The sequence below is a fragment of the Zwartia lucis genome, from assembly GCF_965234455.1.
In the GTDB taxonomy this organism is placed as follows: domain Bacteria; phylum Pseudomonadota; class Gammaproteobacteria; order Burkholderiales; family Burkholderiaceae_B; genus Zwartia; species Zwartia lucis.
Genome location: NZ_OZ248474.1, coordinates 568,190 through 681,891 on the forward strand (window position 1 = coordinate 568,190; position 113,702 = coordinate 681,891).

General features: G+C 51.5%; 110 protein-coding genes, 2 tRNA genes, 3 pseudogenes and 2 riboswitches (2 of these 117 running past the window's edge). Of the genes and pseudogenes, 56 read left to right on the plus strand and 59 right to left on the minus strand.

Translation table 11 applies throughout. The features are described 5' to 3' along the window. Together AC8GE9_RS13505 and AC8GE9_RS13510 are read left to right on the plus strand one after the other, a co-directional pair. On the plus strand, positions 1 to 386 hold the 3' portion of the coding sequence (locus AC8GE9_RS13505; protein ID WP_506677658.1) for a phage holin family protein. The gene continues 88 nt to the left of window position 1, outside the view; 386 of the gene's 474 nt are visible here — the last part of the coding sequence; its start codon lies beyond the left edge, outside the window; its stop codon occupies positions 384 to 386. Next, on the plus strand, positions 379 to 735 hold the full coding sequence (locus tag AC8GE9_RS13510; RefSeq protein WP_506677659.1) for a hypothetical protein: 357 nt from the start codon (positions 379 to 381) through the stop codon (positions 733 to 735). Before AC8GE9_RS13505 ends, AC8GE9_RS13510 begins: the two co-directional genes overlap by 8 nt. A 19-nt stretch (positions 736 to 754) precedes the next feature. Here AC8GE9_RS13510 and AC8GE9_RS13515 read toward each other — a convergent pair whose 3' ends face one another. The 9 genes from AC8GE9_RS13515 to pqqA all read right to left on the minus strand — a co-directional run bounded on the left by AC8GE9_RS13515 (position 755) and on the right by pqqA (position 7,305). Then, the gene (locus AC8GE9_RS13515) at positions 755 to 1,180 is read right to left on the minus strand and encodes a universal stress protein (protein ID WP_506677660.1); all 426 of its coding nucleotides are present in this window, start codon (positions 1,178 to 1,180) and stop codon (positions 755 to 757) included. Positions 1,181 to 1,190: 10 nt separating this feature from the next. Beyond that, the gene (locus AC8GE9_RS13520; RefSeq protein WP_506677661.1) at positions 1,191 to 1,880 is read right to left on the minus strand and encodes a TerC family protein; all 690 of its coding nucleotides are present in this window, start codon (positions 1,878 to 1,880) and stop codon (positions 1,191 to 1,193) included. Positions 1,881 to 2,032: 152 nt separating this feature from the next. Next, positions 2,033 to 3,415, minus strand: a complete 1,383-nt coding sequence (locus AC8GE9_RS13525) for a sensor histidine kinase (protein ID WP_506677662.1) — start codon at positions 3,413 to 3,415, stop codon at positions 2,033 to 2,035. After that, positions 3,396 to 4,064 carry a response regulator gene (locus AC8GE9_RS13530; protein WP_506677663.1) on the minus strand — a complete coding sequence of 223 codons (669 nt, stop codon included), beginning with the start codon at positions 4,062 to 4,064 and terminating at the stop codon, positions 3,396 to 3,398. The genes AC8GE9_RS13525 and AC8GE9_RS13530 overlap by 20 nt, the downstream gene beginning before the upstream one ends. Before the next feature lie 57 nt (positions 4,065 to 4,121). Further along, entirely contained in the window at positions 4,122 to 5,249 is a 1,128-nt protein-coding gene (gene pqqE / locus AC8GE9_RS13535; protein WP_506677664.1) for a pyrroloquinoline quinone biosynthesis protein PqqE, read from the minus strand. Positions 5,250 to 5,264: 15 nt separating this feature from the next. Further along, complete coding sequence (gene pqqD, locus AC8GE9_RS13540) at positions 5,265 to 5,543, minus strand: pyrroloquinoline quinone biosynthesis peptide chaperone PqqD (protein WP_506677665.1); 279 nt, start codon at positions 5,541 to 5,543, stop codon at positions 5,265 to 5,267. Continuing rightward, positions 5,540 to 6,253, minus strand: coding sequence for a pyrroloquinoline-quinone synthase PqqC (gene pqqC / locus AC8GE9_RS13545; RefSeq protein WP_506677666.1), 714 nt, complete (start codon positions 6,251 to 6,253; stop codon positions 5,540 to 5,542). Before pqqC ends, pqqD begins: the two co-directional genes overlap by 4 nt. 10 nt (positions 6,254 to 6,263) lie before the next feature. Next, entirely contained in the window at positions 6,264 to 7,178 is a 915-nt protein-coding gene (pqqB, locus tag AC8GE9_RS13550; protein ID WP_506677667.1) for a pyrroloquinoline quinone biosynthesis protein PqqB, read from the minus strand. A gap of 52 nt (positions 7,179 to 7,230) precedes the next feature. Continuing rightward, a complete protein-coding gene (gene pqqA / locus AC8GE9_RS13555) occupies positions 7,231 to 7,305 on the minus strand; it encodes a pyrroloquinoline quinone precursor peptide PqqA (RefSeq protein ID WP_259660981.1) in 75 nt (24 codons plus the stop codon). Between the two features lie 115 nt (positions 7,306 to 7,420). On the opposite strand from pqqA, the gene AC8GE9_RS13560 reads away from it, so the two are divergent. The 3 genes from AC8GE9_RS13560 (at position 7,421) to AC8GE9_RS13570 (ending at position 10,277) form a co-directional block, all read left to right on the plus strand. Next, positions 7,421 to 8,368 carry an alpha/beta fold hydrolase gene (locus tag AC8GE9_RS13560; protein WP_506677668.1) on the plus strand — a complete coding sequence of 316 codons (948 nt, stop codon included), beginning with the start codon at positions 7,421 to 7,423 and terminating at the stop codon, positions 8,366 to 8,368. A gap of 89 nt (positions 8,369 to 8,457) precedes the next feature. Beyond that, positions 8,458 to 9,687: a PQQ-dependent sugar dehydrogenase gene (locus AC8GE9_RS13565; protein ID WP_506677669.1), complete on the plus strand. Its 1,230-nt coding sequence runs from the start codon at positions 8,458 to 8,460 to the stop codon at positions 9,685 to 9,687. Positions 9,688 to 9,692: 5 nt separating this feature from the next. After that, the gene (locus tag AC8GE9_RS13570; protein ID WP_506677670.1) at positions 9,693 to 10,277 is read left to right on the plus strand and encodes a c-type cytochrome; all 585 of its coding nucleotides are present in this window, start codon (positions 9,693 to 9,695) and stop codon (positions 10,275 to 10,277) included. An 18-nt stretch (positions 10,278 to 10,295) separates the two neighbouring features. Here the strand turns inward: AC8GE9_RS13570 and AC8GE9_RS13575 are convergent, their stop codons facing one another. From AC8GE9_RS13575 to AC8GE9_RS13605, 7 genes are read right to left on the minus strand one after another with little or no spacing between them, the layout of a single operon-like run. Next, positions 10,296 to 10,574 carry a hypothetical protein gene (locus AC8GE9_RS13575; protein ID WP_506677671.1) on the minus strand — a complete coding sequence of 93 codons (279 nt, stop codon included), beginning with the start codon at positions 10,572 to 10,574 and terminating at the stop codon, positions 10,296 to 10,298. Positions 10,575 to 10,593: 19 nt separating this feature from the next. Continuing rightward, positions 10,594 to 11,445, minus strand: a complete 852-nt coding sequence (locus tag AC8GE9_RS13580; RefSeq protein WP_506677672.1) for a TauD/TfdA dioxygenase family protein — start codon at positions 11,443 to 11,445, stop codon at positions 10,594 to 10,596. A 33-nt stretch (positions 11,446 to 11,478) separates the two neighbouring features. Then, positions 11,479 to 12,450, minus strand: a complete 972-nt coding sequence (locus AC8GE9_RS13585) for a Bug family tripartite tricarboxylate transporter substrate binding protein (protein ID WP_506677673.1) — start codon at positions 12,448 to 12,450, stop codon at positions 11,479 to 11,481. Between the two features lies 1 nt (position 12,451). Continuing rightward, positions 12,452 to 13,819, minus strand: a complete 1,368-nt coding sequence (locus tag AC8GE9_RS13590) for an MmgE/PrpD family protein (protein WP_506677674.1) — start codon at positions 13,817 to 13,819, stop codon at positions 12,452 to 12,454. A gap of 47 nt (positions 13,820 to 13,866) precedes the next feature. Continuing rightward, complete coding sequence (locus tag AC8GE9_RS13595) at positions 13,867 to 15,087, minus strand: CaiB/BaiF CoA transferase family protein (RefSeq protein ID WP_506677675.1); 1,221 nt, start codon at positions 15,085 to 15,087, stop codon at positions 13,867 to 13,869. A 5-nt stretch (positions 15,088 to 15,092) separates the two neighbouring features. Then, a complete protein-coding gene (locus AC8GE9_RS13600) occupies positions 15,093 to 16,271 on the minus strand; it encodes an acyl-CoA dehydrogenase family protein (RefSeq protein ID WP_506677676.1) in 1,179 nt (392 codons plus the stop codon). Between the two features lie 45 nt (positions 16,272 to 16,316). After that, a complete protein-coding gene (locus AC8GE9_RS13605) occupies positions 16,317 to 17,105 on the minus strand; it encodes an enoyl-CoA hydratase/isomerase family protein (protein ID WP_506677677.1) in 789 nt (262 codons plus the stop codon). A 100-nt stretch (positions 17,106 to 17,205) separates the two neighbouring features. On the opposite strand from AC8GE9_RS13605, the gene AC8GE9_RS13610 reads away from it, so the two are divergent. Continuing rightward, the gene (locus AC8GE9_RS13610; RefSeq protein WP_506677678.1) at positions 17,206 to 17,961 is read left to right on the plus strand and encodes an IclR family transcriptional regulator; all 756 of its coding nucleotides are present in this window, start codon (positions 17,206 to 17,208) and stop codon (positions 17,959 to 17,961) included. A 13-nt stretch (positions 17,962 to 17,974) separates the two neighbouring features. Here the strand turns inward: AC8GE9_RS13610 and AC8GE9_RS13615 are convergent, their stop codons facing one another. Further along, positions 17,975 to 18,949 (minus strand): tripartite tricarboxylate transporter substrate binding protein, encoded by a 975-nt coding sequence (locus tag AC8GE9_RS13615; protein WP_506677679.1) that lies wholly within the window; start codon positions 18,947 to 18,949, stop codon positions 17,975 to 17,977. Positions 18,950 to 19,074: 125 nt separating this feature from the next. Between AC8GE9_RS13615 and fdxA the strand changes: the two genes are divergently transcribed. Next, positions 19,075 to 19,398 carry a ferredoxin FdxA gene (fdxA, locus tag AC8GE9_RS13620; RefSeq protein WP_506677680.1) on the plus strand — a complete coding sequence of 108 codons (324 nt, stop codon included), beginning with the start codon at positions 19,075 to 19,077 and terminating at the stop codon, positions 19,396 to 19,398. 7 nt (positions 19,399 to 19,405) lie between these two features. On the opposite strand, the gene AC8GE9_RS13625 is transcribed toward fdxA, so the two are convergent. Genes AC8GE9_RS13625 through AC8GE9_RS13650 form a run of 6 tightly spaced genes read right to left on the minus strand, consistent with a single transcriptional unit; the run spans position 19,406 to position 27,303 of the window. Beyond that, positions 19,406 to 21,073: a TRAP transporter large permease gene (locus AC8GE9_RS13625; protein WP_506677819.1), complete on the minus strand. Its 1,668-nt coding sequence runs from the start codon at positions 21,071 to 21,073 to the stop codon at positions 19,406 to 19,408. A 10-nt stretch (positions 21,074 to 21,083) separates the two neighbouring features. After that, complete coding sequence (locus AC8GE9_RS13630; RefSeq protein ID WP_506677681.1) at positions 21,084 to 21,737, minus strand: TRAP transporter small permease subunit; 654 nt, start codon at positions 21,735 to 21,737, stop codon at positions 21,084 to 21,086. Then, the gene (locus AC8GE9_RS13635; RefSeq protein ID WP_506677682.1) at positions 21,734 to 22,957 is read right to left on the minus strand and encodes a xanthine dehydrogenase family Fe-S subunit; all 1,224 of its coding nucleotides are present in this window, start codon (positions 22,955 to 22,957) and stop codon (positions 21,734 to 21,736) included. The genes AC8GE9_RS13630 and AC8GE9_RS13635 overlap by 4 nt, the downstream gene beginning before the upstream one ends. Next, positions 22,954 to 23,796, minus strand: a complete 843-nt coding sequence (locus AC8GE9_RS13640; RefSeq protein ID WP_506677683.1) for an FAD binding domain-containing protein — start codon at positions 23,794 to 23,796, stop codon at positions 22,954 to 22,956. Before AC8GE9_RS13640 ends, AC8GE9_RS13635 begins: the two co-directional genes overlap by 4 nt. Further along, positions 23,793 to 26,186: a xanthine dehydrogenase family protein molybdopterin-binding subunit gene (locus tag AC8GE9_RS13645; protein ID WP_506677684.1), complete on the minus strand. Its 2,394-nt coding sequence runs from the start codon at positions 26,184 to 26,186 to the stop codon at positions 23,793 to 23,795. Before AC8GE9_RS13645 ends, AC8GE9_RS13640 begins: the two co-directional genes overlap by 4 nt. Positions 26,187 to 26,208: 22 nt before the next feature. Continuing rightward, on the minus strand, positions 26,209 to 27,303 hold the full coding sequence (locus AC8GE9_RS13650; RefSeq protein WP_506677685.1) for a TRAP transporter substrate-binding protein: 1,095 nt from the start codon (positions 27,301 to 27,303) through the stop codon (positions 26,209 to 26,211). 409 nt (positions 27,304 to 27,712) lie between these two features. Between AC8GE9_RS13650 and AC8GE9_RS13655 the strand changes: the two genes are divergently transcribed. The 5 genes from AC8GE9_RS13655 (at position 27,713) to AC8GE9_RS13675 (ending at position 34,088) form a co-directional block, all read left to right on the plus strand. Then, on the plus strand, positions 27,713 to 28,201 hold the full coding sequence (locus AC8GE9_RS13655) for a MarR family winged helix-turn-helix transcriptional regulator (protein ID WP_506677686.1): 489 nt from the start codon (positions 27,713 to 27,715) through the stop codon (positions 28,199 to 28,201). A gap of 123 nt (positions 28,202 to 28,324) precedes the next feature. Next, a complete protein-coding gene (locus tag AC8GE9_RS13660) occupies positions 28,325 to 29,638 on the plus strand; it encodes a tRNA-dihydrouridine synthase (protein WP_506677687.1) in 1,314 nt (437 codons plus the stop codon). A 10-nt stretch (positions 29,639 to 29,648) separates the two neighbouring features. Beyond that, positions 29,649 to 31,760 carry a hydantoinase/oxoprolinase family protein gene (locus tag AC8GE9_RS13665; protein ID WP_506677688.1) on the plus strand — a complete coding sequence of 704 codons (2,112 nt, stop codon included), beginning with the start codon at positions 29,649 to 29,651 and terminating at the stop codon, positions 31,758 to 31,760. A 20-nt stretch (positions 31,761 to 31,780) separates the two neighbouring features. Further along, positions 31,781 to 33,328 (plus strand): hydantoinase B/oxoprolinase family protein, encoded by a 1,548-nt coding sequence (locus tag AC8GE9_RS13670; protein ID WP_506677689.1) that lies wholly within the window; start codon positions 31,781 to 31,783, stop codon positions 33,326 to 33,328. Then, positions 33,312 to 34,088, plus strand: a complete 777-nt coding sequence (locus AC8GE9_RS13675; RefSeq protein ID WP_506677690.1) for a ferredoxin--NADP reductase — start codon at positions 33,312 to 33,314, stop codon at positions 34,086 to 34,088. Before AC8GE9_RS13670 ends, AC8GE9_RS13675 begins: the two co-directional genes overlap by 17 nt. Positions 34,089 to 34,112: 24 nt before the next feature. Here AC8GE9_RS13675 and AC8GE9_RS13680 read toward each other — a convergent pair whose 3' ends face one another. The 3 genes from AC8GE9_RS13680 to AC8GE9_RS13690 are packed head-to-tail and all read right to left on the minus strand — an operon-like array spanning position 34,113 to position 36,731. Then, the gene (locus AC8GE9_RS13680; RefSeq protein WP_506677691.1) at positions 34,113 to 34,577 is read right to left on the minus strand and encodes a RidA family protein; all 465 of its coding nucleotides are present in this window, start codon (positions 34,575 to 34,577) and stop codon (positions 34,113 to 34,115) included. A gap of 50 nt (positions 34,578 to 34,627) precedes the next feature. After that, positions 34,628 to 36,037: an FAD-binding oxidoreductase gene (locus tag AC8GE9_RS13685; protein WP_506677692.1), complete on the minus strand. Its 1,410-nt coding sequence runs from the start codon at positions 36,035 to 36,037 to the stop codon at positions 34,628 to 34,630. Between the two features lie 22 nt (positions 36,038 to 36,059). Continuing rightward, positions 36,060 to 36,731 carry an aspartate/glutamate racemase family protein gene (locus AC8GE9_RS13690; protein WP_506677693.1) on the minus strand — a complete coding sequence of 224 codons (672 nt, stop codon included), beginning with the start codon at positions 36,729 to 36,731 and terminating at the stop codon, positions 36,060 to 36,062. A gap of 118 nt (positions 36,732 to 36,849) precedes the next feature. On the opposite strand from AC8GE9_RS13690, the gene AC8GE9_RS13695 reads away from it, so the two are divergent. The 9 genes from AC8GE9_RS13695 (at position 36,850) to AC8GE9_RS13735 (ending at position 45,265) form a co-directional block, all read left to right on the plus strand. After that, a complete protein-coding gene (locus tag AC8GE9_RS13695; RefSeq protein ID WP_506677694.1) occupies positions 36,850 to 37,758 on the plus strand; it encodes a LysR substrate-binding domain-containing protein in 909 nt (302 codons plus the stop codon). Positions 37,759 to 37,893: 135 nt separating this feature from the next. After that, positions 37,894 to 38,820 (plus strand): dihydrodipicolinate synthase family protein, encoded by a 927-nt coding sequence (locus tag AC8GE9_RS13700; RefSeq protein WP_506677695.1) that lies wholly within the window; start codon positions 37,894 to 37,896, stop codon positions 38,818 to 38,820. 16 nt (positions 38,821 to 38,836) lie between these two features. After that, on the plus strand, positions 38,837 to 40,321 hold the full coding sequence (gene hydA, locus AC8GE9_RS13705) for a dihydropyrimidinase (protein ID WP_506677696.1): 1,485 nt from the start codon (positions 38,837 to 38,839) through the stop codon (positions 40,319 to 40,321). A gap of 2 nt (positions 40,322 to 40,323) precedes the next feature. After that, positions 40,324 to 41,271 (plus strand): N-carbamoyl-D-amino-acid hydrolase, encoded by a 948-nt coding sequence (locus AC8GE9_RS13710; RefSeq protein WP_506677697.1) that lies wholly within the window; start codon positions 40,324 to 40,326, stop codon positions 41,269 to 41,271. 12 nt (positions 41,272 to 41,283) lie between these two features. After that, the gene (locus AC8GE9_RS13715) at positions 41,284 to 42,141 is read left to right on the plus strand and encodes a transporter substrate-binding domain-containing protein (protein WP_506677698.1); all 858 of its coding nucleotides are present in this window, start codon (positions 41,284 to 41,286) and stop codon (positions 42,139 to 42,141) included. Positions 42,142 to 42,174: 33 nt separating this feature from the next. Further along, positions 42,175 to 42,921 (plus strand): amino acid ABC transporter ATP-binding protein, encoded by a 747-nt coding sequence (locus tag AC8GE9_RS13720; protein WP_506677699.1) that lies wholly within the window; start codon positions 42,175 to 42,177, stop codon positions 42,919 to 42,921. A 20-nt stretch (positions 42,922 to 42,941) separates the two neighbouring features. Next, entirely contained in the window at positions 42,942 to 43,619 is a 678-nt protein-coding gene (locus AC8GE9_RS13725; protein WP_506677700.1) for an amino acid ABC transporter permease, read from the plus strand. 8 nt (positions 43,620 to 43,627) lie between these two features. Then, entirely contained in the window at positions 43,628 to 44,305 is a 678-nt protein-coding gene (locus tag AC8GE9_RS13730; RefSeq protein WP_506677701.1) for an amino acid ABC transporter permease, read from the plus strand. Between the two features lie 63 nt (positions 44,306 to 44,368). Continuing rightward, positions 44,369 to 45,265, plus strand: a complete 897-nt coding sequence (locus tag AC8GE9_RS13735) for a hypothetical protein (protein WP_506677702.1) — start codon at positions 44,369 to 44,371, stop codon at positions 45,263 to 45,265. An 11-nt stretch (positions 45,266 to 45,276) separates the two neighbouring features. Here the strand turns inward: AC8GE9_RS13735 and eutC are convergent, their stop codons facing one another. Both eutC and AC8GE9_RS13745 read right to left on the minus strand, forming a co-directional pair. After that, positions 45,277 to 46,116, minus strand: coding sequence for an ethanolamine ammonia-lyase subunit EutC (gene eutC, locus AC8GE9_RS13740; protein ID WP_506677703.1), 840 nt, complete (start codon positions 46,114 to 46,116; stop codon positions 45,277 to 45,279). Beyond that, a complete protein-coding gene (locus AC8GE9_RS13745; protein ID WP_506677704.1) occupies positions 46,113 to 47,501 on the minus strand; it encodes an ethanolamine ammonia-lyase subunit EutB in 1,389 nt (462 codons plus the stop codon). Before AC8GE9_RS13745 ends, eutC begins: the two co-directional genes overlap by 4 nt. Positions 47,502 to 47,907: 406 nt before the next feature. On the opposite strand from AC8GE9_RS13745, the pseudogene AC8GE9_RS13750 reads away from it, so the two are divergent. Further along, positions 47,908 to 48,417 (plus strand): annotated as a pseudogene (locus tag AC8GE9_RS13750) (amidohydrolase family protein); the annotation flags it as partial. A gap of 250 nt (positions 48,418 to 48,667) precedes the next feature. Continuing rightward, positions 48,668 to 49,600 (plus strand): heparin lyase I family protein, encoded by a 933-nt coding sequence (locus AC8GE9_RS13755; protein WP_506677705.1) that lies wholly within the window; start codon positions 48,668 to 48,670, stop codon positions 49,598 to 49,600. A 190-nt stretch (positions 49,601 to 49,790) separates the two neighbouring features. Here the strand turns inward: AC8GE9_RS13755 and AC8GE9_RS13760 are convergent, their stop codons facing one another. Further along, on the minus strand, positions 49,791 to 50,015 hold the full coding sequence (locus tag AC8GE9_RS13760; protein ID WP_506677706.1) for a hypothetical protein: 225 nt from the start codon (positions 50,013 to 50,015) through the stop codon (positions 49,791 to 49,793). Positions 50,016 to 50,099: 84 nt separating this feature from the next. Between AC8GE9_RS13760 and AC8GE9_RS13765 the strand changes: the two are divergent. After that, positions 50,100 to 50,675, plus strand: a pseudogene (locus tag AC8GE9_RS13765) (ISL3 family transposase). A gap of 535 nt (positions 50,676 to 51,210) precedes the next feature. Here the strand turns inward: AC8GE9_RS13765 and AC8GE9_RS13770 are convergent. Beyond that, positions 51,211 to 51,537, minus strand: coding sequence for a hypothetical protein (locus AC8GE9_RS13770; protein ID WP_506677707.1), 327 nt, complete (start codon positions 51,535 to 51,537; stop codon positions 51,211 to 51,213). A 1,162-nt stretch (positions 51,538 to 52,699) separates the two neighbouring features. On the opposite strand from AC8GE9_RS13770, the gene AC8GE9_RS13775 reads away from it, so the two are divergent. After that, positions 52,700 to 53,140 carry a DUF6641 family protein gene (locus tag AC8GE9_RS13775; RefSeq protein ID WP_506677708.1) on the plus strand — a complete coding sequence of 147 codons (441 nt, stop codon included), beginning with the start codon at positions 52,700 to 52,702 and terminating at the stop codon, positions 53,138 to 53,140. A gap of 75 nt (positions 53,141 to 53,215) precedes the next feature. Then, positions 53,216 to 53,596, plus strand: a complete 381-nt coding sequence (locus AC8GE9_RS13780; protein ID WP_506677709.1) for a hypothetical protein — start codon at positions 53,216 to 53,218, stop codon at positions 53,594 to 53,596. Positions 53,597 to 53,672: 76 nt separating this feature from the next. Here AC8GE9_RS13780 and AC8GE9_RS13785 read toward each other — a convergent pair whose 3' ends face one another. The 4 genes from AC8GE9_RS13785 to pagP all read right to left on the minus strand — a co-directional run bounded on the left by AC8GE9_RS13785 (position 53,673) and on the right by pagP (position 57,354). Beyond that, positions 53,673 to 55,130 (minus strand): tetratricopeptide repeat protein, encoded by a 1,458-nt coding sequence (locus tag AC8GE9_RS13785; protein ID WP_506677710.1) that lies wholly within the window; start codon positions 55,128 to 55,130, stop codon positions 53,673 to 53,675. Between the two features lie 124 nt (positions 55,131 to 55,254). Then, positions 55,255 to 56,496, minus strand: coding sequence for a tyrosine-type recombinase/integrase (locus AC8GE9_RS13790; RefSeq protein ID WP_506677711.1), 1,242 nt, complete (start codon positions 56,494 to 56,496; stop codon positions 55,255 to 55,257). 125 nt (positions 56,497 to 56,621) lie between these two features. Further along, positions 56,622 to 56,706: transfer RNA gene (locus AC8GE9_RS13795), tRNA-Leu, on the minus strand. A 69-nt stretch (positions 56,707 to 56,775) separates the two neighbouring features. Then, positions 56,776 to 57,354 carry a lipid IV(A) palmitoyltransferase PagP gene (gene pagP / locus AC8GE9_RS13800; protein WP_506677712.1) on the minus strand — a complete coding sequence of 193 codons (579 nt, stop codon included), beginning with the start codon at positions 57,352 to 57,354 and terminating at the stop codon, positions 56,776 to 56,778. A gap of 144 nt (positions 57,355 to 57,498) precedes the next feature. Here pagP and AC8GE9_RS13805 point away from each other — a divergent pair, with 144 nt between their 5' ends. From AC8GE9_RS13805 to htpG, 4 genes are all read left to right on the plus strand, one after another. After that, positions 57,499 to 58,488 (plus strand): tripartite tricarboxylate transporter substrate binding protein, encoded by a 990-nt coding sequence (locus tag AC8GE9_RS13805; protein WP_506677713.1) that lies wholly within the window; start codon positions 57,499 to 57,501, stop codon positions 58,486 to 58,488. 21 nt (positions 58,489 to 58,509) lie between these two features. After that, positions 58,510 to 59,400, plus strand: a complete 891-nt coding sequence (locus AC8GE9_RS13810) for a mechanosensitive ion channel family protein (RefSeq protein WP_506677714.1) — start codon at positions 58,510 to 58,512, stop codon at positions 59,398 to 59,400. Continuing rightward, a complete protein-coding gene (locus AC8GE9_RS13815) occupies positions 59,387 to 60,745 on the plus strand; it encodes an MmgE/PrpD family protein (RefSeq protein WP_506677715.1) in 1,359 nt (452 codons plus the stop codon). The genes AC8GE9_RS13810 and AC8GE9_RS13815 overlap by 14 nt, the downstream gene beginning before the upstream one ends. A gap of 125 nt (positions 60,746 to 60,870) precedes the next feature. Next, entirely contained in the window at positions 60,871 to 62,778 is a 1,908-nt protein-coding gene (gene htpG, locus AC8GE9_RS13820; protein WP_506677716.1) for a molecular chaperone HtpG, read from the plus strand. Here the strand turns inward: htpG and ampD are convergent. From ampD to AC8GE9_RS13835, 3 genes are read right to left on the minus strand one after another with little or no spacing between them, the layout of a single operon-like run. Continuing rightward, entirely contained in the window at positions 62,767 to 63,360 is a 594-nt protein-coding gene (ampD, locus tag AC8GE9_RS13825) for a 1,6-anhydro-N-acetylmuramyl-L-alanine amidase AmpD (RefSeq protein WP_506677717.1), read from the minus strand. The two genes, htpG and ampD, sit on opposite strands and share 12 nt — an antisense overlap. A 9-nt stretch (positions 63,361 to 63,369) precedes the next feature. Then, positions 63,370 to 63,633, minus strand: coding sequence for a PP0621 family protein (locus AC8GE9_RS13830; protein ID WP_506677718.1), 264 nt, complete (start codon positions 63,631 to 63,633; stop codon positions 63,370 to 63,372). Position 63,634: 1 nt separating this feature from the next. Then, complete coding sequence (locus tag AC8GE9_RS13835) at positions 63,635 to 64,492, minus strand: cytochrome C assembly family protein (RefSeq protein ID WP_506677719.1); 858 nt, start codon at positions 64,490 to 64,492, stop codon at positions 63,635 to 63,637. Positions 64,493 to 64,520: 28 nt separating this feature from the next. On the opposite strand from AC8GE9_RS13835, the gene ffh reads away from it, so the two are divergent. Then, a complete protein-coding gene (gene ffh, locus AC8GE9_RS13840) occupies positions 64,521 to 65,933 on the plus strand; it encodes a signal recognition particle protein (protein ID WP_506677720.1) in 1,413 nt (470 codons plus the stop codon). A 13-nt stretch (positions 65,934 to 65,946) separates the two neighbouring features. On the opposite strand, the pseudogene trmB reads toward ffh, so the two are convergent. After that, positions 65,947 to 66,609: pseudogene (trmB, locus tag AC8GE9_RS13845) on the minus strand (tRNA (guanosine(46)-N7)-methyltransferase TrmB); the annotation flags it as partial. Between the two features lie 14 nt (positions 66,610 to 66,623). Then, the gene (thiS, locus tag AC8GE9_RS13850; RefSeq protein WP_506677820.1) at positions 66,624 to 66,824 is read right to left on the minus strand and encodes a sulfur carrier protein ThiS; all 201 of its coding nucleotides are present in this window, start codon (positions 66,822 to 66,824) and stop codon (positions 66,624 to 66,626) included. Positions 66,825 to 66,891: 67 nt separating this feature from the next. Here thiS and AC8GE9_RS13855 point away from each other — a divergent pair, with 67 nt between their 5' ends. Continuing rightward, the gene (locus AC8GE9_RS13855; RefSeq protein WP_506677721.1) at positions 66,892 to 67,632 is read left to right on the plus strand and encodes a sulfurtransferase; all 741 of its coding nucleotides are present in this window, start codon (positions 66,892 to 66,894) and stop codon (positions 67,630 to 67,632) included. Positions 67,633 to 67,648: 16 nt separating this feature from the next. Here the strand turns inward: AC8GE9_RS13855 and metG are convergent, their stop codons facing one another. Then, positions 67,649 to 69,748 carry a methionine--tRNA ligase gene (gene metG, locus AC8GE9_RS13860; RefSeq protein ID WP_506677722.1) on the minus strand — a complete coding sequence of 700 codons (2,100 nt, stop codon included), beginning with the start codon at positions 69,746 to 69,748 and terminating at the stop codon, positions 67,649 to 67,651. Between the two features lie 63 nt (positions 69,749 to 69,811). Then, positions 69,812 to 70,072 (minus strand): hypothetical protein, encoded by a 261-nt coding sequence (locus AC8GE9_RS13865; RefSeq protein WP_506677723.1) that lies wholly within the window; start codon positions 70,070 to 70,072, stop codon positions 69,812 to 69,814. Between the two features lie 47 nt (positions 70,073 to 70,119). On the opposite strand from AC8GE9_RS13865, the gene apbC reads away from it, so the two are divergent. From apbC to gcvP, 7 genes are all read left to right on the plus strand, one after another. Next, positions 70,120 to 71,205: an iron-sulfur cluster carrier protein ApbC gene (gene apbC, locus AC8GE9_RS13870; protein WP_506677724.1), complete on the plus strand. Its 1,086-nt coding sequence runs from the start codon at positions 70,120 to 70,122 to the stop codon at positions 71,203 to 71,205. A gap of 91 nt (positions 71,206 to 71,296) precedes the next feature. Next, the gene (gene dcd, locus AC8GE9_RS13875) at positions 71,297 to 71,863 is read left to right on the plus strand and encodes a dCTP deaminase (protein ID WP_506677725.1); all 567 of its coding nucleotides are present in this window, start codon (positions 71,297 to 71,299) and stop codon (positions 71,861 to 71,863) included. 91 nt (positions 71,864 to 71,954) lie between these two features. After that, entirely contained in the window at positions 71,955 to 74,222 is a 2,268-nt protein-coding gene (locus AC8GE9_RS13880) for an Orn/Lys/Arg family decarboxylase (RefSeq protein WP_506677726.1), read from the plus strand. 29 nt (positions 74,223 to 74,251) lie between these two features. Next, entirely contained in the window at positions 74,252 to 75,448 is a 1,197-nt protein-coding gene (locus tag AC8GE9_RS13885) for a BaiN/RdsA family NAD(P)/FAD-dependent oxidoreductase (RefSeq protein WP_506677727.1), read from the plus strand. Between the two features lie 82 nt (positions 75,449 to 75,530). After that, positions 75,531 to 75,635: riboswitch (glycine riboswitch) on the plus strand. Between the two features lie 26 nt (positions 75,636 to 75,661). Then, positions 75,662 to 75,775, plus strand: a riboswitch (glycine riboswitch). Between the two features lie 83 nt (positions 75,776 to 75,858). Further along, on the plus strand, positions 75,859 to 76,959 hold the full coding sequence (gene gcvT / locus AC8GE9_RS13890; RefSeq protein WP_506677728.1) for a glycine cleavage system aminomethyltransferase GcvT: 1,101 nt from the start codon (positions 75,859 to 75,861) through the stop codon (positions 76,957 to 76,959). A 78-nt stretch (positions 76,960 to 77,037) separates the two neighbouring features. Beyond that, entirely contained in the window at positions 77,038 to 77,418 is a 381-nt protein-coding gene (gcvH, locus tag AC8GE9_RS13895; RefSeq protein ID WP_506677729.1) for a glycine cleavage system protein GcvH, read from the plus strand. Positions 77,419 to 77,428: 10 nt separating this feature from the next. After that, the gene (gene gcvP / locus AC8GE9_RS13900) at positions 77,429 to 80,302 is read left to right on the plus strand and encodes an aminomethyl-transferring glycine dehydrogenase (protein WP_506677730.1); all 2,874 of its coding nucleotides are present in this window, start codon (positions 77,429 to 77,431) and stop codon (positions 80,300 to 80,302) included. 8 nt (positions 80,303 to 80,310) lie between these two features. Here the strand turns inward: gcvP and AC8GE9_RS13905 are convergent, their stop codons facing one another. The 4 genes from AC8GE9_RS13905 to AC8GE9_RS13920 are packed head-to-tail and all read right to left on the minus strand — an operon-like array spanning position 80,311 to position 84,018. Beyond that, a complete protein-coding gene (locus AC8GE9_RS13905; protein ID WP_506677731.1) occupies positions 80,311 to 82,245 on the minus strand; it encodes a DUF945 family protein in 1,935 nt (644 codons plus the stop codon). Further along, positions 82,242 to 82,745: a dihydrofolate reductase gene (locus tag AC8GE9_RS13910; protein WP_506677732.1), complete on the minus strand. Its 504-nt coding sequence runs from the start codon at positions 82,743 to 82,745 to the stop codon at positions 82,242 to 82,244. Before AC8GE9_RS13910 ends, AC8GE9_RS13905 begins: the two co-directional genes overlap by 4 nt. A gap of 17 nt (positions 82,746 to 82,762) precedes the next feature. Next, positions 82,763 to 83,557, minus strand: a complete 795-nt coding sequence (locus AC8GE9_RS13915; RefSeq protein ID WP_506677733.1) for a thymidylate synthase — start codon at positions 83,555 to 83,557, stop codon at positions 82,763 to 82,765. 14 nt (positions 83,558 to 83,571) lie between these two features. Further along, positions 83,572 to 84,018, minus strand: coding sequence for an OsmC family protein (locus AC8GE9_RS13920; protein ID WP_506677734.1), 447 nt, complete (start codon positions 84,016 to 84,018; stop codon positions 83,572 to 83,574). Between the two features lie 106 nt (positions 84,019 to 84,124). Between AC8GE9_RS13920 and coq7 the strand changes: the two genes are divergently transcribed. Continuing rightward, positions 84,125 to 84,838 carry a 2-polyprenyl-3-methyl-6-methoxy-1,4-benzoquinone monooxygenase gene (gene coq7, locus AC8GE9_RS13925; RefSeq protein WP_506677735.1) on the plus strand — a complete coding sequence of 238 codons (714 nt, stop codon included), beginning with the start codon at positions 84,125 to 84,127 and terminating at the stop codon, positions 84,836 to 84,838. A gap of 340 nt (positions 84,839 to 85,178) precedes the next feature. On the opposite strand, the gene pgi is transcribed toward coq7, so the two are convergent. Continuing rightward, a complete protein-coding gene (gene pgi / locus AC8GE9_RS13930; protein ID WP_506677736.1) occupies positions 85,179 to 86,744 on the minus strand; it encodes a glucose-6-phosphate isomerase in 1,566 nt (521 codons plus the stop codon). 30 nt (positions 86,745 to 86,774) lie between these two features. Continuing rightward, positions 86,775 to 88,163: a phosphomannomutase/phosphoglucomutase gene (locus AC8GE9_RS13935; RefSeq protein ID WP_506677737.1), complete on the minus strand. Its 1,389-nt coding sequence runs from the start codon at positions 88,161 to 88,163 to the stop codon at positions 86,775 to 86,777. A gap of 187 nt (positions 88,164 to 88,350) precedes the next feature. Here AC8GE9_RS13935 and AC8GE9_RS13940 point away from each other — a divergent pair, with 187 nt between their 5' ends. Beyond that, on the plus strand, positions 88,351 to 89,766 hold the full coding sequence (locus tag AC8GE9_RS13940) for an FAD-binding oxidoreductase (protein ID WP_506677738.1): 1,416 nt from the start codon (positions 88,351 to 88,353) through the stop codon (positions 89,764 to 89,766). Positions 89,767 to 89,927: 161 nt separating this feature from the next. Here AC8GE9_RS13940 and mutM read toward each other — a convergent pair whose 3' ends face one another. After that, positions 89,928 to 90,755, minus strand: coding sequence for a bifunctional DNA-formamidopyrimidine glycosylase/DNA-(apurinic or apyrimidinic site) lyase (mutM, locus tag AC8GE9_RS13945; RefSeq protein ID WP_506677739.1), 828 nt, complete (start codon positions 90,753 to 90,755; stop codon positions 89,928 to 89,930). A gap of 61 nt (positions 90,756 to 90,816) precedes the next feature. Here mutM and AC8GE9_RS13950 point away from each other — a divergent pair, with 61 nt between their 5' ends. The 8 genes from AC8GE9_RS13950 to AC8GE9_RS13985 all read left to right on the plus strand — a co-directional run bounded on the left by AC8GE9_RS13950 (position 90,817) and on the right by AC8GE9_RS13985 (position 97,474). Further along, positions 90,817 to 92,655, plus strand: a complete 1,839-nt coding sequence (locus tag AC8GE9_RS13950; RefSeq protein ID WP_506677740.1) for a tetratricopeptide repeat protein — start codon at positions 90,817 to 90,819, stop codon at positions 92,653 to 92,655. Further along, a complete protein-coding gene (locus AC8GE9_RS13955; protein ID WP_506677741.1) occupies positions 92,652 to 93,236 on the plus strand; it encodes a lipoprotein insertase outer membrane protein LolB in 585 nt (194 codons plus the stop codon). Before AC8GE9_RS13950 ends, AC8GE9_RS13955 begins: the two co-directional genes overlap by 4 nt. A gap of 23 nt (positions 93,237 to 93,259) precedes the next feature. After that, positions 93,260 to 94,195: a 4-(cytidine 5'-diphospho)-2-C-methyl-D-erythritol kinase gene (gene ispE / locus AC8GE9_RS13960; protein ID WP_506677742.1), complete on the plus strand. Its 936-nt coding sequence runs from the start codon at positions 93,260 to 93,262 to the stop codon at positions 94,193 to 94,195. Position 94,196: 1 nt separating this feature from the next. After that, positions 94,197 to 94,270 (plus strand) — tRNA-Gln (locus tag AC8GE9_RS13965). 59 nt (positions 94,271 to 94,329) lie between these two features. Further along, positions 94,330 to 95,280, plus strand: coding sequence for a ribose-phosphate pyrophosphokinase (locus AC8GE9_RS13970; RefSeq protein ID WP_506677821.1), 951 nt, complete (start codon positions 94,330 to 94,332; stop codon positions 95,278 to 95,280). 133 nt (positions 95,281 to 95,413) lie between these two features. Then, positions 95,414 to 96,019, plus strand: a complete 606-nt coding sequence (locus tag AC8GE9_RS13975; RefSeq protein ID WP_506677743.1) for a 50S ribosomal protein L25/general stress protein Ctc — start codon at positions 95,414 to 95,416, stop codon at positions 96,017 to 96,019. A gap of 115 nt (positions 96,020 to 96,134) precedes the next feature. Next, a complete protein-coding gene (pth, locus tag AC8GE9_RS13980; RefSeq protein ID WP_506677744.1) occupies positions 96,135 to 96,731 on the plus strand; it encodes an aminoacyl-tRNA hydrolase in 597 nt (198 codons plus the stop codon). Then, positions 96,728 to 97,474, plus strand: coding sequence for a CPBP family intramembrane glutamate endopeptidase (locus AC8GE9_RS13985; protein ID WP_506677745.1), 747 nt, complete (start codon positions 96,728 to 96,730; stop codon positions 97,472 to 97,474). The genes pth and AC8GE9_RS13985 overlap by 4 nt, the downstream gene beginning before the upstream one ends. Here AC8GE9_RS13985 and AC8GE9_RS13990 read toward each other — a convergent pair. Further along, complete coding sequence (locus AC8GE9_RS13990) at positions 97,455 to 99,020, minus strand: class I adenylate-forming enzyme family protein (RefSeq protein ID WP_506677746.1); 1,566 nt, start codon at positions 99,018 to 99,020, stop codon at positions 97,455 to 97,457. The genes AC8GE9_RS13985 and AC8GE9_RS13990 overlap by 20 nt on opposite strands. 83 nt (positions 99,021 to 99,103) lie before the next feature. Between AC8GE9_RS13990 and ychF the strand changes: the two genes are divergently transcribed. From ychF to AC8GE9_RS14015, 5 genes are all read left to right on the plus strand, one after another. After that, a complete protein-coding gene (gene ychF, locus AC8GE9_RS13995; protein ID WP_506677747.1) occupies positions 99,104 to 100,195 on the plus strand; it encodes a redox-regulated ATPase YchF in 1,092 nt (363 codons plus the stop codon). Between the two features lie 243 nt (positions 100,196 to 100,438). Then, complete coding sequence (gene fic / locus AC8GE9_RS14000; RefSeq protein WP_506677748.1) at positions 100,439 to 101,545, plus strand: protein adenylyltransferase Fic; 1,107 nt, start codon at positions 100,439 to 100,441, stop codon at positions 101,543 to 101,545. 100 nt (positions 101,546 to 101,645) lie between these two features. Then, a complete protein-coding gene (locus tag AC8GE9_RS14005; RefSeq protein ID WP_506677749.1) occupies positions 101,646 to 101,960 on the plus strand; it encodes a helix-turn-helix domain-containing protein in 315 nt (104 codons plus the stop codon). A gap of 36 nt (positions 101,961 to 101,996) precedes the next feature. Further along, entirely contained in the window at positions 101,997 to 103,073 is a 1,077-nt protein-coding gene (locus AC8GE9_RS14010) for a malate/lactate/ureidoglycolate dehydrogenase (RefSeq protein WP_506677750.1), read from the plus strand. Between the two features lie 53 nt (positions 103,074 to 103,126). Continuing rightward, positions 103,127 to 104,797: a thiamine pyrophosphate-binding protein gene (locus tag AC8GE9_RS14015; RefSeq protein ID WP_506677751.1), complete on the plus strand. Its 1,671-nt coding sequence runs from the start codon at positions 103,127 to 103,129 to the stop codon at positions 104,795 to 104,797. A 54-nt stretch (positions 104,798 to 104,851) separates the two neighbouring features. On the opposite strand, the gene AC8GE9_RS14020 is transcribed toward AC8GE9_RS14015, so the two are convergent. From AC8GE9_RS14020 to AC8GE9_RS14050, 7 genes are all read right to left on the minus strand, one after another. Then, entirely contained in the window at positions 104,852 to 105,565 is a 714-nt protein-coding gene (locus tag AC8GE9_RS14020) for an ABC transporter ATP-binding protein (protein ID WP_506677752.1), read from the minus strand. Beyond that, complete coding sequence (locus AC8GE9_RS14025) at positions 105,562 to 106,314, minus strand: ABC transporter ATP-binding protein (protein WP_506677753.1); 753 nt, start codon at positions 106,312 to 106,314, stop codon at positions 105,562 to 105,564. The genes AC8GE9_RS14020 and AC8GE9_RS14025 overlap by 4 nt, the downstream gene beginning before the upstream one ends. Then, positions 106,314 to 107,111, minus strand: a complete 798-nt coding sequence (locus tag AC8GE9_RS14030) for an SDR family NAD(P)-dependent oxidoreductase (protein WP_506677754.1) — start codon at positions 107,109 to 107,111, stop codon at positions 106,314 to 106,316. Before AC8GE9_RS14030 ends, AC8GE9_RS14025 begins: the two co-directional genes overlap by 1 nt. Further along, complete coding sequence (locus tag AC8GE9_RS14035) at positions 107,108 to 108,076, minus strand: branched-chain amino acid ABC transporter permease (RefSeq protein WP_506677755.1); 969 nt, start codon at positions 108,074 to 108,076, stop codon at positions 107,108 to 107,110. Before AC8GE9_RS14035 ends, AC8GE9_RS14030 begins: the two co-directional genes overlap by 4 nt. Next, positions 108,076 to 108,978, minus strand: a complete 903-nt coding sequence (locus AC8GE9_RS14040) for a branched-chain amino acid ABC transporter permease (RefSeq protein WP_506677756.1) — start codon at positions 108,976 to 108,978, stop codon at positions 108,076 to 108,078. The genes AC8GE9_RS14035 and AC8GE9_RS14040 overlap by 1 nt, the downstream gene beginning before the upstream one ends. 99 nt (positions 108,979 to 109,077) lie before the next feature. After that, complete coding sequence (locus AC8GE9_RS14045) at positions 109,078 to 110,352, minus strand: ABC transporter substrate-binding protein (RefSeq protein ID WP_506677757.1); 1,275 nt, start codon at positions 110,350 to 110,352, stop codon at positions 109,078 to 109,080. Positions 110,353 to 110,469: 117 nt separating this feature from the next. Beyond that, positions 110,470 to 110,853 (minus strand): VOC family protein, encoded by a 384-nt coding sequence (locus AC8GE9_RS14050; RefSeq protein WP_506677758.1) that lies wholly within the window; start codon positions 110,851 to 110,853, stop codon positions 110,470 to 110,472. Positions 110,854 to 110,924: 71 nt separating this feature from the next. On the opposite strand from AC8GE9_RS14050, the gene AC8GE9_RS14055 reads away from it, so the two are divergent. Further along, positions 110,925 to 111,326 (plus strand): MOSC N-terminal beta barrel domain-containing protein, encoded by a 402-nt coding sequence (locus AC8GE9_RS14055; RefSeq protein ID WP_506677759.1) that lies wholly within the window; start codon positions 110,925 to 110,927, stop codon positions 111,324 to 111,326. A 27-nt stretch (positions 111,327 to 111,353) separates the two neighbouring features. On the opposite strand, the gene AC8GE9_RS14060 is transcribed toward AC8GE9_RS14055, so the two are convergent. From AC8GE9_RS14060 to rsmD, 3 genes are read right to left on the minus strand one after another with little or no spacing between them, the layout of a single operon-like run. Beyond that, positions 111,354 to 111,617 carry a YfhL family 4Fe-4S dicluster ferredoxin gene (locus AC8GE9_RS14060; protein WP_506677760.1) on the minus strand — a complete coding sequence of 88 codons (264 nt, stop codon included), beginning with the start codon at positions 111,615 to 111,617 and terminating at the stop codon, positions 111,354 to 111,356. 2 nt (positions 111,618 to 111,619) lie between these two features. Continuing rightward, complete coding sequence (gene coaD, locus AC8GE9_RS14065; RefSeq protein ID WP_506677761.1) at positions 111,620 to 112,132, minus strand: pantetheine-phosphate adenylyltransferase; 513 nt, start codon at positions 112,130 to 112,132, stop codon at positions 111,620 to 111,622. Continuing rightward, positions 112,129 to 112,710 carry a 16S rRNA (guanine(966)-N(2))-methyltransferase RsmD gene (rsmD, locus tag AC8GE9_RS14070; protein ID WP_506677762.1) on the minus strand — a complete coding sequence of 194 codons (582 nt, stop codon included), beginning with the start codon at positions 112,708 to 112,710 and terminating at the stop codon, positions 112,129 to 112,131. The genes coaD and rsmD overlap by 4 nt, the downstream gene beginning before the upstream one ends. A 280-nt stretch (positions 112,711 to 112,990) precedes the next feature. Here rsmD and ftsY point away from each other — a divergent pair, with 280 nt between their 5' ends. After that, positions 112,991 to 113,702, plus strand: partial view of a signal recognition particle-docking protein FtsY gene (gene ftsY, locus AC8GE9_RS14075; RefSeq protein WP_506677822.1) — the 5' portion only. The gene runs 281 nt beyond the window's last position; 712 of the gene's 993 nt are visible here — the first part of the coding sequence; it begins with the start codon at positions 112,991 to 112,993; its stop codon lies off the right edge, out of view.

Below are 113,702 nucleotides of genomic sequence, written 5' to 3' on the forward strand. Positions count from 1 at the left end.
CCGAGCAGAAACATCGACTGTTTACAATGGCCGCCATGTTGCTTGCGGCTGGATTATTCTTGTTGCTTGCGATCGTGGTGGCATCGTTCTTGGTGATTGCGTTTTTTTGGGCGACTGAATACCGTTACTGGGCGATTGGTCTTCTGTCGCTTACGTATGCTGCGACTGGATTGACGTTGATCTTGATCGTATGTCGTCGGGTTAAAACCGAACCTGCCCCTTTTGCAGCCACGCTTGAAGAACTCCACCGAGACTTGGTGGTGCTGGGTCAATTGCGCGAATCCTTTGTCGAGGGTGTGCGTGACCCAGGGACTCCTTCAGAGACCTCCATGGAGAGTTTCACAGGAACTCAGGTGTATCAACAAAGGCGGGGGCACCATGAGTGAGCGTCGTATTGTGTTGCCTGCAAGACAAGCACACATTGAGTATCTGCGCACGCGCGCAGCTTACGAAAGGCAAGCCCTTTCATTTCATACTGCGCAGCTTGGACGCGGCCTCAGTCCGAAAAGATGGCTAGCTGGGCTGATGCGATCAAATCACGTGGCTGACTCTGGCGATCAAGTTGGGTTGAGTCGCATATTAGGTAAGGGATTTTCGCTAGCTGCACAATATCCCTATTTGACAGCAGCGATCTCTTCGCTGCTGGTGGGTAAGCGATGGCGTTGGGTAAAGTTGGCCGGTATCGGCATCGGGATTCTGCGTGCATATGTGGGATCGAATACGCCTAAGCCATAGCGTGGATATGCGCAGATTCCTAAAGCACTTTGCAACGACTATCTGCCAGTCGAATCATTGATTCGACGCGTGTGGTCAAGGAACCAAACAGCAAGTCAAATATCCAGTTTCCGGTTGTGGGGCCCAAAATGATTTGGGGACAGAAAAGCTCCTTGGCGAACTTTACGATCTCTGTTGCCTTATCCCCCGTTCTGACATGACAGTTATACGTAATATTTGTCAGATCCAAAGCCCGTCTCATCGGAGCGAGAGATAAGTTTGCGTCTTCATCCTTAAAAGAATTGAGATCTCGCACAGTGAAAAAGAGTCTGACAAGGCTTGTGTATCTGGGTTGAACACTGAGTAAATGAACGCGAACAGCTTCACGTTGATGGATCTTTTGCAGATGATTCACAAGCCAAGTGACATCTTGTCCCTCTTGCATAGGGACTAAAATATTCGCCATTGTTCAGACCTTAGGCAACGCTAGGGGCTGGGTGTCTTGAAGCTAGCCATTTGCCCACTGCAATGACCAACACTACACCGAGTGCTGGAACAAGGTAATGGAGATAGGCAGCGTTTGTTTCAATCCATCCAGAAACAAAAGAGTCACTCACGAGCATTTCACCTGCTACCCAACCTAATAAACCGGCACCGAGTGTAATGATGAACGGGAATCGTTCCATCAGTTTTAGAATCAGCTGACTACCAAAAATAATGAGGGGTATGCTGATCCCAAGACCGATCACCAAAAGAACGACGTTGTCTTTCGCGGCAGCGGCCACACCTAGAACGTTATCAAGACTCATGATGAAGTCTGCAATGATGATGGTTTTGATCGCAGCGGTTAAATTTGAATGCGCGTCAGGGCCGTGGCTGTCATCGTTTGAATCCAGCATGCTGGCACCAATCCATAGCAATGCGATGCCACCTACCAGCTTGAGGAAAGGGAGGCTTAAGAGCATCACTGCAAAAAAGGTCAAAACAATACGTAAGACGATGGCGCCAAGACTACCAAACATGATGGCGCGTTGTTGCTGTTTTGGGGGGAGGGATCTACACGCTAACGCAATGACAACAGCATTGTCGCCACTCAGCATGATATTGATAATGATGATTTGAACCAGGGCAAGCCAAAACTCACTGGTATAGAACATTTCTAGCATTGCAGCTCCTCTTTTTACGCGGGCATTGAGCACCGTCACATTAGAGAATCAGCGTAGCAAAGCAGAATTAACCTAAGCTATCTATAAGCTTTCCAAAACATAACCAAAACATTACATCATTATTACGGAGTGAGGACGATTGAGTAAAAGTGCTAGACACCTTCGGAAAAGACGACACAAAAGGTATTGCCTGAGCCATCAACTTGATCTTGATGAATCGAAATGACGGCATTGTGCGCTGTGGCAACTTCTTTTGCGATGGCCAAACCTAAGCCGCTACCGTTGCCAATGCCGAGTAACCGATGGAATCTTTCAAATATGAGCTCCTTTTCATCATCCAGTATGACGCGCGCATCGTCACTGATGGTGACGGAGGGGAGAGGTGATGACCTAACGCGAACAGTGACGCGTCCATGTTCTGGCGTGTACAAAAGAGCATTATCAATTAAGTTGTCGAATAAGTCCTGGAGGCGGCTCTTGTCCCCTTGAATAATGACGGGTGTGTCTGATTGTTCCAATCCGAAGTCAATATTTTTTTTGAGTGCTTGAGAAACCCATGCTGTGCAAATATCAAAAGTCAATGTGTTTAAATCAATTGAACTAAATTCGACTGGTCTTTCTTGTGTGAGGTCATGCTCAGCAAAGGTAAGCAATTGAGAAACCAATCTCGACATACGTTCCACTGCGTGCTTGAGCTGGAGGACGATGGCCTCTCGCTCCATAGGAGTTTTATTGCGCTCGAGTAGCTCAACATAAGCGTTCAGTGCTGAAACCGGAGTCTTGAGTTGATGCGCGGCATCGGCAATGAATCTCGACTGAGAAACCAGGACGAGATCGAGTCTGTTCAGCAAGGCGTTGATAGAGGTCACCAGGGGAATCACTTCACTTGGAACCGTTGTTTCATCTAATGGCCTGCGATCACGGTACGATTTTTCAGCAATCGATCTCTGCAGTTGCTTAAGCGGCAAAAGGCCCTTGGCCACACCAAATCTGACTAAAACGCACACAAGTAAAATAAGAAGAATCTGGGGGAAAACAACGATTGTGATGATGTCACGCGTCATTTCTTCTCGCTTGATATAGGTCTCAGCGACCCGCAACAAGACGCCGCCTGGCTCTAGCCTTGGCAGTTGCACGACTCGAACTTTTTCACCCTTAAAGCTTGCGTCATAAAGCTCGATATTGCCTCTGACGATGAGAAGCTGTTGCGTGGGGTCAGGTAAAGATTCACCCGCAATTTTATTTTCCGTCTGGTCCACAAGTTCAAAATAGATTTTGTCTTGAGGATCTTGTAGAAGCAATCTGCGCGCGACCTCAGGTAAATCAAGATAAATGCCATCTTGATTTTTTCGAACTTGTAAACTGAGTTCGTGTGCGATCTCAATCAGTGCTTTGTCATAGGCATCTCTGGAAAAGCGCGCAGCCAAGCCAAAACCGATTGCGCTATCCAGCACAAGTACCAAAAGAAGTGGATATAGCAGCCACTTGAGTAGTTGTGTGCGAAGTAATAATGCTTTAGGAGAGGTGGTCGACAAGGTAGCCCATCCCTCTGATGGTCTGAATATTGCAATTTGCGTGTTCTATTTTTTTTCGGACGCGATGAATCAGCACTTCAACGGCATTGCTCGCCATGCCGTCTTCCCAGCCGTACAGTTGGTCGATGATTTGCTGCTTTGTGACCACACGACCTATGCGCATAAACAATAGCTCAACAAGCGCAAATTCTCGCGCAGTCAGGTCGATTGCTTGTTCATCACAAAACATTCGACGTCCCGTTAGATCAATGCGTAAGCGACCGTGGCAAATTTCAAGTCCGCCAGGAGCGTGCGCACGTCGAATAAGTGCGCGCACGCGAGCCTCTAGCTCAAAGAGATGAAAGGGCTTTGTCAGATAATCGTCCGCCCCGAGATCAAGTCCTTTGACGCGATCATGAATGCCGTCGCGTACACTCAACATGAGCACTGGGAGCTCAGGTTTCTTGAGTCGAAGCCTTCGCAAAACCTCGAGACCGTCCAGCACGGGCAAACCGATATCTAAAATTAATAAGTCATATTCGGCGGATAGAAGTGCATGAACAGCGGCACCCCCATCGCGAGCGATATCAACAAGGTGAGCGGTTTGAGAAAGGGTCCGAAATATTGCATCGGCAAGCATTTCGTCGTCTTCGGCAAGTAAGATGCGCAACGTGAGTGTCCTTGAGTCTGACTAAAGAAAGAGTGCAGCGCGTTGAATCGGACTATCTTATCCTGCGTATTGTTTTGAGTGAGCGTCCGTCCTGAAAATCAACGGAAACTCATTTGAGGCATCAGCTTTCGCTGAGACTGCCGCGTCATCAATCGCAAGTTTCACGACATGATGATTAGGGGACTTAGAGCAAACAGGGTCTGTTGCAGCAGGATCGCCGGTCAATAAAAATGCTTGGCAACGGCAGCCACCGAAGTCTTTTTCTTTTTCTGAGCAGGAGCGACAGGGCTCTTGCATCCAGCTGTCACCCCGAAAGAAATTAAATGCTTGGCTTTCGTACCATATTTTTCGGATGGAGTGCTCTGTTACATTGGGAATATTGAGACCGGGTAACTCTCTAGCATTGTGACAAGGCAAGGCTGCGCCATCAGGCGCAATATCTAAAAAGATCGAGCCCCAGCCATTCATGCAAGCTTTTGGACGCTCTTCAAAGTAATCAGGAACGACAAAAAGCAGTTTGCATTGTTTGCCGATTTTTTCGCGGTAAGCATTCACTGTGGCTTCAGCCGCGACAAGCTGTTCGCGCGTGGGTAAAAGTTGCTGACGATTTTTCATCGCCCAGCCGTAATACTGAGTATTGGCGAGCTCTAGGTATTCTGCCTCGAGCTCAAGCGCCATATCGATGATCTTATCGACGTGTGGAATGTTATGGCGATGGAGGACGACATTCATCACCATCGGATAGTCATACTTTTTGATTAAGCCTGCGACTTTTTTCTTGAGCTCGAAGGTTTTCGTGCTGCTCAGAAAATCGTTCATCTCTTGCGTGGAGTCTTGAAAGGAAAGTTGGATGTGATCAAGGCCTGCCTGCTTGAGTGAGGCGATTCTTTTTTCATTGAGCCCCACACCAGAAGTAATCAGATTGGTATAAAAGCCAAGCTGTCGTGCCTCTGCGACCAGGAGGTCTAGGTCATCGCGCAGCAAAGGTTCGCCACCAGAAAACCCCAGCTGAGCGGCTCCGAGTGCACGCGCTTCACGCATCACGCGAATCCACTCGTCTGTACTCAGCTCATTTTTAATGCTGTCATAGTTGACAGGGTTGTAGCAAAACACGCAGTGCAGCGGGCAGCGATAAGTAAGCTCGGCGAGCAGCCAGAAGGGTGGATTGATAACAGGCTGAGTCATGATGTGGCCAAGCCCTTATTGGATCCAGTCTTTTTCGAACGCGGCGCGCAACATGCCTTCGACAGAATCGCGCAGATCGGCTTCCCCGAAGGCCAGTTGGAGCTCGGCGATCAGTTCAGTTACAGTCAGCGACCCATCGCAGCGCTTTAAAATTTCTGCGGCGCTTTGATTCAGCTTGACCATACCCTCTGGGTATAAAAGCACATAGGCCTGTTGCACTTCTTCCCACTGCAAGCGAAAGAGTTTGTTGAGCCGCGGGCGCTCAGGCAAGGAGGGAGGAGGCGTAGTCGTCATGTCGGATAAGCTCGCTCAATGGCATCAAGCATTGACCACAAAATATCAAGCTTGAATTGCAGAATATCAAGCGCACGTTCTTGTTGAGCGCGTGTCGTGAAGTGGTTGAGTGTGACCTCAAGTCCATGATCGACATCACGCTGAGCGAGGGGAATGCGTGAGCGGAAATAGTGCAAACCTGCTGGCTCGATCCATGGGTAGTGGGTAGGCCATGTTGCCAGACGATCTTTATGAATTTGGGGGGCGAACATCTCTGTTAATGAAGAACAGATCGCCTCTTGCCAGGGTTGTTGACGCGCAAAATTGACATAGGCATCGCAGGCGAACTTCACCGCAGGCTCAACCTCTTTGAGAGACCAAAGCGTTTCACGATCCAAACCAACCGCCAAACCAAGCCTTGTCCAGGCTTCGAGGCCGCCGCACTCGGTGTCAGTCTGATACTCGCCAAAGCCATCGTGATCAAGGATTCTGGAAATCCATCTGCGTCGCGTTTCGCGATCCTGACAGTTGGACATGACCGCAGCATCTTTGATCGGGATGATCCACTGGTAATAAAAACGATTGAGGACCCAGCCGCGAATTTGTTCTTTAGAACATTCGCCAGCATTCATTTTGACATTGAAAGGATGATGGATGTGATAGCTCTGACCTTTCGCGCGAAGCTGGGCTTCAAACTCTTCGCGACTCCAGGCTGGTTTGGAAGTGATCATGATTCAATCTCTATATTTCAATGTGCATGCCATCGGAGGCGACTTCGATACCGAGTGCTTTGAGTTGCAAGGCTTGCGAGGAGTCCTCGCGTAGAATTGGGTTGGTGTTGTTGATATGAATCAAGATGCGACGCTTGGCTGAGTAAGGCGCTAAGGCCTCAATCATGCCACCTGAGCCTGATTGCGCGAGATGACCCATATCAATGGCGCGTTTGGACGAGAGTCCTGCGCTGATCATTTCATCGTCAGTCCAAAACGTACCGTCGACCAACAGGACATCAGCTTCGCGCATCGCTTGTTCGACTTGTGGCTCGAGCATGCCAAGACCCGGTGCATAGAACGCTTTTTTCCCTGTCGCGATTTCCGTAATGAGTAGTCCGATATTGTCGCCATGGTGCGGGTCGTGACGGTGAGGGGAGTAGGGTGGTGCTTTGCTCGAAAGCGTGACGGGTTTGAAGGCGATGCCCTGGAGTTCGGGAATGCTGAAGCCCTCTTGGTCGGGATGAATCAGACGTTGCTCTACCGTACAGTAGTGCGCGAGAGTTTTTACTAAAGGCAGGCCCGTGGTGAGATCATCGAAAACTTGTTGGGTCGCATAAATGGGCAGCGGCGAATTTCTTTCTCGCAACATCATAAGTCCGGTGACATGGTCGACTTGAGCATCCATCAAGACCACTGCAGCAATGCCACTGTCGCGAATCTGTCGCGCGGGTTGTAAGACGGGCGTATTTTTAATTTGGGTCAGAATATCGGGAGATGCGTTGATCAACGCCCAATCCTGGGAGCCATTACCAACGATGATAGAAGACTGAGTTCGCGCCTGCGCTTTGATGCTACCTTGGCGCACACCTGAGCAGTTCAGGCAATTGCAGTTCCATTGAGGAAAACCTCCGCCTGCTGCGGAGCCTAACACGCGTATTTGCATCACAACTCAAAAGAAGAAAGGCCGGGACGTGAGTCTCGGCCTTTTAAAACAATTAGCGATTGGCGATGTACATTGTGATTTCAAAACCAAAACGCAGATCAATTGCTGATGGTGTTTCCCATTTCATAGAAGTCTCCTAGAGTGTGGTTGAACAAAGGTATCTCAACACCACTTAGTGGTATTAATGTGAAGTATATAGAATAAATCCAGTTCAACGGACAACTTTTTGAATTGTTATCCACATGAAAACTAAGCTATTTCCAGAGGCTCAGCCTGTGGCGCAAGGGTGGCTGGAGGTGGGCGATGGGCATGAAATCCACTGGCAAACTAGTGGTAATCCCGAGGGTTGGCCCGTGGTTTGGCTGCATGGCGGACCCGGGAGTTCAGCAAGTCCGTTGCATCGTCGCTTTTTTGATCCTGCGCGGGTTTGGATCATTCAATACGACCAGCGTGGCTGTGGACGGAGTCGTCCGGCAGGGGGCATTGAGCACAATGAATCGTCCGATTTAATCGCCGATATTGAACGTTTGCGAACCTATTTTGGGCTGTCGCGATGGAGCGTGGTGGGTGGGTCGTGGGGCGGTGCGCTAGCCTTGCTATATGCGTCTGCACATCCAGATCGGGTAGAGAGAATGCTGCTGCGCAGCCCATTTTTGTGTACCCACGCAGAAATTGAGGACTTTATGGAACGCCCGCCTGAGGGTTGCCGAGCGTTATGGCTTAACTTAAAAGCCCAAGTGCCGGAGTCCTCTAACCAATCGATTCTTGAGTATGGATATCAGCTTTTTTGCCAAGGAGAACATCCACAGGAGCAAGCAGCTCTGGCTCGCGCGTGGCTGGCCTATGAGGCTGCGATGAATATGTATCCTGCGCAGGCGCCAACCCTTGGCGCGAGCGATGGCGCGGCTTTGATCGCTCGCTACCGTATTCAGAGCCATTACTTGAGGCATCGATGTTTTGTTCAAGAGGATATCTTGGCGCAAGCCCAGGCCTTAAAGACGATTCCCTTGACGCTGGTGCATGGGGATTTGGATGCGCTGTGCCCCTTTGCGAATAGTTTGGTGATTCAGCATGCAGCGCCTCAGGCAACGCTGATCCGTGTCAGCGGGGGCGGCCATGACCTGACAGATCCTGGCATGTTGGAGGCAACGTTTGAGGGATTAAAGCATTGGGATAGGTATTTACCATAAGTCAACCTATTGACTCTATTCTAGTAATATTGACCAGTAGGTTCTAAATAGATGAGATTGTTCAAACGTCAAACGTCACGGAGACGACAGTGAAAAATTACATACGCGTAATGAGTGGCTTGGGTTTAGCCCTTGCATTTAGTATGTCTGCTCAAGCGCAGACTGCAGCTCCCGCCGCAGCCCCTGCTGCTGCACCTCCACCAGCCTGGAAACAGGGCATGCCCGAGTCGATGGCCAAATCGACACTGGCACCTCTGCCGGGCAAATTGGTGGCGACTAAAGCCGCTGAAGTGCCAATTGATAAGATCAAACTTCCTCCGGGTTTTAAAGTTGAGGTTTGGGCTGACGGTATCCCCGGTGGTCGCGCCATCACAGAAGGTGAGAATGGCAAGTACTACGTTGGTACTCGCGCACTCGGTCGCATTTATGAAGTGACTGACAATGGCAAAGAGCGCACTTCACGTGTTGTCGTAGATAAACTGCAACAACCAACGGCTGCTTACAAAGATGGTTCCTTGTATGTCGTCGCAATCGACAAGGTCTTGCGCTTTGATGGCATTGCAAAAAATCCTAATGCCACACCGGTTGACTTGACTGCTAAATTCAACTTCCCACCTTTGCCTCACCACAACTGGAAGTATGTGTCGTTTGGTCCAGATGGCAAGTTGTATGTTCCATTTGGTGCCCCTTGCAACATCTGTGCGCTGCCAACACCTGAGTACGCTCAGATCCGTCGTTACAACGCGGACGGTTCCGGCATGGAAGTCTTAGCAACCGGCGTGCGCAACACCGTGGGCTTTGACTGGCATCCCGTGACCAAAGAGCTTTGGTTCAGTAATCATGGTCGTGACTGGATGGGTGATGACACACCGAACGATACGATGAATCGTTTGAAGCTCAAGGCAAACTACGGTTTCCCTTCATGCCATCAAGGCAACATTGCTGATCCTGATGTCAAGAAAGAAAACGCTTGCGCAGGTGTTGAGCAGCCTGTTGCATTGATGGGACCTCACGCGGCCACCATGGGCGTTAAGTTCTACTCAGGTGATATGTTCCCGGCTGAGTACAAAAACGTGCTGTTTAACGCACGCAAAGGCTCCTGGAACCGTACACAAAAGATTGGCTTTGACGTTGTAACAGTTCGTGCCGATGCTGATGGCAAAAACGCGAAGGTTGAGCCCTTTATGACTGGCTTTATGAATCCTGCTGATCAGTCATGGTGGGGTCGCCCTGCTTACTTGCATCAGATGAAAGACGGATCATTGTTGGTTTCTGACGAGCAAAATGGCGTCATTTATCGCGTGACATATCAGAAGTAATCTTCATGCGAATGTTGTCTGTTGTACGTGTTGTTGTTTTGGTTGGAGCCGTCTTTGCGGCGGCTCCAGCAGCTTATGCACAGATCTCCGCGCAGCGCTTAGCGCTGTGCGCAGCGTGTCATGGCGCAGATGGAAATTCTCAAATAAAAGGGATCCCATCTTTAGCGGCACAACCTAAATTATTTCTCGAAACTCAACTGGTCTTGATTCGGGAAGGTGTCCGTGACATCCCATCGATGAAAGGGATGCTCAATGGCGTCTCTGATGCGGAAGTCACGGCGCTTGCCAAGTACTATGCCGACAAGTCCTTAGCCCCTGTTCCAACCGACAGAGATGCAGAAGTTTTTGCGCGTGGCGGCAAACTCGCCGAGGGAATGCGCTGTGGCATTTGTCATTTACCGACCTACTTAGGACGAGAACAAATCCCTAGGCTTGCGGGACAGCGCGAGGACTATTTGCTGCTTAGCATGCAGCAGTTCAAGAACAACCAAGCAATTGGTCGAGACTCCAACATGGCGGCCTCGGTCTACGGTGTTTCTGACCAGGATTTACAGGATATTTCTTATTTCTTGGCGCGACTGACACCCTAACGTTGTGTTGGCGGCTGATCAGGTGAACCAAACTTTATAGATCAGATTTGCAATAAAGATGATCGATAACAAACCAAAGCCAATTTGGATATTGCGCGCATAATCCTCAGAAAAATGAGGAATGAGTTTGACGCGGACCCAACTTGCAACAAAGGCCCAGCCTGTTCCCATGATGAGCGCAATCACTAAGGCCGTCGCAAGTGAAGCGGGATCAAGCGTCTGCGCGCGAATGACTTTGTCGAACTGAATTGCGAAGCTCATCAAAGAGCAGACAATCCACGTATTTCTGGTGAGCATCAGTTCGTTCCCTTTGGTGTCAGATTTGCGCAGGTGTCAGGGCAACACCCTTGATCATGAGTCTATATAAAAAGCGTTTTTGCTCCGGATCATAATCGGCATTGGCTTGATGCATGACCGCTTGATTATCCCAGATCACCATATCGCCCGCCCGCCACTGATGACGGTACTCGTAGCGCGAGTGCGTGGCGTGTTGATAGAGGTCCTCGATCAAGGCAAAGCCAGCATCAGACTCCATGCCCTCGATGCCTTCCATGCGGCCTGTGTTGAGATAAAGGGCCGGGCGACTATTGCCTGGATGACGAATCACCAAGGGTTGGAGTGCGGTAGGAATTTTTGCTAAATCCTCGGGACTGAGCTTGGTGAGCTCGCGCGGACTGCGACTACTTTGATGGACATGCAGGGAGCGTAATCCCTTGAGGGTGACTTTCATTGCATCAGGTAGATCATCGTAGGCTTGACGCACATCGACAAATTGCGTGTCCCCGCCCGTTGGCGGGATCTGCAAAGCATGCAGTGTCGTCGCCTTGGGTGGGCAACGGTCATTGGAATGATCCGTATGATAGTTTTCGCCGCGCACCTGCAATTTGCCGTTTTTACGTGGCAAATCATCAGTTGAATTGCACCCCACCATTGGATAGTCGGGTAGCACATACTTCTTGAGTTGCTGATCCATCAGGTCGCCAAAGATTTCTGCCGCGGCCATAAACTGAGGTGGCGTTAAGGACTGATCACGAAAGACCAATACCGCATATTGCGCGAGCGAATCATTGAGCAATTGCTTGTTTGTAGCAGATACAGGACTTGATAAATCAATACCTGAAACTTCAGCCCCAAAATTTTGACGGATCGGTGTGATGGATAAGCTCATCTGTATCTCGATTGATCGTAATAAAGCTGTCGTTTATTGAGCGGTAATGCCCGTTTGTTGAGCGATTTCCGCCCAGCGCTTTAGGCCATCATGCACGAGTGCGGTAAAGTCCGCGACGCTCATCGGTTTGGTTTTTCCACCATCCGTGGCGAGAAACTTAATCAGCTCTTCGGATTTCAGCGCCTGATTCACGGAGGTATTAATGAAGGATTGAATTTTAGGATCGACATTGGCGGGGCCGAGCAGTCCCCACCATTGTTGAATGTCATAGTTTTTAATGCCGGCTTCTTGAAACGTAGGAAGATTCGGTGCCGCCTCTGATCGTTGGGCACTCGTCACCGCGATTCCGCGCAACGTTCCGTTTCGTAACTGAGGCAAGACTTGGGTCATACTGCCAATCGAAAACTCGATGTGTCCACCCATCGTGTCGGTCATCGCAGGACCACCACCTTTGTACTGCACAGCGGCCATATTGTTGCCCAGAGCCTGGCTCAGCATAACGCCCGCAAAATGCTGGATACTGCCAACACCTGTCGCACCATAATTTAAATTGGGCGTACGTTTTAAATACTCGAAATACTCTTTTGCGTCTTTACCCGGTGCGTTGGGTTTTGCGCCCAACACCAGTGGTACCTCGCCGATCATTGCAATAGGCGTGAAGTCCTTGAGGGGATTAAAAGGAAGTTTTTGATTGACTGCCGGTGCCATCGTGAATGTCGATGAAGCGACCAATAAGGTATAGCCATCATTGCGCTGTTTGGCCACATATGCAGCGCCAATGGCAGTGCCAGCGCCTGGTTTGTTTTCAATAATGACAGGCTGTCCCCATTGCGCTGTCAGTTGTTTGGCGAGTTGACGCGCCACAATATCATTGGATCCGCCTGGAGCGAAAGGCACAACAAGTGTGACCGGCTTATCAGGATAGGCGGCCCACGCATGGCTTGCTGTCAGCGTACAAATGACGCAAAGCATTTGTTTGAGAAGCGAAGCAAAAACCTTATTCACGTTAGTTCCCCTTGAGTTTGCCGAGTAAAGAGGTCAACGCTGACACTTCATGTGTATCAAGCGCGAGAGATACATCGAGAATTTGACTCACCAGAGACTCTGGCTGGGAGGTTGCGTTTTGTTTAAACTTTCTCATGAAGTCTTCATCACTCGCAGGATTTTCAGGCTCACCCTTTGAGAGCGAAACTTCAATTGAAAAATGCTTGCCTGAGGTGGTTTGCAATTCAATATTTGCACCGCGCTCTCGAGGATAGGCTTGTGCCCAGCGATCGTTGGCGGAGCTTTTGACACGCGAGGCGAGTTGTTTGATTTCGGAGTTTTCAACCGTGTCGAGTGAATAGCGTTGTTCGCCGGCATCGCCATAATAGGCCGCCATCGCACAAGACGAGGCGAGACTGAATTTTGCGGCTTCTGCTGTTTCAGGGAGTGTACTTGTGCCGCAAAAACTAATCGCGACGGGATACGTCGTCACATTCAAGGCATTGATTTCTTGATAGGAGAGATTTTCTTTGCGCATGATATCCAACAAGCCATCAATCGCAGGATGGATGTGGCGACAAGCCGCATGAAACTTAATGTACTGACCCATGATATAAAAATCAGATCCAAGACCATCGAACAGTCCGTCAGTGTTGACGCTGTCGGCCATTGCTTTGAATAAGCCTTTTTCGCCCTCTAGGGCGGTCAATGGGCCTTTGGCGCCGCGCTTGGCAAACTCTACGGCAAGCAAGCCACCCATCGCTGCTTTGCCGGGATGTAACGGCTTGACCATCGCGCCGTCATTCAAAATTTCTAACAAACCGGCACCCTGGAGGGCCGCCATGCCGAGCGCGCTGGCCATCTGTTCTTTATTCAGGCCCGCAAGCACGCCGCAGGCCGCCGCAGCACCCAACACGCCGATTGTGCCTGTCGTATGAAACCCCCGGCCTAAATGCGAAGGGTTCATCGCTTTAGAAATACGATTGACGATTTCGTACCCGCAGACAATCGAGAGAATCAATTGTTTACCGTTGAGTTGTAGCGACTCCGCGAAAGCCATCGCAGCAGGGATCACGGCAACGCCCGCATGCACGCCTCCATAACGAAAGCCATCATCCATATCGAGCGCGTGACCCGAGACACCATTACCTAAGGCGGCATGAATCGCAGGTACCTTGCGTGATGCACCCATCATTGTTGCTTGGCCAACGCCTTCGAGACTCTCGAGGTAGTCGATCGTCATCTTTGGGAAATCCATTTTTAAGCCGGCGATCGATACGCCAAGATAGTCAACAATCAGCAGTTTGGTTTTTTCCACGACCTCAGGGGGCAGATTTTCAAAGCGCGCATTGGCAAAGTATTCGGCAAAGCTCTCAAGTATGGTTTTCATTTTTATCTCCTTCGATGAATGGTGGATCGCGCAATATATGGTGGCGCTTAGATGACGCCTGCTGTTTTGAGTGCTTGAATCTCTTGCGCGCTCAGCCCGAGTTTTCCACCATAGATTTCTTCATTATGTTGGCCAAGCGAGGGACTTGCAACTGTTTTCACACGTTCTGCGCCATGAATGATGAGCGGGCTTGCTGGCAAGACGATGCGACCCAGATCGGGATCGTCGAACCACTCGAGTTGTCCACGGGCGTGCATGTGGGGGTCATTCATGACCTCGATCAGGTCGCGCACAGGTGCGGCTGGAAAGCCAAACTCTTTACTGAGTTTGAACAACTCGCTGCGCGTGATGCTGCGCGTCCAAGCTTCGACAAAATCATCCGTGCGCTTGATATGTTCAACGCGGATTTTGTTGGTAGAGAACCGCTCATCCGAGACCAAGTCCTCACGACCCATGGATTTCAAAATTTTGACCCAGTGATCTTCGGTGGCGCATACGATCGCGATATGTCCGTCTTTTGCTTCGTACACGTTATAGGGTGCAAGTGCCAAGCCACCATGGCGGTTGCCCACGCGTTGTGGAACCTTACCTTTGCTGCGATAAACCAAGCCTAGATTAGAAGCCATCGTAGGATAAGCGGTTTCTTGCATCGAGACTTCGACGAGCCTGCCTAGACCCGTGCGGGTGCGCTCGAACAGTGCGGTAATGATGCCCGCATAGAGATGGACACCGCTCAAGAAATCAATAAATGATGAACCAGAGCGCAGAGGCGGGCCGTCTGGATCGCCGGTGACACTCATTGCGCCGGACGAGGCTTGGATCGTCACATCCATCGCCTGATTATCTTTATCAGGCCCTGAGAGTCCGTAACCTGTTCCCGAACCGTAGATGAGTTTTGGATTGATTTGATGCAAGACCTCCCATCCTAGCCCGAGACGATCCATCACGCCAGGCGTGAAGTTTTCAACCAAAATATCAGCATCGGCGATCAGTCGTTTTAAAAGCGCTTTGCCTTGACTTGTTTTCAAGTTGAGCGTGATGCCTTTTTTGTTGACGTTGAGCATCGCCATGGGCAAAGAAGCACCCCCGCTGACTTTGGCGCGAATGCGGGAGGGTTCGCCCATGATGGGTTCAACTTTGATGACATCCGCGCCAGCCTTGGCCATCAAAAACGTTGCATAGGGCCCCTGATAAATCTGCGTCAGATCGATGACTGTGATGCCATCAAGGGGTTTGCTGGCTGTGCCGGATTGAGGTGCGCTGTTCATCGTCTTTACTTGACGGTCTTCAAAATTTTCTTGGCAATCGACATACGATGGACTTCGCTTGGGCCTTCGTAGACACGCATGACACGCGCCTTTTGAGCCATCAGATGCAGAGGCAGCTCTTTGGTCACGCCCATCGCGCCAAAGGTTTGCATTGCATTGTCCAGCACTTCGGTGGCCAGTTCGGTGGCGTAAACCTTGATCATGGAGGCTTCGGTACGGATGTCTTGTCCAAGGTCCATCTTGCGTGCAGCGTCACGCACCATGAGACGACAGGCGTGCATTTTGGTGACACCATCGGCGATCCACCACTGGATGGCTTGACGATCTGAAAGCAGGGCACCAAAGGTCGTGCGTTGCTTGGCGTGCGAGCTCATCATTTCGAGCGCTCTGCGGCACATGCCAATACACCACGCACCCATCTGCAGTCTGCGAATATTCAAGCGCAATTGCATGGGTGCAAAACCTTCACCGATCGCACCGAGCAAGTTATCGGCGGGGATACGGCAATCCTCAAAAGCGATTTCATAGGTTCTGTGTCCGGCAAGCATCGGGATTTCACGTAAAACGTTAAAGCCTGGCGTGCCTTTATCCACGATAAACGCTGTGATGCCTTCGTGTCGTTTACCTTGACCGACGCGTGCCATGACGACTGTAAAGTCGGCGCTTTTCATACGGCTCACCCAGATCTTTCGACCATTGATGACCCAGGAGTCGCCGTCGCACTCGGCGCGTGTAATCATGCCTGATGGATCGCCACCCGCATTGGGTTCGGAGATGGCGATGCCTGATTTCGCAGTGCCCGCCGCGTACGGTTCGAGGTATTTGACTTTTTGACTCTCGGTTGCCGTGGCCATCAACATGTGAAGGTTGGGTGAGTCAGGTGGAAAGGAAAACGGTGTGACTGTACGACCGATTTCCTCGTTGAGCGCGACCAGCGTCACGCTGGAAAGGCCTGCGCCACCGTACTCCTCGGGCGCATCCAGAGCCCAAAGTCCGAGCTCTCTGCATTTATCAAGAAGAGGTTCCTCTTCTTCTTTGGTCAATGCACAATGCGCGCCCTTGATTTCTCGCTCCAAGATAGCCGCCTCAAGTGGCATCAGCTCCTGGTCGACAAATTTTGCGACCAGATCTTGAATCATCACTTCATCGCTGTCGAGTCCATCGGCACAGGCTTGCAGATCCATTGCATTTCTCCAGAAATCAGTTTGTAGCGCTATTTGATTGGGTCATTAACGTCCGGTAAAGACCGGGGGACGTTTTTCTTTGAAAGCAGTCGCTGCTTCTTTGTGATCTTCGGTGGAGTACATCGCAGCCATATGAGAGGAGGCCATCTCGAGATGTGTTCTTAAGTCCATCGCCATGCTTTGCTTTGCTGCGCGTTTCATCATTCTGACAGCGAGTTGGGGCTGGGCGGAAATCTGACCAGCCATTTCATAGGTCGCGGGCATCAGCTGATCGTCATCAACCACTTTGTTGACGATGCCCAGGCTCAACGCCTCGTCCGCCTCGACAAAGCGCGCGGTCCAAAAAAGCTCGAGTGCTTTAGACATGCCCACGATACGCGGCAAATACCAAGTGCCGCCGTCACCCGCGAAAAGACCGACTTTCACATAGGTTTCAGCGAAGCGTGCTGAGCGTGCGGCAATGCGAATATCACCCATTAAAGCCATGTCCATGCCAGCGCCTGTCGCGACACCGTTCACGGCGACCAGCACGGGTTTGTCGATCGACTCGAGCGTCAGAGGAATCTGATGCACATGATCGGACAAGAAAAGTTTACGGCTATAAGCGCTGTCTTCTTTGCGGTTGTGCATATTGCCGACATCGCCGCCGGAACAAAAGCCTTTTCCTGTCCCAGTGACGACGATCACATGAACATCTTCACGTGTGGAGGCTTCGCGCAATGCATTCGCCCATGCCTCAAGCATTTCAGCAGTAAAGGCATTGTATTTGTCGGGCCGATTTAAACGAATCGTGGCAATCTTTTCATGCACGTCGAAAATGAGTTGATCTGTCATGGTGCTCGCCTAGGGTCAATCGATTGTGGTGAGGTCTTTTAGGATGATCTATCATAGCAAAAATAGAATAGATGTCTATTTTCATTTTCAAGGTCGAGTCATGGCGATAAAGAGGAAAGAACCGGGTGTTGCGGCCGTGAATCGGGCCTTGTCAATCCTGCTTGCATTTGAAAAAAGTGTGGAGGGCATGACGCTCGCTGAAATCTCTGCGGCGACCGGCCTTTATCACAGCACGATCTTGCGTTTGTGCGAGTCACTCGAACACGCGGGATTCATCAATCGGCTCGATGATGGCCGGTTTATGCTCGGTGCGACACCCTTTTATCTTGGGATGCTTTATCAAGAAACCTTTCGGATTTGGGATTACGCGGCACCCGTGTTGAGAACGCTTGTGCGCGATACCAAGGAAACCGTTGCGATCTATATCCGAGAGGGAAACGATCGTATTTGCCTGCATAGGATGGTGCAGCCTAGGGCTGTTCGCATGCATGTCAGAGAGGGCGAGCGAGTCGAGTTAGACAAGGGCGCGGCGGGTAAAGTCTTGCTTGCCTTTTCAGGGGAAAAGGGCGAGCGTTTCGATACCATCAGACAGAGTTATTACTCTGTTTCGTTGTCAGAGCGTGGTTCCGAAGCGGCGGCTATTGCTTGTCCGATTTTCGGACCGAAGCAAACCTTGATCTGTTCAATTTCGCTTGGTATGCCGGTCTTTAGATTTGACCGTAAAATTTTTAAGGAATTTCTACCCAAAGTGATGGAGGCAGCCGCGGCTATCACCAAAAAATGCGGCGGTGATCACGCTGTGTTTTCACCGCCCTTTAAACACACATCAGCAATCAAATTCGCCAATAAAAAATAGAATCCAAGTCGGCTTAGTCCGTCAGTTTGATATTCCTTTCCTTGGCGACTTTTTGCCATTTGTCGAGCTCTTGATTCATATAAACACCGAACTCCTTGGGCGACATCGAGTAAGGCGTTGCGGCTTCTTTGGAAAATATTTCTTTCATTTTCGGTGATTGCGCGACTTCATTGATTGCCTTGTTGAGGCGATCGACAATGGCCTGAGGCATGCCGGCAGGACCAAGAACGCCCCACCATACATCGACTGAATACCCTGGAATCGCCTTCGCCATGGAGGGCAGCTCGGGATAGAAGGGGGACGGCGTTGACGTGGTGACAGCGATCGGACGAACCTGGTTGCCGCGTAACGCACCCCCGACTGAGGCGGGGGTCGCGATCAAGGCCTCGACGCGACCACCGACCATATCCGTGAGTGCGGGGGAAATCCCTTTGTAAGGAATATGGGTCATCTGAATACCCGCCATGGAATTCATCAGTTCGGTGCTCAGATGCGCGATCGAGCCGATGCCTGCAGTAGCGTAGTTCACTTGTTTTTTAGTTGCGTCTTTGATGAGTTCTTCGGTGGACTTGTAAGGGGTGTGGCTCGCGACGACGAGCAGTAGGGCTCCTTGAGCCACCATCGCGACGGGCGTGAAGGAAGTGCGATGATTAAAGGGGAGGTTGGTATCAACCGCTGCGCGGGTCACAAAGGAATTGGAGCTGAAAAGCAGGGTGCCGCCGTTTGGTTTCGCTCGGGCGACCTCGGCCGCTCCCACCACACCACCCGCACCAGGTTTGTTGTCGACGATGACGGTCGTGCCAAGTTTTGCGCCTAACTGCTCACTCAAGGCGCGAGCAAATATATCATTGCTGCCGCCCGTCGTAAAAGGGACGACGAGTTTGATGCTTGAAGGGAGTATTGGATCGGCGGCCAATGCCGAAGTGCTCAGCATAGCTAAGACTAAGCCTAAACTCGATTGTGCCAGTCGAGCGAAAGTTTTTTTCATATTGTGTCTCTTCGTTTTAGTCGATATGTTTAATTGGGCAGGATATCGCAAATAATATTTCTTTTCGGTAGAATATGATTGTTAGTGTACTTATTGTTAGTGCACTTATTGTCAGGATGGATTCTATGACCCATGTTGTCACTGAAAATTGCATAAAGTGCAAGTTTACAGATTGCGTAGATGTTTGCCCAGTAGACTGTTTTAAAGAGGGGCCTAATTTTCTGGTGATTGATCCGGACGAATGTATAGATTGCGCTGTATGTATACCGGAGTGTCCAGCGAATGCGATCTTTGCTGAAGAGGATCTTCCTGCGGATCAAAGAAGATTTGTCAAAATTAATGCGGATTTAGCCCAAAAATTCGAAACCATATCCGCGTCTAAATCACCCTTGGAAGGCGCTGAGGATTGGAATGGCAAGCCAGATAAAATTAAATACTTAGAGCGTTAATTTAAATTCATCTGAAGGCCTTGCTTGGATCCTGATCTGTTGCAAAGTCTGGATTCTCGTATGGATTTCCCTGGATATTAAGATCAACAGTCGCAGGGTCAATAGTCGAAGCATTGCTTTTGTAGTGTGTCACCATCCCGGGAAATGCGAGTACAACCGCTACCATGATTAACTGGATGATGATAAAAGGAATTGAGCCAGCATAAATTTGACCTGTTGTGACCCGTGCGACTTTCTCCCCAGTTACTTTGTCTGTGTAATCAAATTTCGGCGCAACAGATCTAAGATAAAAAAGAGCAAAACCAAAGGGCGGATGCATGAAAGATGTTTGCATATTGACAGCAAGCAGAACACCGAACCAAATAAGATCAATGCCCATCTTATCCGCAACTGGACCAAGCAACGGAACAATAATAAAAGCTAATTCAAAAAAATCTAAGAAAAATGCTAAAACGAAAGTCAGGATACTCACAACAATTAAAAATCCTGTTTGACCACCTGGCATGTTAATCAATAGATGCTCAACCCAAAGATCACCATCGACAGCCCTAAAGGTCAAACTAAACACAGTAGACCCGATCAAAATAAACATCACGAAACATGAAAGTTTTGTCGTTGTATCCATAGCTTGCTTCAGCAATGAAAACGATAGGCGCTTCCGGGAAATTGCCATCAGAATTGCACCGACCGCTCCCATCGCACCACCTTCAGTCGGTGTAGCAACGCCGATAAAAATTGTTCCCAACACAAGAAAGATCAAAGCGAGGGGAGGAATCATGACAAAAGTGACGCGCTCTGCGATCTGAGATAGCAGTTGGAGTTTGAGAATTTTATTCAGAAGTGCAATGATGAAAGCTACCGATCCCCATACAAGAACCATCATGACGATACGTTCGTCTATAGGAGCATTATCTGAAATTACCGTCTCACCAAAAACAAATGCAGCCGTGACAGCAATGAGCATCAGTACGCTCAGAGAGCGTGTGCCGGGAGCACCCGTCGGTTCTCTAAATGATCTGGCAGTTTCAGGAATGGCTGGTGCAGAGGAGGGGCGCAGATATGATAAAACGAAGGTGTAAATGACATACGCCAAGACTAAACCAAGGCCTGGTAAAAAGGCGCCTCGGTACATGTCACCTACCGATTTTCCTAGTTGGTCGGCTAATACGATTAGCACTAGAGAAGGAGGAATAATTTGTGACAAGGTGCCAGAGGCTGCGATGATGCCCGTGGCGAATCGCCTGTCATAGCCATATCTCAGCATAATTGGCAACGAAATAAGCCCCATCGAAATGACAGAGGCGGAAACAACACCTGTGGTGGCAGCGAGCATCGCGCCGACAAGAATGACGGCAATCGCTAAACCGCCTCTTACTGAGCCAAAAAGCTGACCGATTGTTTCGAGAAGATCTTCCGCCATGCCTGATCGTTCAAGTACAAGCCCCATGAAAGTAAAAAAGGGAATTGCCAGCAAGGTATCGTTAGCAATAATGCCAAATACCCTCTGCGGTAATGCTTGAAATATCGCGGGTGTCATCAGCCCAAGTTCTATGCCCACTAGGCCAAATAACAGTCCATTTGCAGCGAGAGAAAATGCGACTGGAAAACCCAAAAGCAGTAACAAAAATAATGTTACGAACATGATGGGTGCTAAATTTGCAGTCAAAAACTCGATCATGGAAAACTCATATCCTTGGTGATCGGTCACGATCACTCTTCGACTGATTCAAAGACGGGAAAGTGTCGGCAAGTGCACCAACTTTGCTGTTGGACAAGATGTCTTCTGCGAGCATTTCCTCTGAAGATTTTCCCTGCTGTTTCTGGATGGGGTCAGGACAGAATCCTAATAAAAAACCAACACATTTAATTAAATGTGAAATTCCGCTGAGGACAAGAAGTCCAAAACCGACAGGAATCAATAATTTTGCTGGCCATCGAACCAAGCCACCAGAATTTGATGACTGCTCGTTTTGCAAGTAGGCATCGGTAAAAACTGGCCATGACAGCACCATGATAAGAATTGCCATCGGCAATAAGAAGAAAACAACCCCAATAATCTCTATCCATATTTGATGGCGACGAGAGAGTTTTGAGGACAAAATATCAACTCTGACATGCTCATTCCGAAGGAGTGTGTAGCCAGAAGAAAGAAGAAACATGGCGCCAAAGAGGTACCACTGAAGTTCAAGCCAACCATTTGAGCTGCTGTCAAAGAGCTTGCGAATGATTGCGTTACCTGAACTTACTATTACAACAATAAGGCAGATCCAAATGACGAAGCTGCCCACAACTTCATTCATTCGATCAATACAACGGGATAGACTCAGTAACAGTTTCATGGCTGAGACTTGGTGGAAAATAAAGCACGCAAGCGATCCCAGATAATCCCGAAAAATAATGCGATAGGACGTAAATTTTTCTGGTTGTTGGAGAGTTCACTTCCAGGATTTATAAGTGAATGTTTAATATTTTCAGCAAAGAGTTTTATCATTCGACGTACGAAATCTTTGACCATTCCCGATCTAGAGAATTGCGCGAGAGGTCCTTGTAAACCATACGTCATGTCAATATGAACGCGTGAACTTTGATTGCCGATTGCTTCTATCCGGTAACTAATCGTTCCAGAGGCCCGTGATTGACTGAGTCGATCTTGACCGGTCCCATTCAGTATCGCGGTTTTGTTGGTTTCATCTTTTGTCAGTGATGCAAGGCCTTCGAAAGCCGCTTGCATGGGGCCGAACTTGAGGGAGATTCCCCCTTTGACGTGGCCATCTTCAACAGATGTCACATAAGCACCAGGTAAGCATCGTGCGATAGATGGCAAATCTATCATGAGTGTCCATACGTCAGTTGCAGAAAATGGCAAATCAAAGCTTTCTAAAATCTCTGTACCGCTTTGTTGCGGTTTAATTGTCTGAGGAATGAACGATTTGTTTTGGTCGTGTTCAGGCACACGAACTTGTTCTGAGCTCGGACTGATAGCATCGAAATTTTTGAATGGTGTTGATGCCAATGTAGATTGTGATGCAAGCTTAGATTCATTCAGACTATCACGATGACATCTGAGTTTATCAACGCTCGAATCGGGATTGTTTCTAAGATCTTCAAGGACGGCCAGGATGGCTTCAACAATACCGACATATCCTGTGCAACGACAGAGATTGCCTGAAAGTTCTGCCCTGACGACGCGCTCAGATGCGTTTGGTATTCGTAAAACAATGTCTCGAGCCGTTGCCAGCATGCCAGGTGTACAGTAGCCGCACTGTAAAGCGTGATGAATTGAAAAAGCAATACGGAGTCTGTTCATCACGGGATCATTGTCATAACCCTCGATCGTCGTAACGGACTTTCCTTCGCAAGCCACTGCATATGTGATGCATGAGCGTACGGGCTGTCCATCAAGTAAGACCACACAGGCACCACAAACACCGTGCTCGCAACCTAAGTGGGTGCCAGTCAAATTTTCTTTTTCGCGAAGAAAATCACCAAGATGCGTTCGGGCAGAAACCTCATGAGTCACATGGCGATCATTGATTTTTAGCGATAAACGCTTAGTCATGTTCGCACCTCGATATTGAATGCTCGATCTAGGCAACGACAGATGACAGTGACGAAAAGTTTTTGATCGAGCATATCCAATGCTGAAAGATCGCTGGAGACATGCTCGGCAACAGTTTCTCGACGAATGGAGTCCCAGCCATCGCTGGCAACGAGGTTGGCTAAGCGAATGAGTGATTGTGGCGCACCATCCAAGGCGCCTACAACGATATTTGCCACTTTACTTGAGGAGTCAAAATATGCGGCACAACTTGCATCCGCGAATTCGCCGATCTTTCTGCAGAATTTGAAATATCCCCATTTGGTTTGCTCTCTTATCAATGGGATATGGATCGCAGTGATGATCTCATCTTCTGAGAGCACGGTGGTATAGGCGGCCAACATAAATTGATTCATCGGAACGCGACGCGCACCTTGCGCAGAGGATATTTCGATTTCAGCGTTCATCGCTGTGGCAGCGAGTATCCAGTCTGCTGCAGGATCAGCATGAGCGATACTGCCGCCTAATGTGCCACGGTTTCTCACGGACCGGTATGCGATCGCTGACGCAACGGACTGCCAAGGGTGCCCCTTTAGTAAGTCAAAAACACCATCTTCGATCTCGGCATGCGTGATCGCCGCGCCGATTCTCAGCATTGAACCTTCTTGAGTAATATTTCTAAGTGTGCTTAATGAGGAAATATCGATGACGGTGCGTGGCCTCGCAAGCCGGAGATTCAGCATGGGACCGAGAGATTGGCTTCCCGCAATGAATTTTGTGTCTGAACGGTTTAAAGTTAAAAGATCAAGCGCATGAGCGAGAGACTCGGCTCTTTCATAATCGAAGCGCGCCGCCTTCACGAAGGACTCCTAACGGAAGACTCTGTATCGACATTTTGATGATGAATGGCGTTGAGAATTTTTCTTGGTGTGACAGGTGTATCTAAAAGCTCTGTAGCGCCAAGTACTCTAAGTGCATCATTGATCGCGCCGAAAATGACTGCTGGAGGCGCAATCGCTCCACCTTCACCCATTCCTTTCGCGCCGAACTCAGTGTGAGGTGAAGGGGTCTCAAAGTGATCAACTCGAATTTTCGGTGATTCAGAGGCGCCCGGAATCATGTAATCTGCAAAAGTCGATGCCAGAGGTTGTGCATAGTTGTCATAGGGTGTCTCTTCAAACATGGCTGTGCCAATGCCTTGCACAATTCCACCAATCGTTTGTCCCTCAACAACCATTGGATTGACCATGACGCCACAGTCTTCAACACACACATAATCTAGAATTTCTACGCTGCCAAGGTCAGGATCGACTGCCACAACCGCGGCATGGGTTGCATAGGTAAAGCACCCTGTATCAACACGCGGTTTGTAGCCTACGGTCGTTTCCAAGCCGGCTGGATCAGCATCGGGCGGTAGTCGTTGAGGACTTATGTACCATGCGTCGGCAATATTCGCGATCGAAATACTTTGATCACCATAAAAAAGAGATGATCCCTTTAAAACTATATTGTCGGCATGTGTGCCCAGGAGGTGAGCGCCTATTTTAAGAACACGATTAAGGAGTATCTTGCTTGCTTTAGCTACGGCGCCGCCAGACATGACAAGTGATCTGGATGCATAGGTCCCGGTAGAAAATGGTGTCTGGCCAGTATCGCCGTGAATCAGTCGAATACGGTTGATATCAATTCCAAGTACATCATTGGCAATTTGAGCAAACGTTGTTTCCATTCCCTGACCGTGGGAGTGAACACCAACTCTGATTTCGAGACCGCCATCAGGTGTAATTTTTACAAAAGCTTGATCAAATCCTGGTATGACGGGTGTACCCCATGCTGCAAAGACTGAGGTTCCATGTGCCGCTTGCTCTGTATAGGTAGCCATTCCAAAGCCAATCAATTTTCCGTCTGCTCGCGGCGAAGACTTTTGCTGTTCACGGATCCGATTGATATCGATCATTTCAAGCGCCCGATTAACGCTAGACGGATAGTCACCGCTATCTAAATGCTTGTTTGTTACATTGATATGGGGCATTTGCTCGGGTTTGACGAGATTGTCGAGCCTGACTTCCCAAGGTTCGCGTCCAACCGCACTTGCAAGAGCGTTAATCGTCATTTCAATGGCAAAGCAAACACCTGTTCTGGCGACGCCACGGTAGGGGACAAAGCCGGGTTTATTCGTGGCAACACATTCAGAAACACAACGATATCCTTTGAAGTCATAGGGCCCTGGCAAATTGCCGATTGCTTGTCCTGGTTCTAGGCCAATCGTAAAAGGCCATACAGAATATGCACCCCCGTCAATGGTGATGTGTGCGTCTAGAGCCAGTATTCGTCCTGTCTTGTCGGCATAGACCGTCATATCGTAATGGTGTTCGCGAGTATTCGCACCAGCGATGAGGTGTTCACGTCGATCTTCGATATATCGAAAAGGGCGTTTATAAGTTTTAGCTAACCAAGCAACGCACAACTCTTCTTGCTGTAGCACGCACTTGTAACCAAAGGCTCCGCCTACATCTGGCGAGATTATTCTGATCTGACCTTGGTCCATTTTTAAAAACAGTGAAATCGCAGTGCGAATCATATGTGGCACCTGCGTGGCGCTTACGACAACCAATTGATCGGCTTGATGATCCCAGTAAGCGAGTACGGCTTTTCCTTCCATCGGAACCATGCATTGACGAGCTAGCGAGATTTTTCTATTGACCACCACCTCCGCTTTTGCAGCCTGTTCTTCGAAATCTCGGTCGGCGTTGAGTGTCAGAAAATTGTTATTGAGCCAGTGTTCATGAACAAAATTAGTAGAGGCAACGCGAGAAGAATGAACATCCGCATAGATGGGTAGATCATGGTAGTCAACATGCACTTCTTCGAGTAAGTCCTCAGCTTCCGCACGTGATGCTGCATAGGTCATGACGACAGGTTCACCCACAAATCGAACTTTTTCGTGTGCGAGAGGTGGTTGAGCAGAGGGCTGATAACTAGGCAATGTCGAATCTGCAGTGATATCCATTGCATCCAGCATTGGTCTCGTAAAGATGCAAGATGCATGTTGCTCGGGAATATTGATGTGACCAATCGTCGCATGCGCAACAGGACTCCGTAAGAAGGCGACTTCACACAGACCCGGCATGGAGATGTCGGCAACGAAATTTCCCTTTCCTAAAAGGTGTCTGGCATCTTCTTTGCGCTGAACACGCGCGCCGATGCCTTGCGGCTTGGCGCGCGTTTCAGAGCGTTCATGGTCATGCATGATTCGACTGTCGAGCCGTTGATTAGCGACGCGTTACAGCGGCGAAGGTATAGTTGTCCAACGAGCTTTCAGCGATTCTGAACCAGCTGGCCTCTTCTTGTTGGAATTTTTTCCAATCAGGAAAAATCTCAGCGAAGTCAGGGTTTTTCTGAGTAAGTTCAGTCCAGAGTTCTTGAGATGCGTTATAGCTTGCATCCATCACGTCCCGGGGGAAGTAACGCAATTGAGCACCTGCGGCGATCAGCTTGCGTAAGGCGCCAGGGTTGACTGCATCATAGTGAGCGAGCATTTTCAAGTTTTGCTCGTTACAGGCAACATCAAATGCAGCCTTATAAAGCGGAGGTAAGGATTCGTATGCTTTCTGGTTGACCATTGTAGTGATGGAGGCGCTACCTTCCCACCAACCGGGCGCATAATAGAAAGGAGCGACCTTATTGAGGCCAAGTTTTTCATCGTCATAAGGTCCGATCCATTCGGAGGCATCCATGGTGCCTTTTTCAAGCGCAGAATAAATATCCCCTGCCGGAATTTGTTGTGGAACGACGCCAAGTTTACTCATCACCATGCCACCGATCCCGCCGATTCGCATTTTGAGTCCCTTGAGATCCGCGACGGTTTTAATTTCCTTTCTAAACCAGCCGCCCATTTGAACGCCCACGTTTCCGCATGTGAAGTTCATAATCCCATACTTTGAATACAGTTTCCGCAGTGCAGTCATGCCTCCGCCATAAAGTAACCACGCGTTATGTTGACGCGAGTTCATACCGAAAGAAAGTCCTGTATCAAAAGCCAGAGCGGTATTTTTACCAACATAAAAAGTGCTCAGTACATGATTGCACTCGACGGTTCCATTTCCAACAGCATCCATGTTTTGAGGGACGGGAACGATTTCACCACCTGGAAACGTTCTGATGTCAAACTTTCCATCGGTCAACGTTGATACTCTTCTGCAAAGCTCGTCCGCCGATCCGTAAATAGTGTCTAGACTTTTTGGCCAGCTCGTTGACATCCGCCACTTTACAGTGGGAGCAGACTGAGCAACTGCAGGAGCAGCGATTGTGGAGAGACCAACGCCTGAAAGTGTTGCGGCGCCGGTGAGAAATTTACGTCGTTGCATGAGCTGCTCCTTAGTGAGAGACGAATATCAAACAAACTACAGATTTGTATGAGGTATCAAGCGCAAACTATCGCATTTCTTACTATCGTTTTTTGAGCATACTGACACACTCCCAAAAAATCAACAAAATTAATTAGTAGGCTAACAATGGAGGGATAAAAAAAACGACTCACATCCTCTAGTTTTTCCTATACGTGAGGTAAGAATAGGAATTAAGGAATCATAAAATCTGGTACTTTCCCTAATCAGGCTTATTGGAGGCATTGGGCAGATGATCGCAAAAGAGAAGTATCCGGCGGGAAATATATCTGAGATCCCTAAAAAGCGCGTAAGCAAATTAAAGGTCGCTAGTGAAAAACCCTTGAAAATACAGGAGGGATACACAATCTGGGATCGTCCAGGATACTTGGTGCGTCGCTTGCACCAGATCCATGTCGCGATGTTTCTAGACAAAGTCGCGGACGGAAGCATGACGCCGATTCAGTACGGGTTGCTGAGTATCTTGGCAACACGTCCCAACATTGATCAATTCACAATTGGTGAAGAGTTAGGACTCGATCGGGCGAATGTCGCAGGCATACTCAAGCGACTAGAGGCTCGCAAACTGATCACTCGGATCGTTGATGAAGAAAATCGCCGCCGAAAACTGTGCGTTGCAACATCAAAAGGGATCGCGCTAGTCAAGCAGCACGAATCCGCAATGAAAGATTGTCAAATCCAACTCCTCAGTCCATTATCTGCCGAAGAGCGAAAAATTTTCATGGGATTGTTATCGCGCCTCGTAGAGGAAAATAACGAAAGCAGCCGAACTTCGCTGCGTCCGAATGGAGAGGCGTTTCTCTCTGCTAAACCAAACGACTCTAGAACAGCAAGAAACAAAGGAAAACGCAAGGTTTAGCCTGACGCTCTAACGATTTGCTGTTTTTGTATGAACGAGCAAAAAAAATCATATTTACACTATTAATTAGCATGCAAACAATGTATTCTTTCTCCATATCTGTCGATTGAAAGGAGCGTTACCGTGGCTGACTTATCACTAGAGTTTTGTGGAATTAAATTTAAATCTCCGATCGTGATTGCTTCGATCGAGACGACGAATAGCCCGGAAGTCATTCGAGAATGCGTCGATGCTGGTGCGGCGGGAATGATTGTCAAGACCTTGACCGATATCGAAGATATGGCAAGGCTCACTCAGAATTCTAAATACGCAATCCTGAATGAAAAGAACGAAGTGATCAAAGGCAAAGTCAATAAAAATTTCGTGTTCTATAGCAGGTCGGGCTACTCCAGTACTGGTTTTCGTGAGTGGGTGCCTTACCTTAAGGAGCTGAATGAATACGCAAAAGATCAAGGTTCACATTTAATTGGTAGTGCTGGCGGTAAAACCGTTCAGAGTTGGATCGATATCAGTAGGACGATTGAGGATTGTGGACTGCCGATGGTTGAGCTCAATTTTGGCTGTCCCCACCCTTCGATGATGCCTGGTGTGCATGGCGGGTCAATGATCGGACAAGATGCGGCTGTCGCGGCCGAAGTGACTGCGCGTGTTTGTGAGGCCGTCAACATACCCGTGGTGATCAAATTAACGCCAGATCAATCTAAAGTGATGGATATTGCTAGAGCCGTGCGAGATGCTGGTGCCTCAGCCGTGACAGCGACTAATCGCTACACTGGCTTTTCAGTGGATATCGAAACGGGTTTGCCGCGGCTTGGCGGGCCTGCGGGCATTGGCGGCGTTTGGGCAAAACCGTTATCGCTAAGATGGGTTAATCGCATTTATACCGAGTTAGGCATGCCGATCACAGGATCCAATGGCATCTATGACCATAAGGATGTCGTTGAGTTCATTATGACGGGTGCGCCATTGGTGCAAGTTGGATCAGTCTTGATGCTCAAAGGAATCAAACATCTTCCAAGCATTATTTCAGGACTTGAAGAGTTTATGGATAAGCACGGATACCCCGACATCGCATCGATGACAGGTATCGCTTCACGCGCTGCAGTGAAAGATTATGGTGATCAATTCAAAAAGCCGCGTATGCATAGTGAGATTAAGGAAGAAACTTGTAAAAATCCAACATGCACGATCTGTATTCAGACATGTTTTTACGATGCGTTAGCGCAGGGTCCGGATGGTGTGATGGCACTCAGCGATAACTGTATCGGATGTGAAATGTGCACACAGACATGCCCGTTCGACTCAACGAGTATGCATACGACGACAGAGCTACAACGCGTCACCCAAAAGTTTTACCAAATACCAGAGGAGGTGTTTGAGGCTGGAAAGTTTGAAAAGAATTTTGATCGAGGAATCAAATTGGCAAAAGTTCGTTGATGAGAATTTAATGAAGCACGATCAAAAAGAGATTCAGTATAGATTTGCTTTTGACATAGGCGGCACATTTACGGATTGCGTGTTGCTAGGTTCAAATGGGATCGTTTTCACCACTAAAGTGCTAAGTGATCACGATAATGTTGTCGCGCCCATCGCAGCTGGGCTTAGACAGATGCTTGAAGAGCATCATGTATCAATTTCTCAAATAAGTGAAGTTGTAGTGGGTGCCACGACTGCAGTGACTAACTTGGTCATTGAGCGAAAAGGTGCTGTGACGGGCTTAATTACGACGCTCGGATTCAGAGATGTCATAGAAATCGGGCGTGAGCTTCGCTTTGATCTTTATGATTTGACAACGCCTGGTCCAGATCCTGTCGTCTCTAGGGATTTGCGGGTTGAGATTGATGAAAGGCTCGATGCATCGGGAGCCGTTCTCAAACACCCAACAGATGAAAATATCGAACAAGCGGTTCGCTTATTGATTGCTAGAGGTGCAAAAACGATCGCTGTTTGTTTGATGCACAGTTTTACAAATCCATCTCATGAACAACAGGTCAAGTCGATCGTAGGACGTATTGCGCCTGATATGCCTGTTTCTCTGTCATGCGAGGTGCTAGGCGAATTACGAGAATATGAGCGTACAGTCGCAACCGTGCTAAATGCCTATGTGATGCCGATGGTGGGAAGTTACTTGAGTACCATTGAAAATGGTTTGAGAGCTTTAGGTATTCAGGCGACACTGAGGATCATGCAATCCAATGGCGGAGTGATCTCCAGAGACCTCGGAGAGCGTATGCCGATTCGGATGCTTGAGTCTGGTCCTGCCGCTGGTGCCCTGGGTGCCGCCCATGCTGCTCAGCGCGCAAGTGTTGCTGATGTCTTGGCGTTTGATATGGGTGGAACTACAGCTAAAGCCTGTCTGATTGCAAATGGAAAGCCCTCTGTGACAACAGATTTCGAGGCGGCGAGGCAGCAGCGTTTTAAAAAAGGAAGCGGTCTGCCCGTACGCTTACCGACAGTGGATCTGATCGAGATTGGAGCAGGTGGGGGCAGTATCGCCCACATCGATTCGAATGGATTGCTCAAGGTAGGTCCGGAAAGTGCGGGCTCCAATCCCGGACCGGCGGCGTACGGACTTGGTGGAGCGTTCCCAACAGTGACCGATGCGGCATTGATCATGGGGTATCTGGATCCACAGGGTAGCCTAAGTGGTTCGGTGCGTTTGCGTTTGGATCTTGCTGAAAAGGCGATGCTGACGCATATTGCCAACCCGCTGGGTATTTCAGTGATCGAGGCGGCAAATGGTATCCATCGGATTGTGTGCGAGCACATGGCGACTGCCGCGAAAATTCACGCTGTTGAAAAAGGTCAGGATGTTCGTCGCTACACCTTGTTGGCCTTTGGTGGTGCGGGACCTATTCATGCGCGAGAGGTCGCTAGACGCATCAGGTGTCAGGAAATATTCATACCAGCAAACGCGGGTGTTTTTTCAGCGATTGGTTTGTTGGTCGCGCCAATGAAAGTGGATACTGTACGTACCCGATTTACACGGTTAGACACGATAGATTGGTCGCAGACTGAAGAGCTACTCAAAGAGATGGAGCAGACTTTATCTGATCAGCTTTCATCTGCCGATGTGCCGAGAGATTCAATCCGTTTTCGCCGTACGGCTGATATTCGCTATGTCGGTCAGGGGTTTGAAGTTGAGACCGAATTACCGACCATCATGCGGGAAAGCGAAAGGGACGCTCTCGAGCAACGCTTCAATCTTGCATACGCAGCACTCTTTGGCCGCCATCTTGAAAGACAAAAACTCGAGGTGATTAATTGGCGAGTCGAAGGTTTCGCGGATATTTCATCACCCCCCACTGTGGATGGTCAGCAAGCAGCATCAATTGAAAAGCAGCAAGAAAAGAAACGACAAGCTTATTTTCCAGATATCAATGCTTTTGTCGATACTCCTGTTATTGCTGAGTCTGCACTGATGGTAGGTCAGACATTACAAGGGCCCGCTCTGATTGAGCAAGCGGGTTCCACCGTTGTCGTGGGTCCTGGTGATCAATTTAGCCTAGATGCGTTCGGAAATATTCGAGTTGTCATCGGTACACGCACAAAGAAATAATACCTTAAGACAGGATATGGATGATGAATCCTATTGATCTAGAAATTTACTGGAACCGACTCATCGCCATTACAGATGAAGCTGGCGCAGCCCTCAAGCGCACTTCTTTTTCAACGGTTGTGCGCGAGTCAAACGATTTTGCATGCGTGTTGTTAGATACTGAGGCGCGTCTTGTTGCACAGTCCTCACTGAGTATCCCTGGATTTATTGGAACGGCTCCATTGTCGCTTCAAGGTATGCTCAAAGTCTTTCCAAAAGAGACACTTCGACCCGGTGACATTCTGTTCACCAATGACCCTTGGATAGGTACGGGTCATTTACCTGATGCAACAATGGCTTCACCGATTTTCCTCCATGGAAAATTGATTGCTTTTGCGATTGCAGTCGCGCATCTTTCTGATATAGGTGGACGACAATGGTCTGCAGATGCGAATGAGGTTTATGAGGAAGGGATACGTTTTCCGGTGATTAAACTTGCCGAGGCGGGTCATTTAAATCCGCTTGTGATGCAAATGCTTGAGGCCAATGTACGTTTGCCGCAACAAGTTCGAGGAGATATAGAGGCTCAAGTCGGTGCACTAGGTGTGGCAGAACGTCGTTTGATTGAAATGCTTGAGGAGTATGGACTCACGCATATTGATGATATCGCTGCTGCGATTTTCAAAGCGTCGAATGATGCCGCGCTTAGAGAGTTAAAACTGATTCCGCCCGGCATATACAAAGGTAGCGTCGACTCAGATGGTTTTGACGAGCAGGTCAGCATTCAGGCCACTATCACTGTGACGCCTGAAGGTATCACCGTTGACTACAGCGGTAGTACCGGGCAGATTCGCTATGGAATTAACGAAACGTTTAACCATACTTATGCCTATACGATTTTTCCCTTTAAATGTCTTCTTTCTCCCGGACTTCCAAATAACGATGGTTTCACGCGTTTGTTCAAGGTCATCGCCCCGGAAGGAACAATTGTCAATGCGCGTCCACCTGCAGCCGTTGGTGCGAGGCATTTAATCGGACATCAGCTTCAGGCCGCTGTCTTTGAGGCTATGTCCTCGGTATTTCCTGAACGCGTACAGGCTGATAGCGGAACACCTTTATGGTCTGTTTTGCTCAGAGGTGTCGATGTGGAAAAAGGGACTTCTTTCTCGACCATTCTGTTCTTTAACGGTGGAATGGGTGCGATGCGGGATCGGGATGGGCCTCCTGCCGCTGGCTTTCCTGCAAATATTTCTAATACACCAATCGAAGTGGCTGAGACGCTTGCGCCGATTGTGTTCGGTCAAAAAAGGCTGACAGATGGATCAGGCGGGCAAGGTATTCATCGAGGAGGAATGGGTCAAACCGTATCGTTTACTTCAAAATGGCCGGGTCGACTGAGAGTGTCGTTACTCACTGACCGTACACGTGTGCCCGCGAAAGGTATTTATGGAGGCGAGCCAGGCAAGGTTGGTCATGTTCTTTTAAATGGACAACCTGTCAGTAATCCAAAGAGTGTTGTTGATATGTTAGAAGGCGATACGCTTGAGCTCGCCTTGCCCGGAGGCGGTGGTTATGGCAAAGCAAAATGAAGTCACTATTTTGGATGTGAAACACTGGAATGAAACTTTGTTTTCATTCAAAACAACACGCGACCCTGGCCTACGCTTTCGAAATGGTCACTTCGTCATGATTGGTCTAGAGGTCGATGGAAAGCCGCTTATGCGCGCCTACAGCATTGCGAGTCCTAATCATGCTGAATATCTCGAGTTTTTTTCGATTAAAGTCGAAAATGGCCCACTCACGTCCCGACTACAGCATATCAACGCCGGCGATAAGCTTCTAATCGGGCAAAAGTCTGTAGGCACGCTCGTTTTGGATGATTTAACTCCAGGCAAGCGGTTATTTTTATTAGCTACCGGTACAGGACTTGCTCCTTTTATCAGCATTATTCAAGATCCTGAAACGTACGAGCGTTTCGAAAAGGTAGTTTTAATTCATGGCGTACGCACTGTAAATGAACTGGCTTATTCTGACTTTATCCGTCAAGAGTTGCCTGCGAATGAGTATCTCGGTGATTTGGTGCGTGAGCAATTGATTTATTACCCGACTGTGACTCGCGAAGCATTCAAACATACAGGTCGTTTGACGCAGGCGATTCAATCTGGAAAATTGTTTGAAGATATCGGCGAACCGCCACTTTCCTGCGCAACGGATCGTGCCATGATTTGCGGCAGCCCTGCGATGCTAAAGGAAACGGCGGAAATGCTTGACGCAGCTGGCTTCAGTGTCTCACCGAGCGCGGGTGTTCAGGGAGATTATGTTTTCGAGCGCGCCTTTGTCGAGCGCTGAGTGTCGGCACAATGCCGACACGATTCAGACATTCTTAATCTGAATAATGGCTTCGATCTCCACGGACATTCCACCTGGCAAAGAGCCCATGCCGACCGCAGATCTTGCGTGTTTGCCAGCATCGCCTAGCACTTCAACCAGCAAGTCTGAGCAGCCGTTAATGACTTTAGGATGATCACCAAAACTGGGTTCGGCATTGACCATTCCTAATAATTTAATTACAGCTTCGACACGGTCGAGTGAGCCCACGGCCTGACGAATCGTCGCCAAAATCTGCAGGCCAATTTGTCTGGCATCCTTGTAACCGTCTTCTACTGAATGATTCAGGCCTAACCGTCCCACGACAGTACTGCCGTCTGCTTTGCGCGGACCTTGACCTGACAGATATAAAAGTGAGCCGGTCTGCCTCCACATCACGAAGTTTGCGATGGGAGTCGGTACAGTCGGCAGCACTAAGCCGAGGTGTTTCAATTTTTGCTCGGGGGTCATTTTATGTCTCCTGATAAATGCTTGTTTAGGCGCAAAAGTGTAGTTTTAAATTAAAGTAATTTACCGGGATTCATGATCTGATTCGGATCGATCGCGCGCTTAATCGCATTCATGAGCTCCATCTCAACGCTTGATTTGTAGCGTTTCAATTCATCACGACGCAAGGTCCCCACGCCATGTTCTGCGCTGATGCTACCGTTGAATTGCGTGACAAGGTCATGAATCTGCTTGTTCAATTCAGCGGTTGTTTCTTTGTAGGATGACGCTGAAATATCTAACGGCACCAACACGTTGTAGTGCAAGTTTCCGTCACCGATGTGACCAAAATTAATAATGGGAAATTCAGGAAAGCCATTGCGGACGAGCTGATCCGCTTCTTTGACAAAGGTTGCCAAGCTCGAGATCGGCAGAGCAATGTCATGTTTGACTGCTTTGCCTGCTTTCACTTGAGCCATCGAAATGCCTTCACGCAGCCGCCACAAGGAAACGCTTTGCGCTTCATTCATCGCGACGATACAGTCATCGATCAGCCGATCATCGATCGCGCAGCTCAACGCCTCCTGCAGCATGTCCTGTAAGCCACTCATATTCGTATCTGCAAGTTCAATGAGAGCGTAGTAAGGATAGGTTTGATCAAGCGGGGAGACATGTGCGTCGAGGTGCTGTGTCACAAGTGCCAAGCTTGGTTGGGACATCATTTCAAAGGCGCTTAGGCGCGGCCCACAGGCAGACTGTAACCGGTTCAAGAGTGTGATAACACTGGATAACTCTTGTGCACCGACCCAGGCAGAGACGCGACCAGCTGGAGCCGCGAAAAGTTTCAATACGACCCCGGTAATGATTCCGAGCGAGCCTTCGGAGCCGATAAACAGATCTTTTAAATCGTAGCCAGTGTTGTCTTTGCGCAGTCCGCGCAGTCCATTCCAGATTCGCCCGTCAGGTAAGACGACCTCTAAACCCAGGGTCAGGTCGCGAGTGTTGCCGTAACGCAAGACGCCTGTACCCCCAGCATTCGTGGCGAGGTTTCCTCCAATCGTGCAGCTGCCTTCCGCGCCCAGGCTCAGTGGGAAATAGCGACCGACTGCTCGCGCGGCCTGTTGAATGTCAGCGAGAACAGCACCCGCATCTGCAGTCAGTGTGTTGTTGACGGGGTCCACTTCATGAATACGTTTCATACGATTCAGAGAGAGGACAACCTGCGCACCACTCATGTCTGGGGTTGCGCCTCCACTCATGCCCGTATTGCCACCTTGAGGGACGACGGGTGTTTGCGATTGGTGACAGAGGCGCATAATGGCTGATACTTCACCTGTATTGCGAGGCCGCACGACTGCGACCGTGCGACCGTGAGACTTGCCTAACCAGTCGTTGACATAGAATTCTTGGTCTGCAGGATTCAAAATCACACCCTCTTCACCGACCACATGCTGCAGTCGAGAGGTGAATTCCTTTTGCTTCATAGGATCCTGCATGGTGTTGATCTCACCAGCCTAAAAGTGTTCGACCGATTGCCATCGCTGTTGCGGCCTGAGTCGGTTCAACGACAGGCAGGCCCAGTTGTTGTTCAAGCCAGGCTCGATGGGCCGCCATACCGGCGCAGCCAAGTACCACGACATCAATCAGATGCGTATCCCGCAGTTGTTGACCGGCGCGCAGCAGTCCCGCGCGCGTACGATCTGTATCCACTAGATCTGTTACGTTCATCCCCAAAGGGACTTCTGCTACAACGCGTTCTGTCAGTCCCATTGCGCCAAACATACGACCATGACGCGGAATAGAAGTGCGCAGAATCGCAATCACCCCTACGCGGTGACCTCGCGTGAGGGCAGTCAAAATGCCACACTCACTAATCCCCAGGACAGGTTTAGAAGTGGCTTCTCTCACAGCATGTAAGCCAGGATCGCTAAAACACGCCACAACATACGCGCCTGCGGCATCACCATGCTTGGCATCGAGGTCCTTCACAAGCTTGACCAACGGTAACGTGACGTTTTCTACATCCATTTGGGACTGAATACCAGGAGGACCCTCAGCAAGCGTAAGGGACTCGATAGCGGGTCCACCCGGAATACGCAAAACGTTGAGCGCTTCGTCAAAAGCGTCTGTGACGGCTTGTGTTGAGTTCGGATTAATGACGAATATGGTTTTTGGCACGGATCTCTCCTTTTTTACGAGTCTAGCAGCGCCCAAGCATGTTTAACATTGTCATTTTATGTACAAGCATTAACATAGTGTTATGGTTTGAAGACATCTTTTTGAGGGGCTCGGACCCATGCAGTTGAATCTGAGGCAAATAGAAGTGTTTCGCGCAGTGATGACCGCTGGTTCCATCAGCGGGGCGGCGAAGCTTTTGTATGTTTCTCAGCCGGCGGTCAGTCGTCTACTGTCACATACTGAACAGCGATTAGGATTTGGTTTGTTCGAGCGCGTCAAAGGGCGCCTTTACCCGACACCTGAGGCGCGTCAATTATTCAAAGAGGTCGAAGCCGTCTATGACGGTGTTCGCCGAGTCGAGGAGCTCGCCAATGAGCTCTCGGAAAAGCGTAGCGGCATTTTGCATTTAGTGTCGAGTCCCAGTATTGGCCATATGCTGATACCTATGGCGATCACGGCCTTTCATCAGACGCACCCCGAAGTCAAAGTCACTTTTCAACCCCTAACTGTTGTGCCTCTCACACAAATGTTGCTTGAGCGGCGTGCTGATTTAGGCGCAGTTATTTTGCCCTCACAGCATCCCAACCTTTCTTCCGAGCCTATAGGCCAAGGGAATTTGGTCGTGATTTTTCCTTATAGCCATCCTCTGGCGAGTCGGTCGATGCTAACGATAGAAGACTTGCTGCCTTACCCTCTGGTGTCTTATCGGAGTGAAACGCCCTTTGGCACACTCGTCGAGCAGATGTTTCAGGAAGCGGGGCATGTGCGGCGCGTCGCAATCGAGGTGAGCTCGCCGCACAATGCCTGTACGATCGTCAAGGCAGGCGGCGGCATTGCCATTGTGGATGAATTTTCAGCTCACAGCGCGGCCGGAGATTTTGTCGTGCGTCCCATTGCGCACACGAAAACACTCGCCATCAATCTCGTTCAGTCTCGCTTCGAGCCGCTTTCACAGCTTGCCCAAGACTTTGCGCGTGTTCTACGTGATACCGTTAAAGCACAAGGTTTTGCGATGCGGGAAAAGTAAAAAACCTTGAGTTTCATCCATAACAACATGTTATGGATGAGTGATAAAAAAACATGTGATGTTCTAAAGCAAGAAAGATAGCATTAGTGAGAAGGCACTCGATTTGGTGTGCCAATTATTTTCTACGGAGATGCAATGCCAGCCCCGCTCAACGCCCAAGGTGTGTTCACAATTTGTCCGACTCCCTTTGATGACTCACTCAGGGTTGATACCGAAAGTATCAAGAGTCTGGTCGATTTCTTGCTCGACACCGGGGTGACAGGTTTGGCAATCTTGGGTTTTCTGGGTGAATTGCACAAGCTCTCCAATGCCGAGCGCCGTCTGGTCACAGAAACCTTTGTCAAACATACAAAAGGGCGTGTCCCTGTGTGGGTCGGTGTGCGTGCCCACGGTATCACGGGTGCGATCGAGCAAGCCCAAGAGGCTCAAGACGCGGGTGCCGAAGCGGTATTCGCCGCGCCTTTGGATAACGCGGGTGACGCACTCTTGTTTGACTATTACAAAGCGATCGCCGATGCGATCAAAATCCCTGTCGTGATTCATGACTTCCCTGACTCTTTCGGTACCGAAATCCGCCCCGAGGTTGTCGCTCGACTGGGCAAGGAAGGGGGCGTTCATATGATCAAGATGGAAGAGCCGCCCGTCGGACCCAAAATAAGTCGTATCCGCGAGTTGGCGGGTGACGAGGCCATGAAGATCTTTGGTGGCTTGGGCGGTATGTTCTTTTTAGAAGAACTGCAACGTGGTGCTGTAGGCACCATGACGGGCTTTGCCTACCCAGAAGTACTCGTAGAAATTTACAACCGTTTTGCCGCAGGTGATCATGCAGGTGCCGCAGAGGTGTTTGACCGCTACTGCCCACTGATTCGTTACGAGTTTCAGCCCAAACTTGGACTGGCCTTACGCAAGCATGTCTATCAGCAACGTGGTGCGATCAAGAGCCGTGCGATCCGCGCACCCGGTATGAAAATTGATGCGTTGACAGTCAAAGAACTCGAGGCCACGATTGCTCGGGTTGGCCTGTCGGTCACAGCCAGAGGACGTCAAGCAATCAAAGCTTGAGAACGGAGACAAAAAGATGAATACAGGCACAACATTCGACGTGACGATTCGCAACGGTCGCATTTGCACCGCCAACGAAACCTATTACGCTGACATCGGTATCAAGGATGGCATTATCACAGCCATCGCAAACAGTTTGTCACCAGGTAAACAGGATTTTGATGCGGCTGGACGTTGGGTGCTGCCAGGCGGGATTGACAGCCATTGTCACGTCGAGCAGCTCTCAGGCATGGGGATGATGTGCGCGGATGACTTTTACAGCGCAACCGTCTCCGCAGCGTTTGGCGGTACGACCACGATCGTTCCCTTCGCTGCGCAGCATCGTGGCGACAAAATTCCCGAGGTCGTCGCGGATTACGCTAAGCGCGCTGCGGAAAAAGCAGTCATTGACTATGGGTTCCATTTAATTTTGGCAGACCCTACACCCGAAGCGCTTGAACAGCATTTGCCTGAAGTCATTAAAAACGGTGTGACCTCGTTCAAAATTTACATGACCTATGATCGGATGAAACTTGATGACTATCAGGTTCTCGATGTGCTGGAGTGTGCGAGCAAAGAAGGTGCACTCGTCATGGTGCATGCGGAAAACAACGATATGATCCGCTGGATCGCACGTCGCTTGGTCGATCGTGGTCTGACTGCGCCCAAATACCACGCAGTGGCCCACACCAGCCTCGCCGAGAGCGAAGCCACAAATCGCGCGGTCGCACTCGCGCGTCTCGTCGATGTGCCTTTGCTGATTGTCCACGTTGCCGGCCAGGAGGCGGTGCGCGTCATTCACGCATCACAAGCGCTTGGGTTGCCAATCCACGCCGAGAGTTGCCCGCAATACCTCTTTCTGACCGCCAAAGACATTGACCTGCCAGGCCTCGAAGGCGCAAAGTTTTGTTGTAGTCCCCCACCCGGTGACGAAGCCTCCCAAGAGGCGGTCTGGCAAGGTTTGATCAATGGAACCTTGCAAATGTTTTCCTCCGATCATGCGCCCTATCGCTTTGATGAATCTGGCAAATTACCCAAAGGCGACGCCACAACCTTTAAAGACATGGCCAATGGTGTGCCAGGACTCGAGGTCCGTATGCCCTTGCTGTTTTCAGAGGGTGTTTTAAAAGGTCGTATGACAATCGAGCGCTTTGTGGCGGTTACGGCCACCAACCATGCTCGTACGTATGGCATGTATCCACAAAAGGGCGCGATCGCCGTTGGCAGTGATGCAGACTTGGCGATTTGGAATCCTGAGAAAGCCGTCACAATATCGACGAGCATGCTGCACGATAACGTGGGCTATACACCCTACGAAGGGAAAAAAATCACAGGCTGGCCCGAGCAGGTATTCAGTCGTGGACGTTTGGTGGTGTCTGACGGCGAACTCAAGGTCGCGCGTGGCTCTGGTCAGTTTATCAAGCGTTCGACACCTGAGCCCGTCTTGCGACAGCGTTTGAACGGAAACCCAAACTCAGTCATGCGTAAATATTTTTCCGTTGATCCCTCGGAGAAACACTAATCATGAGCAAACGTTCCTTTGGTTTAGCCGTTGCCCAGTTGGGCCCTATTCAGCCTCAAGATACACGAAAACAGGCGGTTTCCCGTTTGCTGGAGATGATGAAAGAAGCGGCGAGTCGTGGCGCGAAAATGGTGGTCTTTCCAGAGCTGGCCTTGACCACATTTTTTCCGCGTTACTGGATGACCGAGCAAGAGGCTGTCGATCGCTATTTTGAAAAAACGATGCCGAGTCAGGATACTCAAATTTTATTTGATACAGCCAAAAAACTCAGTATTGGTTTTTATCTTGGCTATGCCGAAGTATCCAAAGAGGGCAAATGTTTCAATACATCGATCCTCGTGAACCAGCAGGCAGAAATCGTTGGGCGTTACCGAAAGATTCATTTGCCAGGTCATAGCGACAACAAATCGCACGCACCTTTTCAGCACCTTGAGAAAAAATATTTCGAGGTCGGGAACGAAGGCTTTAATGTCTGGGAAGTAATGGATTCGCGTATCGGCATGCTTCTGTGCAACGATCGTCGCTGGGGCGAAGCATGGCGCGTACTGGCTCTCCAAAACGCTGAAATCGTGGCTGTTGGGTACAACACACCCTCCCAAAATATTCATTGGAATGAACCACCTCATTTAAGAATGTTTCACCATCTCTTGTCGCTTCAGGCAGCCGCCTACCAAAACTGTGTCTGGGTCGCTGCAGCAGGCAAAGCAGGCATAGAAGATGGGTTTCACCTTTTCGCCGGATCCGCTATTGTGGCGCCTACCGGAGAAATTGTTGCCCAAGCACAAGGCGAAGATGACGAGGTCATTTTCTGTCAAGCTGACCTTGCACTTGGGGACACCTTCAAGCAGCACATCTTTAATTTTGCCGCCCATCGACGTCCTGAACACTACACGCTCATCACAGAACGAGTCGGTCCAGGCGCTGCTTTGGGTAAACCTCCACTGCTCTAAAAAGGACTGATGATGACTAGTTTTACTGCTTTGTCGAAGCGCGCAGTACATTTTGGACTTGCCATAGCAATCAGCGCAACCTGCGCCTCGGCTGCTTGGGCAAACAAGCCTTTGGCCACAGGTGTTGACGCAACCTTTGCGCCACATGCGATGCCTAAGTTGGGTGGTGGCATTGACGGATTTAACGTCGAGCTCGGTCATGCCTTGGCTAAACAGTTGGGTACGAAAATTACAATCGACGGGACCGAGTTTTCTGCGCTCATCCCTGGCTTGAATGCCAAGAAATATGACTTTGTGTTGGCGCCTACGACCGTCACCGAAGCCCGTGCCAAAGCCTTGCTTTTCTCCGAAGGCTATCTGAATACAGACTTCGCCTTTGTCCAGCTCAAGAAAACGCCTGACATGAAGTCACTCGAGGACTTGAAAGGCCAAACAATCGCCTTGAACAAAGGTTCGGCTTACGAGAACTGGGCAAAAGATAATGCCGCTAAATACGGTTTTAAATATGACGTTTACGCCACCAACGCGGATGCGCTGCAAGCAGTGCAGTCAGGACGCGCTTATGCAAACATGACGGGTAACACTGTTGGCGCTTGGTCTGCCAAGCAAAACCAAGCGGTCAAAATGACCTATGTGCTCCCGACAGGACTGGTGTGGTCGTTGGCATTTCGACTGGATGACAAAGAGGGTCGTGATCGTATTTCTAACGCCCTCAAGTGCTTGAAGCAAGACGGTACGGTTGGTAAGCTTGCCCAAAAATGGTTTGGCTTCACGCCACAACCGGGTTCGGCAGCAATTACCGTGGGTGTTGGTCAAGGTGTGCCCAACATGCCTGGCTACGATCCAACTCCCGTTAATTTGAAGTGCTAATCATTTAGTAAAACTTGCCCGACTGGATAGCTCATGCAAACCCCGATCCTGAAAATCACAGGTCTTCATAAATCCTTTGGTGACAATGAAGTACTTAAAGGCATTGATTTGGATGTCATGAAGGGACAGTTGGTTTTTATGATCGGGCCATCCGGGTCGGGCAAGAGTACGCTGCTACGCTGCTGTAACAGACTTGAGGAACCGAGTTCAGGATCCATCTTGGTCGATCAAGAGGACATCACTGCTGTCGGTGCAGATCTCAACCGCATTCGGCAAAATATTGGCATGGTGTTTCAGCATTTCAATTTGTACCGCCATATGTCCGTGCTGAATAACGTGACTCTCGCTTTACGCAAGGTTCAGAAACTTTCCAAAGAGGAGGCCAATACGCGCGGACTCGAGGCACTCAAACGTGTGGGTTTGTTGGAAAAAGCCTCAGCCTTTCCTGATCAGTTGTCGGGCGGTCAGCAACAACGCGTCGGCATCGCCCGCTCACTCGCGCTTCGTCCGAAGGTTGTTTTATTTGACGAGCCGACCAGTGCGCTCGACCCCGAACTCGTGGGCGATGTGCTCAAAGTGATGCGCGAACTCAAAGAGGACGGCATGACAATGCTTGTTGTCAGCCATGAAATGGGATTTGCCCGCGCCGCCGCGGATCATGTTGTATTTATGGATGTAGGAAAAATCGTCGAACAAGGCACGCCACAACAAATATTTGGCACACCTTCACACCCGCGCACCCAGGCGTTTTTGGCTCGCATGAGCGAGCATGCCGCTTAAAAATGGGTGAGTGACAAGACATGGATTTAAAAGCACTCGTTTTCTCTTTTTTCAATCTTGAGATTGCCTGGGAATATCTGCCTGATATTCTCAAGGGCATGATGATGACAATCGAGCTAGGCTTGGTGGTTGCAATCACGGGACTTGTCGTGGGTATGGGGCTTGCGGTGCTGCGCGCTCTGCAACTCAAGCCGGTCAATTTTTTTATTATTTGTTTTGCCGACATCATGCGCGCCTTGCCGCCACTTGTCGTCATCATGATGTTGTTTTTTGCTTTTCCCTATATACAAATTTCGATGTCGGCCTTCACCGCCACATGGCTGGCGCTTTCTCTCGTGCTGGCTGCTTTCGTCGAGGAAATTTGCTGGGCGGGTATTGTTTCTGTTCCGAAAGGTCAATCAGAAGCCGCGCGCTCAACTGGTCTAAGTTGGCTGCAAAGCATGTTGTATGTCGTATTGCCGCAGGCTGTTCGTTTAACCGTTGCACCCTTGACCAATCGCGTGATCGCCATCACGAAAAGTACAGCGTTGGGTTCGGTGGTCGGGTTGAGCGAAGTATTAAATAACTCGCAATCCGCCATGAGTAACTCCGGCAATGCGACGCCCCTGATGCTGGGTGCGATTGGTTGCCTCGTGATTTTCATCCCAGTTGTTCTTCTTGGACGCTGGACCGAAACGCGTTTTCGCTGGAAGCAATAGAGAGCGCCATGGACGAGATACTTAAAAATTTTTTCAATATTCAGATTTACATCGAGGTCGCACCCTTCTTGCTAAAGGGCTTGCTCAATACGCTCTTATTGTCTGCGCTTGTGATCCCCTTTGGTTTGGCGGCGGGACTTCTTGTCGGCGTATTGTCGATTACGCTTAAAAATCGCTGGGCCCGCGCACTCTTGGCGATCTACATCGATGTGTTCAGAGCTTTGCCTCCACTGGTGCTGTTGATTTTTATCTATTACGGCACACCGTTCCTCGGGTGGGAACTCCCCAAGTTGCTGGCGATTGTGATTGGCTTTATGTTGAATAATTCGTCTTATTACGGTGAGATTTTCAGGGCAGGTCTTGAAAGTGTTCCCAACGGACAAATCGAAGCGGCGCGCTCGACGGGACTCTCTGCGACGCAAACCTTGATCCATATTCAGATCCCTCAAGCAACACGAAACGTGATGCCTGATCTCATTAGCAATACGATTGAGGTCATCAAGCTCACAACCTTGGCCAGTGCTGTCGCCATGCCTGAGTTGTTGCGCGTTGCGCGCGATGCGCAATCGTTGTTCTATAACCCTTCGCCGATTGTCTTGGCAGCGATTTTCTATCTGTTATTGTTGTGGCCACTGGTGAGAATCCTGAGTCGCTTTGAGCATAAGAAAATGGGTGGTGGACATTAGTTTCTCTCAGCCTATCAATGTAGTTGAGGTCTCATTTTCTCGCTCTTAATATGACAGGACTCCATGACGAAGCGATCCACGACCTCGTATCACCTTGACACCATCTCTACGATTGCTGAGAAAGATGCCGCCCCGAGCGTGGCCGCAATTTTTGCCGATATCAAAGTCACCTTGGGTGTGCCCTTTGTGAACTTGATCTGGAGGCATCTGGCCACCATTCCGGATGGACTTGAGATGACATGGTCTTTGGCTAAACCTCTCTACTCAAGTAAAGTCCTGAATGAGTCTGCCCGAACAATACGACTGCAATCAACCTTAGTTGATCGTTTGTCTCCCTGGCCCGACTCCGTGCGTGCGGCGCTCGGCTTGAGTCCTCAAGATAAAAGCGAGATTGTGTTGCTGTTAGAGGACTACGGTCACGCCAACTCGCGCGCGCTGCTCATTTTGTCGTATTTGTATGCGAGTTTGAGCGCTCAATCATCCACACTCAGTCAAGATGACCTCGACGTCGCTCAACCTTTGGCGCAGATCGATCCCTTTGCGCAACGCGAAATTAATAAAGAGACGATCATCAAGGCTGCTCGTCCTCTGCCTGCACCTGCGGAGATGACCGCAGAGGTCGCCAAGCTTGTCAAAATATTGAATACGTTTGGCGAGTCGATGTCGAGTCCCGCTGAACCGAGTCTTTACCGACACTTGTCGTATTGGCCTAGTTTTCTGGCAGCGTTTTGGCTTGCGGTTGAGCCGCTAGAGCGGCAGGGCTTACTCGTACGCGAAGCGATCAAGATGCATGAATGTGCGACAAACATAGTGAGCCAGTGGAAACCCGCTGCCAATATGCCATTGGCGATTGCACCGGAGTCAGTCAGTCAAGTCCTTAAAAGTCTAGATCACTTTACCTTCGCCGTCATCAGTCGAATGATTGTGCACGGTGACATGATGAGACGGATGATTAACTAAAACAAGTCATGCTACTCAATCAAGAAGCTATTTAAGGAGCTCAAGATTTCTGTGGGGCTTGTCTCATCTTTTAGGGCCACTCCACTCAGCATGCGCTTATGAGCCTCAGTGACTAAGTATCGTAATTTGATGGAAGCGTCAGCATCACTCAGTCCACCGTTGCGGATATTTGATATGCAATTTCGGCTTTCATCCGTTAGACCTACTTTAGGGTGCCATGTTAGGTAGATACCCATACTGTCTGGCGAACTGAGTCCTGGTCTTTCACCAATCAGGACAACAACCAGCTTTGCACGCAACAGTTCACCAATTTCATCACCGATGGCTACGCGTCCTTGCTCAACGATGCAAAAAGGGGCAATTCTAAAATTCTCCGACTGCAGGTCTGCGCAAGCTATTTTTAGAAAACGCGATGCATTCGCTTCAATTGCGAGGGCAGACAATCCATCCACGACGACAAACGCAATATCGTAGTCAAAAGCATTGAGCGATCGGTTGGTATCTGTTGGGCAGTCCAAGAGAAGCTCTCTTGAAACTGGATTAAGCCTGCGGCCATAGTCAGGCCTTTTCAAATAGGTTTCTCGGTCAATCGCAGCACTGTGCAAGGTCATACACTTGGGATTGATTGACGCAAACGTTTGTTGTAGATCAGAACACAGTTTTAATACATCTAGTTGGTAATGAACCGCGTCTCGCGCTTGCGCGTGAGCAAGTTGAAATTTTAATTGCTCATGTGTCGGTAGACTAATTCCGGATCGACCTAGGGCGATGCGCGCGGATGTAAATTTTTTTAATGCAGCCCAAGGATTTTCAGTAATGCTAAAAGAAGCGATATCAGAAGAATTCTTCATAGCCGCTGTAAAGCTTTCGCAAAATTATTTGGCAATTCATGGCTGAGTGTCATGATGTCGTGATCAGTGATGATTCCCATGTTTTGCAACCATCTTTCAAACTCTGGAGCAGGCTTTAGACCGAGTACACGTCGAGCATATAGGGCATCATGGAATGATGTCGTTTGATAGTTCAGCATGATATCGTCAGCACCTGGCACACCCATGATGAAGTTGCATCCTGCGACGCCAAGCATCGTTAACAACAAGTCCATGTCATCTTGATCTGCTTCAGCATGATTGGTATAGCAGACATCACAACCCATCGGTAGACCAAGCACTTTGCCACAAAAGTGATCTTCTAAACCCGCTCTAATAATTTGCTTGCTATCGTATAGGTACTCTGGCCCAATAAACCCAACAACAGAATTCACGAGTAGCGGGTCAAAGTGGCGGGCAACCGCATAGGCTCGAGCTTCGCAGGTTTGCTGATCTACGCCAAAGTTTGCTCGTGCAGACAAGGCGCTACCTTGTCCCGTTTCAAAATACATGACATTGTTGCCAACTGTGCCGCGATTTAAGGAGAGGGCGGCAGCACGCGCCTCTGACAATAAGCTTAAGTCTATGCCAAAGCTCCGGTTCGCTGCTTCAGTGCCGGCTATTGATTGAAAGACAAGATCAACGGGCGCACCAGATTCGATGGCCATTATTGTGTTGGTGACATGTGTCAATACACAGGATTGGGTTGGTATCTGATACTGTTGAATGATTTCATCTAGCATTTTAATCAGCAGAGTGACTTGAGCCACATTATCTGATGCTGGATTAATGCCAATCACTGCGTCGCCTGCGCCGTTGAGAAGTCCATCCACAATACTCGCTGCGATGCCTATTGCATCATCAGTTGGATGATTCGGCTGGAGTCGGGTTGCTAGTCGACCACGTAGGCCAATGGTACTTCTAAACTTACTCACGACCTCACATTTCTTGCTGACGATCACGAGATCTTGTATACGCATTATCTTAGATACTGCGGCTACCATTTCTGGAGTCAGTCCTTTTGACAAAGCATGTAAAGCAGTTGCATCTGACTCATCACTTAGCAACCAGTTTCTAAAATCTCCAACAGTCAGATGTGACACTACTTTAAAGGCTTGCGCATCATGACTATCAATAATGAGTCTCGTTATTTCATCGCACTCATACGGAATCACTACATCATTCAGAAAGGCTTTGAGTGGCACGTCTGCTAAGGACATTTGTGCGGCAACTCGCTCTTGGGCATTGACGGCACCTAATCCTGCAAGGGAGTCGCCAGATCTCGCTGGCGATGCTTTTGCCATAAGATCTTTTAAATCTTTAAAGACATAGTTGTGTTGACCAATCGTATGGCGATAACTTGTCATGAGTAGTTGTGCGTGAATATTTAATGACTGGCTAGCTTTAAGTTTTACATCTTTGTGGCGTCTGTTGCACTTGCCAGTGTGGATTTTCTTATTTTACTCTGACAGCGCCAGCACGTTCTCGCTGATGGTGCAGTTGAAATATTGACCGCCGTCAGTGAGAACGCAGCTTACTTTCTTCTTAATTAAGTAGAGTGCTCTATGTTCACCGTCGCGGATTATGTTTGATTTGTCAGTAAAAATTTTACAAGTGAATCGGGTATTCCTCTAAGATTAGCCGCTTGCTTAGCCTGAACGCCTCATTACTTGTATTGAATGGTTGATTTGACTACAACAGTTGGTTATCTATGGTTAGTAAAAACAAGACAATTCTGTTGAACGCCTTCCTCACCCTGAATCTCGTCGGCTACGCATTGAGTACTTTACCGTGACGACTCCAGAGCAAGTGGTCAAAGCAAAACAACTAGGCGCGGTGCCAGGCTTTACGATTGGCCATGTCCTCTATTGGGGGCAGCCCTTTAATGATCATATTTTGGGCGCCGCTCGTGCGGAGTGTATTGACCCCTCTGTTTCACTCAAGCGGGAGGGCGAACGCTTCGCTTATCACAGCGATTCGCCTGCTTCCCCTTACGGCCCACTGAAGTACATCACCCAAGGCGTCTCGCGCGTCTGGCAGAGTCCGTCACAACGAAAGGTCTTGGATCCAAACGAGCGGATTTCAGTTGACGACGCGATTCGTGCGGTAGCAATTGACGCGGCGTATCAATTAAAGTCCAATGACAAAATTGTAAGCTTAGAGGTGGGTAAGCTTGCTGACTTTGTGGTGTTAGAAAAGAATCCACGCGCTACGCCTGTCGAGCAAGTCGCAGACATCAAGGTATTACAAACGTGGGTAGGTGGCAAGCGTCAAGATTGGTAAGGTGTAACAGCGTTCTTTCGTGGGTTTATCGCTTTGTAAACCAAGCGGTAGCCCTGGGGCCTGAAGCTGGCCTAATTTCGGTCAACTTGGGCTAGTTGGCCTTGTCACCTTGTTTTTACGCCGAACTCAGCGAACGTCACCTGTTGGCGGTCCGATACTTTTGAATATATTAAACAATGATGTAAGATCGTTAGCAACGTTAACATAGCAATAAACGATAACGTAGCAATTTTTTATAAGTGGTCATTCGATGAAAGTTGTCCTGCCAAATTTTCTAAGTTTTCTGCTACTTATTTTACTAACTGCTTGTGGAGATGGGGGCGGAGGCAAAAGCGATAGCAGTTCATCAAACACAACGGCAAAAATACCTTCAGTTAGTTTATCGACGCCAGTCGGAACTTCATGCGCAAGTAGCTTCGCCGATTCGGATGCTTTCGGAAGTATTACTTTTCAGCCAAGCACAGGAACAACCTCTTGGGGTTGTCTGGTCGTTGATCAGGCAGGTGGTCAACCAACCGTTTCTGGCACCAAATCTGTACGCATTGAACTGAGACCGGGGGACTGCGATTCTTCTCAAACTTATCTGTCAGTGTCAGACTCAACGGTCGTGTCAGACTGCACCACAGACCGTAGCAGATTTGAAATTCGCCAACGGGCAACTGGTTCAACAGCAGGCCAAATCATCACTTATGAATACTATGTGTATATTCCAGCACAATCAAATTTTCAGCCACCATGGAATGAGGCCGGCTTTGCACCCTTGACAGTTTTGACGCAAATAAACTGGCAGTGCGAACCGAGTGCCTGTCCAAGCCTAGGCAGTAATGGTTACGGAGCTTTAGCCTTCCTTTTGATTGACAGTAGTGGGACGCTTTTCATTCAAACGCATCGAGACTTCACGTGGGTACCCAACGCTAAAGTCAGCGTTGACAGCAGTCCTTTTGATAAATGGATAAAGTTAAAGTACGTTATCAAGTCTTCAAACTCGGGCGATGGCTTTTTTCAAGCATACGCAAACGACAAGCTCATCATTAATGAGGCACGCGTAACTCTGCCAAACCTCGATGCTTACACTACTTTAAAGCTCGGCATCTACAACTCCAATATCTCTGCTGTTGCTAATCTATGGAGTACACAGGTTATTTACTTTGACGCGTTTAGCACTTCAGTTCAAAACTTTTAAACGTTGAACATATACGAAGTCATGTAAACGCTCAAAACAAGAGTAGTGCAGCTCAACTTGCTGAAGAGCATGTTGATATAAAACGGCTTTGCCTTCCAATATATGTACTGTGTGCTCTGCTTTTTGCGGCATTTGAATGACACTCAAAAAAACACAGGCTAAACTAATTGACCAACAGTACAGTCTTTCTCTACCTGGGTTGGCTGTTCAACGCATGGATCGCAAGCTGGGGATCCATGTCTGGGCCAAGCCCAGCACCCGTCCGCCCTGTGTGCACTGCACAAGCGAAACGGTACGCATCAAGGCCACCCACAGCCGTACCCTCAAGCACACCCGCCAAGGCAATCAGATCATAATTCTGCACTTGAGCATACCCAAGTATCACTGCCTGAGTTGCAACCGCTACTTTCGCCATCAACTCCCCTTGGCTCGCCCGCGTCTGCGGGCCAGGCAGTATTTAAGCCGCTTGCCAGGCCGAGAGCTGGTGCAAATCGTTGTGATGGATTTGTCAAAAACGTATCGCAACATCGTACAAAAATACTTTCCAAACGCCAAGATCGTGGCTGATCGCTTTCATGTTATCCGGCTTGTGAATCAACACTTCCTCAATCTGTGGAAACAGCAAGATCCGGTAGGCAGAATGAACCGTGGTCTCCTGAGCCTGATGCGTCGACACCAGTGGAACCTGTCCCAAGAGCAACGCGATAATCTTGCAAATTATCTGGAACCATTCCCCGTTCTCAAGACTCTGTAGTTTGCCAAACAACGACTAAATAAACTGTTACGTCTTAAGAACTTAACAGCCAGACATGCTCAAAATTTTTTGGGTAGGTTGCTCAAGTTGATTACGCAGTTTGCTCAGAGTCCGGCAAAGACGTTAGCCAACACCCTAAGGTCCTGGATTGAGCCAATCGTCAGGATGTGGCGCTTCTCAAAGTCCAATGGGATCACCGAGGGATTCCACACTAAAATGGAGATGATGTCCCGCCGGACATATGGATTTAGAAACTTTGAAAATTACCGCCTTAGGGTCTTGGCCCACTGCGGTTGGAGCGGCGTGTTTTGCCGTGTTTGATGGGTACTGCTATTTCGATGAATACTGCTCATCCCCCGTTAATGGGGTAGAGCCTTGATTTAGCTGGTGCCCGGGGCCGGAATCGAACCGGAACGCCTTGCGGCGGGGGATTTTGAGATGATTAGCTGCGCTAAGAGCCCCATTTTTACTGGCTTATAGAGCTACGGTATTTTTGCGCTACATTCTGTGCTACGACCCCCAAACCTTCGTGTCCTAATCTGCCCAAATTCAGCTCACACAATCCCAAACACACGCAACATATCTAATTTGATGGAAATATGCCCATGAATGATTTTTTTAAAAAAAATAAAGCACCCATAAAAGAGTGCTGGATTACTATGATGGTTTCGTGGATTTGCGCATTGATACCAATCACTTTTATAAGCTTTCTTGCCTTTATTTTGGCAACAATTGCATCAGTGATGTCTATTATTGTAATAATCAAAGACGAGGTATTAATAGGTCTTGTGCAACTATTTTTAATTTACAACGTACTAGTCATATTGCTATTAGTAACTTATCGATAATTTCATTATCAGCTACCCTTTTGCCCTTCATTTAACTCTACAAGCCTTATCAACGCACCAATGGCCATAGTTAAAACTCGTGAAATACACAAATATAAGCCATAGCAAATCATAACTATTGTCATATAGATGAAGCCTGCAGTTATTGAAGTCGGCCTCCCCAATCCAACTGCAAAGAAACTATCAAATATTGAGATAAACCACACTAACAACAAAAGCCAAAATACTACTTTTTGCAATATTCGCTGAAAGTAGTCTGTTTTCTTCAATATGTCTTTAGCTTTTGTTGTGTCGTATGTGTTCTCTTCAAACATAAAGTCATAGATTTTTTTCATTTTTTTCTCAAGTCAATTTGATGTGAAACTAGATGAATTTAATGCTCATTTAAGAAATTGTTTGACAGACTGCAATAGTTACAAGTTTATGTGATATCCAAAACAATATTACTTGCTATGCATTTTTTGTCAAGCATCGAGCTAAAGCAGATATGTTTGTCTGATGCTTAAAGTGAAATACTTTTGATGTGAGATTTAGAACACAAGAATAGTTACGATGTTTTACAAGCCCTACACGCTGCAAGCAGCTGAGTCAGCTGCTCGTATACCCATTGTGACTGTTCGAGCGTATACAGCTTGTTTTAAGCGTTGTATATGCGTGGTGCTGCAATTGAATTAGTGCGTGTTTGCTGCTGTTGCTTGCTCTATGCACCAACATCTTGCTTTGGTCGCGAACAACATGTGTTTGGGTGCATACTAAAAGGTTTGAATAGATGATTGTGTAATTGATTCAGCTACAACAGCGAACTAGCGTTCGCTTGCGATTTCGCTCGCGCTCATCGCCATTTTCTTCTTCTTGTGTGATTGTTACTTAAGTGACCAAGTAGTTTGATGATGTTTAGTAGGAAGCACAAGCCACGCCCTGCTAGGGGCGTAGCGATAAGTTGAAGAACGTTTAGTGAGGTCTTTCGAACAACTGATATACACACAACTTGAGTTAACAAGGTTAGGTAGGTTTTGCTATCACCTTTTACGTGCTCGTCTTACGCAACATTTCCACTGCCTATATCAGTAGCTGTGTGGAATGTTTATGGGTTTCAAATGTGGCAGTCCCATTCACTTTCAGCAGACTACAAGACGTCTGCTTATATTCACGTATTGCTACGCGACCAACCCTTACAGCATCGCAAACGCTGCTACGCAAAGGCGTGGCGTTTAAGGCATCCAACATTTCTGTTGGGTAGTGCGATACAGCGAATAATGAGCAATTCGTTTGCCTACCGTCACACATCAGAACGGACTTGCAGCACTGTTTGATTTGGCGTGCCAACCTTGATCTCATTTGTATTTTTATTTATCTACAACCAAACAAAAGCGTTTATTTCTATGTTGATTTGTTGATTTGTGTGGGAAATAGACAGCAGACCAAATTTAAAAGGTCGCTGAAAAATGGTGATCACAACTAACGTACATGCTCAACATCACAACACGGAGCATGAAAATGTCAGCACTCAACACACTCAAATTAGTCACAGCTAAGAAGCCTGTACAAACGCCCATTGCTGTCAAACGCAACAAGTTGCTTACCAAACTGCAAGACCAAATTGACTTAATGACTGCACAGCAGCAAGGTCGTGCGCATCATGTTGTACGTACGCAGTGGGTCACAGACACAGACTCTGGTGCACGAGTAGCTGTAGAAATACACAAGCGTGTGCGTGAATGGTTTTGGCAAAATAGCACGGGCAGACTTACAGCTGTTGTCAAGTACGGTGCTGCTACGCTGACGTTGGGCAAAGGTGGCAAAAACGCATTTGAAGTATCGGACTTGGCAGAACTGATTGCAGCGTTCAATGCAGTTAAATCAGCTGTGATTGCAGGCGAATTAGATGATGCTATTGCTGATGCCAGTGTTCGCACTAGAAAAGGCTTTGGTAAGTGAATGGCGTTTGCGTGCTGATGCTCATCTTGTGTCAGCACGCTGTGTGCTTGCTAAATATAACGAAAGACACACACCATGTTGATACTTGAAGTTACCAATGCACAAGACCAATTAAGTTTGCTTAAGCGAATCGTTGATTCCACATGGTCAGCAATCGCTGCTGAAGCTGCAGCTGAGGCAGCTGTGAAGCAACAGCGTGCTGCTGCAGCTGCTGCCAAGCCACGTGTGCGTCGTGCTGCAAAACCCATTGTGAAGTCCGTAGCAAAACCCGCAGCAACAACAGCAGTCAAGCCAACTCAAGCTGCTACAGCAGAAAAGACTGCTGCAGCGATTGTGCAGCGTGGTACGGCACAAGCACAGCCACAATCACTACAGCCTCAGCCACGTCGCGTGTATCCCTCTACTACTGCCAAGCCCAAACCCATTGCAAGATTGGGTAAGGTTGCTGTTACGTGAGTCCATCAATAATTAACGTATCATTTGTTTAGAAAAATTTTTAATCTTTTTAAAAGTCAGAAGTTAACTAATAGATTTAATTGCACGCTTGAGTACCACTGCCTCTGCATACATTATCAAAATTTCTGCAGTGTGCATTCCATTGCCCAAAGGTTGAGGGGTGAGGGTTTGGATTACTGCTGAGGCATAGTTGCAATCTCCCAGTACAACGTTGCGAACAACTAAGATTAGGGTTGGTCCCTTCTATTAAATTTATGTAGCTCCATGGGTTTGGATAGTTCACACTGCATTGTTCTAATTTTATTAGATTTGTAGCGACGCTATCTAAGTACGACATATTTTCTATCATTTGGTTTTTATAAGACTCCCACTCTTTTGAGTAACTTAACGCTATTCTCCAACCAGAAAGCCATCGTTGGGCATCATTTGTTTTAAATGCAGTACCTTTTGCATTTTCAATAAACAGTTCTGCGTTAGCTATACACGTTGCAATTTTCCCAAGCTCACTTGATGCAAACTTTGATGTTAAGTGTGAATTTTTATTTGTAGTGGCAGTACTATCTTTATTTTTTTGCACTGCTGAAGCTTGCGGCTGTGTTGTTTTCGTTGAGGATAAAGAGCTTGGTTTTAGTGAGTCACAATTTTTATACTTACTAGACAGGCATTGAGTAGCCAGATTTTGAGCTTCTGCTATTTGCTCTTTAGTCATGATTTTTGTAAATCTATCATGAATTGATTTGGCATCGTTGTTTCCATACGTAATGGCTAAGCTTGTTAAAGATAATCCTTTCACATAATCTTTTGCTATTAAGTCACCGCGAAAATAAAATTTACCAACTTCGAATAATGCTACAGGGTTACCTTGCTTTGCTGCTAATTTTAGCCAACGAAGGCTCTCTTCCATATTTTTTACAACACCCTCACCACCTGCGTACGCTTGTCCAAGCAATGATTGTGAATTTGCATCCCCTTTTTCTGCACCTAACTTTAACCACTTAGAAGCTTCTACATCATTTTTTGGTGTGCCTTGTCCTCTAATGAGCATTACCCCTACATCGTAATATGCATTGATGAATCCTTTATCTGCTGATTTTTTGTAAAGTTCTAATGCTTTTACATAATTTTTATTTTTATAAAAATCATTTGCTTCTTTGTGATATTGCCCCCCACTTGTTGAAAGTGCTGAATACAAAACAAAAACAACAATTACAGTTAGCCCTAGGAAAATTCCTCGTTGCTTTCCACTCGTTTTCGTCCAAAACGTTTTTGCCAATTGTGTTTTCTTTGTACCCTCAGCTGCAGTCGCCACAGTTTCTTTGCGAATGCTGTTTACGTTGCGCAGTTCTTGCACAACGTCTTTAGTCGCAGCTTTACTAACTGCAAAAATCTTCCTAACCAATACGCCAGTTTTGTAAATTATTTTATTAAGCGTTTCTTTTGCAGCATTAGTCTTGTCTGCTTTGTTCTCGCCACCAATTGCTTTTGCATCACTTGCAGCATCTTTGTTTTTATTGTTGTCGCTAGGGCTAGTCATGTTGGTTGGTCCTTGTTTTGGCAATGATTTAGTATAAGACAAACTTTATGATTGATGTCAGTGCAAGGACTCTTGTTTTTTCAACTGCTGCGCTTTCAACGTCAATTCATCTGCACTTCAGTCGTCAATCAAAAGACTTGTTATTCAGTAGTGCAGCAGACACGCTGCCTTCGCCTGCAAACTTGTCAGCCAATTTCAGCAAGTCCAAGTGTCCATAGTGCGCTTGTATCATTTGTATGCTTGTGCCCATGTGCTCAGCAAGCTGATACGCAGTGACGTTGCCTTTAGTCAGTTCATGTGTGGCGTAGAAATGTCGCAAGCTGTATAGCGTTCTTTTTTTTCCTGTGTGTGTGTCCACAAGCAATTCTGCTTGCTCCATCATGCGTGCAAACATTCTCCCAAATGCTGTGGTGAGATCAGCATTGTGTGTGGCATCAATTACAGGCTTGTCTAAACCCTTTGCAAGCAGTTCGCGCAAGGTCAATTTCTTTAACTTGTCATTGCGATCTTTAATGCGTTCCAAGTAGCGTGCAACACGATGACGCACTTGTATTGTTCTCCACTTTTGCGTTTTACCTTTAATACGCATTGTTAGATATTCTTTGTTGCCACTTTTTGTCAGCGAAATATCACGCCACAGCATGTTTATTATTTCTGTACCTTGCCTTATGCCTGTGTTGGCAAGTATGAGTACATAGTCACGCAACAGCAAGCGCATGTCTCGCTCGTGTCCCGCACGACCTTCTTTGATGTAGTCACGCATGGCACGCAGCAGTTGTGGATATTCTTCAATGCGTATGTCTGGTCTTCTCTCGCTTGCAGCGCCCCCCTTGTTTTCTATTTTGGGACGTTGGCTTTCTGTAATGTAGTTGCGCAGTACTGCTTCATCCAACACTCTGTTGATTGCAGAGTTATGCGTGTTCTGTGTGCTTTTAGATGGCACACGTTTCATCTCAGTCGCACGCCAAGCAGCAAAGCGTTGCAGTGCTGCATAGTCTATGTTGTCAATGTTGTAGGCTTTGAAGAATGGAATGTGATAGTTTTTTAGCGCAAGCATGTAACTGCGAAAAGTTTCCTTGCCATAACCACCAAGCAGTTCTTCCTCCATGCGTTTGATCGCAAGGTTGGCGATGGTTTTAAATCGTTTGCTGACAGTGGGTAGATTGTTGCGTTGTCTAAACCAAGCATTGGTCACAAGTTCCACAGCCTTGCTTTTAGCACGCTCTAAACCTTCTTCTTTTGTAGTTGTGCGTGCCCACTTGTTGCCAACTTTGTAGCGAACTTGCCAATGTGGAGAGGTCTTGCGAATGGACAGCGTCGCTTTGCCTTCAAGTATGTGTACTGTGTGCTCTACTTTTTGTGGCATTGCATGCACCCCAAAAAAAACATAGGCTACGCTATGTGCACAATAGTACAGTGATCGCTGTTTTTGTACAACGGTTGTACAACGTGGGGTTTAAAACTGTACAACGTGGAGAGCGTTGTAATACGTGGTGCCCGGGGCCGGAATCGAACCGGCACGCCTTGCGGCGGGGGATTTTGAGTCCCCTGCGTCTACCAATTTCACCACCCGGGCAACGCATTGAGCCTGCTAGTATAGCCGAGCTTTAAAATTTCTGCCTGCGACGGATACCTCTATACAGATCTATTTAAACGTCCACTTGCCCCACATGAACAAAACATTGCCATTCCCTTGGCCACCTGGGATGTAGGCGGCTTGCGCTGACAGGTTTTTGTAGCCGATCGAGGCCACAGGTAAAACGCCTGGGAAGGGAATGCCCCCAAAATAATCCTTGCGTGACATGAGAAAGCCCGTCAAGCCAACGCCGGCTTTGACTTCACTTTTACCGATATTCCAAGTGGGTACCCAGCCATAACCCACCATAAAGGAAGGGTCACCGTGAGAGTCGCGAAAGCCCATCGCGTACATGCCTTCCCAGTTTCCGCTCTTGTTGTAACGACCTTTACCTAGACCAAAACCCGCAGGATATTCGACGTATTCAGAACGTTTTTCAGCCGAATATGCAAAAGGCAGGTGGTAGCTCCAAAACGGCACGTAAGCCTCGACGTCGCCCTCGCGCCAAGTGTCTTTCGCATGTTGCCAAGCGGTTGAGTACCAAGGGGTGGAAGAGGCCGTTGAAGCTTCGCTCGAGGCCTGCGCAGCAGAAATCGTCAGAGCGCTGACACAGATCGCTGCTGTCCGCCGAAAGAGTGAGTCGTGCATGTCTGTAGCTTTAAAGGTGTAAAGGAGTAAAGGGAACGTCAGTGAGCACAGAGTATCGGGAAAACCAATCTAGTGCCAAATCACGACCTGAAGTAGCATCGACCCCACAATAAACACATCCAATCTGGTTATAGGAGACAAAAGATGAATTATATAGTGAGTATCTTGCGCCGCAGCATCGGACTCTTGGCCTTGTGCATGATGGCCGTATTGGTTCATCCGGCAATGGCGCAGAGCGCGGCCGACAAATATCCAGACAAGCCCATCAAAATTGTCATCCCGTTCCCTCCTGGCGGTTCCACAGATACCTTGGGGCGTGCCATCGCTCAAAAATTGCAAGAAAAATGGGGTCAGCCCGTGTTGGTCGAGAACCGCCCTGGCGCCAGCACATTAATTGGATCGGCCATGGTCGCCAAGGCGCCAGCAGATGGTTATACCCTGATTGTAGCGGTGAGTAGTCACACGACAAATCCGGCGATGCAAGCGAGTATGCCGTTCGATACCTTGAAAGACTTCACCGCGGTGAGCATGCTGGCTCGGGCACCTGTATTGGCTGTGGCCAATCCCAATTATCCCGCGAGCAACATCAAAGAACTGATCGCAATGGGTAAGGCTGGCAAGATCAAGCTTGATTACGGCTCGGCCGGTGCAGGTACTATGACACACTTGACTGCAGAGCTGATCAAAAAACAGACGGGTCTTGATTTGACCCATATTCTGTATAAAGGCGGGACGCCGGCCATGATGGATGTGATGTCAGGACACCTCGCCATGACATTCGCCACGCTCGGACAAGTCCAACCACAACTCAAGTCAGGCAAGCTCAAGGCGCTGGGGATTTCTTCAGACACGCGCTATGCGTCGGTGCCTGATATTCCGACCTTCAAGGAGCAGGGGATCGACGTTGTGACCACAGAGTGGTTCGGTCTGCTTGCACCTGCAGGTACACCACCTGCGATCATTGCCAAGCTCAATGGCGAGGTTAAACAAATCATGTCTAACCCTGAGCTTGGCGATCGGCTTGCGTCGATCGAGCTTGCGAGTTCAACCGCCGAGTTCTTAAACGACTTTATCAAGGCGGAAGTCACGCGTTGGAGTCCGGTTATTAAAGAACTCAAGATTAAAATGAATTGATTTACGGATGAAATAATCAGCATGTTCCAAGAGACACTCAATGAAATTTTAAAGTCATACTTTGGTGCTTCGATACCGGTATGGGCAACGGCGATGCTCTCTTTAATCAACGTCGTGATTATCCTTGGACTTGCATGGTTTATCCGCAGCATTATCATGCGCTCGATCCGTATACTGCAAAGCAGGTTAAATTACGCAAGTCAGGACAACGAAGAAAAAAAACGTGTTGAGACGTTAGGTAGGGTGTTCAGATACGTGACCTCGGTCACGATCGTCGTCGTGGCGATCATGCTCGCTCTATCCGAATTAGGTGTTTCCATTGCCCCGCTGCTCGCCACTGCCGGTGTGGCGGGTATTGCGATTGGTTTCGGTGCGCAGAGCGTGGTGAAAGACTACTTCACCGGCATTGTGATGTTGCTTGAAAATCAGATTCGGCAGGGGGACATTGTCGAGGTGGCGGGTAAAGCCGGTTTTGTCGAAGAAGTCACGCTTCGGTATGTGCGCTTGCGTGACTACCAAGGTTCGGTTCATTTCGTACCGAACGGTGTCATTACGACTGTGACGAATCTGAGTCGAAATTTTGCCTTTGCCGTCATCGATGTTGGTGTGTCATATCGAACGAATATTGATCAGGTGTTTGACATCATGCGGGATGTGTCTGCTGCCCTGCGTCACGATCCGGAGTTTGGTGACAAAATTTTGGATGACATTGAAATTGCGGGTGTCGAACAATGGGCAGAGTCTGCCGTCATGATTAAAGCGCGAATCAAAGTCGTTGCTTTATGGCACGGCCCTGTGCGTCGAGAGTTTTTGCGTCAGCTAAAAATCGCCTTTGATGCAAACAAGATAGAGATTCCTTTCCCGCAGCGTGTCGTGCACACCAAAGAGGATAAAGATCATGTCGAGTCTTGATGCCAAACTTGCCGAGCATGCGGCGGGCGTCCGTTTTGAGCACCTGTCGCCTCAGGCCATCGAGGCCGCAAAAATCTTCCTGCTCGATACCATCGGGGTAGGTGTCGCGGGGGGTAGTACCTCAGAGGTCACGCCGTTGCTCTCTGCGGTCGGCCAATGGGGGACGGGCAACGAGGTCACGCTTTGGGGGCGGCGCTCCACACTGACCGCCACGCAAGCGGTCTTGGTCAACGCCTACCAAGTCCACTGCCAGGAATTTGATTGCTTGCACGAAGGCGCTGTCTTGCATGCGATGGCGACCTTAGTGCCGGTGTTGCTGACGCAAGCGCAGTTACAAGGGCCTGTTTCAGGGCGCGCCTTGCTGACAGCGCTTGCTGCAGGTGTCGATGTCTCTTGCACGATTGGCATGGCCTCCAAACTCGGTTTACGATTTTTCCGACCTGCGGCGTCGGGTGGTTTTGGCGCGGCGGCGGGCTTAGCCAACCTACGAGGCTTTGATGGCGCCACCACGCTTGCGGCGTTGGGCCATCAACTCGGTCAAGTCAGCGGCACGATGCAGGCCCATACCGAAGGTAGTGTGGTGCTCCCCTTTCAGATCGGCGTGAACGCCCGTGCAGCGCTCCAGTCTTGTGATTTGGCCCAGGCGGGATTCCCAAGCTTGCAGACGCCCTTGACGGGACGCTTTGGTTACCTACCGCTCTTCGAAACCGAATGGGATCTCGAGTCTGCGATGCAGGGACTCGGCGAGCGTTGGCGCCTGACTGAGCTTAGTCATAAGCCTTATCCAAGCGGACGCGCGACCCATGGCGGGATCGAAGGTTTGAGCCTCTTGCGACAGCAGGCGGGTTTTGCGGTCACCGATGTGGCCGAAATTGTCGTGCGAGGCCCTTCGCTGCTCAATCATCTGGTCAATCGACCTGGAGTGGAGAGACCCACGCCGAATTACGCGCGCTTATGTATGCCTTTTGTCTTGGCCAAAGTACTCCAGCACGGCGCCCTTGACCCGATGCATTTCCGCGGGGACGCGCTGACCGACCCGCAAACCTATGCCCTTTCCCTCAAGGTCAGGATGGAAAAGGACGATAATCCCAACCCCAACGCACTCGTTGCCCAAGAAGTCACCGTCAGGCTCAATGACGGCAGGATCCTGCGACACGCCATCGACGCGATGTTGGCGAGCCCAGCGCGACCGCTGAGCCGTGAGGCCCAGCTTCGCAAGTTTCATCGCTGCTGGTCGCTCTCGGCCGAGCCACTCGGACCTCCAGAGGCCGCCATCGCGCTGATCGATACGCTTGAGGATTGCGCAGATGTCAGACAACTGATTGCTTGTCTCACGCCCTCTTGAAATCTGAGCTTTACCCCCCAATTACTTTCTATCAGCTTGTCTGAGGTGTTTGGGTGGTCGCTTCTTGCGCACCGCTTTAAATATTCTTAGCCAAGCCTTTCTGTGAATAACTTAGGGTGAGCACGATGAATCAAACGACTCCGTCTTCAGACGCTTCTCAAACATTGGGTTTTCAGGCAGAGGTCAAGCAACTGCTGCATCTGATGATCCATTCGCTCTACAGCAACAAGGAAATTTTCCTGCGCGAACTGGTATCGAATGCCTCGGATGCTTGCGACAAATTACGCTTTGAAGCGCTTGACCATCCCGCCCTTTTCGAGGGCGATGGCGAGCTGCGCGTGCGTGTGGATTATGACAAGGCGGCTCGCACCATCACCATTTCTGATAACGGCGTGGGACTTTCCAGAGACGAAGCCATCGCCAACCTCGGTACGATCGCACGTTCCGGGACGCGCGAGTTTTTCTCAAAACTCACGGGTGATAAGCAAAAAGACGCCCAGCTCATTGGTCAGTTTGGCGTGGGCTTTTATTCCTCCTTTATCGTGGCGGATAAAGTGACAGTGCGTAGCCGCCGCGCGGGTCTGCCTGCGGATCAGGCGGTGCTTTGGGAGTCCGACGGTCAGGGTGAGTTCTCGATTGGCGCGACAGAAAAAGCCAGCCGCGGCACAGACGTTGTCTTGCATTTGCGTGCCGACGAAGATGAGTTTTTGAGTGGGTGGAAATTGCGCGATGTCTTGCGTCGTTACTCAGACCACATATCGCTGCCCGTCCAAATGCTCAAAGAAGAATGGGATCAGGAAAAGTCTGAACAAGTTAAAAAAGACGAGTGGGAGTCCGTGAACCAGGCCAATGCGCTCTGGACACGCAGCAAATCCGAGGTGACCGACGAGCAGTATCGTGAGTTTTATAAGCACGTATCACATGATTACGATGATCCGCTCGCCTGGACGCACAACCGCGTCGAAGGGCGCAGTGAGTACACGCAATTGCTTTACGTCCCTAAGCATGCGCCGTTTGATATGTGGGATCGCGACGCGCGTCGCGGCGTCAAGCTCTACGTCAAGCGCGTGTTCATCATGGACGATGCTGAGCAGATGCTGCCGTCATACTTGCGCTTTGTCAGGGGCGTGATTGATTCTGCTGATTTGCCCCTAAACGTCTCGCGCGAGTTGCTTCAGGAAAGTCGTGACGTCAAGGCGATTCGCGAGGGCTCGACCAAACGTATTTTGAGCTTGCTCGAAGACTTGGCGGAAAATAAAAAAGATGAATACGCGACCTTCTGGACCGAGTTTGGTCAGGTTCTAAAGGAGGGTACGGGCGAGGATTCGGCTAATCTCGAACGTATCGCCAAGCTGTTGCGTTTTGCCTCGACCAAAGATGACTCCGATGCGCAGACCGTCACGCTAGAGGATTATGTTGCTCGCATGAAGGAAGGTCAGGACACGATTTATTTTGTGACGGCTGATAGCTATACAGCAGGTCGCAATAGTCCACACCTCGAAATCTTCCTCAAAAAAGGCATCGAAGTCCTGGTCTTGTGGGATCGCGTCGACGAGTGGATGCTGTCGCACTTGCGCGAGTTCAATGGCAAAAAACTAGTTTCGGTCGCCAAAGGTGGCCTTGATCTCGAAGCTTTGGCCGACGAAGAGGAAAAGAAGCATCAGACCGAGGTCGCGGAGCAGTTCAAGCCGCTGGTCGAGCGACTGCAAGAGTCTCTCAAGGATCGCGTCAAAGAAGTCCGCGTGACCTTGCGTCTCGTTGATTCACCGTCATGCGTGGTGGTGGGGCAAAACGACTTGAGTCCACATTTGCAACGCATGCTGAAAGCCGCGGGTCAAGAAGCCCCAAGCATCCTTCCCGTGCTTGAAATCAATCCAGAGCACGCGTTGGTCAAGCGAGTGCAGTCTGCTTCGGACGAGTCCTTTAATGACTGGGCCAGCTTGTTGTTTGAGCAGGCCTTGTTGGCGGATGGCTCTAGCTTGCCTGATCCAACCGCTTTTGTCCGACGCGTCAATCAGTTGTTACTCGGCTAAGTCTGGTCGCGGGCTCGGTAAAGCCGCGACAGACCAACCCGCACGCTGGGCGTAGCGGTCCCAATCAAAGGCAGGTCCTGGGTCTGTTTTGCGCCCGGGTGCGATGTCGCAATGCCCCCTGACAGCAGTCAGGGGATAACGTGCGCGCAGGCATTCTGTCAACGTGGCGAGCGCAGTGTATTGTGCCGTTGTATAGGCGAGGGTGTCTGTGCCTTCGAGTTCAATACCGATAGAAAAATCATTGCATTGCTCGCGTCCCGCGTGATGTGATACGCCCGCATGCCAAGCCCGCGCATCGCACGAAACAAACTGGGTAATGTGACCAGCGCGATCGATCACAAAGTGTGCGGAAACGGTCAGTCCTTGTAGATTTTCTTTAAACCAAGGATCGGCTTGCAGATCAAGTTGATTGAGAAACAGATCTGCGACGAACGGCGTGCCAAACTGACCGGGTGGCAAACTGATGTTGTGAATCACCAGCAATGAAATATCGCTGTGAGTCGGACGTGCGTTAAAGTTGGGAGAGGGGCGCAGCGTGATACCTGCCGCGGGTTCAAGCCAAGCATGCGCGTCGAGCTTCATGATATGAAGTTAACCAGGTCTGCGAGGACCAAGTTGCGCGTGCGCTTGGCTACACCACGTTTCATCTTGGGTCAGCAAAGCCTCTGAACGAGGTAAAAATATGCTGCAGTGTGCACATTGCACCATCGCCTCGGATCCTGGGAGGGGATTGCTTGGTGGAGACTTGCTGGCTTGATCATTCCGAAAGCGTTTTTTCGCAGCTTTGTGCGCTAAAAAACGACTTCCTAGCAGCACGGCAAAAAATACGGCAATCCAAAATAGTGTTTTTCCCATCTCAATGTCTCTGTAGGATAACTTCGATGACGAAGCGCGAGCCGGTATAGGCCAAAACCACGAATGCAAAACCGACAAGCGTATAGCGCAGAGCGGTACGTCCTCGCCATCCGCGTAGGTATCGGCCAGTAATGAGGATGCCAAAGGTCAACCACGATAGCAATGTAAAAATCGATTTGTGATCGAACGGCAACCACTTTCCGGACAGGGAGAGCGAAATCAAGACACCCGAAATCAAGGTAAAGCTCAGGGCGGCAAAGGCGATCCAGATCAAGCGAAACAAAATCTGCTCTTGCGCCAGGAGCGGCGGCTGGGCATCCAGAAGGCGTCCAACGACTAAACGAAGCGTGCCAGGTGGGGTGGGACGGTCTTGACGAGGAAAATGAAGTCTACGATCGAGACCCGACATCAGCGTGGCCTGCAAAGCCGCAATGGTGACCAGCGCGTATGCGGACAAAGCGATCAACAAGTGGATCTGTAATCCTGTATCTTGGGCGTGAGCAATCACTTTAGACTGGGGGAATAAGGCCGCGAGCAGGCAAACCGCTGCGCCGACAGGTAAAAGCAAGAGTTGTAAGCCGTCGACCGGGATCACTAAGCTTTCCAGCCAGAACACCAGCATGCCGATCCAAACGGCCGCGGAGAGGGCGAGCGCCCAACCAAGTCTCAGGTTGTCATCTTGGAGAACCATATAACGCAGGGCAATGCCGTGCAAAATAATGGCGAAAAGAAGTCCAGCACGCGCAAGGCTGCCAGACTTGACGATCGGTGCGTCCGACGAAAGTGCGCGAAAAAGGCCGAAAGCGAGGGCAGCATAGGCCACCGCAGCGAGGGAGTGAAATACAATACCGTAAGACATATGTCTAGTGTAAAGCGAAACCGTCACCATGCTTGAAAATCTCACCCAACGTCTATCCCGTGTCGTCAAGACGATGCGAGGCGAAGCACGTCTCACCGAAACCAATACTCAGGACATGCTTCGCGAGGTTCGCCTTGCGTTGCTGGAGGCCGATGTTTCCTTACCTGTTGTGCGTGATTTTGTCGCGCGGGTCAAGGAAAAAGCGTTGGGCGAGGAGGTGGTTGGTAGCTTGTCGCCCGGGCAGGCGCTTGTCGGTGTAGTGCACCGTGAGCTGACCGCACTGATGGGTGGTGATTTGGGGGTCGAGGCGAGTGAGTTGTCACTGGCCATGCAGCCGCCCGCGATTATTTTGATGGCCGGTTTGCAGGGTGCGGGCAAAACCACTACGACCGGCAAGCTTGCACGGTGGCTCGCCGAGGGCAACCATGTACAACACGGACGCAAGACGGGTAAAAAGAAAGTCGCCGTGGTCAGTGCCGACGTCTATCGTCCCGCTGCGATTGAACAGCTTAAGACGGTTGCTGAGCAAGTCGGCGTCGAATGGATTGCCTCTGATATTACGCAAAAGCCTGAGGAGATCGCCCGCAATGCAGTCGATTACGCCCGCCGTCATCATTTTGATGTGCTGATTGTCGACACGGCTGGTCGCTTGGGTATTGATGAGGCCATGATGCGTGAGATTCGCGCGTTGCATGATTTCCTCAAGCCTATTGAAACCTTGTTTGTCGTGGACGCCATGCAGGGTCAGGATGCGGTCAATACCGCACGCGCCTTTGGCGAGGCCTTGCCTCTGACGGGAGTGGTGTTAACAAAGCTTGATGGTGACGCCCGTGGCGGTGCCGCCTTATCCGTGCGGCACGTGACGGGCAAGCCACTCAAGTTTGTAGGCGTATCGGAAAAGCTCGATGGCCTCGAGCCTTTCCATCCAGAGCGCATGGCCCAACGGGTCTTGGGCATGGGCGATATCGTGTCGCTCGTGGAGCAAGCGCAGAAAAATATCGACGTCGCCGAGGCGCAAAAGCTCGCCGCCAAGATTAAATCCGGCGACAAGTTCGATCTCAACGATTTTCGCGATCAACTCTCGCAAGTTAAAAAGATGGGTGATATGGGGTCGCTTCTTGAAAAGCTACCCGCCCAGTTTGCCCAAGCGGCAGGCCAGCTTCAAGGCGGTCAGGCAGAAAAGCAATTGCGACGTACCGAGGGTATTTTGAACTCCATGACGCCCCTTGAGCGAGCCAAGCCCGATTTGCTCAAAGCCTCCCGCAAGCGTCGCATCGCTGCGGGTGCCGGCGTGCCCGTCCAAGAAGTCAATCGCATGCTCAATCAGTTTGAACAAATGCAGGGCATGATGAAGCAAATGAAAAAAGGCGGTATGGCCAAGATGATGCGCGCCATGGGTGGGATGAAAGGTCTTGGCAAGCAGGGTGGTTTTGGCCGTTAGGCGGTTTTGGCCTTTAGTCGCCGGTCTTTTTAAAAATCAGATCCCAGACTCCGTGACCCAGACGCAGGCCGCGGTTTTCAAACTTGGTTAACGGACGATAGTCAGGTCTGGGCGCGAAGCCTTCGCCTGTGTTCGATAGCGTTTTCTCCCCTGACAGGACGTCCAGCATCTGATGGGCATAATGTTCCCAATCTGTCGCGCAGTGGATGTAGGCGCCTGGCGCCATCCTGCTGGCCAATAGCGCAATCAAAGGCGGTTGAATCAAACGACGTTTGTGGTGGCGTTTTTTCGGCCAAGGATCCGGAAAATAAATATGCACGCCCGCCAGCGTTTCAGGCAGGATCATGTCGCGCAGAACCTCGACCGCATCATGCTGAATCAGGCGCACATTGGTGAGGCTCGAGGCTTCGATGCGTTTGAGCATGGCACCCACGCCCGCATTAAACACCTCGACACCCAGAAAGTGATCCTGCGGCCTGGCGAGTGCGATTTGCTCCGTGGTTTCACCCATGCCAAAGCCGATCTCCAAGATCGTGGGGGCGGCTGCGCCAAACGCTTCGCTCAGATTCAGAGGGCTGGGTCGATAGGCGATTGACCATGTGCTCAGAAACGCGTCGAGCGCTTCTTGTTGGCCCTTGGTCATGTGGCTGCGTCTGTTGACGAAACTACGAATATGAAGAGGATGCATCTTTAACCGCCTCCGACGGCAACAACAATTTCAAGTCGATCGCCAGCCTCAAGCTGCACGCTCGCATAGGTACTTTTGGGTACGATTTCGCCATTGCGTTCGACAGCGATACGTTTGCCCGTGTAGCCGAGCGTATCGATGAGCGCCGAGACAGAAAGGGGACCGGAGAGGGTCTTGGGTTGGCCATTGAGAACGATATTCATGCCAATATTGTAGTGGGTATAATTTCGAGTGTGGACCTTGTATGGCCCCATCACTCGATCGATACCGATGACACAAATTTTCAATATTGCCGCCTATAAGTTTGTTTCCCTTGAAAATCTCGAGCAGCGCCGTCTTGTTCTGCTCGAGCAAACCCAAGCGCAGACGCTCAAAGGAACGATCTTATTGACGCCCGAGGGTATCAATCTATTTTTGGCCGGCATCCAGGAAAACATCGAGCAGTTTTTAGTCTGGTTACGTCAGGACCCTGCTTTTGCCGACCTAGAGGTCAAGTACAGCGTTTCTCCGGACCTGCCTTTCAAGAAAATGCTGATTAAAATCAAGCGCGAGATTATCCGCATGAACCACCCAACGATTCGCCCCGAGGCAGGGCGGGCCCCTGCGGTCGATGCGCAGACAGCCGCGCGCTGGATCACGCAGGGTCGTGACGATACGGGACGTCCGGTTGTGTTGTTGGATACGCGCAATGATTTCGAAGTCGATGCAGGGACTTTCGTTGGCGCGATCAATTGGCAGCTCACCAAGTTCACCGAGTTTCCTCAAGCTGTACTCGATCACAAAGACGAGCTCGCTGGGAAAACGATCATCAGTTTTTGCACAGGCGGTATCCGGTGCGAAAAAGCCGCGATTTTTATGGGCGAGGTGGGCATTGAAAACGTCTACCAGCTTGACGGTGGCATTCTCAAATATTTCGAGCAAACGGGTGGGGTTGGTTACCAAGGCAACTGTTTTGTGTTTGACGAGCGCCGCACGGTTGACTCGACGCTCCAGCCGCAACCCTTGACCTAAGATCTATTCACGTCAATCAGCGGATCCGCATGCCAGGCTGTGCGCCTGACTCAGGATCTAGAACGTAAATCCCCGGTTGTGCCTTGGGGTCAAAGTGACTCGCGGAAAGCACCATGCCCTCAGAGACGCCAAACTTCATCTTTCTCGGCGCAAGATTGGCCACGACAACCGTCAGGCGACCTTTGAGTTGCTCGGGCTGGTATGCCGACTGAATCCCTGAAAAAATATTGCGATGGCGTCCTTCGCCCAGATCGAGCGTGAGTTGAAGCAATTTCGTCGAGCCCTCGACGCGCGCGCAATCGACAATACGTGCGACCCGCATATCGATCTTTAAGAAGTCTTCGATCGTGATGGTGGCCGCAATGGGCTCACTGCCTGGGATTTGCCCGTCTGAGACGTCCGCGGTTGTGGGAGAAGATTCAGCAGGCAGTTCAAACAAAGCATCCAGCATCGTGGGCTCAACACGTTGCATCAGGTGTTTAAAAGGGCTGATGTGTGCGGGTAGCGCACCGGCGTCTGACCAGAGAAAGCTGCGCGACAAGCCGAAGAGCTCTTGCGCGACGCGCTGCGCCAGCACGGGCAAGATCGGTGTGAGCATGACAGTTAGCGCCTTAAACCCTGCAAGCGCAGTCGAGCAAATGTGCTGAAGGGCAGCGCGTTGTGCAGGATCTGCGTCAGCCAGACCTTTGGCGATGAGCCAAGGTTGTGCCGCATCAAAGGCCTGATTGATCTGGTCGGCATGCGCCATGATTTCACGAATCGCGCGACCATACTCGCGTGTTTCGAGGTCGCCGCGAACAGCTTCGGCGGCCTGTGACCAGTGAGCGGATAGCGCAGAAGCATCACCGGGGTAGGCGAGTTGACCATCAAAATACTTGCTGATGAAATTGGCCGCACGGCTGGCGATGTTGATGTATTTACCGACCAGGTCGCTGTTGACGCGCGCCACGAAGTCATCGGGATTGAAGTCGATGTCTTCGACGCGGGCATTGAGTTTGGCTGCGATGTAATAACGCATCCACTCGGCGTTCATACCGAGTTGCAGGTAACGGAGCGGCGAAATGCCCGTGCCGCGACTCTTGGACATTTTTTCACCGCTGACGGTGATAAATCCGTGCACATTGAGCTGGTCAGGTGTTTTGCGGCCAGCGAATTTCAGCATGGCGGGCCAGAACAGTGCATGGAAATAAACGATATCTTTTCCAATAAAGTGCACTTGCTCAGTCGCGTTGCCGGGTGTCAGTAGCGTTTCAAAATCGATGCCGAGTTTGGCGCAGTAAGCCTTGAGCGAGGCGAGATAACCGACAGGCGCATCAAGCCAGACATAAAAATATTTGCCTGGGGCATCAGGGATTTCAATCCCGAAATAGGGTGCGTCTCGTGAGATGTCCCAGTCGCCCAAGTTGACTTGGTCGTCACCTTCTCCATGACCAAGCCATTCGCGGGTTTTGGCGAGTACTTCGGCTTGGAGGTGTTTGTGACCTTGGGCATTGCTGCCTGTTGTCCAGTCTTGTAAAAACTGCACGCAGCGCGGGTCGGAGAGTTTAAAGAAAAAATGCTCCGAGGTTTTGAGGATGGGCCGCGCCTGCGTGAGTGTCGAGTAGGGGTCGATCAGGTCGGTGGGCGCATAGACTGCGCCGCAGGCCTCACACGAGTCACCGTATTGGTCCTTGGCGTGACACTTCGGGCACTCGCCTTTGATGTAGCGATCGGGCAAAAACATACCTTTGACCGGATCATAAAATTGCTCGATTTCGCGGGTCTCAATCAGTCCTGCTTCGCGCAGCTTGCGATAAATGCTCTGTGAGAGTTCGACGTTTTCTGGCGAATCGGTCGAGTGCCAATGATCGAACTCGATGTGAAAGCCCTGCAGATACTGTGGACGCTCAGCCGCGATGCGGGCCACGAGTTGTTGAGGCGTAATGTCCTCGGACTCGGCTTTGAGCATGATGGGGGCGCCATGCGTATCGTCCGCGCCGACAAAGTGCACGGTATGTCCGGCCATACGCATCGAGCGCACCCAGATGTCCGCCTGGATGTACTCCATGATGTGGCCGATATGAAAGGAGCCGTTGGCGTAGGGCAGCGCAGTCGTGACAAAAATGGTTCGGGACATGAGTGATAGGGGCTTAGGTGGACATTAAGAGAGCAAGTCAATCATTTTAAAGCAGTGGGCGGCTTAGCGAATATCGCGTGAATCAACGTCCGTGACGTCTTTTGAGCTTAAAGAACCCTGTGTCGAAGTGGACTTGCGACCCGTTCGGCGTGCCATCCAGTATTCTTTGACTTCGAAAGGTTTGCCGCGTAAGCGGGAAATCACCAGCAAAAAGACAATCGCGATGATGGTGGAAAAAGTCAGGATGAGTGCCATCACTAAACCGATGAAAGCCACCACGATGACCACGGCAAAGCGGATAATGCGGCGAAGAAGTTCAATCATAATGACACCGTGGTTCGAATAAATACAAAGATAGCAGAGGAATTTCAATGAGTGTAGCGCTAGTAGACGTGCGTGCAGTGCTTGAGCATGTACGCGATCCAGTGACAAGTGTGTCACTAAGTAGTGCCGTCAAGGATTCTCAGATCCAAATCTCCGAGGGGCGCGTTAGCATCCAGGTGGTGTTGGGCTATCCCGCCGCGAGCCGGCTTGAGACGATGCGCCAGGCTTTGCTAGAGGCGCTCAAGGCCGCAGGTATGCCCCAGGCCGAAGTCACGATGTCTACAAAAGTCATCGCCCATGCGGTGCAGCCCGGTGTGGCGCTGGTTCCAGGGGTGCGCAACATCATCGCAGTTGCTTCTGGCAAGGGCGGAGTCGGCAAGAGTACGACCGCTGTCAATCTTGCCTTGGCCTTGCAGGCGGAAGGTGCGCGGGTGGGACTGCTGGACGCGGATATTTACGGTCCTAGCGTGCCGACTTTGTTGGGCGTTTCCCAGCGCCCGGACAGCGCGGATGGCAAAACTATGAGCCCGGTGGTGGGACATGGTATTCAGGCCAACTCCATTGGTTTTATGATCAGTGAGGACAATCCGGCAATTTGGCGCGGACCAATGGTCACGCAAGCTCTCGAGCAGTTGTTGCGTTCCACCAACTGGGACAATCTGGACTATTTGATCGTCGATATGCCTCCCGGTACGGGTGATATCGCATTGACACTGTCACAAAAAGTACCTGTGGTTGGCGCCGTTATTGTGACAACGCCACAGGATTTGGCGCTTTTAGATGCCCGCAAAGGTCTGCGGATGTTTGAAAAGGTCAATGTGCCGGTGCTGGGTGTGATTGAAAATATGGCGATTCACATCTGCAGTCAGTGTGGCCATGCTGAGCATATCTTTGGCGAGGGCGGTGGACAACGCATGGCGGAGCAATACAAGGTGGCATGGTTGGGGGCTCTGCCTTTGGCGATGGCGATCCGCGTCGATGCGGATGCCGGTCGCCCAACCGTGCTCTCGGCGCCCACCAGCGAGGCCGCGAAGCTGTATGGCGAGATTGCCTCCAGAATGGCCGCCAAGGTTGCCGCTTTGCCCAAGGATCTGAGTGACAAGTTTGGCGTGATTTCGGTTCAGCGAACTTGATTTTCACTCTCTCGCCCCTTGTGTGCGCCTAAGGGGCCGGACAGGGGGTAAAATTCGCGCTCTTGACTTTAAATTTTGAGGCGCTTGGGCAATGAGCATCAAAAGCGACAACTGGATCCGCCGCGTGGCACAAACCGACGGAATGATCGAACCCTTCGAGCCTGGCCAGGTGCGTTCGAACGAATCAGGCCGTATCGTGAGCTATGGCACGAGCAGCTACGGCTACGATGTGCGCTGCGCTAACGAATTTAAAATTTTCACGAACATCAATTCAACCATTGTCGATCCGAAAAATTTCGACGAAAAGTCCTTCGTTGATTTCAAGGGTGATATTTGTATCATCCCCCCCAACTCCTTTGCGCTCGCGCGCACGGTTGAGTATTTTCGGATTCCCCGCAGTGTCCTGACGATTTGCCTTGGCAAGAGCACCTACGCGCGCTGCGGGATCATTGTCAATGTCACGCCTCTGGAACCCGAGTGGGAAGGTCATGTCACGCTCGAGTTTTCAAACACCACACCGTTGCCTGCAAAAATTTATGCAGGCGAGGGTTGCGCGCAAATGTTGTTTTTTGAAAGTGATGAAATTTGCTCGACCTCTTACAAAGACCGAGGCGGCAAGTACCAAGGGCAGCGTGGCGTCACTTTGCCACGTACTTGATTGTTTGGCGCCGCTTATCTGACATGCGTATGTCTTGAGCCTGTGGTAAATATTCTTAATTTTCCTACTTATCCTCTGCGGAGTCCTCAGGATGAAATTTCGCTTTCCTATTTTTATCATCGACGAGGACTATCGCTCTGAGAACGCCTCGGGTCTAGGGGTTCGGGCGCTCGCAACGGCGATCGAAGCCGAAGGCATGGAAGTGATCGGGGTCACCAGCTATGGCGATCTGAGCTCCTTCGCCCAGCAGCAAAGTCGAGCAAGCGCGTTTATCCTCTCCATCGATGATGAGGAATTCGACGTCGACTCGCCGGAGGATGTCGCCGGCGCCATTAAAAACCTCCGTGTCTTTATTGGCGAATTGCGCTTTCGCAACGCAGATATCCCAATTTATCTGTACGGAGAAACGCGCACGGCGGAACACATCCCGAACGATATTTTGCGCGAATTGCATGGCTTCATTCACATGTTCGAGGACACGCCGGAGTTTGTGGCGCGACACATCATTCGTGAAGCGCGCAGCTATGTCGATAGCTTGGCGCCACCGTTTTTTCGCGAGCTGGTCAATTACGCACAGGATGGCTCATACTCCTGGCACTGTCCCGGACATTCGGGCGGTGTCGCCTTTCTAAAGAGTCCGGTTGGTCAAATGTTTCACCAATTTTTTGGTGAAAATATGTTGCGTGCTGACGTTTGCAACGCCGTGGACGAACTCGGGCAGCTACTTGATCATACCGGCCCCATCGCCGAGTCTGAGCTCAACGCAGCGCGGATTTTTAATGCCGACCACTGTTATTTCGTGACAAACGGCACCTCGACCTCGAACAAGGTTGTCTGGCATGCCAACGTGGCGGCCGATGATATTGTGGTGGTGGATCGCAACTGTCACAAGTCCATTTTGCACGCGATTACGATGACGGGCGCAATCCCGGTTTTTTTACGTCCCACGCGTAACCACATGGGCATCATTGGTCCGATTCCTCTCGAGGAGTTCGAGCCCGAAAGCATCCAGAAAAAAATCGATGCCAATCCTTTTGCGCGTAATGTCAAAGATAAGAACCCGCGTATTTTGACGTTGACGCAAAGTACGTATGACGGAGTGATTTACAACGTAGAAACGATCAAGGCCAAACTTGGCAACTTCGTCGATACGCTGCACTTTGATGAGGCTTGGTTGCCCCATGCCGCCTTCCATAGCTTTTATCAGGATATGCATGCGATCGGCGCCGGTCGTCCACGCAGTCCCAAAGCCATGGTGTTTGCGACGCACTCGACCCACAAACTGTTAGCCGGGATTTCACAGGCCTCTCAGATCATCGTCCAAGAGCCCGAGAGCCGCAAGCTTGATCGCAATATTTTTAATGAAGCCTACTTGATGCATATGTCGACTTCGCCTCAGTACGCCATCATTGCGTCCTGTGACGTGGCGGCCGCCATGATGGAAGCCCCGGGTGGCACGGCATTGGTCGAGGAAAGCATTCGCGAAGCGCTCGATTTCCGTCGTGCGATGCGCAAAGTGGATCTCGAGTATGGTGATGATGACTGGTGGTTCACGGTGTGGGGCCCAGATTATCTAGCTGCACACGGTGTGGGCGAGCAGTCCGACTGGATACTCAAGGCCAACGACCATTGGCACGGCTTTGGCGACCTTGCCGAAGGCTTCAACATGCTCGACCCGATCAAGGCGACCATTGTGACGCCCGGACTGGATATGTCCGGCAGTTTTGGCGAGACCGGTATTCCTGCCGCCCTCGTCTCCAAATATCTGACAGAGCATGGCGTGGTGGTTGAAAAAACAGGCCTCTACTCCTTTTTCATTATGTTCACCATCGGCATTACCAAAGGCCGTTGGAATACCTTGCTGACTGCTTTGCAGCAATTCAAGGATGACTACGATCGTAATCAGCCTATGTGGCGCATCTTGCCCGATTTTTGTAAGACGAATCGTCGCTATGAGCGGATGGGTCTGCGTGATTTGTGCCAACAAATTCATGAGCAATATCGCAAGCATGATGTCGCACGCCTCACGACTGAGATGTATTTGAGCGATATGGTGCCCGCGCTCAAGCCCTCGGATGCTTTTGCGAGAATGGCGCACCGCGAGGTTGAGCGTGTTTCCATCGATCAACTCGAAGGGCGTGTCACGGGGGTGTTGTTGACTCCCTATCCTCCCGGTATTCCACTGCTGATTCCTGGCGAGCGCTTTAATAAAACTATTGTGCAATATCTGCAGTTCGCGCGCGAGTTCAATCAAATGTTTCCATCGTTTGAAACGTATATTCACGGTTTGGGCGAGGATGTCCTGCCTGATGGAGAAAAGCGTTATTACGTCGACTGTCTGATCGAAGCGCAATGCTAAAGATTCAACAACAATGCTGAGCGTCGCGCATGGAGCAGTTTGATGTCGCGGTGATCGGCGCGGGTGCCGCCGGTATGATGTGTGCCGCGGTCGCCGCCCAGCGTGGGCGTACGGTCGTGCTGATTGAGCATGCGACGGTGTTGGCCGAAAAAATCAGGATTTCAGGGGGCGGGCGCTGTAACTTCACCAACAAACAAGTCGGTCCGGAAAATTTTATTTCCGCCAACCCCCATTTTTGCAAATCAGCTCTGGCGGGCTACACGCCGCAGGACTTTCTCGAGCTGATGCGCCGCCACGGGATCGCCTGGCACGAGAAACACAAAGGTCAGCTTTTTTGTGACCACAGCAGCGAAGACATTATCGAGTTGTTGCGCGTTGAATGCAATCAAGGGGGGGTGCAGTGGCGCATGCCTTGCGAGGTCAAAGAGGTCTCTCGCGTCGATACGATAGGGGCGCCTCTTTTTTCTGTGCAAACCTCCGGCGGGACGATTCAAGCCAATAACCTGGTCATCGCAACAGGAGGTCTTGCGATTCCACAGCTTGGCGCGACAGACTTTGGTTTAAAACTTGCCCGTCAGTTCGGGCTCAAAGTCGTCGAGCCGCGACCAGCGCTCGTGCCATTGACGTTCGATGCGGATACTTGGACGCCCTTTGGTGCACTGGCGGGTGTTGCATTGCAGGCCACCGTGAGCGCGGGACCCGGTCGACGTGCCCAGCAATTTCTCGAGGATGTGCTGTTTACCCACCGGGGACTGTCAGGTCCGGGTATTTTGCAAATTTCGAGTTACTGGCAGCCAGGCGAGGCGATTGTGCTCGACTTGGCGCCAGGTCAAGACTTATCCGGCAGGCTCGTTGAGGCCAAGGTCGGGGGTAAGCAGCAACTCGGTACTTTGCTGTCCTCGCTCTGGCCTAAGCGTTTGGCCGAGCAGTGGTTGGGCGAACAGGCCACACTCCGTCTAGCCGATGCGCCGGATCGTGTGCTCAAGGACTTGGCACAGCGGATTCAGGCGTGGTCGCTTATACCGAATGGTACGGCGGGCTATAAAAAAGCCGAGGTCATGCGCGGAGGGGTGGATACCAAGGGCCTGGATCAACGCAGTATGCAGGCGCGAACCGTTCCTGGCCTTCATTTCATTGGCGAAACGGTCGACGTGACTGGCTGGCTGGGAGGCTATAACTTTCAGTGGGCATGGGCGTCTGGCGTCGCCTGCGGACGTAGCCTCTAATCCCCCTGAATGATCAGCCCAGTCAAAATAGGGATTGGCTTGTCGAAGGCTCTATTTTCGCGGTATGCTCACAAAGCTGTGAACGCATATTGCGGGAGAGCGCATAGGAGTTCTATCTAGGCTCCGTTTGCCGCCGAAGGCGCAATTCGCCCAGAATCGCTCAGGCCCCCCATACCGCAATATGAATTGAAAGCTTTCCACAGAAATCTTTCAGCACAACACTCTGGAGAGACCCGCGGCCCATTGAAATGGGTCACCACGGGCGCCGAAGGTGCACACCTGCGATATTGCGGGGCAACTCTCAGGCAAAAGGACAGAGGGGCGGATCGCCAGTCAAGTCTCGTGCGCGCAGCGCATGAGATTCGGATACCGCACCTTTCTGCTGTCTTATTTCTCTGCCGGAGTTTTTTATGTCTGCTGAATTAAAGCGCACCCCTCTTGCCAACGTGCACGTTGCCGCAGGCGCGCGGATGGTTGATTTCGGCGGTTGGGACATGCCTGTCAATTACGGATCACAGATCGAGGAGCATCATGCCGTTCGACGTGACGCCGGCATGTTCGATGTCTCGCACATGCTCAATGTCGATGTCATCGGCCCGGACGCGACACTTTTTTTGCGCAAGTTGATTGCCAATGATGTGGCAAAGCTTACGCAGTCAGGCAAGGCTCTTTATTCCTGTATGTTGAACCCGCAAGGCGGTGTGATTGACGATTTGATCGTTTATTTTTTCACGCCCACACAGTGGCGTCTGGTTGTCAATGCCGGCACGGCTGACAAAGATATTGCCTGGATGCAACGCGTTGTGGCCTCTGGTCGATTTCAAGTGACTGTCACCCCTAGGCGCGACCTCGCAATGGTCGCGGTGCAGGGGCCGAGTGCACGTGAAAAAGTCTGGGCGACGCGACCCGCCTGGCGACAAGCGACAGAAAACCTCGGTGTGTTTTCAGGTGCGCAGTTTCCTGGCGACACCATGGTGGCGCGCACAGGCTACACCGGCGAAGATGGTTTTGAAATTGTCGTGCCAGCCACTGAGGTTGAACAGCTCTGGAAGGATTTGACCGCACAGAGCGTCGCACCCTGTGGTTTAGGCGCACGCGATACCCTGCGTCTCGAGGCGGGCATGAATTTATATGGCCAGGATATGGATGAGTTGATTCATCCCAATCAGGCGGGCTTGACCTGGACGGTCTCGCTCAAAGATACAAAGCGTCGCTTTATTGGCCGAGAGGCCATCGAACAGTATTCCGATCCGCGGGCCTTTATTGGTCTGAAGCTTTTGGACCGTGGTGTCATGCGAGCCCATATGACAGTGCGCACTGCCAAGGGCATGGGCGAGGTCACGAGCGGTACGATGTCCCCGACCATGGGCGTGTCAGTCGGCTTTGGTCGACTTCCCCAAGGTGTTGCGGTGGGCGATCAGGTTGAAATTGATATCCGCGGCAGGTGGGTGCCCGCCGAGGTCTGCAAGCTACCTTTTGTTCGCAACGGGCAAGTTCTCGCACACGCTTAAATCCTATCCACTTAGACCCTATTCACTTAAACCACATTCTTTGTTGCCCTATTCTTTTATAAATTTCTGGAGACTTTCATGAGCATTCCTAGCGATCGTAAATACGCAACAACACACGAATGGATCAAAGCCGAAGGCGATGTCATGATCGTCGGCATTACCGGTCCCGCACAAGAGCAGCTTGGCGACTTGGTCTTTGTCGGTGATGTCAAAGTCGGCACCAAACTCGCAGCTGGCGCCACCGCAGGCGTTGTGGAGTCTGTCAAAGCCGCCTCAGATATCTATGCACCGGTCGCGGGTGAGATCGTCGGTTTCAACGAGGCGCTCAATGACGCGCCTGAAAGCATTAACGCAAGTCCCTATGGCACCTGGATCTTCAAGATCAAGGCAAACAACCCCGCAGATGTTGATGGTTTGCTCGATGCAGCAGGCTATCAGGCTGTCGCTGACGCAAGCTAAGGCAAAGACCATGTCACAAGTGCTGAATACCTCGAACGAATTTATCCCTCGCCACATTGGTCCGAGCGAGGATGATCAGAAAAAAATGCTCGCAGCGATCGGTGCGGCGGATCTCGCCACGCTGATGCGCGAAGTTGTCCCCGCCAATATCCATATGTCTCGTGAGCTTGATTTGCCAGGCGCACGCTCCGAGGCCGACGTATTGGCTGAGATGCGTAAAATCGCCGCAGATAATCAAGTGTTTCGCAACTACATCGGACAGGGCTATTACGGCACCCTCACCCCCAATGTGGTGTTGCGCAATATTCTCGAGAATCCAGCGTGGTACACCGCCTATACGCCTTATCAGCCTGAGATCGCCCAGGGGCGCTTGGAGGCGATTCTGAACTATCAGACCATGATCGCGGATCTCACTGGACTGGATATTTCAAACGCGTCTTTGCTTGATGAGGGCACGGCCGCTGCCGAGGCAATGACGCTTGCGCGTCGCGCTTCGACTGCGCAAAGTAAAGTTTTTTTTGTTTCACAGCATTGTCATCCTCAGACCATCGAAGTGATCCGCACGCGTGCGGATGGTTTAGATATTGACGTGGTTGTGGGTGATGAGTCCAAGGGCGTGCCAGCTTGTTTCGGTTTGCTTGTGCAATACCCCCATTCTCTGGGCGCAGTCGCGGACTATCGCGCGCTCGCCGAGCAAGTGCATGCGCAGGGCGGCGTGGTTGCTTGTGCGACGGATTTGTTGGCCTTGGCGCTGCTTGAGCCGCCCGGTCACTGGGGTGCAGACATTGCGATCGGCTCCGCGCAACGTTTTGGCGTGCCCTTTGGTTTTGGTGGTCCTCATGCTGGCTTTATGGCGTGCAAGGATGCCTTCAAGCGCAACATGCCAGGACGTCTCGTGGGGATCTCCAAAGACGCTCAGGGCAATCGGGCCTTGCGTTTGGCACTCCAGACCCGTGAGCAACACATCCGTCGTGAGAAAGCCACGTCGAACATTTGTACTGCACAGGTTTTGTTGGCGGTGATGTCTAGCATGTATGCCTTGTGGCATGGTCCAAAAGGCATTAAGGCGATTGCCACGCGTGTGCACCAGTCAACGACCGTTCTTAAGCAGACACTCACGGCGCTTGGGTTCAAGGTGGTCAACGATACGTTCTTTGATACCTTGTTGCTCGAAACGGGCGCGCAGACCGACGCTGTATTGAAGGCCGCACGTGCGGCGCGCATCAACCTGCGCAGCGTCAGTGCAACTCAGCTCAGCATATCCTTGGACGAAACTGTGACGCTTGAGGATCTTGGTCAGCTGCTCGGCGTCTTTGCCAGTGCAACTGGCAAGACAGCGCCCACCTTGTCGACCGAGGTCAAGGGCTTGCCAGGCATCCCTGCGGCTGTTCAGCGCAAGCAAGCCATTCTCAGTCATCCTGTTTTTTCAAGCATTCAGTCCGAGACGGATATGCTGCGCTACTTGCGCAAGCTGTCCGACAAGGATTTGGCGCTCGATCGCACGATGATCCCACTGGGTTCATGCACGATGAAGCTCAACGCGACTGTGGAGATGATTCCGGTGACGTGGCCAGAGTTTGCGGCGATGCATCCTTTTGCTCCTGCAGACCAGACGCGCGGCTATCAGACCATGATTGAGCGCTTGTCCAAGGACCTCTGCGAAATCACTGGTTACGATGCGATCAGTCTGCAGCCTAACTCTGGCGCGCAAGGAGAGTACGCAGGATTGCTTGCGATTCGTGCGTATCATCGCGCCAATGGTCAGCATCAGCGCGACGTCTGCTTGATTCCTTCGTCGGCACACGGCACGAACCCTGCGTCCGCCAATATGGTGGGCATGGATGTCGTCGTGGTGGGTTCGGATGCGCACGGTAACGTGGATCTTGAGGATCTCAAGGCCAAAATCGCCAAGGTGGGTGATCGCTTGGCCGCCTTGATGGTGACCTATCCTTCCACCCATGGCGTGTTCGAGGAGTCCATCACAACGATTTGCGATCTCATTCATGAAGCGGGCGGCCAGGTGTATATGGATGGCGCCAACATGAACGCAATGGTCGGCGTGGCGCAGCCAGGTAAGTTTGGCTCGGATGTGTCCCACTTGAATCTGCATAAAACCTTCTGCATTCCGCATGGCGGCGGCGGACCGGGTGTGGGTCCTGTGGGCGTGCGTGCGCACCTCGCACCATTTTTGCCTGGTGTGGTCAATGAAAAAGGCGTGATGGCCAATGGTATGCCTGTCGGACCCGTATCCGCTGCGCCTTTCGGTTCCGCGAGTATTTTGCCGATTCCTTTCGTCTACATCTCCTTGATGGGCGCCCAAGGCTTACGCCGTGCAACCGAGGTGGCGATTTTGAGCGCCAACTATGTGGCGCGTCGCTTGGAGGGTCATTTCCCCGTGTTGTACACGGGTCGCAATGATCGTGTCGCGCATGAGTGCATTCTGGATATCAATCCACTCAAAGAAATCTCTGGCATTTCAGCCGAAGACATCGCAAAACGCTTGATGGATTATGGTTTCCATGCACCGACCATGAGTTTTCCGGTTGCGGGCACGTTGATGGTCGAACCCACTGAGTCAGAAGGCTTGGCTGAGTTGGATCGTTTCATCGACGCCATGATTTCGATTCGCAAGGAAATCGCTCAAGTCGAACGTGGTGAGCGCGACAAGAGCGATAACGTACTGAAAAATGCGCCGCACACTGCCAAGATGTTGTTGGCCGAAGAGTGGCACCACGACTACCCACGTCAGCAGGCGGCTTACCCAGTCGAAAGTTTGCGGGACAGCAAGTACTGGCCACCTGTGGGTCGCGTGGACAATGCTTGGGGTGATCGCAATTTAGTCTGTTCTTGTTTGCCCGTAGAGGCTTACGCCGAACAAGAATAAGTGCGGTTTTATTGAGCAGCTGGTGTCGGGGTTACCGACCCAGCTGTCTCTGTAGCTTTCAGTTCCTTTGAAAAGTCCCTGACGAGCTTAAAGAAGGTGCTGACCATGGATTCGATCGCATCCTGACCAATCCCGCCATAAGCGCTGATATCCATCTCCAGTACAGGGGCGCCAGATTCCTTGAGATAGACGCGCGCCCAGCGGTTTCGTAAGTTCCAGTCATTGATGAACTTGAGTGGTGCTGTTTGCGCCGAAGAGTATGTCGCCCGTAGCAAAACATCCTCGCAGGTTGGATCTTTGCGGCAGCCACTGAAAATGATTTCGATGCTATTGGCGCCTGCATCGCCAGGTGCGACCTTCAGGACGAGGTCGCCGTCTTCATCTCTCGTTTCCTCATAGGCAAAGTCGGAGTCGCTCAAGATGGCGCCCAACACCCGTGGGTCCAAGTGTTGCAAGGAGAGCGCCTCGTCGGGACCTTCTTGCCCGCTCTGAGACTGGCCCGCAAAAAATCGCATCGGGGCGAGCGAACTGAGAATCTTTAATAGAGGCTCGGGTGCTGAACGCTGTCCGTTAATACGCAACTCTCCGTCTTGCACATTAAAATGACTGACAAGTCTACCGTTTTGAACGCGACCAAGCTTGAGTTGAACCGCCATCTCGGTGAGCCGGCGGGACTCACGATCTGCGAGATTTTTGATCTTGGCGGCTGGGGTGCCCGGCTTCTGAAAGTGTTGAAGCACTAGAGCATTGACCATGGGCTGGGAAATGGTCAAAGTCGCATCAAGCGTATCGATTGGGTTTTCGCGTAATCCTATGCCACCACTCGCAAGCTCTGCAGGCTTGAAGGTGGTATGCAGTGTGAGCTGACTTTTTCCCGCCGAGGTTTCCCAAGATAGCGGTTCGATGCGAATACTTGGATCATTTTTTAAAAGACTATGAAGATGTTGCCAAGCTCTTTTAATCTCAGCAGTACTAACAGGCTCAGGTTTCAAAACATTGATCGCGAAACCCGCGGTTACGCGATGATAGAGCTCAAGCAAAGGGCTGAGTGCGCGGTCGCTGAGTTTGTCATACGCGAGTGACAATTTCAATGTCCCGAGCTTTTGTTGAGCGATGCTCAGCGCGCCGACGTTGAGGTCGGTATGGCCACTGACCTCGGCATCCTCGAGCTTCATCTCAGTACGCAATTTGAACTTATCGAGTTCAACTGTTGAGGCATTCACGGAAGCCCAGCTCAAGCTGCCGATCTCCCGTGTGTGTGTGCCAAGCGACAGCCCAGAAGCGTCGAGACGCGCATCCATCTGGACTTTGACCCCTTTTACGTCAAAGGTCGTGTGCCCATCAGAGATATTGAGCGCCTCAAGAAACAGCTCGCCCTTTTTGTGTTTGAGTTGCGGTTCAATGTCGGCTTTGAGTTTGGCCCCAGCGAATTTCACTCTCAAAGCATCATGACGAAAATCAACCGGTTGTATCGACCAATTCAGGGTCGCCATGCCATTCTTACTGACCCGTGTTTCTCCGATGACGAGAGGCTGGTCTTGGTTTTCCTTGAAAAGCGCCTCGGTCCAAGGTGTTGGCGCACTCACTGTATGAATGAATGCGCCAATAGCGGAGAACTCACCATTTAAGAGGTTTTGTAGAGGGAAGGGGCCATGCGTAATATGGTTAATAAAGAGCAATTCTCGCTTTGGGTGAGCCTGCCCATCCTTGCTCGCTGGGAAACGCAGTACATAAGACGCTTCGCTGGAAAAGACGCCGCGCTGATAGCCGCGCGCGGATAGCCGCACTTGATCAGACAATGTGCGGGCCAGATGGAGGTTGATCGCATCCATCGCGGCATAAGATTGTGACTGAATCCGAAAGCCCGACCACCAGCTGATGCCGCTGTATGTCGCGACAGCCGCAACCACCAATACTGTCCCGATGATCAGTTTTTTAATCATGCCTTTTCCATCTGTCCGCAATCCTTGCGTTGGTAATGCACGATATCAAAACGCAGACCGTTTTCCGTAGGGTGAGACTGCCTTGAGGCTTCGATCCATTGCGCTTTGTCCAAAGGCGCAAAAAAAGCATCACCTTCTACGGACTCCTGCACTTCAGTCGCAATCACTTGTTGAGCGAAGGGGAGTGCCTCTTGGTAGATTTGGGCGCCTCCAATGACAAAAGCCTCTTCGAGGTCCTGAACAGCAGCGATCGCTTGAGCGAGGCTTGTCACGCACTCCGCGCCTTGGGCAGGATAGTTGGCGTCCCTCGAGATGACGATATTGCGTCGGCCAGGCAACGGTCTCCCGAGAGACTCCCAAGTCTTTCGTCCCATGATGATCGGATGTCCGAGCGTTGTGCGTTTGAAATGCGCAAGGTCGCTGGGCAATTTCCAGGGCAGGGTGTTATCTCGCCCAATGACACGATTTTGTGCGTAGGCGACGATCAAAGAGAGCTGCATGCGCGTGAAGGCCTTTGTTAAACTGCCACCGGTGCTTTGATGTGCGGGTGGTGGGCATAATCTTCGATGACGAAATCTTCGTAGCGATAATCAAAGAGAGAGTCGGGTTTGCGCTGTATGACGAGTCTTGGATAGGGATGGGGTTCGCGCGACAGTTGGAGTTCGACTTGATCGAAGTGATTGCTATAAATGTGACAATCACCCCCCGTCCAGACGAAGTCGCCAACCTCTAGGCCACACTGCTGCGCAACCATGTGGGTCAACAACGCATAACTCGCAATATTGAAGGGCACGCCGAGAAAAATATCTGCGCTACGCTGATAGAGCTGGCACGAAAGCTTGCCATCTGCCACATAAAACTGAAAAAACGCATGGCAGGGGGGCAGAGCCATGTTTTTGATTTCGCTGACATTCCAGGCCGAAACGATCAGTCTGCGCGAGTCAGGGGTCTTGCGAATTTGATCGAGAATTTGCGAGATTTGATCGATGTGCCCACCGTCTGGTGTGGGCCAGGAGCGCCACTGCACGCCATATACCGGACCTAGATCGCCATCCTCGCGCGCCCACTCATCCCAGATCGTGCAGCCATTTTCTTGCAGCCAACGCACGTTGGAGTCGCCTCGTAAAAACCAGAGAAGTTCGACAAAAATACTGCGGGTATGCAGTTTTTTTGTCGTCACCAGCGGAAAGCCTTTCGACAGATCAAAGCGCATCTGGTAGCCGAAGACCGAGCGGGTACCCGTGCCGGTTCGGTCTGTTTTGTTTACGCCCGTCGCATAGACATGACGCATAAAGGTTTCGTACTGGTTCATAGGAGTATGAGGTTTTATGGGCTTGTTGTTGAAGGAAGCGCCGTGTCCACAATATCAGCCGACCAGGTGATCTCGGCGCTATGCGCGAGCATGGCAGAAGCGGAGCAATATTTCTCGTGTGAAAGCGCGATCGCCCGCTCAACCGCTGCGCGCGGGAGAGTGTGCCCCGTCACTGTAAAGACAAAATGGATTTTTGTGAAAACCTTTGGGTCCGTCTCTGCACGCTCAGCTTGTAGTTTCACGGAGCAGCCTGTGATGGCGTGTCGGCCACGCTTGAGGATCAGCACCACATCATAGGCGGTGCATCCACCTGTACCCACGAGCAATAATTCCATCGGACGCGGTGCGAGATTGTGGCCGCCGCCTTCTGGCGCGCCATCCATCGCTGCGATATGACCCGTACCGGTCTGGCCGACAAAGAGCATGCCATCCGGACCACCCCAATCAATTTTGACTTCCATGTCCAATCCCTTGCGTTCAAGCAAGAATCATAAACGGGTTTAGGCGATTTTGTGGTGCTACGAGCGGTAACATACAGACAATGGCTGTTTTTCAATGGGTTTTCTGATGAATCAATCTGCTTTTCCCGATGCCTCACGGCAGGCTTTCGCGCCCGAAGCCCATCCTCAGCCTTTTGTGCGCCGGCACGGGCTCTTAGATCCTTTGATTGCCGAAATCGATATGGCGTTGCAGGTGCTCGGTGTTGGTGTTGCAGCGTCTCGTCCCAATCCCGCGGGGGCGTTCTTAGCGCAGGCGGATGCGGGGATGGATCGTGAGGCCAAGCGTCATGCTGCGGGTCTCATGCGGATTAATCATGTCGGTGAAATCTGTGCGCAGGCTCTCTATCGAGGGCAAGCCGCCGCGGTCAAACATACTGAAAGCGCTGCGTTCTTTTTGGAGGCAGCGGCCGAGGAAGTGGATCATTTGGGCTGGTGCGCACAGCGTTTGCGAGAGCTTGATAGCCGCCCAAGCCTGCTCAATCCGCTCTGGTATGCCGGTTCTTTTGCGCTTGGCGTCCTTGCAAGTCGAGCCGGAACTGAGAAAAGTTTAGGATTTATGGCGGAAACTGAGCGTCAGGTTGAGGCACATTTAGAGAGCCATCTGACGGAGCTCCCGCAGGGGGATACCCGCTCGAGAGCGATCGTTGAGCAAATGAAGTGTGACGAAATCAAGCATCGGCTGAGTGCTGAACATAGGGGGGCAGCGTCTTTGCCTAAGCCCTTGCGCACTTTGATGGGTGTGATGGCCAAGGTGATGACGGGGACGGCCTATAAAATTTAGGAGCTTAGGGTGCAAGTGTTGTTGCGGCGCATCAAAAAAAATATTTCACTCAGTTTTTGTAGGAAAAAGAGAAGATTCTTGCGCTGCACCAGGTTTTCAGCTACTATTTGTTTATGGAAGTTCAGTCATAAGTGTTTTGAATTAAGTTGTTAGTGATTACCAGTAGCAATAATCAAAAATTCTTGACCAAGGTAACTAGCAAATTTTTTAACTCACACACTGAGAGCAACAGCTCTCCTGAGCTTGCCAAGATTGTCTCCTCCACCCTCCTCCTTTGGTGGATTTAGCCCAAGACTGCAAAGTCTTGGGCTTTTTTTTGCCTTTTTAAGGGGGGGGCGGGTTATCCGCTAGCCAGTTTGCGAACCCAGTATGCCGTCGAAGGATCATAGGGACTGACGGCCGGATCGCTCCCTAACGCGTCAAGTCGTCGCTCGATATCCCCGGCTAAACGTTTTCCAAACTCGACGCCCCATTGATCAAAGGGGTTGATTCCCCAAAGCACACCTTCGGTAAATACTTTGTGTTCGTAAAGCGCGAGCAGTGCGCCGAGTTCACGAGCTTCGAGTTTGGGCAACACAATGAGGGTGGAGGGGCGACCGCCCGGATGCACGTGGTGATGCGCAAGCAAAGCGGCTTTTTCGGGATCCTTTTCGGTTTTGCTGACTTCTTTGAGAGACTGTTCGTAAGACTTTCCCTCGAGCAAGGCCGCGCGTTGCGCTAGGCAGTTCGCGATTAGCAGGCGGTGATGTCGGGTGTGGCGGTGATCGGGCACTGCGCACAGGATGAAATCGACGGGCGCGCCCTTGCCATCCTGATGCAACCATTGAAAAAACGTGTGCTGACTGTCCGTACCAGGCATGCCCCAGACAACGGGGCTGCTCGGGACGTCGAGTGTTGAGCCGTCGCGCAAAATGGCTTTGCCGAGCGATTCCATTTCGAGTTGCTGCAACCAGGGAACAAGGCTGCCTAGACGCGCATCGTAAGGGCAGAGTGCAAAAGAACCATAGCCCAACACGCTGCGATTGGCCACGGCGCTTAAGGCCATTTGCACGGGGGCATTGTGTTCGATCGGGGCGTTGAGAAAATGCTCGTCCATTGCGGCCGCGCCAGCGCGCATGTCATTGAGCGCGTCGATACCCAAGCCAAGCGCGATGGGCAGGCCGATCGAAGACCAAAGCGAGTAACGTCCACCTACCCAGTCCCAAAACTGAAAAATACGGTCGTCGTTGATGCCAAAATTGCGCGCCGCCTGAGGGTTGGCCGTCACGGCGGCAAAGTGGTCGAGCGGGTAAGCGACGCCATTGGCACGCAGCCAGTCGATCGCGCAAGCAGCATTGGCCAGTGACTCGGTCGTCGTGAAGGATTTCGAAGAAATGATCACGAGCGTGTCGTGCGCATCCAGCCCTTCGAGTGCCGCAGTGATGGCGTGCGCATCAACGTTCGAGGCAAATCTCAACGTGCGTCGTGTTCCTGAGCCTGCAAGCGAGTCAAAAGCTAGACGTGGCCCCCAATCGCTGCCACCAATGCCCAGATGCACGACGTTGCGATACTGGTTGCGCGCATTGACTTCCTCGACAAATTTGGCCAAGCGCGTGCGCTCAGACAAGACAGCCTCGGCGACGGGCTCAGGAGGAATCGGCGCGCGCAAGGCGGTGTGCCAGGCCGCGCGGTTTTCAGTCCAGTTGATGGCCGCACCCTCGAACAGGTCGCGTCGATATTGCTCAAAGCCTTGCTGTGTCAGTAAGGCGTCGGCCGCTCGGGCAAGTTCGGGCGAACTTCTCTGCGTTGTGAGATCCACCTCGAGTTCGGCCGCGGTGATCACACGCAGGGCCTCAGGTTTGGAGGTGCTGCTCAGTACAGCTTGTGAAAACTGTTTCCAAGCGGGGCTGTTTGACAATGAGGGCATAGGGTTCAGCAAAGTGGGGAGAACAAAGGTTTAGAAAGGCAGTTTGACCGTTGGCGCAAGCGCCAGCAGTTGTTCGCGGAATACATTTTTGATGCGCTCAAGTGCTTCTAGGGTATCTCCCTCAAATCGCAAGACGACGACAGGCGTCGTATTAGAGGCGCGCGCTAAACCAAAGCCATCTGCATAGTCTGCGCGCAGACCATCGATTTTGAAAACCTCCGTCGCACCTGCAAATATCCCTTCGTTTTGCAAGCGCTTGATCAACGCGTGCGGCTCGCCTTCGCCCATTTCAAGTTTGAGTTCGGGTGTTGAAACGCCTTGGGGCAGTGCCTCAAGGACCGCCGAGGGATCGACATCTCTGGAGAGGATTTCAAGCAGACGAGCACCTGTGTAAAGGCCATCGTCAAAGCCAAACCAACGTTCTTTGAAAAATACGTGTCCGCTCATCTCGCCAGCCAAGGGGGCGCCGGTCTCCGCCAGTTTTGCTTTGATCAGGGAATGGCCGGTTTGCCACATCAGCGGCTTGCCGCCCGCGGCCCGCACTTGTTCGGCGACATGGCGGCTGCACTTGACGTCATAAATGATGGTCTCGCCAGGGCAGCGCTTGAGTACGTCGCGCGCATACAAAATGAGCTGACGGTCTGGCCAAATAATCTGACCGGATTTTGTGACCACGCCCAATCTGTCGCCGTCACCATCAAAGGCCAAGCCGATTTCACAGTCCGTGGTTTGCACGCAGCGGATGAGATCCTCGAGGTTGTGTGGGTCGGCGGGATCGGGGTGGTGATTGGGGAAAGTGCCATCGACCGTGCAAAATAATTCAGTAACTTCGCAGCCAAGACCTCGGAAAAGGGCTGGAGCGACAGCGGCCGCGACACCGTTACCGCAGTCAATGGCGATTTTCATCGGCCGGCTGAGCTTGATGTCACCAATGACGCGCGCCAAATAGGGCGTCAGGATATCAACAGCCGAGGCTTTGCCTGGTTTGGCGGCGATGGCAGGACCTGCAGCGACTTCGTCACGTAGACCCAAGATCGCTTCGCCATGGAGTGTTTGGCCGCCCATCATCATTTTGAACCCGTTGTACTCAGGAGGGTTGTGACTGCCCGTGACTGCAACGCCGGAGCCCGTTTTAAGGGTGTAGGCCGCAAAGTAAACCAGTGGCGTAGGCACTTCACCCACATCGATGGTGTCGATGCCGCCTTCGCGCATACCCTGCTGCAGTGCACCCGCCAACTCCGGGCTACTCAGTCTGCCATCTCGACCGACCACTAGGGTCGTCACACCACAGGCATGCGCACGCGCCGCGAGACCTAAGCCAAGTTGCCGCGCAAAATCGGCATTTAAAGCGGTGGGTACAACGCCGCGAATATCGTAGGCTTTGAACGCAGCATGAGGGAAGGGCAAGGACGAAGGCACGTGAAGGACTCCAGAAGCAAAAAAACACCGATCTCGTATTATCGCCGATCTGACAGGAATATTTCCCGCTAGAGATCGGCGTAATTAGCACTCGTCAATCCGTAACTCACCTACAATTTGACCTGTTGCAACCTGCAGGTCCGACCCTTAAGTCAATGAAACCGCAAAAATAATGAATGAGAACTGAATGAGCGCGTTGAAACAACTAGAGCAAATCGTGGGCGCGACCCAGGTATTAGTGGGCGAGGCGATGACGCCTTACTTGGTGGATTGGCGTGGCCGTTATCGGGGTGACGCTTTGGCGGTTGTCCGCCCTGGGAGCACTGAAGAGGTGGCTGGCGTGGTACGCCTGTGCGCCGAGCACAAGATTCCGATTGTGCCCTCGGGTGGCAATACGGGGATGTGCGGTGGCGCGACACCAGATGAGACAGGGCGCGCGCTTGTCGTTTGCCTGGCGCGCTTAAATCGTGTGCGGGAAATCGACACAGATAACGACACCATTACCGTCGAGGCAGGATGTATTCTCCAAGCTGTTCAAGAAGCCGCGCGTGCGGCGGGCCGTTTGTTTCCCCTGAGCTTGGCGGCGGAGGGCAGTTGCACGATTGGCGGCAATCTCTCTACGAACGCGGGTGGCACGCAGGTATTGCGTTACGGCAACACACGCGAACTCGCTTTAGGCCTCGAGGTGGTGACGCCTCAGGGAGAGATTTGGCATGGCTTGCGAGGCTTGCGTAAGGACAATACTGGGTACGACCTGCGCGATTTGTATATTGGTAGCGAGGGTACGCTCGGGATCATCACTGCCGCGACCCTAAAACTCTACCCCGTTCCGGTTGCTCAGCGTATTGCGATGCTGGCGCTCAACTCCCTCGAGGATGCGATTGCGATGCTGTCGCGCGCCCGCGCAGGTTTTGGTGCCTCCTTGACCGGTTTCGAGGTCATGATGGGGCCAGTTCTCAAAGCCGTGGTGCGTTTGTACCCTCAGCAACGTTTGCCCTTTGAAGGACCTTCGGCGGATTCGCCATGGTTTGCGATCTTGGAGCTCTCTGATAGTGAAAGCGCCGAGCATGCGCAAGCGCGCTTTGAGTCTGTTTTGGGTGCGGCGATTGAGGATGGACTGGTGGTCGACGCGGCGATTGCTGAAAATATTGCTCAAAGCAAGGCGATCTGGCATTTGCGTGAAAGCATCCCACTGGCCGAGGCGGAGCTTGGAAAGAGCATCAAACACGATGTCTCAATTCCTATTTCCTTGATTGGACAGTTTGTCCAAAAAACGAATGCGGCACTGCAAGTCAAGTTTCCTGGGATCCAGCATATTGTGTTCGGCCATTTGGGCGATGGCAACCTGCATTACAACGTCGCCCGCGCGCCCAATCAGACCGAACAAGAGCTTCTCGCCACCCAATACGACGTGTATCAACTGGTCCACGACAGCGTTCATGCCCACGGCGGCTCAATCAGTGCGGAACATGGCGTGGGCCAACTCAAGCGCGACGAGCTGACACGCTATAAAAGCGAGCTCGAACTCAGACTCATGAAACAAATTAAGCAAGCACTTGATCCGGATGGATTGATGAACCCAGGCAAAGTCCTGCAAGCTTGATAAAGAAATAGAGATGCTGCGTATGACATGGCGGTTTTGGTGGACAGTACTCTTGATGCTGACCTTGTCCCGCTTGTGGTCTTGATACCGTTCATCCGATGTTGGGACGGGATTTGACGCGGCAGCCTGCCAAGCGCGCGATGATGCAAGTTGGGAGTGCCTCAGACCTTTTGGCAGCGCGGACAAAAATAGGTCGCGCGCTGACCTTGCACGATGCGTTTAATGAGGGTGGCGCAACGCTTGCAGGGTTCGCCGTCCCGCTCATAGACTGCTGCATGCAAGGTGAAATAGGCCCCTGCTTCGCCGGTGGCGTTCACATAGTCTCTTAGCGTGCTGCCGCCAGACTGCAGCGCGTCGTGGAGTGTGCTTTGTAGTGCGGTGACTAGACGCTCGCAACGCGCGAGAGAAACCCTTGCTGCTTGCGTTTTAGGGTGAATACGCGCTCTAAATAAGCTTTCAGAGGCGTAGATATTGCCGGCGCCTACGACAACATCACCTGCAAGCAAAGCTTGTTTGATCGACATTTTCCGCCCAGTCAGGCCTTTTTTGAGCCATTTCGCATCAAAGCCCGGATCGAAGGGTTCGATGCCCAACTTGCTGATCAAGGGATGGTGTTCGATGGGCCCGGCACTCTTTGGGTGCCATAAAACCGAGCCAAAGCGACGTGGGTCGTGAAGGCGCAAGGTGACGTGCTCAAACTGCCACTCCACGTGGTCATGTTTTCTGAGGAGTTCGCCATGGAGCACGCTGCGTAAAGAGCCTGACATGCCTAAATGGATCAGTTGCGTGCCGTGATCGAATTCGATGAGCAGGTACTTGCCGCGCCGTCGACAGGCTCGTACAACCTGCCCGACCACCAAGTCAGGTAAATCTTTCGGAATGGGCCAGCGCATGCGAGGTTCGTGCACGATCATTCTTTTGAGCGTGTGACCTGTTGCAACGGCGTCAATTCCCCGGCGAGTTGTTTCGACTTCTGGTAGTTCTGGCATGGCTGAGTGCTAACATCCGTTCACTGAATCTGTTGATTGTGCCACCAACTAGGCGGGTCGAGTGAAGTCGTTGTTTAAATCAATCTTTTACCAAGTTTGCGCCTCGGCTCTGATAGGGGGTGCAGCTCTGCTATGGGTCTCGAGCGTTCTGGCGCAAGCGGGTCCTGCCAAAGGGGTGGGGCAAAGCGCCCAGCTTCAAATCAAACCGCGTGTGCCTGAGTCGCAGAGCATTCGCCTGCGCGCGGGTCAGGTGCCCGAGGTGACGCTGACCTCAACGATATTGTTTCGCATTCTGTCCTCAGAGATTTCCGCTCAGCGAGGCACTTATTTGCCCGCGGGCAAGACCATGCTGGATCTGAGTCGTGAGCTGGGCGACTACCGATTGGCGCGTCGCGCGTTGGAGTTTTATCTCGCGGGCGGCAATTTACCTGGCGCGCTTGATGCCTCAAGAGTCTGGCTACGCCAGATGCCGGATGACCCAGAGGCTTCCTCGACGGAAATGGCGCTTGCTGCGGCCTCTGGGCAAACCAGTGGCCTGGCGGCGGCGTTGCGCAAACAAATTGACGCAGCGAGTGACAAGTCCGCGGCGATTGGCCAGGCGTTTGCGGTCTTGAGCCGTATGCCCGACAAGCGCGCGGCATTACGGATTTTGAGCACGGCGATTGGTGACAGCAATGCAAGACATTTGGCGGCGGGACATATGGCGCTAGCTGATATGTCCCGTGCTGCGGGTGATAACGAGCGCGCCCTCGAAGAGTCTCGCCTGGCGTTGGCTGCCGCACCGCGCTCAGAAGAAGCCGCTTTACGAGTGTTCGAATATGGTTTAAGCGTTGACCCCGATCGCGCTTTGCGTGAAGCCACTGATTTTGTGGCTTTGCAGCCAAACTCAAGACGCCTGCGTGTGTTGCTGGCGAGCCATCTTTCCGAGCGTGGCCAATTTGAGGCGGCGATGGCCGAATTGACGTCGATGGTCAAGCGCTCACCCGAGGATTTTGATCTGCTGTTTATGCAAGCTCAGGTCGCCTATCGCGCCAAAAAACTTGAGCAGGCGCGAGGTTTTCTGGATCAGTATGTCTCTGTGCAAGAGCAACGCGTGCGCGCCTCTGCAGCTGCAGGAGCTACGGATGCTCCCGCAGCGCTTGCGGAGGCCTACCAGCTCCTGTCTAAAATTGCCGAAGAGCAAGGCCAACTCGACGAAGCGGTGAGCTTGCTTGCCAAAATTGACGATCCGTCGATGCGCTATACCTCGCGGATCCGACAGGCGCTCATCCGCGCGAAGCAAAAACGCGTCGATGAAGGTTTAGCCTTGATTGATTCGGCCAATGCGCAAACGGATGACGAGATCGTGATGGGGGCCTCGGCGGGCGCGCAGATTCTGCGTGATGCCAACCGACTTTCCGAAGCCATCAAACGGATGCAGGCCCTCGATCAGCGGATGCCTGACTCCGTCAATGTGAAATACGAACTCGCGATGCTGCACGAGCGTGCGAATCAAATGCGTGAGACAGAGCGTTTGTTAAGGCAGGTGATTGCTTTGGATCCAGGACATGCGCATGCCCACAATGCTTTGGGTTATTCGCTGGCAGATCGAAATCAACGCTTGCCCGAAGCTCTAGCGCTCATTACGCGCGCACTTGAGATCGCCCCAAAAGATCCTTTTATTCTCGATAGCATGGGCTGGATCAAGTTTCGAACGGGACAGTTCCAAGAGGCCGTGGATTATTTGCAACGCGCTTATGCGATACGGCCCGAGGCCGAGATTGCCGCTCACTTGGGAGAGGCGTTATGGAAACTAGGCCGACAAGGCGAGGCCAGAACAATTTGGGCGCAGGGCGTGAGCCAGGAGGCCTCAAATAAAACGCTGCTAGAGACACTTAAGCGATTCGGAGTCAAGCCTTGAGCTGGTTGAGGGTCGCGACGGTGTTTGCGTTGGTGCTCGTTTTGGCAGGGTGCGCGACACCTGTCCCATCGACTCAGACGTCTTCGACGGAGGCACTTTCTCTGAATGAACTCGTTCGTCAGGGGCGCTTTGCTCTGCGCGCAGAGGGGCCTTCTGAGCCGCCCGAAGCCGTCCAGGGCAGCTTTGTGTGGCGCGATGTCGGTGGCCGTCTAACCCTGGATCTGAACAACCCTTTTGGAAGCACCTTGGCACGCGTGCAGGTCGATCCTGGTCAGGCGGTGTTGACGCAGGCGAACGGTGAGACGATGCGTTCATCCGATCCCGATACCTTGGTGCAACAGGTGATGGGTCGGCCCGTCCCTGTCCGGGAGATCCGCAGCTGGTTGCGTACCCCTTTGCGCGCAGCGCCCACGATGCAGCAAGTCAAACGCGATGAGCAAGGTCGCATCATTTCTTTTGCGCAAAGCGGCTGGGGCGTAGAGCTTGGACGCTTTGATGCGCAAGGTCCCAGGCTCTTGGTCTTGTCTCGTATTGAGGGGAGCAAGCAAGTCGTGATCCGCCTCGTCGTGGACGCACCTTGAGCGCAAGGAGTTGAGGTCAATCCATGCTGTATGACCTGCCCGCACCGGCCAAACTCAATCTCTTTTTGCACGTCATCGGTAGGCGCGCCGATGGGTATCACCTGCTGCAGACCGTATTTCGGTTCGTGAGTTTGGCTGATCGCCTAGATATCGATACGCGCGCAGATGGCCAAATTACTCGGGAAACGGATATGCAAGGCGTTGCGCACGATGAGGATCTCGTGGTGCGTGCGGCCCGCCTTTTGCAGCAAACGACAGCGACAAAGCAGGGCGCACACATCCATGTTCGCAAGCAAATACCTTCCGGTGCCGGGCTTGGCGGTGGCTCAAGTGACGCCGCTACGGTATTAATCGCCTTAAATCGTCTTTGGCGTACTGGGTTGAATCGGGTGCAGCTCATGCAGCTGGGTCTGCAGTTGGGTGCGGATGTGTCGGTATTTATCTTTGGGCAAAATGCATTTGCCGAGGGCGTCGGCGAGCTGCTGACCTCAGTTGACTTGCCGCAAGGGGCTTTTTTGATCGTCCAGCCGGCTCAGAGCGTGCCAACCCAAGGTATTTTTCAGGCACCTGATTTGACAAGAGACACTGAAACGGTCAAAATAATGGACTTTTCTGAGCGCCAGATGATCACTCGTTTGGGGTTTGGTCATAATGATCTGCAGCCAGTGGTTTTAAACCGCTTCCCGGTTGTACGTCAGACGCACGACTGGCTAGAAAAAGCCGGTTTTAAGGCGCGAATGACTGGGTCTGGGTCCTGTTTTTTTATCGGGTTCCAGAGTGTCGAGCAGGCCGAGGTGGCACAGCAGAAAATGCTCGCTAAAATACGTGTAGATTTTTTCGATATTGCGAGTGCGGGATTAGTGGAAGTTGCTAATCCTTGTTTTGCAAACCCGATACAGGCCACGATGGTTTGTGAGGGTCTAACAGAACACCCACTGCGGTATTGGATTGAAAGCTAGTTGGGGAGTCGCCAAGCTGGTTAAGGCACCGGATTTTGATTCCGGCATGCGAAGGTTCGAATCCTTCCTCCCCAGCCCCGAATTGTGTTGAGCTGTTCCACATTTGTTTCTGACGGTCTGTGACTGCCCCCATCATGCTCAGTGAAAGTTTCATGATCTTTACCGGCACCGCGAACACGCGGTTGGCCGTTGATGTGGTCAATCATCTGGACATGTCCTTGGGTCGGATGACCGTTGGCCGTTTCTCGGACGGCGAGGTGATGGCCGAAATCAATGAAAACGTCCGCGGTAAAGACGTTTTCGTCTTGCAGCCAACCTGTGCCCCGACCAATGACAATCTCATGGAAGTGATGGTGATGGTTGATGCGCTACGTCGCGCTTCTGCCGGACGTATTACTGCAGCTATCCCCTATTTTGGTTATGCGAGACAGGATCGTCGCCCGCGTTCGGCGCGTGTGGCCATCACGGCCAAGGTTGTGGCCAACATGCTCCAAGTCGCAGGTGTTGACCGCGTCTTGACCATGGATCTCCACGCTGACCAGATCCAAGGTTTTTTTGATATTCCGGTTGACAATATTTACGCAGGTCCGATTTTGTTAGGTGATATTTGGCGGCGTAACCTGAGCAACCTGGTTGTGGTGTCGCCCGATATCGGCGGCGTGGTGCGTGCCCGTGCGCTCGCCAAGCAGCTAGAGGCTGATTTGGCGATCATCGACAAGCGACGTCCGCGCGCGAACGTCTCCGAGGTGATGAACATCATCGGTGAGGTTGACGGCCGTACGTGTTTGATCATGGATGACATGGTGGATACGGCAGGTACGCTTTGCAAGGCGGCCCAAGCGCTTAAAGAACGTGGTGCCGGAGCCGTATACGCGTATTGCACCCATGCTGTGCTGTCAGGCGGGGCGGTTGAGCGTATCGCAGCTTCAGAGTTGACTGAGTTGGTCGTGACGGACACGATCCCGCTGTCTGACGAGGGTCGGTCATGTGCCAAGATCCGTCAGCTCTCTTGTGCAGCCTTGTTGGGCGAGACTATTTTGCGTATTTCGAACGCCGAATCGGTCAGCTCGTTGTTTGTAGACTAGATATTCAAGGACGCATCCCGAGCGGATGCGTCAAGAAATTTGCGGTTCACTGGTCGCGGTGGACTGCGAAGCCACGGTTCGATACCCGGATCGTGTTTTAACAGGATGCTTGTCATCCCTTTTGGAGTTTTTCATGCAATTTAATGCAACCCCACGAAGCGTACAGGGAACGAGTGCGAGCCGCCGCCTGCGCCGTGCGAGCCGCGTCCCCGCCATTGTTTATGGTGGCAAAGAGCAGCCCGTCAATATCGAGCTCGATCACAACGAAATCTATCACGCTCTGCGTAAAGAACAATTTCACGCTTCCGTTTTGGACATGCAAATCGAAGGCAAGAGCCACCAAGTTCTGTTGCGTTCGGTGCAGTGGCACCCCTACAAGCAAATCGTCATGCATGTCGACTTTCAGCGTGTATCCGCAGACCAGGTCCTCCACACCAAGGTGCCTTTGCACTTCACAAATACCGAGACTTCGCCTGCAGTCAAGCTCAGCGCCGCGATTATTTCGCACGTGATGAATGACATCGAGATCGCCTGCTTGCCCAGCAACTTGCCACAGTTTATTGAAGTGGACTTGTCCAAACTCATCGGTGGTGCGTCCATTCACTTGGCCGACATTACTTTGCCTAAAGGCGTGACTTACCTCGCGCACCGTGGCGATACTAACCCAGTCTTGGTGACTGCAATCGTCAAAGGCGGCGCTGCCGCTGATGCCGCCGAAGGCTCAGCACCTGCCGCCTAAAATCACGTCTTTCAGGGTATCGCCCTGAATAATGTGATCATTGAGGTGGTGTTAAAGTCCTCCCCAAGCCCTATCCGTTTTGCGCGGATGGGGCTTTTGTCTTCATAATGCTGCTATGACACAACTGATCAAACTCATCGTGGGGCTTGGCAACCCCGGCCCTGATTACACGCGCACACGTCACAACGCAGGCTTCTGGCTTGCCGACGCCGTTGCCGACGATCTGCGGAGTGCTTTTACTGTTGAAAAGCCCTTCTTTGGCTCCGTGGCCAAGGCGCGTTTCGATGGTGAGCAGATTTGGGTGGCCAAACCTCAAACTTTCATGAATCGCTCAGGTCAGTGTGTGGGTGCGTTAGCGCGCTTTTACAAACTCGTGCCAGAGGAAATTTTGGTGCTGCACGATGAGCTCGATCTTTTTCCGGGCCAGGTTAAGGTCAAACAGGGCGGTGGTCACGCCGGTCATAATGGCCTGAGAGACATCCAGGCCGTCTTGGGTAGCCCGAACTTTTGGCGCTTGCGCTTGGGGATCGGGCATCCACGTAGTTTGAATCTTTCACAAGAGGTGGCTGATTTTGTCTTGCATCCGCCACGCCGCGAAGATCAGGAGGCCATAGACGCCTGCATTACCCGCTGTAGAGCAGTCATGCCCTTGTTTTTGAAAGGTGAGTTTGTGCGGGCGACCGAGCAGCTCCATCGCGATAATCCAGCATGAAAGCGCAGCGCTTTCGGGACGAGTTTCGACAGTTTTTACGCTTTGTGCGCCGCCCGAGTCTCAAGCGAGAGGTCAAGCACCCAACACCCGTCAGCGGTTGGATCGCGGATTGGATACCTTCTTGTCGCTGGACCCGCTTGCTCGCCTGGGCGGGCGCTTTGTGGCTGATCAATATCGTTGTGCTCGGCCCCGTGGTCCTGACGGTTTATGAAATGAGTGGAGCGACGCATCGCATCAGCCCTCAAAACTTGCCCTGGTTTCAGGCGCTCCTGTGGGCGCCGATCGTTGAAGAGATGCTCTTTCGGTTTGGTGTGCGCCGACCTCAGTTAGCATTGCTGGTTGTGCCTGTGTTGGCCTATGTTTTTCTAAATGGCTTTGCTTGGTGGGCGAGCAGTTTGATTGTGCTGGTGATGCTGATGCTCATCTGGTCGATGCGCCATGCGCCCATGCCCTCTGGATCGGGCTGGAAGTGGCTCAGAATGTATCGTTGGTCTTTCCCAGTGGTGATGCATGCGTCTGTGTTGGCTTTTGCCGCACTGCATATTCATAACTATGAATTTGTCGATCTTCCCTGGTGGATGATGGCGGTATTGGTATTGCCCCAGTGGGTCACGGGTCTCGCACTGTGCTGGATCCGGGTGCAGCGAGGTATTGGCGCCGCAATCCTCGTCCATGCTTTTTTTAATGCTGGTCCTTTAGGCGTTGCGTGGCTGGCGCTTCAACTTACGGACGGTGCTCTGTAGCATTCGCGGCGTAACGTTCTCTGAGTTCGCGCTTGAGCACTTTACCTATTTCGCTTCTGGGCAAAATGTCCGTCAAGACGAGGTCAGTCAGTCGCTGTGTTTTACCCAAACGTACGTTGACCCACGCGAGCAGTGCATCAGGGGTCACTGTCGCGTGCGGTTTAAGCACCACATACGCGACGGGGGTTTCTCCCCACTGGCGCGAGGGTATGCCGATCACGGCACAGTCGCGCACCTCGGGATGCTGGCCGAGTTCGGCCTCCAGGTCGCTGGGATAAATATTGAAACCACCCGAGATGACCATGTCCTTTTTACGGTCTGCAAGGATTAGAAAACCATCCTCGTCGTAGCGTGCGATGTCACCTGTCCGGATAAAGCGTTTGCCAGAGGGGTCAAACCATTCAACCTCGCGGGTTTTCTCAGGCAGGCCGAAATAGCCCTCCATCATCGCGGAGGAGCTCCCCACGATTTCCCCGGTTTGTCCTTGGAGGACTTCTTTTCCTGTTTCGTCGATCAGTCGAATATCGTGACCGCTAGCGGGACGACCGATGGTGTGTAGTTTGTGCGGATAATTGTGCGCCTCAAGCTCGCAACGGCCTCCGCCCTCCGTCATACCGTAGATTTCGGTTAAACGACCGGGCCAGCGCTTGAGCACCTCGGCTTTGAGGGCCGCGCTAAAAGGCGCGCTGGTGGAAAACTTGGCCTGAAAAGAGGAGAGGTCAAACTGGTCGAAAGTCGGATCGTCCAGGATACGTTGATATTGCACAGGGACTAGCATGGTGTGCGTGCCCCGATGCTGTTGCGCAAGCTCAAGATAGCGGCGTGCGTCGAACTTTTCCATGAGGATCCCGGTACCGCCCAGCGCAAGTGTGGGTAGCAGCGCGACGAGTGTGGTGTTTGAGTAAAGAGGTGTGGAGGTCAATGTCACCGAGTCTGGACCATAGCCATTGGTCGCCGCACGTTGAACGTGTGACCAGCGCATCGAACAAGGTTGGACAATGCCCTTTGGAGTGCCTGTAGTGCCGGAAGAGTAAATCAGATTAAAGGCCCAGTCGGGCTGTGTGTCGACCCGAGAGGGCTGCGTCTCGTTGGATAGCCACGCCCCCCAGCTGTTTGGGCCCTGTAGTGCGTCGATCCAGATCCGTCGTACACCTTGGTCGACCAAGGTATCGGTAGGCCAGCTGAGCGCGCAGGCGCGATCTTGAAAGAGGATCTTGGCGCCAGAGTTCGCGAGCATCCCATTAAGATTTTGTGGCGTCGCCGAGGGAGGCAGTGGGGTCATGACCGCGCCGGCACGTAAGGCGCCCAGAAAAAGCGCGACATACTCCAAAGAGGTCCCTGCGCAGGCGGCGATTTTGTCACCAGGGCCGAAACCGTCGCGCTGCAAGGAGGCGGCAACCCGCGCGATCAGCGCATCGAGCTGCGCGTACGAAAGCGTATGCGCGTTCAGAATCAGTGCGGGATGCGCAGGTCGCTGCGAGGCAGCAAAACCGATCATTTCTGGGACGGTGCCAAAAGGACGGGCGAGAAGCTCAGCAAGTGTCATGATCTGGAGGAGAAAGTAAGGGCGGAGCGGTTAAACTCCTATTCTATACAGCTGTTTCACTTATTAAAGACTTCGGGATTCTCATGGCTCTGCAATGTGGCATCGTTGGTTTGCCCAACGTCGGTAAATCAACCCTTTTTAATGCCCTCACCAAGGCAGGCATCCCTGCCGAAAATTACCCCTTTTGTACCATCGAGCCCAATGTGGGCGTGGTCGAGGTACCGGACCCAAGATTGGCCGCCCTCGCAGCCATTGTCAAGCCAGAGCGCATCCTGCACGCCACCGTCGAGTTTGTGGATATCGCAGGCTTGGTCGCAGGCGCGAGCCAAGGCGAAGGCTTGGGCAACCAGTTTCTCTCCCATATCCGCGAAACCAATGCCATCATCAACGTGGTGCGTTGTTTCGAAGATGACAACGTCATCCACGTCGCCGGTCGTGTCGATCCGATCGCCGATATTGAGGTCATCGAAACCGAGTTGGCACTTGCCGACATGCAGACGGCTGAAAAGGCCATGCACCGTTTTCAAAAGACCGCACGCTCAGGCGACAAAGAAGCCCAAAAAGTTGTAGGTATTCTTGAGCAAGTCATTGCTCAACTCAATCAAACCAAGCCGATTCGCGCGTTGGATCTTTCGCCCGAAGACTTCGCACTGATTGCCCCGCTTTGTTTCATCACTGCCAAGCCCGCGATGTACGTGGGTAATGTCAGTGATCAGGGTTTTACCAACAACCCCTTGTTGGATCGCTTGAACGCGTTCGCCGCTGCGCGCAATGCGCCAGTCGTCGCGATTTGCGCGTCCATCGAATCCGAAATCGCCGAGCTTTCTGACGAAGACAAGTCGGTGTTCTTGGCCGATATGGGGATGCAAGAACCCGGTCTGGATCGCCTGATCCGAGGTGCGTTTAAATTACTCGGTTTGCAAACCTATTTCACTGCCGGCGTCAAAGAAGTTCGCGCCTGGACCGTGCCGATCGGTGCGACGGGGCCACAGGCTGCGGGCGTGATTCATACGGACTTTGAGCGAGGGTTCATCCGCGCGCAAACGATCGCGTATGAGGACTACATCGCTTGCAAGGGCGAGCAGGGCGCAAAAGAAGCGGGCAAGATGCGTGCCGAAGGCAAGGAATACATCGTCAAGGATGGAGATGTACTGAATTTCTTGTTTAACGTTTAACCATACCTAATATCTGAAAAATCGGGCCACGATGATGCAGCAGTGAGCCTACCTTTTGGACGAGTGGAAAAAGGGCGACAGCAACATTGTGCCGATTAAGCCTGACGTTGCAGCTTGATGCAGTGGCGGAAAGCGGTTGATTGAATATGTTGTGATTTCAAGGGAATCGCAACATATTTAATTGACCTGTTGTCGCCAGCGACATAAACTGGGAATGTGTTGCAAAAATTGAAGAATTAAATCATGACCGATTGGCGTCCAGACCAGCCCTATAACGACTTACCCCCTTTGCCACCAGCAGCAGAGGTGGAAACGCGCCCGGTACTCAAGCAGTGTATCGCTGCGCGCGCAGCCTTGGCGGAACTGAAACAGGCAGCGGAGTTGATTCCCAATCAGGGGGTCTTGATCAATGCGCTGCCACTTCTGGAAGCGCAAGCTAGCTCGGAAATCGAGAACATCGTCACCACCACGGACCGACTTTTTCAGTATCAAAGTGCCGGGGAACGTGCCGATCCCGCCACCCGCGAAGCCTTACGTCACAGCAGCGCATTACTGGAAGGGTATCGGGCACTCAAGCAATTTCCTTTGAACACCCGCACTGCCGAGCAGGTTTGCTCAAGGATCAAGGGCATCGAGATGCAGGTCAGGCGCGTACCGGGAACGGCACTCGCCAACCAAGCAACCGGAGAAGTGATCTACACCCCACCTGTCGGTGAAGATTTGCTGAGGACAAAACTCGCCAACTGGGAACGCTATCTTCATGAACAGCGCGATATCGATCCCTTGATCCGCATGGCGGTTGGGCACTACCAGTTCGAGGCGATCCACCCCTTCACCGATGGCAATGGTCGCACAGGGCGCATTCTGAACAGCTTGTATTTGATTCAGGAAGACTTGCTGACGCTACCGATTCTTTATCTCAGCCGACACATCATCAAGACCAAGTCCGAGTATTACCGCCTGCTGCTTGACATCACCCGGAGCCAAGCATGGGAGCCGTGGATTATCTACTTGCTAGAGGGGATTGAGGATACGGCACGTTGGACGACGACCAAGATTTCAGCGATCCGCAATCTGTCAGCACTGACCATCACCCATGTAAAGCAGGCCGCACCGAAAATTTATAGCCGTGAGCTGGTTGATTTGATCTTCGACCTGCCGTACTGCCGAATCCAAAATCTCGTAGAGAGAGACATTGGCGGTCGCCAAGCAGCTTCGCGTTATCTCAAGCAACTCGTTGAAATTGGGGTGCTGGAAGAAAGAACCGTTGGGCGTGACAAGCTATTTATTCATCCGAAGCTGATGCATTTGCTCACTCGTGATGACAACTCTATTGGCGCCTATTCGTGATATGAACAAAAAATCTTTCAGCGAACGAGATAAAAGACTTAAGCCCCCAGGAAAAGAAGGCGCTCAAAAGTATGTTGAAAGCGGAACTGGAGATAAGACGATGAAAAAGCGCAACCTGTTTACGGAAATGACAGAGGGATTTGATGCCCTTTCAAATGCACGCAAGGGTAAACAAACGCTGCGCACGCATGAAATTAGCATTCAACCAGCCTGTGAAATATCAGCGAGTGAGTTGATCGCTTTACGCGAGCGTTTGCATATGTCCAGACCGGTTTTCGCTGGCTACCTTCGCACCAACCCCCGGACTCTTGAAAACTGGGAGCAGGGTCGTGCCAAGCCTAATGCACAGGCGAGTTTGTTAATTCGGCTCGTGGCGAAGTTTCCTGATACTGTTGACCGCCTGGCCGCGGTGTAGCGACAAAACAAAATATTCAAAAAAGGGAATCCCTAAATGGCTCAGATACATCTCATCCCCGTCGAGCGCTTGCGCGCTGCGGTACGTTATCTAGTAAAAGGTTTTGGCAGCGATGACCGGGAAATCGAGCTCGTTACAGAAAACTTGATTCAAGCCAACCTAACCGGGCACGATTCGCATGGTGTTGGGATTTTGCCGCGCTATGCCGAGGCGTATTTAGAGGGGAGCCTCAAGCCAAATGCGCGCATCCAGACGCGCATGGACAATGGCGCCATGATCGGGCTGGATGGCGAGTGTGGCTTTGGTCAGGCGATCGGCCATCAGGCCATGGAGCTTGGTATCGCCCGCGCCAAGGAGCATGGCAGCTGCATTTTGGCGCTCGGTAACTCACACCATTTGTGCCGCATTGGCGCATGGGCTGAGATGAGCGTTGAGCAGGGTCTCATCTCGATCCACTTTGTGAACGTGATTTCTCGTCCGATTGTGGCGCCCTTTGGCGGTGGCGATGCGCGGTTTGGCACCAACCCTTTTACTGTGGGCATTCCCGTACCAGGTCAGGATCCCATCTTGCTGGATTTTGCAACGAGCGTGATCGCACAGGGCAAGGCCCGTGTTGCGCTCAACAAAGGCGAGCAGCTTCCAGAGGGCTACCTGATCGACGACCAGGGGCGTCCCACCACCAATCCCATTTTCGCGGTGAAAGCACCGCTTGGCGCGCTCTGTACTTTTGGCGAGCACAAGGGCTTTGGTCTGGCACTGATTTGTGAACTCTTGGGCGGTGCCTTGGCGGGCGGCATGACGACACACTCCCCACCAGATGGCAAGCGTCGCATTATCAACGGCATGCTCTCGATTATTTTTGATCCTGCCAAGCTCGCCGATGGTTCGATTTTTGAGCACGAGATGAAGGCCTTTATCGAGTGGGTCAAGGCTTCGCCACCTCAGCCGGGCGGCGAGCAAGTTCGCATTGCTGGCGAGCCTGAGCGCAAAACACGTGCGCAACGCTTGGCACAAGGTGTGCCAGTCGACGAGACCACTTGGAATGAAATGCTGGAGACCGCGAAAAAACTTGGTCTGGATGCGGCGCAGTTACAAAAATTAGCGGGTCTTTAAACAGACTATCAACAAAGAAAAATTGATGCGCATGCATCACGGAGAGACAAAAAATGACGATTCAAAAAATGACCGGCCGCCAGGCGTTTATCAAACTCTTGCTCGACGAAGGAGTCACCCATCTGTTTGGTAATCCAGGTACTACGGAGCTCGCGATCATGGAAGCGGTCCCTCAGTTTCCCGAGCTGACCTACGTCTTGGGCCTGCAGGAGTCGATCGTAGTAGGTATGGCGGATGGTTTTGCGCGCGCGTCTAATCAGCTGGTCGCCTGTAACCTCCATTGCGCGCCGGGCTTGGGCCATGCGATGGGTGCGATTTATAACGCTAAGTTTTCGGGCTCGCCTTTGTTGATTACCGCTGGCCAATACGAGGTCGGTTATGGCTTGCAAGAGCCCTTGCTGTATGAGCCACTGGTGCCAATGGCCGCACCCTTGGTGAAGTGGGCCTTCGAGGTCACGCGCATTGAGGATCTGCCGCGCGTCATTCGTCGTGCTGCAAAAATCGCACGTACCCCACCGATGGGCCCAGTGTTCATTAGCTTGCCAGGCTCCGTGCTTGATGAAGAAGCAGAGATTGAGTTTGGCTTTCCGACGCTGGTCGATACCGGTATGCGCCCCAGTGATCGTGCGCTGCAAGACATTGCTGAAAAATTGCTCGCTGCAAAAAAGCCCGTCATCGTTGCCGGTCGTGAAATCGCCAATGCTGATATGTTTGCCGAGGCGTGTGAATTAGCAGAGTTGCTCGGTGCCGCGGTGTATCAAGAGTCGGTACCTTACAACTCACGCTATCCTTCCTCCCATCCCACATGTATGGGCGACTTGACCCGCAATCAAAAGAAAGTCCGTCAGACGCTCGAGCAATACGATTTTCTGCTGTGTCTGGGCGCAGATTTACTGCGTATGTCACCAATGAGTACGGTCGAGCCTTTGCCACCTGAAATGCCCGTGATGCATATTACGGAGCGTGAGTGGGAGCTTGGTAAAAATTACTCGACAGCCACTGCCGTGCGTGCGGATGTCAAGGAAACCTTGTTAGCCTTGTTGCCCCTATTACGCAGCATGCGTACCGCCAAGCAAGCTAAACAGGCGCAAGCGCGACTAGCAGATCTTGCGACACGCAACTGGTCTGCCAATCGAGCGAAGATGCACGCAGAGCTTGAGTCGAGTGCCTCGACGACACCGATCGATCAACGTTATCTCGTGCGTCAGATTGTGGATGCTTTGCCCAAGGACGTCATCGTGGTCGATGAAACCTTGACGGCCTCGCCTGCAATCTCGGCGCTGTTGCCGATGGATGATCCTCAGGCCTATTACGGCTTGGCAAGTGGCGGCTTGGGCTTTGGGATGGCCGGTGCAGTGGGTGTGGCACTCGCGCAGCCTACGCGACCCGTGGTGGCGACCATTGGCGATGGCAGTGCGATGTACAGCATTCAGTCGCTTTGGACCGCCGCACACTTAAAGCTCAACATCACCTACGTGATCATCAACAACCGCAGCTATCGCATCATCAAGGAGCGCTTGCTCGCGATGCGCGGCACAGATGATTTTGTCGCCATGGATATAGATAATCCAGCGATTGATTTTGCCGGTCTGGCCAAGAGTATGGGCATGCCTTCACAGGTGGTGACCGATCCGACCAAGCTTGCCGATGTTCTAAAAGCAGCGATGGCAAGTGGTGGGCCTAACCTGGTCGAAGTGATCGTCTCCAGAGGGTTTGGAGAGTAGTGAGTATTTGTGGGTAGGGCCAAGAGTATCGGGCGCTACCCACAAGGATGACAACTAAACAGACAAATAACGTTGCTTGATATCCGCGTTATCGTTGAGCTCAGTAACGGTGCCGACAAATACATCGGTGCCTTTGTCGATCACAACCGCGCGGTCGGCAAGCCCAAGACAGAAATGCAAATTCTGCTCGGCTAGCACGATTGTTTTGCCCATCTCGCGTAATGACTGGATCAGATCACCGATTTTTTGCACCATGATTGGCGCGAGACCTTCGCTGGGCTCGTCGAGCAACAGCACGTCCGGATTGCCCATCAAGGAGCGACCCACGGTGAGCATTTGTTGTTCACCGCCAGAGAGCTGTCCACCCATGCGCTCATGTAACGGTTTAAGCAAAGGGAGCATTTCGTAAACACGTTCAATGCTCCAGTCATCTTCGCCATTGGCGCCGCGTTTAATGGCAATCTCTAGATTTTCTTCAACCGTTAAATCAGGAAAAATTTGACGGTCTTCCGGGACATAACCAACCCCCGCGCGCGCAATCAAATGGGCGGCGCGTCCCTTGATCGACTGGTCGTGGAGTGTGATCTGACCGCTTTTTGCAGGGATCACACCCGCGACAGATTTCATCGTGGTGCTCTTGCCGGCGCCATTGCGACCAAGCAAGGCAAGCGTTTCACCCTTTTGAACGTTAAAGGATAAATTAAACAGTGCCTGACTCGTCCCGTAGAACACATTGATTTGTTCGACTTTCAACACCTGCTGACTCATGCGTGTGCCTCCCGAGGCGTGCCCAAATAGGCTTCAATGACGGCTGGGTTGTTTCTGATCTCTTCGGCACTACCTTCGGCCAGGACTTTTCCATAAGAAAGCACATGGATGTGTTGAGAAACTCTGAACACGATTTCCATATCGTGCTCGATCAACACAACGGTGAGTCCGCCTTTTTTCCAAAGGCTGTAAACGGTTTCAATCATTTGCTCGCGCTCTTCGGGCCCCATGCCGGCGACAGGTTCATCGAGCAGCAAGACTTTGGGACGCAAGACGAGGGCGAGCGCCATGTCCAGAAGCTTTTGATCGCCATGGGACAGGTTGCCACTGATGACATTGGCTTTGGTGTGCAGCCCGAGTTGCTCCATCACTTCGTAGGCACGATCACGCGTTTGCTGCAGAGGAAAACGACCGTACATCTGCGCAGACTTGCCGAGCGGCGACATGAGCGCGCCACGCAAGGATTCTTCGACGGTCAAGGTTTTAAAAAGCTTGGCCACCTGAAATGCCCGACCAATGCCTTTGCGCACAATCTCACTGCTAGCTTGGCCAGTGATGTCCTCGCCATCCAGAATGATGCGGCCAGAATCCGGAATCAAGGCACCGGAGATCAGATTAAAAAAAGTCGTTTTGCCCGCACCGTTCGGTCCAATCACTGCGCTCAGTGATTCAGTTTTAAAATGAATCGAGACGTCCGAGGTTGCGACGACGCCACCAAAGGATTTGTTCAGGTGTTCAATCTTGAGCATCAGTGCGCTCCATCCGGATTTTTGTGACGGGCTTTAGGTACGCCACCGTAGGTCTGCCACGTCGAGCCTGCGAGCCAGCCTGCGTCGACAGGCAGATTGATGCCTGTGATTGCTTTAGCTGCGGGTGACAATAAAAAGCCGACGGAGTCTGCGATTTCATCGGTCGTCACCATGCGCCCCATCGCAGCTTGAGACGTGAGATCCTCCGGGTTGCGATCATTGCGATCAATCGCAGCCTGCAAGGCCTCGGTCAACACATACCCGGGAGAGATAGCATTGACACGCACACCGGAGCGACCCCATTCTGCCGCGAGACACGCCGTCATGGCGGCGACAGCAGCTTTAGCCGGACCGTAGGCATGCAGGGGCGAAGAACGCAAGGACGTGATCGAGGCGATATTCACGATCGCACCGCCACCTAGTTCGACCATGCGCGAACCGTAGATCGCGCATGCCAGATAGGTCCCGCGCTGATCGATATCCACTACACGATCCCATTCCGTCATGGTGAGCAAATCGGGGGATAGACGATTTTGCAAAATCCCTGCGCTGTTCACCAGTGCCGTGACAGGGCCGTGTTTGGCTTCAATCATGGCTGCAGTCTCACGCATGCCATCATCGTCCGTCACATTGCAGGCATAGGCCGTTACACCCATGGCCCGCATTTTTTCTTCGGACCACGTACCTGGCAGGTCAAGCGAGATGACATGATCGCCGCGCTTGGCCAAATGTCGTACACAAGCCGCACCGATACCGCTCGAACCACCTGTGACAACAGTGATGTTTGGCTTGCTCATGATCGTGCTCCTCGTTTGAAAATCGTCTCAAAAAGCTGCACCACAAAATCTGCGATGCCACGCTTGAACCCAAGCGCGAAAATCAGCACAATCACGCCGAGCGCGAGTCCGTGGTACTCCGTAGTCCGAGTGATGATGTCGTTAAACACGAGTAGGAGAGCCGCTCCCACCACAGGTCCGATAAAGATATGCAGGCCACCCATGAGGATCATGAAGACCGCTTCGCCTGACATGGTCCAGTAGCTAAACTCAGGATAAGCGCCAGAGACGAACAGCGCCATGATGATCCCGCCCACCCCTGCAAAGCAGCTCGCCAGGATAAAGGCGTAGAGGCGGACACGCCAGACATCGATGCCAAGAAACTTGGCACGATCCGCGTTGTCGCGCACCATTCTGAGCGTATAACCAAAAGGTGATTGCAAGATATAGCGCATTAAAAACAGACAAAGCACGCCAATGATGCAGGAGAACCAATAGAGCGTTTGCGTATCGGCCAGATTGATGCTGCCCCAGACGCGCGGGATACCGCCCATCAGGCCTTGATCGCCACCGGTCAGCGACGACCAGGTGATAATGATGCTATGGATCAGCATTTGAAAGGCGAGCGTTAAAAAAGAGAAGTAAATCTCTTTAAGACGTACGCAAATCGCACCCACCACCAAACCCAGCAGAGCGCAGAAAACGACTGCACCGAGTATGGCAACCGGTATAGAGGCGCCACCTTTTTGCATCAGTAGACCAAAGGCGTAAGCCCCACCGCCAAAAAACATAGCATGCCCAAAAGACACCATACCGCCATACCCCACCAAAATATTGAGCGAGGTTGCAAACAAACCAAAGGCGGCCAAGCGAATCACAAAATCCAATGCCACCCGGCTGGGAAAAATAAACGGAATCACGATCAAAATCGCCAAGCCTGCGAGTGCAAGGAGGAGTTCTTTATTAAAGGTCAAGGAGGAGCTCATCAGCGTGGCTCCTTGCCAAGCAGACCGCTCGGTTTAAGCACCAGAATCAGTGCCATCGCTAAGAACATGATGCCTTCGACGAACAAAGGAAAGCCAATCGAACCAAAAGAGCGTACCAGTCCGATCAACAGGGCACCGACTAGGGCACCACTAATTGAGCCCATGCCGCCGATCACGGTCACGATGAAGGATTCGATCAAGATCGAAAAGCCCATACCAGGAGACATGGAGCGCACCGGCGCGGCGAGCGCGCCCGCCAGGCCTGCCAGCGCTCCGCCAAACGCAAAGACACCTGCGTAAATCCAGGTGGTATTCAGTCCGAGCGCAGACGTCATCGAAGGATTGTGCGCCGCTGCGCGGACGACCTTGCCGATACGCGTGCGTGTCATGACGTACCACATCACCAACCCAATCAGTGCGGCCGCACTAAACATGAAGATGTAAAACACCGGCACGATCCCGCCTGCGATAAAGACGGGTGGTGCCTGAAAAGCGACGGGCATTCCCATCGACTGGAATTCATGCCCCCAAATGATCTTAACTGCATCATCCAGAATCAAAATAAATGCATAACAGACGAGTAACTGAAGTAACACATCAGCGTTATAAATTTTGCGCATAAAAAAGCGCTCAAAGAAAAGGCTGAACAGCCCGACCCCTAGGCCCGCTATGATGGCGGCCAACACGTAGCTGTCGGTGATGCGATAGGCGGATAGTGCGATGTAGGCGCCCAGCATGTAGAGCGAGCCGTGTGCAAAGTTGATGACCTTCAGCACGCCAAAAATCAGCGTCAGACCAGCAGCCACGAGAAAGAGGAGCGAGCCCACAATGAGTCCGGTGCTGGTTTGGGTCACGATGCAAGACAAAGAAGTCAGGCACTCATAGAGGGCGGTGGGATCCAAGGATATCTCCGAGAGTTACAGGCGTATCGGGGTGTAGGCAACGGAGTCTCAACCCAAGCATGGGTGAGACTCCGTGCGATCAAACATTCAGGCGACGGCTTATGCCCAGCCTTTACGTTTTTTCCATTCGGCTTCGAGTGCGATGATCTGGTCCCACTTACCGTTGACTTGGTTGGTCATAAAGGGCTCTTTGTTGGTCAAGGAGCCATAACCGATCGCATAGTTGATGATGGTGTTGTCTTCTGCGCGCATCGTGAGCGTACCGTCTGCACCAAAGGGTGAGTTGATCTTGAGACCACGCATCGCTTCGGCAATTTTCTTGCCGTCAGCACTGTTCGCTTTTTTCATCGCGGTGGTCAAGAATCCGATACCTGCTGCGTTTTGCCAGGACCAGTTCAGGGCCAACTCTTTGAATTTGGCCCGGTAGGCATCAGAAAAAGCTGCATTCGCTGGCGTATCGGGGAAGCTACGCAGGTAGCGATTGCCAGAGTGCATGTTCGGGGGAACATTCTTGACTGCCGTGAGCACCGCATACTCGGCCAGGTTAGGCGAAAAGAATTGCTTGTCTTTAAACAGCGCATAAATATTTGACTGATCGATAAACGAGGTCATGTCGCCACCCCACAAGCAGGAGTAAACCGCTTGCGGTTTGCCTTGCACCATACGTGTGATGTTTTCGCTGTAGTCTGCCTGAAACAGTTTTGGCCAAACTTGACCGACGACTTCGATATTGCTGTTGAAATGCTTGAGGTATTCAAAATATTCAGCCGTGGTATCGCGACCGTATGCGTAGTCTGGAGAAATACTCATCCAACGCGTCAGTTTGAGCTTTTTAGCAATCTCGGCACCGTACGAACCGCCCGCAATGGCGTCATGAATGCCTTGGCGTGCGCAGCGGAAAGCTGTCGGGACGCGCAGCTTTGGATCCGCAGTGAGTGAGGAGGTCTCGGAGCAGGTATGCACAACCAGCACGCCGAGATCTTTTGCGACCTCATGCACGGCAAATGCGCCAGAGGAAGCTTCAGCATCCCAAAGGATTTCGCAACCATCACCTGTGACCAATTCACGTGCGACGCGCGCGGCTTCTTGAGGCTGACCCTTAGAGTCACGCACGACCATTTCAATCATGCGGCCGTTCAAACCACCCGCAGCATTGAATTTTTCGACTTCCATGGTCACAGCATTGCGCGAGGCGATACCAAGCATCGCAACACGACCTGACAGAATCGTCGGCATACCGATGCGGATGGGTTTGTTTTGTGCCAGTGAGATCGCGGGTAGGCCGAGTGCTGCGATACCAGCGGTCGCTGCTGCGCCTTTCAGCAATTTACGACGCGAAGCGCCAGCCAAACTTTGTGTGTACTTTGTGCTCATGTTGTCTCCAGATGTTGATGTCATTTTTATAATTGATAAAACACATATTTTTTCTTTATAACGCACTATGACGATTAGGTTGAGTGCCTGTCAAGAAAGAGTTGAGTGGGGAAAACCCTAGGTGATGTAATTTGAAATTTCAATGAGGTTTTGATCTGGATCGCGAACATAGACTGAAAGTATTTTTCCCATTGCGCCGGTTCGCTCGACGGGACCGATCTCGATGGGAATAGCAGCGGAAGAAAGTTCTTGCATGATCGTGGCGATCGGCGTCGAAGCAATAAAACACAAATCTCCTGAGCCTGCGGTCGGACGCAAAGCCTTAGGGTCATATGTATTATCTATTTGATGAAGATTAATTTTTTGCTGACCAAAACCAAGTGCCTTGCGATCCCCCAAAAAGGTGATGACTTCGAAACCAAGGACCTTGGAATAAAAATCACAGGTTTTTTCAAGGCTAGCAACAGTCAGGACGAGATGATCCAGTCGGTCAATGTTCATGGTTGTGACTCTTTGTTGAGATAGGCTAAAGTGTAAACAGGTTTTAAATTAAACAACGGATCTCTCGAAACATGAATTCTGCTGCATCGAACACAATTTATTTTCCCGTTGTCGGGTGTGCGGGTCTCGAGCGTCGCCAAGCGGCCGACTATCACCAGCGCTGGTTTGTGGTGGATGCCGAGGGCCACTGGCTGAGTGCCGAGCGTTGCGCTGCGCTTTTAACTGTGACGACCGAAATCAAGATGGGCGCGTTGGTATTGCGTGCGCCTGGGATGCTGAGAGTGGACATCCCGCTCGATGTGATCGAGGACGATGATAGCGTCAAGCGTACTGTTCAGGTCGGTCAACAGTCCGTGATAGTTGTCGACGAGGGGGACGTGACAGCGACATGGATGAGTCATGTCGCCGGTCAGACTTGTCGCTTGGTCAAGCTGCATCCTGAGGCGCTGCCGGTGGCGTGGCCGCAAGGTTAACCCAAGGCGCCTAAGCTAACCCAAGGCCTAAGCTTTGACGGCTTTGGCGTCTGTGAGCTTGTGGTATTTGGCCATCAGGGTTTCTTGGCCCTCGTGCCATTGAGGGTGTAACTCAATGCAGTCGACCGGACAGACGACTTTACATTGAGGCTCATCGTGATGCCCCACACATTCTGTGCAGGCATCTGGATTGATGATGTAAATCGACTCACCCATTGAGATCGCATCATTGGGACATTGTGGTTCGCACACGTCGCAATTGATGCATTCATCAGTGATTCGAAGCGCCATTCTTAAACCTTGTTTGCAGCCGCGCTTTGTTCGCGGCGCTCTTTGGCTTTGGCTTGCAACCAACGCTCAACGGAGGGAAACACAAACTTGCTGACATCGCCACCGAGCTCGGCGATCTCGCGCACGATCGTGCCAGAAATGAACTGATACTGATCCGAGGGGGTCATAAACAGCGTTTCGACCTCAGGAAGCAGATGGCGATTCATGCCCGCCATTTGAAACTCATACTCAAAGTCCGACACCGCGCGTAAACCACGCACAATCACGCGGCCTTCTTGTTCGCGCACAAAGTCTTTGAGCAAACCCGCAAAGCTCGCGACCTTGACGTTAGGATAGTGGCTTAAGACCTCGCGGGCGATTTCTACGCGCTCGTCGACGGAGAAAAAAGGGCTTTTTTTGCGACTGTGCGCCACGCCAATCACAACCTGGTCAAACAGGCTGGCGGCTCGGCGCACCAAGTCCTCGTGCCCGCGCGTCATGGGGTCGAAGGTTCCGGGATAAATAGCAGTGATCATTTTTGCGGCGCAACAATTTGAATGAGTTGATAGTGTACGGCCCCCGCGCGATCTTGGCGCAATAAGCTGTACCCGTCCGGGGCTAAAACCGGTTTTTCAGCCTCAATATAAACAAGACCGTTGGGTTCCAACAAGTCAGGCAATAAAGGCCAGAGGGATTCTAGCCAGTTTTTGCCAAAAGGGGGGTCAATGAAAATCAAATCGAACCGGGCAGCTTCGAGCCGGTCAAGGACCTGCATCGCGTCACCAGCGTGTATCCGCACGGCTTTGGCGCCAATCTTATCTCTCAAAGCACGCAAAGCGGCGACAGCCCGGGGCTGCTGTTCCACCATCTGGACGTGCGCGACCCCTCTGGAGGCGGCTTCAAAGCCCAACGCGCCGCTGCCGGCAAACAAATCCAGCACACGTTTGTCCGAAAACTCGCCACCCCAAAAATAATTTAGCCAGTTAAACACTGTTTCGCGCACCCTGTCGGGTGTGGGACGCAAACCCTTTGCGTCGATCACCTCAATAGGTGTTCGACGAAACTGACCGGCCACGATGCGAATATACTTCTTCACTATGTTTCGCTTCTTCAAGAAAAAACCAACTCCACCTGAGTCTTCCGTAGAAGATCAGTTGCCCACACTCGCCCCTCAGGAGCTCGAGCATCGCTCTGATCAACCCCCCGTTGGGGTGATCGTACCTGAGACGCAGACTCCTGTGACACCCGTGCCTCAGGACGAACTGACTGCTTCTGCTCAAGAGGCGGCGCCTCCCTCTCAAACGCCGTTCAGACGAAGTTCTTTCGCCGCAGCCTTTGGTGGCGCAGGTTCGGTCGGCGTGGCTGGGGTAGCCGCTGCGGGAGCGGCGCAGTTTATGCCTCCGGATCCCGTAGAGGCTCCCGCACTTGATTCCGTCGAGATTTTAGAGCCAGTCATTGACGAACACAACGAAGAAAAGAAAGCCTCCTGGCTTGCGCGCCTAAAAGGTGGGTTGGCTAAAACTGGTCAAAGTATTGGTAGTTTATTTATCGGCGTGCGGGTCGATGAAGCGTTGTTCGAAGAGCTCGAAACCGCACTCATCATGGCCGATGCGGGTGTCGAAGCCACCGAACAGCTCCTCCGGGCACTGCGTCAACGCGTCAAGCGTGAGCGGATCGAGGATGCCGAAGGTGTGCGCCAAGCTTTGCGCGAGGTGCTAACCGAGCATTTAAAAGTCTTGGAAAAGCCCTTCGATGTTGGGCGTGTCAAACCCCTTGTCGTGATGATCACAGGCGTCAACGGCGCTGGTAAAACAACTTCGATCGGCAAACTCGCCTATGCGCTGCAGCGCTCCGGTGCGCGCGTGTTGCTGGCTGCCGGCGATACGTTTCGCGCAGCGGCCCGCCAACAGCTCATCGAATGGGGTGATCGCAACAACGTCGATGTGATCGCGCAAGAAGGGGCGGATCCCGCGGCAGTAGCCTTTGATTCTGTTCATGCAGGACGTGCGCGCGGCATGGATGTGGTCATGGTCGATACGGCCGGACGCTTGCCGACACAGCTTCACCTGATGGATGAACTCAAAAAAATCCGTCGTGTGATCGGCA

Coding starts and splice junctions, on each gene's coding strand:
- AC8GE9_RS13590 (WP_506677674.1), bottom strand. CDS start 13,819: ATGAAAACCATACTTGAGAGCTTTGCCGAATACTTTGCCAATGCGCGC.
- AC8GE9_RS13680 (WP_506677691.1), bottom strand. CDS start 34,577: ATGACCCCCGAGCAAAAATTGAAACACCTCGGCTTAGTGCTGCCGACT.
- AC8GE9_RS13670 (WP_506677689.1), top strand. CDS start 31,781: ATGATGAATCCTATTGATCTAGAAATTTACTGGAACCGACTCATCGCC.
- AC8GE9_RS14010 (WP_506677750.1), top strand. CDS start 101,997: ATGGCTCAGATACATCTCATCCCCGTCGAGCGCTTGCGCGCTGCGGTA.
- pqqD (WP_506677665.1), bottom strand. CDS start 5,543: ATGACGACTACGCCTCCTCCCTCCTTGCCTGAGCGCCCGCGGCTCAAC.
- hydA (WP_506677696.1), top strand. CDS start 38,837: ATGAATACAGGCACAACATTCGACGTGACGATTCGCAACGGTCGCATT.
- AC8GE9_RS13720 (WP_506677699.1), top strand. CDS start 42,175: ATGCAAACCCCGATCCTGAAAATCACAGGTCTTCATAAATCCTTTGGT.
- AC8GE9_RS13650 (WP_506677685.1), bottom strand. CDS start 27,303: ATGCAACGACGTAAATTTCTCACCGGCGCCGCAACACTTTCAGGCGTT.
- AC8GE9_RS14055 (WP_506677759.1), top strand. CDS start 110,925: ATGAATTCTGCTGCATCGAACACAATTTATTTTCCCGTTGTCGGGTGT.
- AC8GE9_RS13985 (WP_506677745.1), top strand. CDS start 96,728: ATGAAAGCGCAGCGCTTTCGGGACGAGTTTCGACAGTTTTTACGCTTT.
- AC8GE9_RS13595 (WP_506677675.1), bottom strand. CDS start 15,087: ATGAACAGCGCACCTCAATCCGGCACAGCCAGCAAACCCCTTGATGGC.
- AC8GE9_RS13580 (WP_506677672.1), bottom strand. CDS start 11,445: ATGAGCTTATCCATCACACCGATCCGTCAAAATTTTGGGGCTGAAGTT.
- AC8GE9_RS13600 (WP_506677676.1), bottom strand. CDS start 16,271: ATGGATCTGCAAGCCTGTGCCGATGGACTCGACAGCGATGAAGTGATG.
- AC8GE9_RS14050 (WP_506677758.1), bottom strand. CDS start 110,853: ATGAACATTGACCGACTGGATCATCTCGTCCTGACTGTTGCTAGCCTT.
- AC8GE9_RS13990 (WP_506677746.1), bottom strand. CDS start 99,020: ATGACACTTGCTGAGCTTCTCGCCCGTCCTTTTGGCACCGTCCCAGAA.
- AC8GE9_RS13830 (WP_506677718.1), bottom strand. CDS start 63,633: ATGGGAAAAACACTATTTTGGATTGCCGTATTTTTTGCCGTGCTGCTA.
- fdxA (WP_506677680.1), top strand. CDS start 19,075: ATGACCCATGTTGTCACTGAAAATTGCATAAAGTGCAAGTTTACAGAT.
- fic (WP_506677748.1), top strand. CDS start 100,439: ATGACCGATTGGCGTCCAGACCAGCCCTATAACGACTTACCCCCTTTG.
- htpG (WP_506677716.1), top strand. CDS start 60,871: ATGAATCAAACGACTCCGTCTTCAGACGCTTCTCAAACATTGGGTTTT.
- AC8GE9_RS13775 (WP_506677708.1), top strand. CDS start 52,700: ATGTCAGCACTCAACACACTCAAATTAGTCACAGCTAAGAAGCCTGTA.
- ampD (WP_506677717.1), bottom strand. CDS start 63,360: ATGAAGCTCGACGCGCATGCTTGGCTTGAACCCGCGGCAGGTATCACG.
- AC8GE9_RS14005 (WP_506677749.1), top strand. CDS start 101,646: ATGAAAAAGCGCAACCTGTTTACGGAAATGACAGAGGGATTTGATGCC.
- AC8GE9_RS13745 (WP_506677704.1), bottom strand. CDS start 47,501: ATGACAAGTTATCGCCATACGATTGGTCAACACAACTATGTCTTTAAA.
- coq7 (WP_506677735.1), top strand. CDS start 84,125: ATGAATCAATCTGCTTTTCCCGATGCCTCACGGCAGGCTTTCGCGCCC.
- mutM (WP_506677739.1), bottom strand. CDS start 90,755: ATGCCAGAACTACCAGAAGTCGAAACAACTCGCCGGGGAATTGACGCC.
- apbC (WP_506677724.1), top strand. CDS start 70,120: ATGAGTGTAGCGCTAGTAGACGTGCGTGCAGTGCTTGAGCATGTACGC.
- gcvP (WP_506677730.1), top strand. CDS start 77,429: ATGTCACAAGTGCTGAATACCTCGAACGAATTTATCCCTCGCCACATT.
- AC8GE9_RS13685 (WP_506677692.1), bottom strand. CDS start 36,037: ATGAAGCAAAAGGAATTCACCTCTCGACTGCAGCATGTGGTCGGTGAA.
- AC8GE9_RS13715 (WP_506677698.1), top strand. CDS start 41,284: ATGACTAGTTTTACTGCTTTGTCGAAGCGCGCAGTACATTTTGGACTT.
- AC8GE9_RS13610 (WP_506677678.1), top strand. CDS start 17,206: ATGGCGATAAAGAGGAAAGAACCGGGTGTTGCGGCCGTGAATCGGGCC.
- pagP (WP_506677712.1), bottom strand. CDS start 57,354: ATGCACGACTCACTCTTTCGGCGGACAGCAGCGATCTGTGTCAGCGCT.
- AC8GE9_RS13725 (WP_506677700.1), top strand. CDS start 42,942: ATGGATTTAAAAGCACTCGTTTTCTCTTTTTTCAATCTTGAGATTGCC.
- AC8GE9_RS13855 (WP_506677721.1), top strand. CDS start 66,892: ATGACACAAATTTTCAATATTGCCGCCTATAAGTTTGTTTCCCTTGAA.
- AC8GE9_RS14030 (WP_506677754.1), bottom strand. CDS start 107,111: ATGAGCAAGCCAAACATCACTGTTGTCACAGGTGGTTCGAGCGGTATC.
- AC8GE9_RS13635 (WP_506677682.1), bottom strand. CDS start 22,957: ATGACTAAGCGTTTATCGCTAAAAATCAATGATCGCCATGTGACTCAT.
- AC8GE9_RS13570 (WP_506677670.1), top strand. CDS start 9,693: ATGCGAATGTTGTCTGTTGTACGTGTTGTTGTTTTGGTTGGAGCCGTC.
- AC8GE9_RS13510 (WP_506677659.1), top strand. CDS start 379: ATGAGTGAGCGTCGTATTGTGTTGCCTGCAAGACAAGCACACATTGAG.
- pqqC (WP_506677666.1), bottom strand. CDS start 6,253: ATGATCACTTCCAAACCAGCCTGGAGTCGCGAAGAGTTTGAAGCCCAG.
- metG (WP_506677722.1), bottom strand. CDS start 69,748: ATGTCCCGAACCATTTTTGTCACGACTGCGCTGCCCTACGCCAACGGC.
- AC8GE9_RS13805 (WP_506677713.1), top strand. CDS start 57,499: ATGAATTATATAGTGAGTATCTTGCGCCGCAGCATCGGACTCTTGGCC.
- AC8GE9_RS13665 (WP_506677688.1), top strand. CDS start 29,649: ATGAAGCACGATCAAAAAGAGATTCAGTATAGATTTGCTTTTGACATA.
- AC8GE9_RS13675 (WP_506677690.1), top strand. CDS start 33,312: ATGGCAAAGCAAAATGAAGTCACTATTTTGGATGTGAAACACTGGAAT.
- AC8GE9_RS13630 (WP_506677681.1), bottom strand. CDS start 21,737: ATGAAACTGTTACTGAGTCTATCCCGTTGTATTGATCGAATGAATGAA.
- AC8GE9_RS14045 (WP_506677757.1), bottom strand. CDS start 110,352: ATGAGCACAAAGTACACACAAAGTTTGGCTGGCGCTTCGCGTCGTAAA.
- AC8GE9_RS13695 (WP_506677694.1), top strand. CDS start 36,850: ATGCAGTTGAATCTGAGGCAAATAGAAGTGTTTCGCGCAGTGATGACC.
- AC8GE9_RS13880 (WP_506677726.1), top strand. CDS start 71,955: ATGAAATTTCGCTTTCCTATTTTTATCATCGACGAGGACTATCGCTCT.
- AC8GE9_RS13975 (WP_506677743.1), top strand. CDS start 95,414: ATGCAATTTAATGCAACCCCACGAAGCGTACAGGGAACGAGTGCGAGC.
- AC8GE9_RS13865 (WP_506677723.1), bottom strand. CDS start 70,072: ATGATTGAACTTCTTCGCCGCATTATCCGCTTTGCCGTGGTCATCGTG.
- AC8GE9_RS13615 (WP_506677679.1), bottom strand. CDS start 18,949: ATGAAAAAAACTTTCGCTCGACTGGCACAATCGAGTTTAGGCTTAGTC.
- AC8GE9_RS13770 (WP_506677707.1), bottom strand. CDS start 51,537: ATGAAAAAAATCTATGACTTTATGTTTGAAGAGAACACATACGACACA.
- AC8GE9_RS13885 (WP_506677727.1), top strand. CDS start 74,252: ATGGAGCAGTTTGATGTCGCGGTGATCGGCGCGGGTGCCGCCGGTATG.
- AC8GE9_RS14035 (WP_506677755.1), bottom strand. CDS start 108,076: ATGAGCTCCTCCTTGACCTTTAATAAAGAACTCCTCCTTGCACTCGCA.
- AC8GE9_RS13710 (WP_506677697.1), top strand. CDS start 40,324: ATGAGCAAACGTTCCTTTGGTTTAGCCGTTGCCCAGTTGGGCCCTATT.
- AC8GE9_RS13755 (WP_506677705.1), top strand. CDS start 48,668: ATGAAAGTTGTCCTGCCAAATTTTCTAAGTTTTCTGCTACTTATTTTA.
- AC8GE9_RS13785 (WP_506677710.1), bottom strand. CDS start 55,130: ATGACTAGCCCTAGCGACAACAATAAAAACAAAGATGCTGCAAGTGAT.
- AC8GE9_RS13760 (WP_506677706.1), bottom strand. CDS start 50,015: ATGGCGAAAGTAGCGGTTGCAACTCAGGCAGTGATACTTGGGTATGCT.
- gcvT (WP_506677728.1), top strand. CDS start 75,859: ATGTCTGCTGAATTAAAGCGCACCCCTCTTGCCAACGTGCACGTTGCC.
- AC8GE9_RS13520 (WP_506677661.1), bottom strand. CDS start 1,880: ATGCTAGAAATGTTCTATACCAGTGAGTTTTGGCTTGCCCTGGTTCAA.
- ispE (WP_506677742.1), top strand. CDS start 93,260: ATGCTGTATGACCTGCCCGCACCGGCCAAACTCAATCTCTTTTTGCAC.
- AC8GE9_RS13645 (WP_506677684.1), bottom strand. CDS start 26,186: ATGCATGACCATGAACGCTCTGAAACGCGCGCCAAGCCGCAAGGCATC.
- AC8GE9_RS13920 (WP_506677734.1), bottom strand. CDS start 84,018: ATGGAAGTCAAAATTGATTGGGGTGGTCCGGATGGCATGCTCTTTGTC.
- AC8GE9_RS14025 (WP_506677753.1), bottom strand. CDS start 106,314: ATGCTCAAGATTGAACACCTGAACAAATCCTTTGGTGGCGTCGTCGCA.
- AC8GE9_RS13575 (WP_506677671.1), bottom strand. CDS start 10,574: ATGCTCACCAGAAATACGTGGATTGTCTGCTCTTTGATGAGCTTCGCA.
- AC8GE9_RS13560 (WP_506677668.1), top strand. CDS start 7,421: ATGAAAACTAAGCTATTTCCAGAGGCTCAGCCTGTGGCGCAAGGGTGG.
- coaD (WP_506677761.1), bottom strand. CDS start 112,132: ATGATCACTGCTATTTATCCCGGAACCTTCGACCCCATGACGCGCGGG.
- AC8GE9_RS13735 (WP_506677702.1), top strand. CDS start 44,369: ATGACGAAGCGATCCACGACCTCGTATCACCTTGACACCATCTCTACG.
- AC8GE9_RS13515 (WP_506677660.1), bottom strand. CDS start 1,180: ATGGCGAATATTTTAGTCCCTATGCAAGAGGGACAAGATGTCACTTGG.
- AC8GE9_RS13810 (WP_506677714.1), top strand. CDS start 58,510: ATGTTCCAAGAGACACTCAATGAAATTTTAAAGTCATACTTTGGTGCT.
- ffh (WP_506677720.1), top strand. CDS start 64,521: ATGCTTGAAAATCTCACCCAACGTCTATCCCGTGTCGTCAAGACGATG.
- AC8GE9_RS13940 (WP_506677738.1), top strand. CDS start 88,351: ATGAGCGCGTTGAAACAACTAGAGCAAATCGTGGGCGCGACCCAGGTA.
- AC8GE9_RS13730 (WP_506677701.1), top strand. CDS start 43,628: ATGGACGAGATACTTAAAAATTTTTTCAATATTCAGATTTACATCGAG.
- AC8GE9_RS13970 (WP_506677821.1), top strand. CDS start 94,330: ATGCTCAGTGAAAGTTTCATGATCTTTACCGGCACCGCGAACACGCGG.
- pth (WP_506677744.1), top strand. CDS start 96,135: ATGACACAACTGATCAAACTCATCGTGGGGCTTGGCAACCCCGGCCCT.
- AC8GE9_RS13915 (WP_506677733.1), bottom strand. CDS start 83,557: ATGAACCAGTACGAAACCTTTATGCGTCATGTCTATGCGACGGGCGTA.
- AC8GE9_RS14020 (WP_506677752.1), bottom strand. CDS start 105,565: ATGAGTCAGCAGGTGTTGAAAGTCGAACAAATCAATGTGTTCTACGGG.
- AC8GE9_RS13905 (WP_506677731.1), bottom strand. CDS start 82,245: ATGATTAAAAAACTGATCATCGGGACAGTATTGGTGGTTGCGGCTGTC.
- AC8GE9_RS13700 (WP_506677695.1), top strand. CDS start 37,894: ATGCCAGCCCCGCTCAACGCCCAAGGTGTGTTCACAATTTGTCCGACT.
- dcd (WP_506677725.1), top strand. CDS start 71,297: ATGAGCATCAAAAGCGACAACTGGATCCGCCGCGTGGCACAAACCGAC.
- pqqE (WP_506677664.1), bottom strand. CDS start 5,249: ATGACTCAGCCTGTTATCAATCCACCCTTCTGGCTGCTCGCCGAGCTT.
- AC8GE9_RS13910 (WP_506677732.1), bottom strand. CDS start 82,745: ATGCAGCTCTCTTTGATCGTCGCCTACGCACAAAATCGTGTCATTGGG.
- thiS (WP_506677820.1), bottom strand. CDS start 66,824: ATGAATATCGTTCTCAATGGCCAACCCAAGACCCTCTCCGGTCCCCTT.
- AC8GE9_RS13815 (WP_506677715.1), top strand. CDS start 59,387: ATGTCGAGTCTTGATGCCAAACTTGCCGAGCATGCGGCGGGCGTCCGT.
- eutC (WP_506677703.1), bottom strand. CDS start 46,116: ATGAAGAATTCTTCTGATATCGCTTCTTTTAGCATTACTGAAAATCCT.
- pqqB (WP_506677667.1), bottom strand. CDS start 7,178: ATGCAAATACGCGTGTTAGGCTCCGCAGCAGGCGGAGGTTTTCCTCAA.
- gcvH (WP_506677729.1), top strand. CDS start 77,038: ATGAGCATTCCTAGCGATCGTAAATACGCAACAACACACGAATGGATC.
- AC8GE9_RS13790 (WP_506677711.1), bottom strand. CDS start 56,496: ATGCCACAAAAAGTAGAGCACACAGTACACATACTTGAAGGCAAAGCG.
- ychF (WP_506677747.1), top strand. CDS start 99,104: ATGGCTCTGCAATGTGGCATCGTTGGTTTGCCCAACGTCGGTAAATCA.
- AC8GE9_RS13780 (WP_506677709.1), top strand. CDS start 53,216: ATGTTGATACTTGAAGTTACCAATGCACAAGACCAATTAAGTTTGCTT.
- AC8GE9_RS14060 (WP_506677760.1), bottom strand. CDS start 111,617: ATGGCGCTTCGAATCACTGATGAATGCATCAATTGCGACGTGTGCGAA.
- pgi (WP_506677736.1), bottom strand. CDS start 86,744: ATGCCCTCATTGTCAAACAGCCCCGCTTGGAAACAGTTTTCACAAGCT.
- AC8GE9_RS14015 (WP_506677751.1), top strand. CDS start 103,127: ATGACGATTCAAAAAATGACCGGCCGCCAGGCGTTTATCAAACTCTTG.
- AC8GE9_RS13835 (WP_506677719.1), bottom strand. CDS start 64,492: ATGTCTTACGGTATTGTATTTCACTCCCTCGCTGCGGTGGCCTATGCT.
- AC8GE9_RS13605 (WP_506677677.1), bottom strand. CDS start 17,105: ATGACAGATCAACTCATTTTCGACGTGCATGAAAAGATTGCCACGATT.